This is a genomic window from Mucilaginibacter frigoritolerans (assembly GCF_007830615.1).
In the GTDB taxonomy this organism is placed as follows: Bacteria; Bacteroidota; Bacteroidia; order Sphingobacteriales; family Sphingobacteriaceae; genus Mucilaginibacter; species Mucilaginibacter frigoritolerans.
In genome coordinates, this window is sequence record NZ_VLLI01000001.1 from 173,014 (window position 1) to 288,356 (window position 115,343).

At 38.4% G+C, this 115,343-nt stretch carries 110 protein-coding genes (1 of these 110 running past the window's edge); 55 read left to right on the forward strand and 55 right to left on the reverse strand.

From position 1 onward, the window contains the following. Positions 1-2,090: the 5' portion of a glycoside hydrolase family 3 C-terminal domain-containing protein gene (locus tag JN11_RS00685; protein ID WP_144908645.1), read on the reverse strand. 52 nt of this gene lie to the left of the window's left edge; the window shows 2,090 of its 2,142 coding nt (coding positions 1-2,090); it begins with the start codon at positions 2,088-2,090; its stop codon lies off the left edge, out of view. Between the two features lie 55 nt (positions 2,091-2,145). Continuing rightward, positions 2,146-3,759: a GH35 family beta-galactosidase gene (locus tag JN11_RS00690; RefSeq protein ID WP_211360612.1), complete on the reverse strand. Its 1,614-nt coding sequence runs from the start codon at positions 3,757-3,759 to the stop codon at positions 2,146-2,148. A 267-nt stretch (positions 3,760-4,026) separates the two neighbouring features. Between JN11_RS00690 and fabG the strand changes: the two genes are divergently transcribed. From fabG to JN11_RS00705, 3 genes are all read left to right on the forward strand, one after another. Continuing rightward, positions 4,027-4,770, forward strand: a complete 744-nt coding sequence (gene fabG, locus JN11_RS00695; RefSeq protein WP_144908647.1) for a 3-oxoacyl-[acyl-carrier-protein] reductase — start codon at positions 4,027-4,029, stop codon at positions 4,768-4,770. Positions 4,771-4,919: 149 nt separating this feature from the next. After that, complete coding sequence (locus tag JN11_RS00700) at positions 4,920-7,010, forward strand: vWA domain-containing protein (RefSeq protein WP_144908649.1); 2,091 nt, start codon at positions 4,920-4,922, stop codon at positions 7,008-7,010. Positions 7,011-7,075: 65 nt separating this feature from the next. Next, positions 7,076-8,269, forward strand: coding sequence for an acyltransferase family protein (locus JN11_RS00705; RefSeq protein WP_144908651.1), 1,194 nt, complete (start codon positions 7,076-7,078; stop codon positions 8,267-8,269). A 54-nt stretch (positions 8,270-8,323) separates the two neighbouring features. On the opposite strand, the gene JN11_RS00710 is transcribed toward JN11_RS00705, so the two are convergent. The 7 genes from JN11_RS00710 to carA form a co-directional block, all read right to left on the reverse strand. Further along, a complete protein-coding gene (locus JN11_RS00710) occupies positions 8,324-8,623 on the reverse strand; it encodes an FtsB family cell division protein (protein ID WP_144908653.1) in 300 nt (99 codons plus the stop codon). 146 nt (positions 8,624-8,769) lie between these two features. Next, positions 8,770-10,125 carry a DEAD/DEAH box helicase gene (locus JN11_RS00715; RefSeq protein ID WP_144908655.1) on the reverse strand — a complete coding sequence of 452 codons (1,356 nt, stop codon included), beginning with the start codon at positions 10,123-10,125 and terminating at the stop codon, positions 8,770-8,772. A 194-nt stretch (positions 10,126-10,319) separates the two neighbouring features. Continuing rightward, positions 10,320-10,844 (reverse strand): signal peptidase II, encoded by a 525-nt coding sequence (gene lspA / locus JN11_RS00720; RefSeq protein WP_144908657.1) that lies wholly within the window; start codon positions 10,842-10,844, stop codon positions 10,320-10,322. Positions 10,845-11,009: 165 nt separating this feature from the next. After that, on the reverse strand, positions 11,010-12,308 hold the full coding sequence (gene eno / locus JN11_RS00725; RefSeq protein ID WP_144908659.1) for a phosphopyruvate hydratase: 1,299 nt from the start codon (positions 12,306-12,308) through the stop codon (positions 11,010-11,012). A gap of 287 nt (positions 12,309-12,595) precedes the next feature. Beyond that, positions 12,596-13,690 carry an ABC transporter permease gene (locus JN11_RS00730; protein ID WP_144908661.1) on the reverse strand — a complete coding sequence of 365 codons (1,095 nt, stop codon included), beginning with the start codon at positions 13,688-13,690 and terminating at the stop codon, positions 12,596-12,598. Positions 13,691-13,793: 103 nt separating this feature from the next. Further along, positions 13,794-14,558, reverse strand: coding sequence for an ABC transporter ATP-binding protein (locus JN11_RS00735; protein WP_144908663.1), 765 nt, complete (start codon positions 14,556-14,558; stop codon positions 13,794-13,796). A 344-nt stretch (positions 14,559-14,902) separates the two neighbouring features. Next, the gene (gene carA, locus JN11_RS00740) at positions 14,903-16,006 is read right to left on the reverse strand and encodes a glutamine-hydrolyzing carbamoyl-phosphate synthase small subunit (RefSeq protein WP_144908665.1); all 1,104 of its coding nucleotides are present in this window, start codon (positions 16,004-16,006) and stop codon (positions 14,903-14,905) included. A gap of 309 nt (positions 16,007-16,315) precedes the next feature. Here carA and panB point away from each other — a divergent pair, with 309 nt between their 5' ends. The 3 genes from panB to JN11_RS00755 all read left to right on the forward strand — a co-directional run bounded on the left by panB (position 16,316) and on the right by JN11_RS00755 (position 18,546). After that, positions 16,316-17,131, forward strand: coding sequence for a 3-methyl-2-oxobutanoate hydroxymethyltransferase (gene panB / locus JN11_RS00745; protein ID WP_144908667.1), 816 nt, complete (start codon positions 16,316-16,318; stop codon positions 17,129-17,131). A gap of 118 nt (positions 17,132-17,249) precedes the next feature. Beyond that, on the forward strand, positions 17,250-17,975 hold the full coding sequence (locus JN11_RS00750; RefSeq protein ID WP_144908669.1) for an RluA family pseudouridine synthase: 726 nt from the start codon (positions 17,250-17,252) through the stop codon (positions 17,973-17,975). Between the two features lie 154 nt (positions 17,976-18,129). Continuing rightward, complete coding sequence (locus tag JN11_RS00755) at positions 18,130-18,546, forward strand: response regulator (RefSeq protein WP_144908671.1); 417 nt, start codon at positions 18,130-18,132, stop codon at positions 18,544-18,546. Between the two features lie 14 nt (positions 18,547-18,560). On the opposite strand, the gene yiaK is transcribed toward JN11_RS00755, so the two are convergent. After that, the gene (yiaK, locus tag JN11_RS00760) at positions 18,561-19,550 is read right to left on the reverse strand and encodes a 3-dehydro-L-gulonate 2-dehydrogenase (protein WP_144908673.1); all 990 of its coding nucleotides are present in this window, start codon (positions 19,548-19,550) and stop codon (positions 18,561-18,563) included. A gap of 80 nt (positions 19,551-19,630) precedes the next feature. Beyond that, positions 19,631-20,671 (reverse strand): NAD(P)-dependent alcohol dehydrogenase, encoded by a 1,041-nt coding sequence (locus JN11_RS00765; RefSeq protein WP_144908675.1) that lies wholly within the window; start codon positions 20,669-20,671, stop codon positions 19,631-19,633. Between the two features lie 217 nt (positions 20,672-20,888). Between JN11_RS00765 and JN11_RS00770 the strand changes: the two genes are divergently transcribed. The 8 genes from JN11_RS00770 (at position 20,889) to rodA (ending at position 29,739) form a co-directional block, all read left to right on the forward strand. After that, positions 20,889-21,401, forward strand: coding sequence for a hypothetical protein (locus tag JN11_RS00770; RefSeq protein ID WP_144908677.1), 513 nt, complete (start codon positions 20,889-20,891; stop codon positions 21,399-21,401). Between the two features lie 193 nt (positions 21,402-21,594). Then, complete coding sequence (gene purN / locus JN11_RS00775; RefSeq protein WP_144908679.1) at positions 21,595-22,173, forward strand: phosphoribosylglycinamide formyltransferase; 579 nt, start codon at positions 21,595-21,597, stop codon at positions 22,171-22,173. 164 nt (positions 22,174-22,337) lie between these two features. Next, on the forward strand, positions 22,338-23,864 hold the full coding sequence (purH, locus tag JN11_RS00780; protein ID WP_144908681.1) for a bifunctional phosphoribosylaminoimidazolecarboxamide formyltransferase/IMP cyclohydrolase: 1,527 nt from the start codon (positions 22,338-22,340) through the stop codon (positions 23,862-23,864). 137 nt (positions 23,865-24,001) lie between these two features. Further along, positions 24,002-25,024 (forward strand): rod shape-determining protein, encoded by a 1,023-nt coding sequence (locus JN11_RS00785; protein ID WP_144908683.1) that lies wholly within the window; start codon positions 24,002-24,004, stop codon positions 25,022-25,024. Positions 25,025-25,118: 94 nt separating this feature from the next. Further along, complete coding sequence (mreC, locus tag JN11_RS00790) at positions 25,119-25,952, forward strand: rod shape-determining protein MreC (protein ID WP_144908685.1); 834 nt, start codon at positions 25,119-25,121, stop codon at positions 25,950-25,952. Further along, entirely contained in the window at positions 25,945-26,463 is a 519-nt protein-coding gene (locus JN11_RS00795) for a rod shape-determining protein MreD (protein WP_144908687.1), read from the forward strand. Before mreC ends, JN11_RS00795 begins: the two co-directional genes overlap by 8 nt. Beyond that, on the forward strand, positions 26,460-28,475 hold the full coding sequence (gene mrdA, locus JN11_RS00800) for a penicillin-binding protein 2 (protein ID WP_144908689.1): 2,016 nt from the start codon (positions 26,460-26,462) through the stop codon (positions 28,473-28,475). The genes JN11_RS00795 and mrdA overlap by 4 nt, the downstream gene beginning before the upstream one ends. Next, positions 28,468-29,739, forward strand: coding sequence for a rod shape-determining protein RodA (gene rodA, locus JN11_RS00805; protein WP_144908691.1), 1,272 nt, complete (start codon positions 28,468-28,470; stop codon positions 29,737-29,739). Before mrdA ends, rodA begins: the two co-directional genes overlap by 8 nt. A 102-nt stretch (positions 29,740-29,841) precedes the next feature. Here rodA and JN11_RS00810 read toward each other — a convergent pair whose 3' ends face one another. Beyond that, a complete protein-coding gene (locus JN11_RS00810) occupies positions 29,842-30,807 on the reverse strand; it encodes a hypothetical protein (protein ID WP_144908693.1) in 966 nt (321 codons plus the stop codon). 160 nt (positions 30,808-30,967) lie between these two features. Between JN11_RS00810 and JN11_RS00815 the strand changes: the two genes are divergently transcribed. Further along, a complete protein-coding gene (locus JN11_RS00815; protein WP_144908695.1) occupies positions 30,968-31,552 on the forward strand; it encodes a thymidine kinase in 585 nt (194 codons plus the stop codon). Positions 31,553-31,672: 120 nt separating this feature from the next. On the opposite strand, the gene JN11_RS00820 is transcribed toward JN11_RS00815, so the two are convergent. The 4 genes from JN11_RS00820 to JN11_RS24295 form a co-directional block, all read right to left on the reverse strand. Next, positions 31,673-33,622, reverse strand: coding sequence for an alpha-amylase family glycosyl hydrolase (locus JN11_RS00820; RefSeq protein WP_246138919.1), 1,950 nt, complete (start codon positions 33,620-33,622; stop codon positions 31,673-31,675). Positions 33,623-33,786: 164 nt separating this feature from the next. After that, on the reverse strand, positions 33,787-34,155 hold the full coding sequence (locus JN11_RS00825) for a response regulator (RefSeq protein ID WP_144908697.1): 369 nt from the start codon (positions 34,153-34,155) through the stop codon (positions 33,787-33,789). A gap of 205 nt (positions 34,156-34,360) precedes the next feature. Continuing rightward, the gene (locus JN11_RS00830) at positions 34,361-34,804 is read right to left on the reverse strand and encodes a hypothetical protein (RefSeq protein WP_144908699.1); all 444 of its coding nucleotides are present in this window, start codon (positions 34,802-34,804) and stop codon (positions 34,361-34,363) included. 206 nt (positions 34,805-35,010) lie between these two features. Next, complete coding sequence (locus JN11_RS24295) at positions 35,011-35,160, reverse strand: hypothetical protein (RefSeq protein ID WP_170227665.1); 150 nt, start codon at positions 35,158-35,160, stop codon at positions 35,011-35,013. A 234-nt stretch (positions 35,161-35,394) separates the two neighbouring features. Between JN11_RS24295 and JN11_RS00835 the strand changes: the two genes are divergently transcribed. From JN11_RS00835 to JN11_RS00845, 3 genes are all read left to right on the forward strand, one after another. Further along, positions 35,395-36,330 carry a Nif3-like dinuclear metal center hexameric protein gene (locus JN11_RS00835; RefSeq protein WP_144908701.1) on the forward strand — a complete coding sequence of 312 codons (936 nt, stop codon included), beginning with the start codon at positions 35,395-35,397 and terminating at the stop codon, positions 36,328-36,330. Positions 36,331-36,337: 7 nt separating this feature from the next. Continuing rightward, positions 36,338-36,733, forward strand: a complete 396-nt coding sequence (locus JN11_RS00840; protein ID WP_144908703.1) for a contact-dependent growth inhibition system immunity protein — start codon at positions 36,338-36,340, stop codon at positions 36,731-36,733. 71 nt (positions 36,734-36,804) lie between these two features. Further along, positions 36,805-37,662, forward strand: a complete 858-nt coding sequence (locus JN11_RS00845; protein ID WP_144908705.1) for a glycoside hydrolase family 16 protein — start codon at positions 36,805-36,807, stop codon at positions 37,660-37,662. A gap of 80 nt (positions 37,663-37,742) precedes the next feature. Here JN11_RS00845 and JN11_RS24810 read toward each other — a convergent pair whose 3' ends face one another. Both JN11_RS24810 and JN11_RS00850 read right to left on the reverse strand, forming a co-directional pair. Then, entirely contained in the window at positions 37,743-37,871 is a 129-nt protein-coding gene (locus tag JN11_RS24810; protein ID WP_262713251.1) for a hypothetical protein, read from the reverse strand. A gap of 113 nt (positions 37,872-37,984) precedes the next feature. Continuing rightward, on the reverse strand, positions 37,985-38,659 hold the full coding sequence (locus tag JN11_RS00850) for a Pr6Pr family membrane protein (RefSeq protein WP_144908707.1): 675 nt from the start codon (positions 38,657-38,659) through the stop codon (positions 37,985-37,987). Positions 38,660-38,911: 252 nt separating this feature from the next. Here JN11_RS00850 and JN11_RS00855 point away from each other — a divergent pair, with 252 nt between their 5' ends. The 6 genes from JN11_RS00855 (at position 38,912) to JN11_RS24300 (ending at position 43,316) form a co-directional block, all read left to right on the forward strand. Next, entirely contained in the window at positions 38,912-39,145 is a 234-nt protein-coding gene (locus tag JN11_RS00855) for a hypothetical protein (RefSeq protein ID WP_144908709.1), read from the forward strand. Positions 39,146-39,254: 109 nt separating this feature from the next. Continuing rightward, positions 39,255-41,045 carry an ATP-binding protein gene (locus JN11_RS00860; RefSeq protein WP_144908711.1) on the forward strand — a complete coding sequence of 597 codons (1,791 nt, stop codon included), beginning with the start codon at positions 39,255-39,257 and terminating at the stop codon, positions 41,043-41,045. A gap of 83 nt (positions 41,046-41,128) precedes the next feature. Continuing rightward, the gene (locus tag JN11_RS00865) at positions 41,129-42,007 is read left to right on the forward strand and encodes a helix-turn-helix domain-containing protein (protein ID WP_144908713.1); all 879 of its coding nucleotides are present in this window, start codon (positions 41,129-41,131) and stop codon (positions 42,005-42,007) included. A 1-nt stretch (position 42,008) separates the two neighbouring features. After that, positions 42,009-42,431 carry a DUF983 domain-containing protein gene (locus tag JN11_RS00870; RefSeq protein ID WP_144908715.1) on the forward strand — a complete coding sequence of 141 codons (423 nt, stop codon included), beginning with the start codon at positions 42,009-42,011 and terminating at the stop codon, positions 42,429-42,431. Positions 42,432-42,572: 141 nt separating this feature from the next. Beyond that, entirely contained in the window at positions 42,573-42,887 is a 315-nt protein-coding gene (locus JN11_RS00875; RefSeq protein WP_144908717.1) for a hypothetical protein, read from the forward strand. Positions 42,888-43,166: 279 nt separating this feature from the next. Next, positions 43,167-43,316, forward strand: a complete 150-nt coding sequence (locus JN11_RS24300) for a hypothetical protein (RefSeq protein ID WP_170227666.1) — start codon at positions 43,167-43,169, stop codon at positions 43,314-43,316. Between the two features lie 941 nt (positions 43,317-44,257). Here the strand turns inward: JN11_RS24300 and JN11_RS00880 are convergent. Continuing rightward, on the reverse strand, positions 44,258-44,587 hold the full coding sequence (locus tag JN11_RS00880; RefSeq protein WP_144908718.1) for a hypothetical protein: 330 nt from the start codon (positions 44,585-44,587) through the stop codon (positions 44,258-44,260). 193 nt (positions 44,588-44,780) lie between these two features. After that, a complete protein-coding gene (locus JN11_RS00885; RefSeq protein ID WP_144908720.1) occupies positions 44,781-46,616 on the reverse strand; it encodes an ABC transporter ATP-binding protein in 1,836 nt (611 codons plus the stop codon). Positions 46,617-46,755: 139 nt separating this feature from the next. Between JN11_RS00885 and JN11_RS00890 the strand changes: the two genes are divergently transcribed. The 3 genes from JN11_RS00890 to JN11_RS00900 all read left to right on the forward strand — a co-directional run bounded on the left by JN11_RS00890 (position 46,756) and on the right by JN11_RS00900 (position 49,028). Beyond that, positions 46,756-47,397: an HAD family hydrolase gene (locus tag JN11_RS00890; RefSeq protein WP_144908722.1), complete on the forward strand. Its 642-nt coding sequence runs from the start codon at positions 46,756-46,758 to the stop codon at positions 47,395-47,397. A 121-nt stretch (positions 47,398-47,518) separates the two neighbouring features. Further along, positions 47,519-48,805, forward strand: coding sequence for a DUF2851 family protein (locus JN11_RS00895; RefSeq protein ID WP_144908724.1), 1,287 nt, complete (start codon positions 47,519-47,521; stop codon positions 48,803-48,805). Position 48,806: 1 nt separating this feature from the next. Next, a complete protein-coding gene (locus tag JN11_RS00900; protein WP_144908725.1) occupies positions 48,807-49,028 on the forward strand; it encodes a PspC domain-containing protein in 222 nt (73 codons plus the stop codon). 157 nt (positions 49,029-49,185) lie between these two features. On the opposite strand, the gene JN11_RS00905 is transcribed toward JN11_RS00900, so the two are convergent. Together JN11_RS00905 and JN11_RS00910 are read right to left on the reverse strand one after the other, a co-directional pair. After that, positions 49,186-49,545: a DUF1493 family protein gene (locus JN11_RS00905; RefSeq protein ID WP_144908727.1), complete on the reverse strand. Its 360-nt coding sequence runs from the start codon at positions 49,543-49,545 to the stop codon at positions 49,186-49,188. Between the two features lie 94 nt (positions 49,546-49,639). After that, positions 49,640-50,149 carry a GNAT family N-acetyltransferase gene (locus JN11_RS00910; protein WP_144908729.1) on the reverse strand — a complete coding sequence of 170 codons (510 nt, stop codon included), beginning with the start codon at positions 50,147-50,149 and terminating at the stop codon, positions 49,640-49,642. 170 nt (positions 50,150-50,319) lie between these two features. Between JN11_RS00910 and JN11_RS00915 the strand changes: the two genes are divergently transcribed. Beyond that, complete coding sequence (locus tag JN11_RS00915; RefSeq protein WP_144908731.1) at positions 50,320-50,502, forward strand: hypothetical protein; 183 nt, start codon at positions 50,320-50,322, stop codon at positions 50,500-50,502. Between the two features lie 42 nt (positions 50,503-50,544). Here JN11_RS00915 and JN11_RS00920 read toward each other — a convergent pair whose 3' ends face one another. After that, positions 50,545-50,880: a cupin domain-containing protein gene (locus JN11_RS00920; RefSeq protein WP_144908732.1), complete on the reverse strand. Its 336-nt coding sequence runs from the start codon at positions 50,878-50,880 to the stop codon at positions 50,545-50,547. A 451-nt stretch (positions 50,881-51,331) separates the two neighbouring features. Here JN11_RS00920 and JN11_RS00925 point away from each other — a divergent pair, with 451 nt between their 5' ends. From JN11_RS00925 to JN11_RS00935, 3 genes are all read left to right on the forward strand, one after another. Further along, entirely contained in the window at positions 51,332-51,586 is a 255-nt protein-coding gene (locus JN11_RS00925) for a hypothetical protein (protein WP_144908734.1), read from the forward strand. 143 nt (positions 51,587-51,729) lie between these two features. Then, a complete protein-coding gene (locus tag JN11_RS00930) occupies positions 51,730-52,632 on the forward strand; it encodes a DnaJ C-terminal domain-containing protein (protein ID WP_144908736.1) in 903 nt (300 codons plus the stop codon). 41 nt (positions 52,633-52,673) lie between these two features. Further along, positions 52,674-52,952 carry a chaperone modulator CbpM gene (locus tag JN11_RS00935; protein ID WP_144908738.1) on the forward strand — a complete coding sequence of 93 codons (279 nt, stop codon included), beginning with the start codon at positions 52,674-52,676 and terminating at the stop codon, positions 52,950-52,952. 13 nt (positions 52,953-52,965) lie between these two features. Here JN11_RS00935 and JN11_RS00940 read toward each other — a convergent pair whose 3' ends face one another. The 11 genes from JN11_RS00940 to JN11_RS00990 form a co-directional block, all read right to left on the reverse strand. After that, positions 52,966-54,648, reverse strand: coding sequence for a MutS-related protein (locus tag JN11_RS00940; protein ID WP_144908740.1), 1,683 nt, complete (start codon positions 54,646-54,648; stop codon positions 52,966-52,968). Between the two features lie 184 nt (positions 54,649-54,832). Beyond that, positions 54,833-55,609: an enoyl-CoA hydratase/isomerase family protein gene (locus tag JN11_RS00945; protein ID WP_144908741.1), complete on the reverse strand. Its 777-nt coding sequence runs from the start codon at positions 55,607-55,609 to the stop codon at positions 54,833-54,835. 269 nt (positions 55,610-55,878) lie between these two features. Next, positions 55,879-56,574, reverse strand: coding sequence for a LytR/AlgR family response regulator transcription factor (locus tag JN11_RS00950; protein WP_144908743.1), 696 nt, complete (start codon positions 56,572-56,574; stop codon positions 55,879-55,881). Beyond that, complete coding sequence (locus tag JN11_RS00955; RefSeq protein ID WP_144908745.1) at positions 56,567-57,610, reverse strand: sensor histidine kinase; 1,044 nt, start codon at positions 57,608-57,610, stop codon at positions 56,567-56,569. Before JN11_RS00955 ends, JN11_RS00950 begins: the two co-directional genes overlap by 8 nt. An 18-nt stretch (positions 57,611-57,628) precedes the next feature. Further along, positions 57,629-58,849: an acyltransferase family protein gene (locus JN11_RS00960; protein ID WP_144908746.1), complete on the reverse strand. Its 1,221-nt coding sequence runs from the start codon at positions 58,847-58,849 to the stop codon at positions 57,629-57,631. 124 nt (positions 58,850-58,973) lie between these two features. Continuing rightward, a complete protein-coding gene (locus JN11_RS00965; RefSeq protein WP_144908748.1) occupies positions 58,974-60,641 on the reverse strand; it encodes a PAS domain-containing sensor histidine kinase in 1,668 nt (555 codons plus the stop codon). Position 60,642: 1 nt separating this feature from the next. Next, positions 60,643-60,966, reverse strand: coding sequence for a circadian clock KaiB family protein (locus JN11_RS00970; RefSeq protein WP_144908750.1), 324 nt, complete (start codon positions 60,964-60,966; stop codon positions 60,643-60,645). An 8-nt stretch (positions 60,967-60,974) separates the two neighbouring features. After that, a complete protein-coding gene (locus JN11_RS00975; RefSeq protein WP_144908752.1) occupies positions 60,975-61,265 on the reverse strand; it encodes a circadian clock KaiB family protein in 291 nt (96 codons plus the stop codon). Beyond that, positions 61,255-63,000 (reverse strand): circadian clock protein KaiC, encoded by a 1,746-nt coding sequence (gene kaiC, locus JN11_RS00980; RefSeq protein WP_144908754.1) that lies wholly within the window; start codon positions 62,998-63,000, stop codon positions 61,255-61,257. Before kaiC ends, JN11_RS00975 begins: the two co-directional genes overlap by 11 nt. A 283-nt stretch (positions 63,001-63,283) precedes the next feature. Continuing rightward, positions 63,284-64,177 (reverse strand): DUF3078 domain-containing protein, encoded by an 894-nt coding sequence (locus JN11_RS00985; RefSeq protein ID WP_144908756.1) that lies wholly within the window; start codon positions 64,175-64,177, stop codon positions 63,284-63,286. A gap of 340 nt (positions 64,178-64,517) precedes the next feature. Then, a complete protein-coding gene (locus tag JN11_RS00990) occupies positions 64,518-65,810 on the reverse strand; it encodes an NRAMP family divalent metal transporter (protein ID WP_144908758.1) in 1,293 nt (430 codons plus the stop codon). Between the two features lie 207 nt (positions 65,811-66,017). On the opposite strand from JN11_RS00990, the gene JN11_RS00995 reads away from it, so the two are divergent. Next, a complete protein-coding gene (locus tag JN11_RS00995; protein ID WP_144908760.1) occupies positions 66,018-67,514 on the forward strand; it encodes an ATP-binding protein in 1,497 nt (498 codons plus the stop codon). A gap of 50 nt (positions 67,515-67,564) precedes the next feature. On the opposite strand, the gene JN11_RS01000 is transcribed toward JN11_RS00995, so the two are convergent. The 5 genes from JN11_RS01000 to JN11_RS01020 all read right to left on the reverse strand — a co-directional run bounded on the left by JN11_RS01000 (position 67,565) and on the right by JN11_RS01020 (position 73,525). Continuing rightward, positions 67,565-68,068 (reverse strand): DinB family protein, encoded by a 504-nt coding sequence (locus JN11_RS01000; RefSeq protein ID WP_144908761.1) that lies wholly within the window; start codon positions 68,066-68,068, stop codon positions 67,565-67,567. 98 nt (positions 68,069-68,166) lie between these two features. Continuing rightward, positions 68,167-68,799 (reverse strand): HAD family hydrolase, encoded by a 633-nt coding sequence (locus JN11_RS01005; RefSeq protein WP_144908763.1) that lies wholly within the window; start codon positions 68,797-68,799, stop codon positions 68,167-68,169. Positions 68,800-68,811: 12 nt separating this feature from the next. After that, positions 68,812-70,026: an ROK family transcriptional regulator gene (locus JN11_RS01010; protein ID WP_144908765.1), complete on the reverse strand. Its 1,215-nt coding sequence runs from the start codon at positions 70,024-70,026 to the stop codon at positions 68,812-68,814. A 344-nt stretch (positions 70,027-70,370) separates the two neighbouring features. Further along, positions 70,371-72,776 carry a glycoside hydrolase family 3 C-terminal domain-containing protein gene (locus JN11_RS01015; RefSeq protein ID WP_144908766.1) on the reverse strand — a complete coding sequence of 802 codons (2,406 nt, stop codon included), beginning with the start codon at positions 72,774-72,776 and terminating at the stop codon, positions 70,371-70,373. A 173-nt stretch (positions 72,777-72,949) separates the two neighbouring features. After that, the gene (locus JN11_RS01020; protein WP_144908768.1) at positions 72,950-73,525 is read right to left on the reverse strand and encodes a YceI family protein; all 576 of its coding nucleotides are present in this window, start codon (positions 73,523-73,525) and stop codon (positions 72,950-72,952) included. A gap of 248 nt (positions 73,526-73,773) precedes the next feature. Here JN11_RS01020 and JN11_RS01025 point away from each other — a divergent pair, with 248 nt between their 5' ends. Together JN11_RS01025 and JN11_RS01030 are read left to right on the forward strand one after the other, a co-directional pair. After that, on the forward strand, positions 73,774-74,775 hold the full coding sequence (locus JN11_RS01025; RefSeq protein ID WP_144908770.1) for an aldo/keto reductase: 1,002 nt from the start codon (positions 73,774-73,776) through the stop codon (positions 74,773-74,775). Positions 74,776-74,918: 143 nt separating this feature from the next. Then, entirely contained in the window at positions 74,919-75,143 is a 225-nt protein-coding gene (locus JN11_RS01030) for a hypothetical protein (protein WP_144908772.1), read from the forward strand. Between the two features lie 17 nt (positions 75,144-75,160). On the opposite strand, the gene JN11_RS01035 is transcribed toward JN11_RS01030, so the two are convergent. After that, positions 75,161-75,793, reverse strand: coding sequence for a hypothetical protein (locus tag JN11_RS01035; RefSeq protein ID WP_144908773.1), 633 nt, complete (start codon positions 75,791-75,793; stop codon positions 75,161-75,163). 106 nt (positions 75,794-75,899) lie between these two features. On the opposite strand from JN11_RS01035, the gene JN11_RS01040 reads away from it, so the two are divergent. After that, positions 75,900-77,195 carry an MFS transporter gene (locus JN11_RS01040; RefSeq protein WP_144908775.1) on the forward strand — a complete coding sequence of 432 codons (1,296 nt, stop codon included), beginning with the start codon at positions 75,900-75,902 and terminating at the stop codon, positions 77,193-77,195. On the opposite strand, the gene JN11_RS01045 is transcribed toward JN11_RS01040, so the two are convergent. Continuing rightward, positions 77,192-77,863 carry a basic secretory protein-like protein gene (locus tag JN11_RS01045; protein WP_144908776.1) on the reverse strand — a complete coding sequence of 224 codons (672 nt, stop codon included), beginning with the start codon at positions 77,861-77,863 and terminating at the stop codon, positions 77,192-77,194. The genes JN11_RS01040 and JN11_RS01045 overlap by 4 nt on opposite strands. Positions 77,864-78,047: 184 nt before the next feature. On the opposite strand from JN11_RS01045, the gene JN11_RS01050 reads away from it, so the two are divergent. The 6 genes from JN11_RS01050 to JN11_RS01075 all read left to right on the forward strand — a co-directional run bounded on the left by JN11_RS01050 (position 78,048) and on the right by JN11_RS01075 (position 82,154). Beyond that, complete coding sequence (locus JN11_RS01050) at positions 78,048-79,112, forward strand: M20 family metallo-hydrolase (RefSeq protein WP_144908778.1); 1,065 nt, start codon at positions 78,048-78,050, stop codon at positions 79,110-79,112. A gap of 34 nt (positions 79,113-79,146) precedes the next feature. After that, a complete protein-coding gene (gene argH, locus JN11_RS01055; RefSeq protein WP_144908780.1) occupies positions 79,147-80,481 on the forward strand; it encodes an argininosuccinate lyase in 1,335 nt (444 codons plus the stop codon). Positions 80,482-80,528: 47 nt separating this feature from the next. Beyond that, complete coding sequence (locus tag JN11_RS01060; RefSeq protein WP_144908782.1) at positions 80,529-80,735, forward strand: hypothetical protein; 207 nt, start codon at positions 80,529-80,531, stop codon at positions 80,733-80,735. Further along, entirely contained in the window at positions 80,732-81,178 is a 447-nt protein-coding gene (locus tag JN11_RS01065; RefSeq protein WP_144908783.1) for a PIN domain-containing protein, read from the forward strand. The genes JN11_RS01060 and JN11_RS01065 overlap by 4 nt, the downstream gene beginning before the upstream one ends. Before the next feature lie 11 nt (positions 81,179-81,189). Next, entirely contained in the window at positions 81,190-81,390 is a 201-nt protein-coding gene (locus JN11_RS01070; RefSeq protein ID WP_138805531.1) for a YwbE family protein, read from the forward strand. Between the two features lie 71 nt (positions 81,391-81,461). Continuing rightward, positions 81,462-82,154, forward strand: a complete 693-nt coding sequence (locus JN11_RS01075; protein ID WP_144908785.1) for a DUF1345 domain-containing protein — start codon at positions 81,462-81,464, stop codon at positions 82,152-82,154. Between the two features lie 6 nt (positions 82,155-82,160). On the opposite strand, the gene JN11_RS01080 is transcribed toward JN11_RS01075, so the two are convergent. The 3 genes from JN11_RS01080 to JN11_RS24705 form a co-directional block, all read right to left on the reverse strand. Next, a complete protein-coding gene (locus JN11_RS01080; RefSeq protein ID WP_144908787.1) occupies positions 82,161-83,072 on the reverse strand; it encodes a DUF72 domain-containing protein in 912 nt (303 codons plus the stop codon). A 102-nt stretch (positions 83,073-83,174) separates the two neighbouring features. Further along, a complete protein-coding gene (locus tag JN11_RS01085) occupies positions 83,175-84,596 on the reverse strand; it encodes an amidase (RefSeq protein WP_317131263.1) in 1,422 nt (473 codons plus the stop codon). Further along, positions 84,578-84,802: a hypothetical protein gene (locus tag JN11_RS24705; RefSeq protein ID WP_246138920.1), complete on the reverse strand. Its 225-nt coding sequence runs from the start codon at positions 84,800-84,802 to the stop codon at positions 84,578-84,580. The genes JN11_RS01085 and JN11_RS24705 overlap by 19 nt, the downstream gene beginning before the upstream one ends. Positions 84,803-84,926: 124 nt before the next feature. On the opposite strand from JN11_RS24705, the gene JN11_RS01090 reads away from it, so the two are divergent. From JN11_RS01090 to JN11_RS01135, 10 genes are all read left to right on the forward strand, one after another. Continuing rightward, the gene (locus JN11_RS01090) at positions 84,927-85,196 is read left to right on the forward strand and encodes an autorepressor SdpR family transcription factor (RefSeq protein ID WP_144908789.1); all 270 of its coding nucleotides are present in this window, start codon (positions 84,927-84,929) and stop codon (positions 85,194-85,196) included. After that, on the forward strand, positions 85,196-85,852 hold the full coding sequence (locus tag JN11_RS01095; RefSeq protein ID WP_144908791.1) for an SdpI family protein: 657 nt from the start codon (positions 85,196-85,198) through the stop codon (positions 85,850-85,852). The genes JN11_RS01090 and JN11_RS01095 overlap by 1 nt, the downstream gene beginning before the upstream one ends. 15 nt (positions 85,853-85,867) lie before the next feature. Further along, complete coding sequence (locus JN11_RS01100) at positions 85,868-87,274, forward strand: alpha/beta hydrolase family protein (RefSeq protein ID WP_144908793.1); 1,407 nt, start codon at positions 85,868-85,870, stop codon at positions 87,272-87,274. A gap of 18 nt (positions 87,275-87,292) precedes the next feature. Further along, positions 87,293-88,180 carry a class A beta-lactamase, subclass A2 gene (bla, locus tag JN11_RS01105; protein ID WP_144908795.1) on the forward strand — a complete coding sequence of 296 codons (888 nt, stop codon included), beginning with the start codon at positions 87,293-87,295 and terminating at the stop codon, positions 88,178-88,180. A 151-nt stretch (positions 88,181-88,331) separates the two neighbouring features. After that, a complete protein-coding gene (locus tag JN11_RS01110; protein ID WP_144908796.1) occupies positions 88,332-89,303 on the forward strand; it encodes a glycoside hydrolase family 5 protein in 972 nt (323 codons plus the stop codon). Between the two features lie 118 nt (positions 89,304-89,421). Further along, a complete protein-coding gene (locus tag JN11_RS01115) occupies positions 89,422-91,272 on the forward strand; it encodes a CocE/NonD family hydrolase (RefSeq protein WP_144908798.1) in 1,851 nt (616 codons plus the stop codon). Positions 91,273-91,296: 24 nt separating this feature from the next. Continuing rightward, positions 91,297-93,171: a CocE/NonD family hydrolase gene (locus JN11_RS01120; protein WP_144908800.1), complete on the forward strand. Its 1,875-nt coding sequence runs from the start codon at positions 91,297-91,299 to the stop codon at positions 93,169-93,171. 225 nt (positions 93,172-93,396) lie between these two features. Continuing rightward, positions 93,397-95,808, forward strand: a complete 2,412-nt coding sequence (locus JN11_RS01125) for a TonB-dependent receptor (protein ID WP_144908801.1) — start codon at positions 93,397-93,399, stop codon at positions 95,806-95,808. Between the two features lie 4 nt (positions 95,809-95,812). After that, the gene (locus tag JN11_RS01130) at positions 95,813-96,973 is read left to right on the forward strand and encodes a PepSY-associated TM helix domain-containing protein (protein WP_144908803.1); all 1,161 of its coding nucleotides are present in this window, start codon (positions 95,813-95,815) and stop codon (positions 96,971-96,973) included. Between the two features lie 325 nt (positions 96,974-97,298). Then, positions 97,299-97,790: a hypothetical protein gene (locus JN11_RS01135; protein WP_144908805.1), complete on the forward strand. Its 492-nt coding sequence runs from the start codon at positions 97,299-97,301 to the stop codon at positions 97,788-97,790. A 9-nt stretch (positions 97,791-97,799) separates the two neighbouring features. Here JN11_RS01135 and JN11_RS01140 read toward each other — a convergent pair whose 3' ends face one another. Beyond that, positions 97,800-98,561, reverse strand: a complete 762-nt coding sequence (locus tag JN11_RS01140) for an MBL fold metallo-hydrolase (RefSeq protein ID WP_144908807.1) — start codon at positions 98,559-98,561, stop codon at positions 97,800-97,802. Beyond that, positions 98,558-98,830, reverse strand: coding sequence for a hypothetical protein (locus JN11_RS01145; protein ID WP_144908809.1), 273 nt, complete (start codon positions 98,828-98,830; stop codon positions 98,558-98,560). Before JN11_RS01145 ends, JN11_RS01140 begins: the two co-directional genes overlap by 4 nt. 253 nt (positions 98,831-99,083) lie before the next feature. On the opposite strand from JN11_RS01145, the gene JN11_RS01150 reads away from it, so the two are divergent. Both JN11_RS01150 and JN11_RS01155 read left to right on the forward strand, forming a co-directional pair. Continuing rightward, positions 99,084-100,217, forward strand: a complete 1,134-nt coding sequence (locus JN11_RS01150; RefSeq protein ID WP_144908811.1) for an acyltransferase family protein — start codon at positions 99,084-99,086, stop codon at positions 100,215-100,217. A 181-nt stretch (positions 100,218-100,398) separates the two neighbouring features. Beyond that, the gene (locus JN11_RS01155; RefSeq protein WP_144908813.1) at positions 100,399-100,875 is read left to right on the forward strand and encodes a DUF4265 domain-containing protein; all 477 of its coding nucleotides are present in this window, start codon (positions 100,399-100,401) and stop codon (positions 100,873-100,875) included. Between the two features lie 51 nt (positions 100,876-100,926). Here the strand turns inward: JN11_RS01155 and JN11_RS01160 are convergent, their stop codons facing one another. After that, the gene (locus JN11_RS01160; RefSeq protein ID WP_144908815.1) at positions 100,927-101,607 is read right to left on the reverse strand and encodes a LolA family protein; all 681 of its coding nucleotides are present in this window, start codon (positions 101,605-101,607) and stop codon (positions 100,927-100,929) included. Positions 101,608-101,659: 52 nt separating this feature from the next. Then, the gene (locus JN11_RS01165; protein ID WP_144908817.1) at positions 101,660-104,257 is read right to left on the reverse strand and encodes an FtsK/SpoIIIE family DNA translocase; all 2,598 of its coding nucleotides are present in this window, start codon (positions 104,255-104,257) and stop codon (positions 101,660-101,662) included. Positions 104,258-104,438: 181 nt separating this feature from the next. Here JN11_RS01165 and JN11_RS01170 point away from each other — a divergent pair, with 181 nt between their 5' ends. Further along, the gene (locus JN11_RS01170) at positions 104,439-105,086 is read left to right on the forward strand and encodes an ankyrin repeat domain-containing protein (RefSeq protein WP_144908819.1); all 648 of its coding nucleotides are present in this window, start codon (positions 104,439-104,441) and stop codon (positions 105,084-105,086) included. A 453-nt stretch (positions 105,087-105,539) separates the two neighbouring features. On the opposite strand, the gene JN11_RS01175 is transcribed toward JN11_RS01170, so the two are convergent. Next, entirely contained in the window at positions 105,540-106,766 is a 1,227-nt protein-coding gene (locus JN11_RS01175; protein ID WP_144908820.1) for a dicarboxylate/amino acid:cation symporter, read from the reverse strand. A gap of 243 nt (positions 106,767-107,009) precedes the next feature. Here JN11_RS01175 and JN11_RS01180 point away from each other — a divergent pair, with 243 nt between their 5' ends. Further along, on the forward strand, positions 107,010-108,371 hold the full coding sequence (locus JN11_RS01180) for a BamA/TamA family outer membrane protein (RefSeq protein ID WP_246138921.1): 1,362 nt from the start codon (positions 107,010-107,012) through the stop codon (positions 108,369-108,371). Positions 108,372-108,379: 8 nt separating this feature from the next. On the opposite strand, the gene JN11_RS01185 is transcribed toward JN11_RS01180, so the two are convergent. The 6 genes from JN11_RS01185 to JN11_RS01210 all read right to left on the reverse strand — a co-directional run bounded on the left by JN11_RS01185 (position 108,380) and on the right by JN11_RS01210 (position 115,155). Further along, on the reverse strand, positions 108,380-108,880 hold the full coding sequence (locus JN11_RS01185) for a VOC family protein (protein ID WP_144908822.1): 501 nt from the start codon (positions 108,878-108,880) through the stop codon (positions 108,380-108,382). A 144-nt stretch (positions 108,881-109,024) separates the two neighbouring features. Beyond that, entirely contained in the window at positions 109,025-110,515 is a 1,491-nt protein-coding gene (gene araA, locus JN11_RS01190) for an L-arabinose isomerase (protein WP_144908824.1), read from the reverse strand. A 28-nt stretch (positions 110,516-110,543) separates the two neighbouring features. Further along, positions 110,544-111,908 carry a glycoside hydrolase family 27 protein gene (locus JN11_RS01195; protein WP_144908826.1) on the reverse strand — a complete coding sequence of 455 codons (1,365 nt, stop codon included), beginning with the start codon at positions 111,906-111,908 and terminating at the stop codon, positions 110,544-110,546. A gap of 20 nt (positions 111,909-111,928) precedes the next feature. Continuing rightward, on the reverse strand, positions 111,929-112,630 hold the full coding sequence (locus tag JN11_RS01200) for an L-ribulose-5-phosphate 4-epimerase (protein ID WP_144908828.1): 702 nt from the start codon (positions 112,628-112,630) through the stop codon (positions 111,929-111,931). Further along, entirely contained in the window at positions 112,627-114,348 is a 1,722-nt protein-coding gene (locus tag JN11_RS01205) for a ribulokinase (RefSeq protein ID WP_144908830.1), read from the reverse strand. The genes JN11_RS01200 and JN11_RS01205 overlap by 4 nt, the downstream gene beginning before the upstream one ends. A 99-nt stretch (positions 114,349-114,447) precedes the next feature. After that, complete coding sequence (locus JN11_RS01210) at positions 114,448-115,155, reverse strand: NUDIX hydrolase (protein WP_144908832.1); 708 nt, start codon at positions 115,153-115,155, stop codon at positions 114,448-114,450. Positions 115,156-115,343 lie beyond the last annotated feature (188 nt).

Below are 115,343 nucleotides of genomic sequence, written 5' to 3' on the forward strand. Positions count from 1 at the left end.
ATCATTAACAGCACAGGCTCTTTTTCAATCATAAAACTCTTTTTACTTGTACTCCAATAGGCAAGGGACGATGCCTGTAATTGGATATTTACCGTTTGCGATTCGCCGGGGCTAAGGGTGACGCGTTTAAAGCCTTTCAATTCTTCCTGCGGTCTCTCTACCTTTGATTTAAGGTGTTTTACATAGAGTTGCACTACTTCATCGCCTGCACGGTTACCTGTGTTTTTTACGTCGATGCTGATGGTTATTTCGCCATTTTTGTTTACCTTATCAGTGCTGGTTTTTAGATTGCTGTATTGAAAATTAGTATAGCTTAAGCCAAAACCAAAAGGGTAAAGTGGTTTACCTTTAAAGTACATGTAAGTGCGGCCATGCCTTATATTATAATCCATCATTGATGGCAATTGTGTAAGCGAATCTGGCCAGGTTTGTACTAATTTGCCGCCGGGGTTTATATCGCCAAATAAAGCATCTGCTAATGCATTGCCCTGTTCCTGACTGCAATGGGTTATGTGAATAATGGCGGGGATATTTTGTTGCTCCCAGTTAATGGCGTACGGAAAATTACTCACCATCACCAAAATAATATTAGGGTTTACTTTGTACAGGTTTTTAATTAATGCTTCCTGTGCGCTGTCTAATGAAATGCTTTTGCGATCGACTGCCTCGCGGCCTTCGCTCGGGCCATCAACTTTTTTCCAGCCTAAATTGCCGCTGGGGTTATTGCCAAGACAAACTACAACAGCTTCGGCACTTTTTGCCATGCTGATTGCCAAATTATCATTCGTGGTATAACTTACTGTTGCATTAGGGCCAAGCTTATTTTTTATGCCGTCTGCAATACTCACGCTATAAGCCGGGCTGCCGCTGTACCAGTCCTGCAAAACCTCAGCACTCCGCGGGCCAACTATGGCAATTGATTTTAGTTTAGTTTTATCAAGCGGTAACAGGTTATTGTTGTTCTTTAGCAGTACGACAGACTTTTGAGTAATCAGCCTTACAAAATCACGGTTCTTTTGTGATAGCCATGGCTCCGGCCCCGATCCTATATTGCTGTAAGGTACCATTTGCGGCAGATCAAGTTGCCCCAGTTTAATCATTACCCTAAAAACTCCTCGAAGGTTGGCATCGATATCAGCCTCGGTTATTAGCTTTTTTTGTAATGCCTCCAGAGTACCGGGCTTATAGGTATCCAAAAACTGGTTGATGCCTGCTTTTATACATCCGGCGGCAGCCTCAGCAAGGGTAGGGTAATAGTGGTGCGCGTTTACCAGCATTCGGTAAGCACCGCCATCGGTACAGATGATACCGTTTTCGCTCCATTCGGCAACTGTAATGTTTTTTAACATAGGACTAACAGCCTGTGGTATACCATTTACTTTGTTGTAGGATGCCATATAAGCCCTTGAGCCACCTTGTTCAACACCCATACGGAATGGAACTGAATAGTATTCCCTCAAAAGCCGCTCATCAAAATCAGAAGAGCTGCTGTCGCGACTGTTTTCGTTACTGTTGGCCAAAAAGTGCTTCATCAGTGCCGATGTCATCCAATACTTTGGGTCGTTACCTTGTAGTCCTTTGATGTAGGCTACAGCCATAGTGCCATTAAAAAAGGCATCTTCACCATAACACTCTTCTGTACGTCCCCATCGCGGATCGCGTCCTATATCGGCATTTGGGGCACGTACTACAAGACCGCCTTTGTGATATTTTTCATTTTGAAAGATATATCGGGTTTCGTAAGCTTCAATTACCGCAGCCTGTTGTAATAGTTCAGGATCCCATGTTTCGGCCATGCCAATAGCTTGTGGAAATATAGTAGTAGGTACAGGTGTTTTGCGTCCCCAATCGCCTGGTAGGCCCATTGCTAATCCATGCAAACCCTCTACATGCCCTGCCCCCTTTACCCCAAGGCGGGCAATAGTCGGCACAGTGCCCAGGCAGTTTACCTTTTCATCAAGCGTCATTAATGAAAGCAAATTGGTAATCCTGTCTTCCGCTGCCAAGTCAGGGTTTTGGAACGGATATTTATATTGGGCAAATGAAAAATGCCCTATCAATATCAAAAACAGGCTCAATAAGTACTTCATTCGGCTTAAAAGCTTATTTCTTTGCATTGGGGTTGGTAGGCTTTTATTCAGTTATTTACCTGAGAGTAAGAGTGGCTTGCACAACCGTTGGTTCTGCACTAAAAGCAGGGCCTCCCCAGTCGGTTTCATCACCATTAAGAATGCGCAATGCTTTAAATACTCCGTTTTTATAATAGCCCTCTTCTACCTTAAGGTATTGCCATGCTTTGCCTGAGTTAGCGCCCGTAGGCTTAAAAGTAACGTGACACTGAGTACCCATCAGGATGAATTTATTTTCAGCCAATTGTACAATCATCATTTTACCATTTGGTTGGGCATTGGCCTTTGTTTCGCCTCCGTTTCTGGTGCCAAAGGTTACTACGGCCTGCCATGCACCTAAGTCGATGGTTTGTTTGGCCTGGTCATCATGCTCAACAACTGCCTTTATCTTTCCTTCAAATGCCCATGTGGCCAATTCGCGCATCATGGGAGTAGCAGCGGCATATTCCAGTGCAAAAGGGGCCAGCTTTTCAGCTACTTCAGCGGGCTTTTTACCTTCTCCGTTATCATCTATCCCGAAAGGCGAAAAACCGATTCCACCATGGGCAATTACATCATACATATATTTCGCGTTATCCGGAATTAGACCTGCTTCGGGCACAAAAAGTGTGTTATCCGGTCGATTATAAAGTTCAATCACCTTTAAAACCCTTTCGCTGCCTGAAAGATAAATATCAGGTGCTAACAGATCGATTGCAGGAGCTGCCGCCTTCCAGATGGGAATCACATTATCTGTAGGGCCACCGCTTTCATAATTAGTGGCTTTTGGATTGGTAAGCGGATCGCGTAGTGCAGCATTCACATACATAGGCAAAGGATATACTGCTTTTCCAGCTGCTGCCACTTGTCCAATAAAATGGGCTACAGACCAAGCGTGGAAATATTCATCAGCATCATCCCCAAATACCTGTTGCCATGAACCCGCAGCATTTGCGGGGCGATTTAACGCTTTAAGAACCTCGGGTTTCAATAACTTTGCTGGTACCGGGCCTTCAAATAGTTTTTGCGCAATTGGAGAGTAATCCCTTACACTGCCCCAGGTGCCTGATTCGTTTTCTACCTGTATCATAAGCACGGTATGCTGAACATCTGCTTGTTTTAAATACTTCATTACAGATGTAAAAGCATTGATATCAGTCTCCAAAGTGGCTTTGGAGTGCGGGGAAGGTGAATCAATGGGCTGACCGTTTTTACCGCTTACGTTGGGATATTTGGCGGCATCTTGTTTCATCCATTCGGGCATGTAATGGTTGCTGCCATTTTTCCAGGTGGCAAACCACAGCAATACCAAATGTACCTTATGCTGACGTGCCTGGGTAAGCAATGTATCAACCACAGAGAAATCAAACTTGCCTTGTTGAGCCTCAATCTGTTCCCAATAAATGGGTACTTCGAGGGTATTGGCGTGCAATTTTTCAACTGCCAGCCATAGCTGAGGCAACATTGCCGGCCATGCACTTGAATTATGAGTCTGGCCCCCTAATATTAAAAATGGCTTTCCGTCAACCAGCAGGGCATGCCGACCATTTTTTTCAATTATTACCGGCATGGTATTTACTCGAGTTTGGCTAAACGTTTTTGCGATGGTAATTAAAAGCAGGGCAAGCAACAGAGTTATTATTTTCTTCATGTGGTGTAGCGTGTATTAAGCAAAGCTGCTATTTTAATGGTTATAATTGGAATTAAAGGGCCATATGGCGATTTCAAATATAGAGGCTAAATAATTTAGGCCTATGGCACATTTGTAAATAAATATGGCACAAATGTAAATACAGATAATTACGATGTTATTGTTACAATTAGGGCGCTGATACTATCTAAATTCTTTCCTTTATAGGGGCTTTTCTAAGTTTCAGTCTAAATTCCTATCTTCGCCACCCGAAATCATCTTATAAAAATGAAGTTATTAGAAGGAAAAATAGCGCTGATTACCGGTGCATCAAAAGGAATAGGCCGTAAGATTGCGGAGAAGTTTGCAGAGCATGGCGCTGATGTTGCTTTTACTTATTTATCATCAGTTGAAAAAGGGCTGGCTTTAGAGCAGGAACTGCAAAAGTTTGGAACAAAGGTAAAAGGCTATCGTTCTGATGCTTCGAAATTTGATGAGGCCGAAAAACTGATCAGTGATATTATTGCTGACTTTGGCACCTTACACGTAGTGGTAAACAATGCAGGTATTACCAAAGATGGTTTGCTAATGCGCATGACTGAAGAGAACTGGGATGAAGTGATGGATGTGAATCTGAAATCAATTTTTAACGTTACCAAGGCAGCATCAAAAGTGATGATGAAAAACCGCAACGGCGTGTTCATTAACATGAGTTCTGTTGTTGGTGTACAAGGTAATGCAGGCCAGTCTAACTATGCAGCTTCAAAGGCAGGTATCATTGGTTTCTCTAAATCAATAGCAAAAGAATTAGGTTCAAGAAATATCCGTACCAACGTAGTAGCACCTGGTTTTATTAAAACTGAAATGACCGAAGTGCTTGACCCGAAAGTGGTAGAAGGATGGGCCCAGGCTATCCCACTTAAACGTGGTGGCGAAACCGAAGATGTAGCTAATACCTGTGTATTCCTGGCATCAGATATGGCTTCATACATCACCGGGCAGGTAATTCCGGTTGATGGTGGGATGTTGTAGGCCCCACCTAAATCCTCCCCGGTAGGGAGGACTTTTAAAGTTTTCGGGGATAAAAAGACTATTTACAGTAAATTTCCTAAAGTCTCCCCAACTGGGGGAGATTTAGAGGGGGCTTTTTCAAATAAAAACAGCATATTTGGCTTACAGATATGCTGTTTTTATTTTCAATTACATGGGGAACAGTTTCGGGATGGTGGGTACCTGCCTGCCTGTTATTGGGCTTATTATATGCCTGGCTTTTATACCGGCAACCTGTAAACCTTAGCAATAAATTCCGCTATTGGCTTTTTGTTGCCAGGGCTATTGTTGTCACCTTTATTGCACTCATTTTGCTTTCGCCACTGGTAAAGTCGGTGAGTTATAATCCTCAAAAACCATTAGTGCTGGTATTGCAGGATAATTCTGAATCTATTAAAATGTTCCCAGCTCCATCTTCAAAGGGGATTGAACAAGTGGTTAATGACCTGAGCGGCTTAAAAAAGGAATTAGGGAACGATTACGATGTTAGGGAGTTTCATTTTAATAAAGAACTGGCCGATAGCTTAACCCAAAACTTTAATGGTAAACAAACCGATATAGCTAAAGCCCTGCAACAGCTAAATGACCGTTTTATTAACCAGAATATTGGCGCATTGGTTTTGGCTACAGATGGTTTATATAACCAGGGTGCCGACCCGCAATATGAAGCAAAGAATTTTAAAACTGCCATTTATACCGTTGCTTTAGGCGATACCATAGCCAAACGCGATCTGTTAATAGGAAACATAAACTACAACAAAACTGCTTTTTTAGGAAATGATTTTGAGATAGAAGTACTGGCAGAGGCTTACCAAGGTAATGGAGAAAATATGCATTTATCCGTTACAGAAGATGGCAGGCAGGTAGCAGAACAAAATATCCCAGTAAATTCCAACGATTTTCATAAAGTTGTACCTGTTAAATTAACTGCTGATAAAAAAGGGGCAAGAAAGTTTACCATCAGCATTGCTCCTGTTAAAAATGAGTTATCTGTTCAAAATAATACTGAAGCTATTTATGTAGATGTGCTTGACACCAAAGAAAAGGTATTGCTTTTATATGACGCTCCGCATCCGGATATCAGCGTAATCCGACAGTCCATTGAGAATAATAAGAACTATGAGGTAAAGGCCAGTTTATTATCAGACCTCACCGCTGTTAAACCGGGCGATTATAGTTTGGTTATTCTGTATCAGTTATCGGCAAGTGGTAATAGTATAGTGCCGAACCTATTAAAAGCAAAGTTACCTGTATGGTATATTGCAGGTGCCCAAACCGATTTGACTGCATTTAATAATCAGCAGAAGCTGATACATATTAGTTCAGGCAAGCAAGAAATGCAGGAGGTATTCCCACAACTTACAGGTGATTTTACTGATTTTACTTTGTCTGATTCCTCAAGAAATAAAATTGCTGCTTTCCCGCCTTTATTGGCACCTTATGGGAGCTATACTTCTGCACCGGGTGGAGGTACACTGTTAAAGCAGCGTATAGGAAATGTAGAAACCAGTTATCCATTATTAGCTTTCGGCGATGAAGGTGGCGAGCGTATTGGAGTATTAACCGGTGAGGGTTTATGGCGATGGCAGCTGGCAGAGTATCAGGCTTTTGGTAACCATCATGCACTGGAAGAATTATTTGGGCAAGGCGTTCAGTATTTAACCGCCAATGCCAACCGGCAGAAGTTTATTGTTTACCCGGCCAAACATGTTTTTGATGAAGGCGAAAATGTAATACTGAATGCAGAGCTGTATAACGATGCGCTGGAATTAATTAATACCCCGGATGTAAAAATTGATCTGAAAAATGAAGCCGGGAAGAGTTATAGCTTCCTGTTCACCCGAAATAATCAGAGTTACCAGTTAGATGCTGGTACTTTGCCTGTGGGGGAGTACAACTATTCGGCATTAACCAAAATTGGTGATAAAGCATTTAATGCTTCGGGACAGCTCACCGTAAAACCATTGAACCTGGAATCAAGACAAAGCGCCGCTAATCATCAACTGTTAAATACCATAGCAAAAAACAGCGGAGGGGTAATGGTGAAACCATCGGCTATTAATCAATTGGCAGATCTGATCCGCAAAAATGAAAATATCAAAACAGTGGTTTATGAAGATAAGCACTACAGTGATATTATTGATGTAAAATGGGTGTTTGTATTGATACTGGCACTGTTAAGCGCAGAGTGGTTTTTAAGAAAGCGCGAAGGGGAAGTGTAAAATTATGAATAGACAAACCGCTGTTATTTTATTTGTAATATCTTACAGGTAAATTCCAAGCCCTAATGTCTCAACCAGTAACCTCAAACATTTCTGATAAACATAAATTATTAGGGCTTGATCATCTTCGGGCTATCGCAATTATTTCTGTTTTTCTTTTTCATTATCAATTTTTTGGGCATCCTGCATGGGAAAAAAATGTTGCCGGTTTTGGGTGGACAGGTGTCGACCTGTTTTTTGTTTTAAGCGGATTTTTAATATCCGGACAACTTTTTAATACGATTGCCCAGGGGGAAATTATTTCGATGAGTGAGTTTTTCATCAAACGTTTTTTCAGGATATTGCCGCCCTTTTTAGTTGTCCTTACGCTCTATTTTGCTTTTCCTGATTTACGGGAATGGGGACACCCGTCGCCATTGTGGAGATATTTAACGTTCACCTTAAACTTTGGTCTCGATTTAAAAAAGTACGGAACCTTCAGTCACGATTGGTCGTTGTGTGTGGAAGAGCAATTTTATTTAATTCTTCCCATAGTATTTTGGTTGTTTACTTATTTAAAGGTGGGTAAAAAAGCCATTTATCTGATTGTAATATTATTTGTAGCCGGATTTGCCTTGCGTTTATGGGGATGGTATCATTTTGTAGAACCAATATTATCAACCGATAATTTGGGCCTAACCTGGAACAAATACATTTATTACCCAACCTATAATCGGTTAGACGGATTACTTACTGGCGTTGGCATTGCCGGATTGTTTACCTTTTACCCTAAAACTAAGAATTGGGTAAATAAACACAGTAATATAATTCTGCTGTTTGGACTAGTAGTTTTATTAGCTGCATACTTTGTAAGTACTCCGCAGGATACATTTTATACCTGCCTGTTTGGATTCCCACTTATTTCAATAGGTTATGGAATTATTTTAGCGGCTATGGTATGTCCGTCAAATAGGTTGTTTAAAGCTAAATCGTGGCTTACTGCACAAATTGCAACGCTGTCATATTCCATATATCTTTCACATAAAATAGTGATCCATACAACACAAAATCTGCTCGAAAAGGCCGGAATTGATAAGAATAGTAATTTAACGATGTTGATCTGTATAATGGCAAGTGTTGGAGGAGCACTTGTATTGCGGTATGTTGTAGAAAAGCCTGCTTTGAGGCTAAGAGATAGTATATTGAAAAAGCGTAATATTAAAGAATCGGTTATTTCAAAAAACCTTGAGCCGTCAAATTCATTTACGAGGGCTAGGTAGAATAATGAACCTGTTTTTTCTAACATCTAATCTCCAACCCCTAACCTCCAAAAATTACTCTTCTTTCTTCGGTGTTACTATTACAAAAACATCCTCATTATCTTTCTTCATAAGGTATTTTTCGCGGGCAAATTTTTCGAGTTTCTGGGGATCTGAGGTTAACTCGTCGAGGTCTTTATTTACCTGGGTGGTTTCTTTTTGGTAGAAATCGCGCTGCTGTTTAAGCGTATTTAGTTGCTGATGGTATTGAAATTGAGAGAAAAGATCATTCTTATCAAAGAAAATCATCCAAACCACAAAGGCTAAGGACACCAGGAAGTACTTGTTTTTAAAAAGATCTATCAGGCGTTTCATAGCGTAAAATTACAAATTTTAGTTAAAACTATTCAAAATGTAATTGCCATGCAAATATGGTTTTAAACTTATCCACATGATATATGAGAATTGATTAAGTTTAGGTGGCTAAATTATCAGTCACCTAAACCTAATTAATTTAATAACTATTCTCTGCGACCACCGCCGCCGCCACCTCTTTTAGCGCCGCTCATGCCGCTGCCGCCGGCTTCTCTTGCACCGCCCGATCCTCTGTGACTTGTTGCTTTACCTTTGTCGGCTCTGCCAAAGCTACGGCCTCTTTTTTGTCCGCTGCCACCATTGCCACCACCACCGCCTGAACCTTTCTTTTTGCCTTCGGCATGTTTGGCAACAATGCTTTGTGGGCTCATTGGATAAGGGTGAGCCTCCTCAACAGGAATTTCCTTGGCAATTAGCTTATGAATATCCTTTAAGAACTCAATTTCTTCCTCATCACAAAATGAAAATGCAATGCCATTAGCTCCCGCACGACCGGTACGGCCAATACGGTGTACATAAGTTTCGGGTATGTTCGGTAATTCGTAGTTGATAACGTGTGTAAGCTCGTCAATATCAATACCACGGGCAGCAATATCAGTTGCTATTAAAACCCGTGTTGTACGGTTTTTAAAGTTGGTTAATGCCCGCTGACGCGCATTTTGTGATTTGTTACCGTGAATAGCTTCGGCAGTTATGCCTACCTTAATGAGGTCCTTTACCACCTTATCGGCACCGTGTTTGGTGCGTGTAAATACCAGTGCAGTTTTAATTTCCCTGTCTTTTAAGATGTGGATTAGCAATGATTTTTTATCATTCTTTTCTACATAAAATAAAGATTGTTGTATCGTATCAGCTGTTGAAGATATCGGCGCAACCTCAACCTTTTCAGGTTTGTTCAAAATGGTATCGGCCAGTTGCTGAATTTCTTTTGGCATGGTAGCCGAGAAAAATAGCGTTTGTCTTTTTGCAGGTATTTTGGCGATGATCTTTTTAACATCGTGTACAAAACCCATGTCGAGCATACGGTCGGCTTCGTCAAGTACCAGCATTTTAATGTGATCAAGGCTAACAAAGCGCTGATTCATCAAATCCAACAAACGGCCAGGTGTTGCCACCAGGATATCAACGCCTCTTCTTAAAGCATCTGTTTGCGGATTTTGTGATACGCCACCAAATACAACCAGGTGTTTTAAACCGGTATGTTTACCGTAAGCGGCAAAACTTTCATCAATCTGGATAGCCAGCTCACGGGTTGGCGTTAAAATAAGCGCTTTTATGGTTTTTTGTTCTTTATGTTGAAGCCTGTCGTTATATAAAAGCTGCAAAATTGGGATAGCAAAAGCTGCTGTTTTGCCTGTGCCAGTTTGAGCGCAACCCAAAAGGTCTTTGCTTTGTAATATAATGGGGATAGACTGTTCCTGAATAGGGGTAGGGTTAGTATATCCTTCTGTTTTTAGAGCCCTAAGTATAGGCTCAATTAATTTTAAATCTTGAAATAACATGTAATATTTTTATCTATGTGCCAACGCGGTTGCATAGCGGATCTGAAGAGTTGTCTGTGATCAAAACCGTAAAGCTAACGGGTAATTATTTGCAAAGATACGCTTTTTATTGGTAAGTAGGTTTTTGATGGTTTGAGCTACCAATAAATGTACTATTACGCAGAATAATATATTGATCAGTCTATAAAAACTAATTAGGATAAACTTCCGGGTTCCTTTATTTCCGGCTCTTTTTTCTTCTTTAAATAGGCTTCCAGTAAAATCATAAATGTACCGGCCATTATTGACATATCGGCCACATTAAATACTCCAGTTTGAAATATGACGAAGTTAATATGCATAAAGTCGGTTACAGAACCGTATACAATACGATCATAAATATTGCCAAAACCACCACCAACTATCAGGATTATACCCAATACAGTAATCTTGCTAAGATTGGTTTTAACCAATACAAAACCCAGACCGAATAAAACAGCCAGCAGGGGTAAAATATTAAGTACCACCAATTTTACCGGGTGTGAAAGTGAGTTGCCCAGGCTTAAAAATGCCCCGGTATTTTCAACGTTTGATAAGGTAAAATGATTATGAAGATAACGAAGCTCGGAAAACTGGTCAAGCTTATGGCGTACTATTGATTTTGAAACCTGATCGCAGCCGATGTTCAGGGCGAGGATAAATAAAATAAGAAAGGTTCTTAAAAGCCTGTTTGCTTTCATCTGTTTGAACTTAGATTTATACGGTCAGATGATTTGCAGATCATCTAAAGTTTCCAAAGATATAACTAATCCAAAGAATTGTTGAAATCCGATAAATTGAACAAACAAAAAAGCCGATCAAAATTGACCGGCTTTAATTTTTATAATTCGAACTAATTCTAAAAACTAGCGATTTTTAAAGTATTTGAAGTTTTTACCAATGAATTTAGCGCTATCGCCCAATTCCTCTTCAATGCGTAATAACTGGTTGTACTTAGCCATCCTGTCTGAACGGGATAGTGAACCGGTTTTAATCTGACCGCAATTTAAAGCTACAGCCAAATCAGCAATGGTTGAATCTTCAGTTTCGCCAGAACGGTGACTCATTACTGAAGTATAGCCATGGGTTTGTGCTAAAGAAACAGCATCAATGGTTTCTGTTAATGAACCGATTTGGTTTACTTTTACAAGGATTGAGTTAGCAGTATCTTCGTCAATACCTTTTTGTAAACGTTTTACGTTAGTTACAAATAAATCGTCGCCCACTAACTGAACTTTTGAACCGATTTTTTCAGTTAATAATTTCCAGCCTGCCCAGTCATCCTCAGCCATACCATCTTCAATAGAAATAACAGGGTATTTTGCAGCTAATTGAGCCAGATAATCTGCTTGTTCAGCGCTAGTACGGATAGCACCTTTTTCGCCTTCAAACTTAGTATAATCGTATTTGCCGTTTACATAAAACTCAGATGCAGCACAGTCAAATGCTAAGCAAATGTCAACACCTGGTTTGTAACCTGCTTTTTCAATCGCTTTTAAAATGGTTTCAACACCATCTTCAGTACCTTCAAAAGTTGGTGCAAAACCGCCTTCGTCACCTACAGCAGTCGAAAGACCTCTGTCGTGTAATATTTTCTTTAGATTATGGAATACTTCGGCACCCCATCTTAATGCTTCAGAAAATGAAGAAGCACCAACCGGCATAATCATAAATTCCTGAAATGCGATAGGTGCATCAGAATGTGAACCACCGTTAACGATGTTCATCATTGGGATAGGCAAAGTGTTAGCATTAACACCGCCAATGTAACGGTATAAGGGCTGGCGGCTTTCCTGTGCTGCTGCTTTGGCTACAGCCAGTGATACACCTAATATAGCGTTTGCGCCTAATTTACCTTTGTTTTCGGTACCGTCAAGATCAATCATTAGCTTGTCGATAGCATTTTGTTCAAAAACATCAATACCCTGTAATTCCTTAGCAATGATATCGTTTACGTTAGCAACTGCTTTAAGAACGCCTTTGCCTAGGTATACAGTTTTATCGTTGTCGCGCAACTCAACTGCCTCATGTGCACCTGTTGATGCACCTGATGGTACAGCAGCGCGGCCGAAAGCACCATTTTCAGTTAAAACATCTACTTCGATAGTAGGATTGCCACGCGAATCAAGGATTTGGCGGGCGTGGATATCAATAATTAAGCTCATTTGATATTGAATTTGTGAATTTAAATCTGCTTAGTGTAGGTTATACACTTTAATAATATAGTTTTCAAATATACAATTTCCAATAAATAAGTATAAAGATTTCGCAGATTGTTTTACGATTTCACCGATTGTTAACGGTAATTTAACTTTGGTAATAATGATTTCACTGATTGAAAAATGATTTTACGATGATTTCTGAACCGGGAATAAATGGATTTTATCAGATCTATAGTCTTGTCTTCCATAATCGGTAAAATTCCTTGCAATCAGTGAAATTATGGTTTAAATTACTCCCACTTAAAGGTCTTCACCGCAACAGCATAGACAATAATAAACCATATGCCTAATATTAACAGGTCGTGCGTTACATCACCTAAACCTGCACCTTCAAAGGCAACATCGCGCATGGCTTTGTTTAAATAGGTGAGGGGTAATATATTACTTAAACCTTGCAGCCAGCTTGGGAAAGCGGTTGTTGCAAAAAAGGTTCCTGATAGTAAAAACTGGGGTAGGGTGATGATGTTTGATAATGGCGGTACTGTGCTTTCATTTTTGGCGATGCCTGATATAATGAACCCGAAACCCATGAATACAATTAAGCCTATGGCCGATAGGATGAGCATATTTACTACCGTTGTAAAGCCATGCACCAGTGTAAAGCCAAATGCGTAATGACCAACCAATATGATAAATAAAGCACCTATCCATGAGAATATTAAACGGGCCAGTGCCTCGCCTAAAACAATACTGTATTTTTTTACAGGTGTAGCAAAAAAACGTTTAATAACCAATGTTAAGCGTAAGCTTAAAAATACAAAAGCAGTACCAAATACGCCGCTGCTTAGTAAGGAGAAACCCAGCATGCCCGGTAGTAAAAAGTCTATGTATTTGTATTCGCGGCCACTTACTGTAGTTTCTTTTATTTCGGCAACAGGTTGAGGTGCTGTGCCACCCTGACTGTTTAACTGGTAAAAAACGCTGTTTAATAACGATTTTAAGATAGCATCTTTAGGTTGCGATGCTTTGGTGTACTGAATATGAAGCGTAAACGGCGGACGCGAATTGTTTTTCTGAATATCAATTATCGCATCAATTTTACCTTTCGATAGGTTTTTAGCCATCTCATCAGTCGACTGATCTTTTATTAGGTTGATGACTTTTGTATTGGCTAAAATCTTGTAAACAGGATTAAGCGTATCGGTCGTTTTGGCAACGCCAACATCAACAGTTACCGAGCTGCCGCCGATATTGGCAAAAACGATGATGAAAATTAAGGGAAATGCCAAACTGAATACCACTGCTGAAGGGCTGCGGATAATAGAACGGAAACTGGCTACAGCTATAGCCATGGTTGCATTAAAATTGCTGTATGGTTTTTTCATTTTTTGTTAGTTCGATGGTTCACGGGTTCAATAGTTCATTGGGTTGCCTGATAATTAGCTTTTTGCAAACTGCAAACTAGCACCTGCAAACTGCTCAAAGGGGTTACCCCTCACGCCATTCTTTGCCTGTTAGATTGATAAATACATCTTCGAGGTTGGCCAGTTTAACTTGTTTTTTACGTTCGAAGCCAGAGGCCACCAGTTCGTCAATAAAATGATTGGGTGTATCAATGCCTACAATATGGCCGCCATCAACAAAGGCAACACGGTCACATAGTTCTTCGGCCTCATCCATGTAGTGGGTAGTAATCACAACGGTTGTTCCGCTGTCACGTATCTCACGGATTAAATCCCATAGGTTACGGCGCGCCTGTGGGTCAAGTCCGGTGGTTGGTTCATCCAGAAAAATAATCTTTGGATTATTGATGAGTGTAGTAGCTATTGAGAACCTTTGTTTTTGTCCGCCTGATAGTTCTTTATATTTTGATTTGGCTTTATCGGTTAAGGCAACCTTTTCCAGCATTTCGGTTGGCGTTTTATCAATGCCATATAAACCACAGAAAAGTTTGATTAATTCTGATAAGTTTAAATTAGGATAGTATCCTGCCGCCTGTAATTGCACACCAATGCGTTGCTTTATGGCAGCCGCGTCGTGATCGACAGAAAATCCATCAACTATTACGTCGCCCGATGTTTTATTACGAAGTGTTTCGATGATCTCTAAGGTTGTTGTTTTTCCGGCTCCGTTAGGGCCAAGCAATCCGAAAATCTCACCATCGTAAACTTCAAAACTTATTCCTTTAACGGCGGCAAAGTCGCCGTAGTTTTTTACCAGGTTTTTTACTGTTATAATAGGTTGTTTTGCCATGTTGTAAAAATCGTTCACAAATTTGATATTTCAACTATTTTTTTGGTGAAAGGGCGAAAAATGATAAAGTAATGTTTTCTACAAGTGTTTTACCAGGTGACCAAACGAATGGATAATGGCCTCCAAATGATTAAGTGCTTTTAAAGTGATGTGAACAATATGAATTGCGAGTAACGTTTTCATTGCTATTTGTGATTTATAGCACAAATTTGCATACAGGCCGGTTTTTTAGCTAAGCTTATTAGGTAAAGATGGTCAAATTGTCGGTGAAATAATTAAATATAACCGCTGAATGGAGGCATATGGCAATAAAAAAGCGGTGAAATTTCCACCGCTTTCTGTTATTAGTTTTTCATCAAATTGATGAAATCATCAAACAAGTATCTTGAATCGTGCGGGCCAGGAGATGATTCAGGGTGATATTGAACCGAGAATGCTTTTTTACCTTTTACCCTAATGCCTTCTATAGATTGATCATTCAGGTTCACGTGCGTAATCTCTACTTTATCAGAAGCTCTTACAGCTTCAGGCACTACACCAAAACCATGGTTTTGTGAAGTTACTTCGCAATGGTTGATGATAATATTTTTCACCGGATGATTTAAACCACGGTGACCGTTAAACATTTTTTTAGTTGGAATGTCATTTGCTAAAGCCAGTAACTGGTGCCCTAAGCAAATACCAAACATCGGTTTGTCTGATGCCAGGATATCCTTTACTGTTTCAATAGCATAAGGCATGGCTGAAGGATCGCCGGGGCCATTTGATATAAAGTAACCTGTAGGGGCAAAGTCTTTTTCCATATCGGCAAATGATGTTTTAGCCGGGAATACCTTGGCATAAATATCCCTGTCATCAAAATTACGCAGGATGTTTTTCTTTACACCTAAGTCAAGCACGGCTACCCTGTATTTGGCATTTTCGTTACCAAAAGTATAGGTTTCTGTAGTTGATACTTTTGATGAAAGCTCCAGTCCATCCATTGAAGGTACATCCGCCAGTTTGGCTTTTAGTTCTTCAATATCTAAAATTTCAGAAGATATGATGGCGTTCATAGCTCCCTTATCGCGGATGTGGCGTACCAATTGACGGGTATCTATATCTGAAATACCTACAATGTTTTGTTCCTGGAAATAATCCTGTATAGATTCGTTTGCTTGTTTACGGGTATAATAAATATTGTAGTTTTTGCAAACAAGACCCGAAATCTGGATCTGGTTTGATTCCACCTCGTTATCGGCAATACCATAATTACCAATATGTGCATTGGTGGTAACCATTATCTGTCCGAAGTAAGAAGGATCGGTAAAAATCTCCTGGTAACCGGTCATCCCGGTATTAAAACAGATCTCGCCGGTGGTAGTACCCATTTTTCCGGCTGCTTTGCCATAAAAAACTGTTCCGTCAGCAAGTAATAATACCGCGGGTAAAGTGGTTAAGTGCGTCATTTGATAAAAAATTTGAATGGAAAAAATGCCGGTTTGCCTGGTACAGCGCTCCGTGAAAACAAGTCGAAATATTGAAGTAGAAACCTTCCTGATTCACGCCGCAAAGGTAGGGTTTTATTTCGGATTTGAAAAGTGGGATTTTGGATTTGGACTTATTTTTTTAATACTTTATTTACCTGCTGCTAATAAATGCTTAAAGTAATGATTTTATCGAATCATTTAGTTAATCTGTAGTTAATCTGATAATTCCGAAATCGAACTTTCGAAATCCGAAATTCCCTCTACATTTGTACCACTAAATAGTTAACCATGTCAACACATAAAGAGGTTAAAAGAATTACCACCCACATTTTGCAGGAAATGAAAAACCGTGGCGAAAAGATATCCATGCTTACCGCCTATGATTATTCAATGGCTGCTATAGTTGATGAAGCCGGAGTAGATATTATACTGGTAGGCGACTCAGCATCAAATGTTATGGCGGGTCACGAAACTACTTTGCCCATTACGCTCGATCAGATGATTTATCATGCATCATCAGTAGTACGTGCAGCGAAAAGAGCTTTGGTAGTAGTCGATCTGCCTTTTGGTTCGTATCAGGGTAATTCAAAAGAGGCGTTGAACTCGGCCATCCGTATAATGAAGGAGGCTGGTGCACATTGTATTAAAATTGAAGGTGGAGTTGAAATTTCTGAGTCAGTTAGCCGCATCCTTACAGCAGGTATCCCGGTTATGGGTCATTTAGGATTAACACCACAATCTATCTATAAATTCGGAACGTATACAGTAAGAGCTAAGGAAGAAGCTGAGGCACAGAAATTGCGCGAAGATGCGCTTAAGCTACAGGAGTTAGGCTGTTTTGGCATTGTATTGGAAAAAATTCCGGCGAAATTGGCCAAAGAGGTAAGTGAAAGTTTAAGCATTCCCATTATAGGTATTGGTGCTGGTCGTCACTGTGACGGACAGGTGCTGGTAATACATGATATGTTGGGAATTAACAAAGAATTTAAACCCAGGTTTCTACGTCAGTATGCTGATTTAAATGGCATCATGAACAAAGCTATCAAACACTATGTTGATGATGTAAAGTCAAAGAGCTTCCCTAACGAGAAAGAAGAGTATTAATTATTTAGCTGATGGTTCATGGTTGATAGTTCATGGTACCTGCATCTATTGAACCACTTATCTGTTGATAAACCGCTTTTGCAATGAACCATCAACTATTAACCATCAACTGCTGACTATGTCCAAAACGGTAATAAAATACATCAACCACGAGGTAACAGATAGTGATATTCTTTATGAGGATAATCACCTTATTGCTGTGAATAAAAGGGCAGGGGATATTGTGCAGGTTGATGATACCGGAGATGAATCACTGGATGATAAGGTTAAAAAATATATCGCCAAAAAGTATAATAAGCCCAATGGTGCTTTTCTAGGCGTGGTACATAGGTTGGACAGACCTGTTAGTGGTGTGATCCTTTTTGCCAAAACAAGCAAGGCGTTAGAGCGCATCAATAGCATGTTTAAGGGCCGGGAAATGCATAAAACGTATTATGCCGTTGTACGCAATCGTCCGCAGCCGGAATCAGGAAATCTGGTGCATTGGTTATTGAAAAATCCGCAAAAAAATGTGACTAAGGCACATGATCATGAAGTCAACGGCAGCCAGCGGTCCGAATTAAATTATAAATTGGTTGGCGAATTAAATGGCTATTATTTAATTGAGGTTGATCCTATAACCGGCCGCCCGCATCAAATAAGGGTGCAGCTTTCTACCCTTGGCTGCCCTATAGTTGGCGATAATAAATATGGTTATCCAAGAGGAAGCCTGCGCAAAAGCATCAGCTTGCATGCCAGAAAACTGCAATTTATCCATCCTATAAAAAAAGAGCCGGTGGTTATTGTTGCCCCTGTACCGAAAGATGGTTTCTGGGAGAAATTTGAAGGGATGATGGATTCTTGATTTTTCCTGTAAAACTATACTATATTCCTGCATTATCTGTTCATAGCTATATAGAGTTCACGCGTTCATTTTTGAAAGGTGTTTAATTCTTTCTTTGCGCTTAATTTCTCTGACCCTTGATTTCAGATTGTCAGAGTTTTCTCTTTTTATAGAAATGCAAAAACAATTTATTAATCTTTTAGTTTTTGTTTACGATATGAATTTAGTTAATCTGGACATGGGCAAGTGTATAGTAATCCTTGAGGATGAGAAAGCAACATTGGAAATGATGGAAATGGCCCTTGAAGACGAAGGTTATGATGTTATAGCCATTAATCATCATGAGCCGCCCGAATATATTATTGATTTTGCACCTCAGCTAATATTGCTTGATGTAAGGTTGTCAAACGGCTATGGGCATCTTTTGTGTGAAGACCTGAAGAAAAATCCCCGTACTTCTAAAATCCCGGTAATATTGGTTTCGGGAGCGGGAAACTTGGAGAAAATTGCCAAGGATTGCAATGCAAATAATTACTTGTCAAAACCATTTGATATGGACGAGTTGTTGAAAATTACAAGAAAGTACATTTAACGGAATACTTTAACTTATAAACCGCAAACCTTATTCCAGATTTTTTCATCCACCAAAACGCCTTCTTTGAGGCTTTTTTCCCTTGTTCTTATGGTGTTTTCTCCAGGATAAGCTATTGAGCCACCTTCGTGTTCCGCCCGGCTGGTTTTTGTATAGTTAATGATCTCTTCAATTAAATTTGCAGTATGCCGGCTGCTATCCGGCTTTATACAAATAAATACCTGCGAAACAGCACTTTCTTTTTCACTTTGTGTGATTTTTGCAGTAGAGTTTCCCTGACTCAACACGGTTGCCAAAAGATCAAGCACTAATGAAAGCCCTGATCCTTTCCAGAAACCAATAGGTAGTAGCCTTTTTGATTCCAATATGGTTGCTGCATCGGTACTCAAATTACCTTCGTTGTCATAACCACCGGGTAATGGTAACTCTTGATGGTTTGATTTATATTGATTGAGTTTACCAACAGAATATTGAGAAATAGCCATATCCAGCACCACATGTCCATCGCTACGCGGTATAGCAACAACCAAAGGGTTATTTCCTAGTCGTGGGTCTAACCCACCCCATGGTGGTAAGTTGGCAATGGTATTGGTAAAACAAATGCCGATCATCCCTGCTTCGGCAGCTTGCCATCCGTAAGTACCGGCCCGCATCCAATGGTTAGTATTTTTAATAGCTAAGCAACCAATGCCATTTTCTTTTGCCAGTTCAATGGCTCTGCCCATGCAAAAGCGGGCGTTTAAGATACCTACACCCAAATTACCGTTCCATTGTTCAAGCGATCCGAATGCTCCCTCTTTTGTTGGCTCGGCATCTGGTTTTACCAGGCCTTCTTTTACAAATTCAACAAAAGTAGGGAAACGGTTTAAGCCATGAGTATATACCCCATCTCTGCTGTTTTTGGCAAAAGTATCGGCACATGTTTCGGCTTTGTCTTCACCAAAATTAAGGGCAAGCAATATTCTTTTGAACTCGGATTTTAACTTGTTGAACGGAACACGCATAGTATTATAAAGATAAAACAAAAAGTCAGGAGGCCTTTCAACTTCCTGACTTTTTGGATTGTTTAAAATCAGTTTTTCTTTTACAAAGAAGCCATATCAATTACAAAACGGTAACGAACATCACCCTTTAGCATGCGCTCATAAGCTTCGTTAATATAGTCTATGTTAATTACTTCCACATCTGATGTTATACCATGTTCAGCACAATAATCTAACATTTCCTGGGTTTCTTTTATTCCGCCAATTAATGAGCCGGCTAAACGTCTGCGTTTCATAATCAGGTTAAATGCTGCTACCTGTGGTGCTTCTGGTGGTACGCCAACCAATATCATGGTGCCATCAAGCTTAAGCATTTGCAGGTAAAAATTGTATTCGTGCTGTGCAGAAATGGTATTCAGTATAAAATCAAAAGTACCCATTACTTCATTTACCTGCTCAGGATTACTGGTAACCACAAAGTGATGTGCACCTAATTGTTCAGCGTCTTTTCTTTTTGATTCGGAAGTACTTAATACGGTAACTTCAGCACCCATTGAAGCTGCCAGTTTAACACCCATATGGCCCAATCCACCTAAACCTACAACGGCGATTTTATGCCCTTTTCCAACTTTCCATTCCCTTAACGGCGAGTAGGTAGTAATACCGGCACAAAGTAACGGAGCAACTCCCGAAAGTGGTAATTTATCAGAAACATGCAGTGTGTAATTTTCATCAACTACTATCTGGTTTGAATATCCTCCATAAGTTGGATGGCCCTCTTTATCGCGTCCATTGTAGGTGCCTATCATACCAACATCGCAATATTGCTCCAATCCAGCTTTACAGCTTGGGCACACCCGGCACGAATCAACAAAACAGCCAATGCCGGCGGTTTCACCAACTTTAAATTTTGTTACCTGGCGGCCCACTTTGGTAATTTTGCCTACAATTTCATGTCCGGGTACCATTGGGAAAATGGAACCACCCCACTCATCACGTACCTGGTGAATATCTGAATGGCAAACGCCACAATATAATATGTCTATCTGTACATCATGTGGCCCAACTTCACGGCGTTCAAATTTAAATGGTTCTAATGGTATTTTTGCCTGCGATGCGGCATAGCCTTTTGCTGCTATCATATTACTTTATCTTAGTTAAATGGAGATGCAAATATAAATCAAATCAGTGCATAGGTCAGATTTGCCCAATGGCTATTTAAAAAATTAGTTGTTTCAGGGATGAATATTAGTGCTGGTGAAGTTTCTTTTCAGCGCTAAAATAATTGGCGTTTTAAACAGTTATAATAATCACTGCAATAATAACCGCTAGAATTTTTATTTTTGCCGATATTAAATAATGAAAAATAAACACTTTATACTGATTGCGTTAATTTTATTATCGGCTTTCATTATTAATTCATGTAAAAAATCAAGTCAAAACCCAATAGAGTCCCTTTTTACAGGCGATTCATGGCAACTGGCCTCTATAACCGCTTATTATTATACTGGAAATACCCTCGACTCTACGCAAACCATAAGCCCTAGCTGCGGTTCGGGATTAATTCAATATTTTACCTTTTACAGCAATAATACTTGTACTTATTCCAATTTTGATTGTATAGCACAAACTACGGCTGCCGCACAATGGTCGCTTTCAGCCAACCAGCTTTTTTTATCTGCAAATGTAGTTTGTAAAGACACCTCAGCAGCAGGAACTTCCATGCCATTTTCTTACGCCAGTATACAAAATTTGGGTCACTTTTCATTAGTATTACAAACTGGCGATATACAGCCTAATTACTCACTTACCAAGCCACGCAAAATTATACAGTACGGTTTTATACGTGAAAAAATAACTACCGGTAATTGAGGTTAAATTTCACTTGCTTTATTGTTAATAAATCAGGAATAAATCAAAAAAAACATCCCTTATACATTTAAGGGCATGGCTATTGATAGTAAAACTTTATATTTGGGACAATATAAAAAACTGAACGTAGTTGTAAATCCATATTCAACTACACCGGTTTGATAATTGTGCCATCTAAAAGCATTAAGTTTTAATGAAAAAAAGAATAGCCATTTTTGCTTCAGGTTCCGGATCAAATGCCCAGAAGATTATGGAACATTTTAAACGAAATGCCGAAGCGGAAGTTGTATTGATATTGACCAACAATCCACAGGCTTACGTTTTACAAAGGGCAGATAACTTCGAGGTTCCATCGCACATTTTTACCCGTAAAGAGTTTTATGAAACTGATGATGTGATCAGGTTACTAAAAAACCTGCAGGTTGATCTTATCGTTCTGGCCGGTTTCCTGTGGCTGGTACCTGAAACACTATTAAAAGCATTTCCAAATAAAATTATCAACCTGCATCCTGCCTTACTGCCAAAACATGGTGGTAAAGGTATGTATGGCGATCATGTGCATAAGGCCGTTCTGGCCGCGGGTGACGAAGAATCGGGCATAACCATTCATTTTGCAAGTGCGAATTTTGATGAGGGTGAAATTATTCATCAATCCCGTTTTAAAATTGAGCCGGGTGATAACCTTGAAGTGATTAAATTTAAGGGCCAGCAATTGGAACATCAACATTTCCCTAAAGTAATTGAAGGTTTGCTGAAGAAGATGAAAAGTTGATTTTTTCAATGTGCTTTTTGTCGGAATTTGATAGAATGGTGTGAGTTGTCATCCATTAAGTTAGCGAAAAATTCGTTTCAGATTTTTAATAAAAAAAAACTCCCTTTCATTCTCAAATCTCTAATCACTATTCACTACCTTTGCGGCTCAAAATTCCGCTGTTAATGAGCCAATCTGTTCAAATTAAAAACGCTTTAATTTCAGTCTATTACAAAGACAATTTAGAGCCCATCATTCATGAGTTAAACCGTTTAGGTGTAAATATATATTCAACCGGGGGCACTGAAACATTTATCCGCAATTTAGGCGTTAATGTTATTGCTGTTGAAGATCTTACTTCATACCCATCTATCTTAGGTGGTCGTGTTAAAACACTGCATCCCAAGGTGTTCGGCGGCATATTAGCCCGACGTAAATTTGAAGGAGATGAGCAACAGCTTGCTCAGTATGAAATTCCTGAAATTGACCTGGTTATTGTTGATCTTTATCCTTTTGAAGAAACCGTAAGATCAAATGCTGAAGAAGATGAGATCATCGAAAAAATTGATATCGGTGGTATTTCTCTTATCCGCGCAGCCGCAAAAAACTTTAAAGATGTAGTGATCGTTGCATCGAAAAGCGACTACGGTACGCTGGAAGAAGTACTGAAAACACAAAACGGTGCTACCACAATTGATCAGCGTCGTTCATTTGCACATAAGGCTTTCAATATTTCATCACATTACGATACGGCCATATTCCAGTATTTTAACCAGGAAGAACCATTGCCTGTGTTTAAAGAAAGCATTCAAACCAGCCAGATACTGCGTTATGGTGAGAACCCACATCAAAAAGGTACTTTTTATGGCGATTTAGATGCGATGTTCACCAAGTTAAATGGTAAAGAATTATCATACAACAACCTGGTTGATGTTGATGCAGCCGTTGCCTTGATTGATGAGTTTACCGAACCAACTGTTGCCATTTTAAAACATACCAATGCGTGTGGTATTGCCTCACGCAGCTTTATAAAAGAAGCCTGGATTGATGCTTTGGCTTGTGATCCTGTATCTGCCTTTGGTGGTGTGATCATCGTCAATGATGAAATAAACGCCGAAACCGCTAAGGAGATTGACAAGATATTTTATGAGGTTTTAATAGCTCCGGCTTATACAGATGAGGCAGTTGCTATACTAAAAGAGAAAAAGAATCGTATTATACTGATCCGCCAGCCGGTTGAACTACCGGTTAAACAATTTAAAACATTATTAAATGGTGTGATAGAACAGGGCAAGGATGCAGTTGTTGAAGGGCCTGAGCAAATGACTACTGTTACTAAAAGGCAGCCCACAACACAGGAACTGAAAGATTTGTATTTTGCCAATAAGGTTGTAAAACATACTAAATCAAACACTGTTGTATTTGCCAAAAACAATCAGTTACTGGCAAGCGGTGTTGGACAAACATCAAGAGTTGATGCCCTTAGGCAGGCGGTTATAAAGGCCGCAAGCTTTGGGTTTGACCTTAATGGTGCAGTTATGGCTTCTGATGCATTTTTCCCGTTCCCTGATTGTGTTGAACTGGCGGCTGAGGCAGGCGTACTTGCAGTATTGCAACCAGGAGGCTCAATAAACGATAAATTATCCGTTGAAATGTGCAATCAGAAAGGTATTTCAATGGTAACTACTGGTGTGCGTCATTTTAAACATTAATACTAATTAAACCGTATAAATAAAACTATTAGTACCGGTAAAATAAACAAGCGGTATAGTTTTATTTTAATTAGTTTACATTCGTGAAATTCACGTTCTTATAATTATTTTGCAGCTTATAATTGAAATAACACCAAATGGGTCTATTTAATTTTTTTACACAAGAAATCGCGATTGATTTAGGTACCGCAAATACCCTCATTATACATAACGACAAAGTTGTTGTTGACGAACCATCAATAGTGGCTTTTGACAGATCGACTAATAAAGTAATTGCCATTGGCAGGCAGGCCATGCAAATGGAAGGTAAAACGCACGATAATATTCGTACCGTTAGGCCGCTGAAAGATGGTGTAATTGCTGATTTTAACGCTGCGGAGCACATGATACGTGGCATGATAAAAATGATAAACCAAGGCAAGGGATGGTTTTTCCCTTCGTTACGCATGGTTATCTGTATCCCATCAGGAATTACTGAAGTTGAGAAACGTGCAGTACGTGACTCAGCTGAAATTGCCGGTGCTAAAGAGGTTTACCTTATCCATGAGCCAATGGCTGCTGCTGTAGGTATTGGCATTGATGTGGAAGAGCCGATGGGCAACATGATTATTGATATTGGTGGTGGTACTACTGAAATCGCCGTTATTGCTTTATCAGGTATTGTTTGCGACCAATCTATCCGTGTTGCAGGTGATAACTTCGACTCAGATATTGTTCAATATATCCGTCGTCAACATAATATCATGATTGGTGATCGTACTGCTGAGAAAATAAAAATTGAAGTAGGTGCTGCTTTGCCGGAACTGGTAGATCCGCCAACTGATTTTGCTGTACAAGGTCGTGACCTTATGACTGGTGTACCAAAGCAAATTATGGTTTCTTATACTGAAATTGCACACTGCCTTGATAAATCAATTTCTAAAATAGAAGAAGCGATCCTTAAAGCGCTGGAAATTACTCCTCCGGAGTTATCCGCTGATATTTATCAAACCGGTATTTATTTAACCGGAGGTGGTGCATTGTTACGCGGTTTAGATAAACGTATAGCTGCAAAAACCAAACTCCCTGTACACGTTGCTGAAGATCCTTTGCGCGCCGTAGTACGCGGTACAGGTACAGCTCTTAAAAATATTGGAAACTTTAAATTTTTAATGCAATAAAAATAGACAAGAGATATCAGATATGAGATTTGAGAAAACTTTGATAGTTTCCAGGTCTCAAATCTCAAATCTCAAATCTCATATCTAAAACCTCATGCGTAACCTTGGGATATTTATAAGGAAATATAGCGCATTCTTTTTGTTCCTTATATTTGAAGTTTTTTCGCTGGTAATTTATGTCAAGTATAACTCATTTCAAAAGGCTACATTCATCAATTCGGCCAACCAGGTAACAGGTGCATGGTATACCCGTACTAATGATTTTTATACTTATCTGTCCTTAAAAGAGACTAATGACAGCCTGGCACGTGAAAATGTTCGTTTACGTAATCAACTGAAGTCTTCTTTTTATGTTGACACGGTAGATAAACATAAAGTAAAAGATACCGTATACAAGCAACAGTATGAGTACCTTGTAGCTAAGGTTATCAATAATTCAACTAACAACAGCAATAATTATCTTACTATTAATATAGGCAGTAAACAAGGTATTGCCAAAGGTATGGGGGTAATTTGCAGCCAGGGTATTGTGGGTAAGGTTGTTTATGTTTCTGATCATTTTTCGGTGGTACAATCCTTATTGCATAAAGATTCGCAGTTTAGCGCAATGCTGGCCACAAACAAAGAAATTGGGTATGTTGAATGGGGCGATGATATGGATCCGCATAAAGGTGTAATGAAAGATGTATCCAACAATGCCCTGCCAAAACTGGGTGAATGGGTAGTTACTTCAGGTTATTCACTATTCCCTGAAGGGATCCCTATTGGTAAGGTGAGCAACCTGCGCACCCGTACGGGTGGGTACTCCTTAAATATGGAAATAACATTTGCAGTTGATTTCGGCAAGCTGCAATTTGTTGATGTGGTTAATAACAAGTTTGCTAATGAACAAGCTGATTTAGAGGCACAGCGAAAAAAGAATGAGTAGAAGTATTATAGTTAACCTTTTAAGGTTTATCCTCGTAATTTTTATACAGGTTTGTTTGCTGAAAAACATAAACGTATACAGCTTAACCACACCTTATATCTATATCCTGTTTATTCTACTGTTGCCATTTGAAACACCTAACATACTGTTGTTTCCATTGGCATTTGTAACGGGCCTTATTATAGACTCTTTTTATGATACACCTGGTTTACACGCTGCTGCCTGTGTGTTACTGGCATTTGTCCGTATATTATTTATAAGTATAACTGTTCAGAAAGATGGTTTCGATAACGAGCCAGAACCCACGTTAAGCATCATGGGTTTCAGATGGTTTTTCACATATTCACTTACACTTACTTTATTTCATCACTTTTTTCTCTTCAACCTGGAGGCTTTTAGCATTTCTCAATTTCAATATACACTAAGTCGCTTTTTATTGAGTTCAGTATTTACAGTGTTTTTAATTTTAATTTCGGGACTGTTATTTTTCAGAAGGAAAGAACGTAAATGAATAGCTTTTTTGAACGCCGCTACGTAATAGCCGGAATCTTTATATCTATCGTGTTTGTATTGCTGGTAAGACTGTTTTATATACAGATTATTGATCAGCGTTACGCTATTTACGCTAATAACAATGTGCGCAGGGAAATAATTCACAATGCTGCCCGTGGTCCTATACTTGATCGTAACGGTAAAGTGCTTGTGCAAAATGTTCCTTTTTATGATATAATGGTGATACCTAAGCAGGTTAAGTCATTTGACACCGTTGAGTTTTGCAGATTACTAGGCATTGACAAGGCCGAATTTGATAAACAATGGAACAAGGCAATCAAATATTCGCCTTACTTATCATCAGTATTTGAAAAGCAGCTCTCCATAACTACTTACGCATCATTGCAGGAAAGGTTATCAGAGTTTCCGGGCTTTTACTCGGCAACCAGATACCTGCGTACTTATCCCGATTCTGTTGCAGCTCAATTTTTGGGATACATAGGTGAGGTGTTAGACCGTGATATTAAACGTTCTAATGGTTACTATCATCCTGGTGATTATATTGGTATAACAGGTGTAGAAAAATCATACGAGACTACTTTACGCGGGCAGCGTGGTGTCGAAAACCTGATGGTTGATTCCAAAGGCAAACCTAAAGGTCATTATGCCAATGGTTTGTATGATACTGCTGCAGTAGCGGGCCAGCGTTTAACATCATCGCTTGATATCAATATTCAAAAGCTGGGCGAAAAGCTGATGCAAAATAAACTGGGTAGTATTGTGGCTATTGAACCATCTACAGGCGAAATTTTGTGTTATGTAAGCAGCCCTACATATGATCCTAACCTGATGGTAGGACGCGAACGTGGTAACAACGCCGCTAAATTATACGCCAATGTTTATAATCCATTTTTCATCAGGCCAATACAGGCAAAATATCCACCGGGTTCATCATTTAAGCCGCTAAGTGCGCTTATAGCTCTGCAAGAGGGCGTAATTACTCCAACCACATCCTATTATTGTCCAGGTTACTACTATGCAGGTAACCAAAGAATTCCTTGTAATAAAGGTGAATCGCACGGATTGGTGAATTTAAGCAGTGCTGTGGCAAAATCATGTAATGGTTATTTCTGTATGGTTTTTCAAAAACTGCTTGACCATGATGGGGCGAAGCAAACAGAAAATACCTTTATCAACTGGCGTGCTAACGTTAATAAATTTGGTTTGGGTTCAAAACTTGGTCTGGATATGCCAGGCGAAGGCAGAGGAAACCTGCCCACGCCATTACACTATGATAATATTTATAAACAAGGAAGATGGCGTTCAAGTACCATTATTTCGCTTGCAATAGGTCAGGGTGAGCTGGAAGCTACGCCTTTGCAGTTAGCAAATCTGGAGTGTACCATAGCCAATCATGGGTATTATTATAAACCGCATTTAATTAAAGCCATTGGTGCTCAAAATATCATTAAAAAAGAATACACCGAGCGTAATTACGTGGGGATAGATTCACAATATTTTGAACCGGTTATAAACGGGATGCAAGCGGTAGTGGAGGATGGTACGGCTATTCGCTCAAAAATTCCGGGTATTATAATGTGCGGCAAAACAGGTACGGCACAAAACCCACATGGCGAAGATCACTCTGTATTTGTTGCCTTTGCACCACGTGTAAATCCTAAAATAGCCATTGCTGTAGTAGTTGAAAACTCGGGTGAAGGAGCGCATTGGGCAGCACCTATTGCCAGTTTTATTGTAGAGAAATATTTAAAGGGAACTATCAGTGAGCGTGAATCAGGCATAACTGTTGATTATTACGCAAATGCCAACAGGTTACCCGATACTGCTTTGTACCTGCATCACACCATGATGAAGAAGAAGTCGAAGACTAACATCCCTCAAAAAACACAAAAGGATTCAGTAAATAAACAACTTAAGGGAGAAAAAAGCGTATCCCGTAAAAATAAAAAAGACACAGCAGCAAAGGTTTTAGCAGCACAATACCTTAAGAAAGAAGAAGAAAATGAGTAATTACAATAGTCAGCGTAGTTTCTTTTTTAATGTTGATTGGATAATGGTATTTATATACCTGGCCCTTTGTACTATTGGCTGGTTTAATATTCATGCCGCTGTTTTTGATGAAAAGCATCCCAGTATTATTGATTTAAATACCAATTATGGTAAGCAGTTTATGTTTATCATAATTTCCATGACTGTTGGCGCCTTTATCCTGCTGTTAGAAACAAGAGTTATAACAGCTTTAACACCTGCATTTTATGGTATAACCCTGTTATTGCTGATGCTTGTATTGGTGGTTGGTCGTAACGTAGGGGGTAACCAGGCATGGATATCCCTGGGTGGAGGATTCCGGCTTCAGCCGTCGGAGTTTGCAAAGCTCACCACTTGTTTACTGCTAGCCCGCTATTTGAGTGGTACCAATGTAAAAGTAACTGATCTGCGTTCGTTTGGTGTTGCGTTGGCTATTATTGGCGTGCCCATGTTTTTGATTATGCTACAGCCGGATATGGGTTCAACCCTGGTATTCCTTTCACTGGTGTTTGTTTTGTATCGTGAGGGACTTTCTCCATATTTTCTGGTCATTGGCTTCCTGTTCATCGCCCTTTTTATATCGGCCATATTATATCCACCTTTGTATGTAATTGCGGTTATAATTGGCATTACGTTGTTTCTTATCTTCCTATTTAAGCGAAATAAAAAGCTAATGGTTACGCTTATCGCTGGACTGGCCATTTGTATTGCCTTTGTTTTTAGCGTAAAGTTTATTTACAACCATGTATTGCAGCCGCATCAAAAAGTCCGTATCGATATTATGCTGGGCATTAAGAGCGATTTACGGGGTAAAGGCTATAACGTAAATCAATCAAAAATTGCTATTGGCTCAGGTAAGCTATGGGGTAAGGGCTATCTGCATGGTACGCAAACCAAATATGCTTTTGTGCCCGAGCAAAGTACAGATTTTATTTTTTGTACTGTAGGCGAAGAGTGGGGTTTTGCTGGTTCGGTAGTAGTAATAGGGCTTTATTTGTTTTTGGTGCTCCGCATTATTATGGTGGCCGAACGGCAGCGATCTCCCTTTTCGCGTGTTTATGGCTATGGTGTGGCCTCTGTGATTTTTTTCCACGTAATGATCAATGTGGGGATGACTATTGGTCTTGTACCTGTAATCGGCATTCCTTTACCGTTTATCAGCTACGGTGGTTCGTCATTGTTAAGCTTCACCATTTTACTGTTTATTCTTATCAAGCTCGATTCAAACCGGATGGGAATTGTTTAGTTTGCAGTTTTTAGTATGCAGTTGGCAGCTTTTTGAAATTCATATTTGCAAACTGCTCAGTCAGTGCCTACTGCTAACGGTAATCTGCTCACTGCAAATTGATCAGGCGTACCGCCTTTTCAGTAATGCATAAAACTTTTCTGTAGTTTCTGGTTTGCTCTCCCAATTGTTTTTGGTAACATAATTGGTTTTTAAAAAGCGTGCAGCCTCTTCAAATGATTCAAAGCGGTTCAGTATTTCAATAGCTTCACTGTAGGCCAGGTTATAGCCGTTAAACAAGTCTTTTACGTACAGTAGCTTATCATTCAAAGTTATGGCTACCTTAATATCATTGATAGGCTTAATGGCCAACTGATCCGTTTTGGAGCCAGCCTTGTCACCCAATTGCGATGACATTTTTTGGTTAATGGTAAGTACCTCATCTGGCTCGGTATAAACTACCGGTTCTTCCTTTACTTCAACTATCGGTATTATCGGTTCAAAATAAGGTTCGGGCTCGGGTGTTATGTATACTACAGGTGTTTCTTCTTCTTCTTCAATAATTGCTATAGGTTCGTTTTTAGGTTGATACTCTTCATCATCCCAAATATCAGCCTCATCCATAATCAGCTCGTGCCGTATGGTTTCGGGTTCTTCCTGTATTAATGAAAAAGTTTCCTGTAGTTGGGGCGTAGTTAAATCTATTTCTGGTATGGCTTCCTCTTCTTCTGGCTGTTCAACAGGTTTTGCTTCTACGGCCTTAACCAATCTGGCAGCTTTTTCAGCGGCCCTTGCCACACTGGGTTTCATTTGCTGCACTACTGGTTCAAAAAACTTTTGCTGCGATGAAGTAATGGCCGCATCGTCGGGTAGTTCTGGTTTTTCGAGAAGAGGGGTGCGTTTAATTTTATTTTGCAGATTGAGCTTGCACAATATCTCAATATGATCTGTTAAGAAATGGGCGTTTGATACAAATAGTTCCAGCTCCAAATCATTCAAATCATCTTCTACAGTTTTCAGGTATTGGTATTGGTCACTCAGCTCTTGTATAATGCCACCTATCTTTTTAAATACTTCCTTTTGCTTCATGTCTCAATGTTGGAAAATGCAAATCAAAAATAAGATTTAATTCTGATATTTGGGGCGGATGATTAGCGGTTAGTGATTTAGGATGAGTGGTATTGCATAGTTTTGACAGTATAAAAACGAGAGAAAGCCGATCAAATAATCGTCAACATTTAAACAAAAGATGATTTTTAACGAAGAGGTATTTAGAAGAAGAAGTGAATTGGGCGGCAGCATTGAAGTGGTATGTGGCTCCATGTTTTCGGGTAAAACTGAAGAGCTGATCCGCAGGCTTAATCGTGCCCGCATAGCCCGTTTGAAGGTGGAGATATTTAGCCCAAAGGCTGATACCCGCTTTGCAGAAGATGCCCTAATATCACACAATGCAAATTCTATTCCATCTACTCCGGTTGAAAATGCATCGTCTATATTATTATTAGGCAGCGATGTACATGTAATAGGGATTGATGAGGCCCAGTTTTTTGATGATGAATTACCCGATGTTTGCAATATATTAGCTAACAAAGGTATCAGGGTAATTGTTGCCGGTTTGGATATGGATTTTAAGGGGCGTCCATTTGGCCCCATGCCAACTATTATGGCTATGGCCGAGTCTGTTACTAAACTGCATGCGGTGTGCGTTAGATGTGGTAATCCAGCCTTATATAGTTATCGTTTGGTGCCCGATGAAAGTCGCGTATTACTGGGTGAAAAAGAGAGTTACGAGCCCCGCTGCCGTATTTGTTACCACGAAATATTTGCTCAATAAAAGAATTTTAACAGGTTATAAAACAACCAAGCCATGCTGCAAACCAATAAGTATTAGCTGCAGCATGGCTTGCTTACCCTCATTAAAATAGGGTTTGTTAAATAAGAGGGAGCTTATCCATTATAATTTTAACGGTGAACTACTGTACAGATGATACTCGCCAGGAGCAAGAGTAATGCTATATGGCAATGTGCTTACGGTTATGCTATTGCCGCTAAAATTATCATACCATGTTCCGGTTGATGGGAAGCTGATATTGGCCTGCTCGGGTACTACATCAAAGTTGCCTACCACTTCAATATTGTTGCTTGCATCTAGCATCTGGATGGTTTTAACAGACCCGGTTAGACTATAGCTGAATTTGGTTGAGGCAAATACCGGGTTGTTGATTTTGTACCTGATCATATCCGAATAAATTTGATACAGATGATGACGGTTAGCATCGCTCATGTACTCCCAATGAGGTGGTTTATCACCTAAGCGTCCACCGGTTGAGGCATCATTTATGCTGATATCATAACCACGCTCTCCAAATTGCCATACCATTTTAGGGCCGGGAGAGGAGAACATAAATACAGCTCCCATTTCATCGCGGGCAAGACCGGTTGCCAAACTTTTTACATTATAACTACCCGAGCTATTGCCGTAAGCTTCATTCTTAAACTGAAGGCGTTCCTCATCATGGCTCTCAAAATAGGCTACAAGGTTATAAGGAGCTGTAAAACCATAACCATCATAAAACAAGCCCGAAATATCCCATGATGGGTTAGTGGCATAACCCATAGTAGCCTGTTCACCAGAGCCACTCAAGTCGGTCCACATCATCATTCCCTGGTTAGCCAATACTGATTCTTCCTGGTTAGCAGCAAAATACTCTAGTATAACATAAAAGTTTGAGTTGAGACTTTTCATATAACTATTATAGTTTTCCCATGTTGATACCCTGCTTGCGTCATATGCGGCCCATGCAGCTTCGCTTGCACTGGTAGAGGCGCTTCCTGTATTGGTTTGCGTAAACCCTTTAGCCTGATCGAATCTGAAACCATCAATTTTATATTCCTGCATCCAGTATTTCATTACATTTTTGGTAAAATACTGTGTAGCGGCACTTTGGTGATTTAGCTGATAACCCACTGCATCGGGGTGCATAATAGTTTGATCAAACCAGGGATTGTTTGCTGCAGGTTGCTGCGCCGAGGCATTCCAATACATTTGTACCATTGGCGATGATCCAAACTGATCCTCAAGTACAATATCCTGTATTACAGCAATGCCCTTTGCATGACAGGCATCAACAAAAGCTTTATAATCATTTGGCTGCCCGTAATATTTATCGAGCGCAAACATAAAGTTGGAGTTATAACCCCAGGAGTCATTGCCTTCAAATTCATTTATCGGCATAAGCTCAACCGCGTTTACACCAAGGTTTACCAGGTAGCTTAAGGTATCGGTAAGGGTTTTATAGCTGTGCGTCCCTACAAAATCGCGTACTAATAACTCGTATACCACCAGATTCTTAGGATCAGCGGGGGTAAAGGAAGCAGTTTTCCAGGTATAAGCAGGGGCACTGTATTGCATGTCGCTCACAATATGTGTACTCCCGCCGTGGCCGCTAGGATAAGCCTTTATGCTCGGGTAAACTGAAGTTGGTATGTACTGGTCATTTGCAGAGTCCAATACTTTGTGACAATAAGGATCGGCAACTTTTAAATTACCATCCATCAGATACTCATAAGCGTATTCGGTGCTGGGGTCGAGGCCGTCAATTTGTATCCACCAACGGGTGCCATCTGTAGAATTGGTCATGCTGTATTTGGAGCTGGCGGTCCAGCTATTAAAATCACCAAGTAAGGTAACCGACTTTTTTCCGGGGGCATAGATATTAAAAATTGCTGATGCCCCATTGTTTATAAAGGTAACGCCATCGCCGATTCCGGCAGGTACATCCTTTCCTGTTGAAGTTCCGGTAACGTTCCCGGAACCTCCCGAAGAAGAAGGCGTTTTTTTGCATGCTGTAACACTTACCAGTAATACACCGATAATCAAAAGGTACAAATTCCTCATGTTCATTTCTTTTCTTGTTTAAAATTGGTTTATAAAAGTAAACTGATTTTTTCAATTTTCATTATAACCAACAAAAAAAGAAGAGGTAATTTAAGATTGGTGATTAGAAATTAGGTTTTAATACGGTAAGGTTATTTATTTTATCTTTCAACTTTCACTGCTTTTCCGACTCACTTAATGTGTTTCTTTACTACGGCAACCAGTTCAGTCATATCAAATGGTTTTTTTAGATAGGTATCGGCCAAACCTTCTTCGGCTATTTCCTTAATATTACTTACTGCCGAAATAATGATAACAGGAATATGGCTGGTGGCTACATTGGTTTTTAGCATTTTGCTCAGTTGTTGCCCGTTGGCATCGCTTTTCCATTCGGTAAGCCAATTGTCCATCAAAATTAAGTCGGGATTTAGTTCCGTTACGGTTTTAAGTATTTTGGAGTCGCCTGAAGAAATAACCTCGTAATCTTCTTCTTCAAGAATAAAAGCAATTGTATCGCGGATGTCTTTGTCATCCTCAATAACTAATATCTTTTTGCCCATAACGTTTTGAGTAGTAGTTTAATTGCATAACAGTTAACATAGGGTGTTTTGTTTTGATTTATGGTTTTATTTTTTAACCTGTAGGTATTTGGCTTTAAGTTAGTTCGTTTTGTAAAGTTTCAAAGGATGAGATATGGATTATGAAAGAAATGGTGTACTGAAACAATTGATAGTATTTAAAGGAGCGACAATTAAATAGTAATTATTATCCCAATCGCTCTAAATAAACCAGTATAATGGTAATAAGGGTTAGGGCATGTAGTACAATATGATTGCCATCGGGTGTTCTTTTACCAGGTTGATGAGGGATGAGTTTAATAGTGCGGGCAAACAGCTTATCGTAATCAAAGTTTACTTTAGTCTTAGCAAAGCCTGGCGACAAATAGGGTATCCACCATTGCACAAATTCACCCAGGAATAAAAAAGGATAATAAATAAGCGGATAATAATGACTAAAACCAACATTACCGATGGCAAGGCAAATTACACCGACGCCCATTAGCAAGCCATTAGTAATAGCTTCAAGTAATAATTGTTTTTGCGTGTATAGTTCAACGTCATTCCACGGGAAAAGGGGAAGCCAGGTAGTCAACTGATGATAAACCAGTAATATACCTGCAATGGCAACGGTTAAGTAGGTGAGATCCATTTGGTAGATTAAAAAAAATAAATATAGGAAAAAAATAAATATATTTTGTTAGTTTATAGGTAGTTATGACATATGGATTAATTGTAAATAAATCCATATGTCATATATTATAGATTATTTTGATGTTTTGGCTTAGTTACTAATAAATTAAATAGTTGAATATCAATCGTTAAAAAGACATTAAAGTGGGCGATAATTAAATAGTATTACTGCTCGCCGTTAACGTTGGTGTCCAGTGATACCCCATCAATGTAAAAGCTGTATAATTCGGCGGTTACATTAGCCCAGCACCAGTTAGACATAAGTTGTTGTTCAATTGGAAAATCAGAAGAATCCGGAATTACATCAAGTGCCATGTGATAAGGTTATTTAAGTGAGCAAAGTATTATATCCAACCTGGTTCTTAATAAGGCATTTTATTGAGCGGATAATGCTAGTTTTCTTTGTAAAATATGGACTAATATATTGAATTGTAAATATTTATCAAAAATGAATTTCACGTTGTTTTTTGTTTTTGCTTTGTATTTAAAAATTGATAACCTTGTATTTGTAATAACCCTTTTTAATTTACAAACTCTTACTGAATTCAAATGATTAACGAAACAGAGATAGCAAACAACAATGACGATTTTACCCGCCGAAGGTTTATTTATAAGCTGTCTGCTGCGGTAGGAGCGGGGCTTATAATGACATCTCCTTTGATGAGCAGTGCAGCTAGCTTTATTAAGGTTAACGGTGATTATACCGTACAGCAAATTATTGATTTGTTTATTAAAGATGTACCGGGTGGAGCTTTAAAGGAGACAGTAGATACCCTTAAAGCAGGCGACCCGAATATGAAGGTTACAGGTATTGTTACCACAATGTTTGCCACTATTCCGGTTATCCGCAGTGCAGCCGACCTTGGCTTCAACTTCATAATAGCTCACGAACCAACATTTTACAACCACACGGATGATACCCAATGGCTGCAGGATGATGATGTTTATCAGTACAAAGAAATGTTGCTGAAAGATAATAAGATCGCTATCTGGCGCAATCATGATTATATCCATAGGATGGTACCTGATGGGGTTACTTCCGGTGTATTGGCTCAGTTAGAGTGGCAAAAATATTCAGATAAAACAATGCCCAATGTTTTAACCTTACAGCCATCATATCTTAAAGAAGTAATAGCACACCTGAAACTAAAACTTAACCTGGAAAAGGTGCGATATGTTGGTGATCCTAACCAGGTAATTAAACATGCCTTGTTTATACCAGGTGCAGCAGGTGGCCGGATGCAAATTGGAGCTATCAGCAAATATAAGCCTGACCTGCTGATAGTTGGTGAGATATCAGAATGGGAAACAGCCGAGTACGTGCGCGATGCCAGGGCTAAAGGTGATAGGGTCTCTCTGATAGTATTGGGCCACATAGCCAGCGAAGAAGCCGGATCGGTATTTATGCTCAATTGGTTAAAACAAAAAGTTCCAGGCATAAAAGTTACCCATATTCCTTGTGGTAATTCTTTATCGTTTATGTAGTAGATTAATGAACCTTGAAAATGACTGGCGAAATAAAACTATACTGGAGCTTGAAAAGAAAGATTCAGTAGGTATTGCGTTTGATAGCCATTTGATAAAGGAGGTAAATAAATTACTACAAAAACCATTAAACACTTTTTCCATTGAAGATTTAAGGTTGATGATAGGTCAGCAGATTGGGCTTAAATACCTCGTTTTATTAGCTATTGAAGTTTTGGAAAAGGATTTATTCGCTGTAGGCAACTTTTATGAGGGTGACCTATTACAATGCGTATTGAATATTGAAAGCAAGTTTTGGAATGATTATCAGAGCAGTTGGATAAAACTGGATGGTTTAATCGCTGGAAAAGAGGCTGGATTATCTATCAGAAAAATAAAAACAACAACTTTTTACAGTAAATAAGAAGGTGTAATTATAAAATTACAAAACGCTAAACTCATTAATTCTACATTTACAGGGATAATTTATACCTAATGAGATATTATATTTTAACCGCATTAAGTGCCTTGTGCATTATTACATCGGTAAAGGCGCAAACTAAAACCGATACCGTTTTTTTTGAAGATTTTAATGAGCAAACGCTTGATCGCTCTAAATGGAATGTAGAGATAACCGGTCATACAGTAAATAACGAACAACAGGCTTATGTTGATTCGGGAGCTACACTTTATCTTGTTAAGGGGGCTGCTGCCGAAGGGGCAACGAATGGGGCACTGGTAATACAGCCACTTTACAAACAGGGGTATATCAGCAAACAAAATAACAAATATGATTTTGTATCCGGGCGTATCAATACGCAGGCAAAAATGGAGTTCACTTACGGTACAGCATCTGCACGTATGAAAATGAGTAGCGGGGCAGGTTTATGGCCGGCATTTTGGGCATTAGGCAATGGCAAATGGCCCGATTGTGGTGAAATTGACATGATGGAAACCGTTGGCGACAGTAGTTGGTTTAGTAACGCTTTACACGGCCCCGGTTATTTTGGCAATACACCTTTAGCCCACCGCGAATTTTTCCCCAAAGGAATTGATGTTACACAATGGCATGTGTACTCTATTGACTGGACAGCAAATAGTTTGATTTTTAAGATTGATGGAAAGGTAACTTATACGGTAACCCGGGCTATGGTTGAACATTATGGCCGTTGGGCTTATGATAATGCCAAGTTTATTATCCTTAATTTTGCTGTAGGTGGCGGATATCCGCAAGGGGTAAACAAAGTAAATGCCCCATATTATGGTTTATCGCAATCATCAGTTGATAAAATTAAAGCTGGACAAGTAAAAGCTTATGTTGATTGGGTATTAATAACCAAACCGGCTAAGTAGTCAGCCCATCCAAATAAAACAAAAAAGTCTCTGCGGTTAAAGCAGAGACTTTTTTTATAAACCTGAATTCAGGTAAGTTTTTAGTGATTATCATGATACCCATGGTCGTCATGATCATGGTGGTGATGTTCACGATACTCAACTGAACAGCTGGTAATTGCAGAAGTAAATATCACTAATGCGATTATCCTTAAAATGTACTTTTTCATAATAATGTCATTTGATAGATAGATACATAATCAAATGCAAACCCTATGCCAAAGTAACTTGGTGAAAAATAAGTAATTGTTTTAGAGTGGATTAACTGCTAGTGTTATACTGTTTATGTTGTTTTCGCAAGTTTTAAAATTAAATGGCCTATCCATATAAATAATGCCCCTACGCCTATAAATAACAACATTAATGCAAACGAATGTATCAATACACGACCATAGCCCATTATATCCACATCAACAAAATAGTAAGGGTATCTATGATAAATAGCGCCCCTTATCAATATATAAATCAAATAAATAAGCGGGTACCATAGCCAGTTTAGTACATATTTGTACACTAAACTATTTTTGGGTACAAATGCCAGCCAGTAAATAATAAATAGTAGAGGGTCAACTGTATGGAGTAATTCATCGGCCACTTTAAACCATCTTTGTGGTTTCCATGTATTTCTTAATACTGCCCAATAAACCAACCCTACAATGGCCATATAAACGGTAATGGCCGTTTGTACAGAGGGTTTTGAAAAAAAACGCCCCCAATAAGATCCGGGAGCAATTAGCTGTATGGTTAAACTCTTGGCAGCCAGTAAATTGGTTAAAATGGTAAAGAAACTTACTAATTGTATCAGTGCAAAGGCTAAACTGTTGCCTTTTGCTTCATGGGCCTGTATAGAAATAGTAAATTGTACTACCAATGCAAACCAGGCAATAAGCACAACTATTAAGGCATAAATTATTTTTATTTTGTTTGGTTTTGGGGTGGTGTAGGTTGGGTTATTCATTTGAAATAGTGGGTTTTAATGAAGTTAATCAAAATATTATATCACTCAAAAAGAATAAATTATAATGCGTTAGGGAAGAATAGCATTCGGTTAATCTATTTAAAATAGCAATAAACTACTATAAACTTAATGAAATTTTGAGATAATAAAAACGTAACTAATACTTTACATTTTCGATTCGGTTAATGAAAAATGTTTAAAAGTATTAGTTTATAGCAACTTCTTTTTTTAGTAAGCCGTATTAATGTAAGTATGAGTGGTCATGTAAAAATTCCGGGGTCAATTTACTGTAAGCTGTGCAAGGAGTGCGGTTCGCGTCCGGTAATTGCAGCAGTTGAAGATATAGGCTATGTTGTTAAATGCCCAAAAGATAATGGTCATTATCAAACTATGCCCGGCTTAATAGATATTGAAGACTGGAACCACAACAATACTATTACATCTTCATCCACTGATTATAATACTAACCACTTGATAGCCTGGTAAATTTTATAACACCAGACGATTCAATTTTGATATTTAAAGTATAGTAGCATTAATGCTTCTGTGCTAAGTGTTTTATTAATACAGCTACTTGATTTGTTATTGCTGAAGAATGATAATAAAAAAAATAAAACAATTTATTGGGTTTAATGATCCGGCATTATCATTAGACAATAAGCTTTTTAATGCAATGTGCTTAATTTTAGCCATCAGTGTTTTAATTGGCATTACTAATAATATTATTCTAGGTTTTCCGGCTTACCTGTTGTTAGTTGAGTTTTTTATTTTATCATTGTGTATATCAGGGTTTTATATAAGTAAATATAAGGGCTATGATAGTCGCATGTCTATGGCTTTTATTATCCTGGGCATTTTATTTTCTGTTCCCGGTTGGTTTTTTAACGGTGGAATTGAGGGGTCGTCACCACTTGCGGGTGTTTATCTGGTTGTACTGATCGTGATATTATTAAACCGTAAATATCATTTTCTGTTTATAGGATATTTAATATCGGTATTTGTTGCTTGTTTTTTGTTAGAACGGCGTTTCCCACATTGGGTAAGCCCGCCAACAAGTACAAATCAACGGGAGTTTGATTTGATAGAATCTTCGGTTAAAAATATTTTGTTTGCTGGTTTATTGATTAGTTTTTTGAAAAGAGGTCATGAAATTGATAAGGAAAAATTAATTAATAAAAGCGAAGAACTTCAATCTTCAAAAGCGGCACTCTCAATAGCGAAAGATTTGGCCGAGGGCGCTACCCTTGCAAAATCAAATTTCCTGGCTAATATGAGTCATGAAATACGTACCCCATTAAACGGAATTATTGGAGCAGCACAGTTACTGGCTCTTTCAGAGCTCTCTGAAGAGCAGCATGAATTATTGAAAACATTACAGTCAAGCAGTAACCTGCTCATCAATATTATTAGTGATATTCTTGACCTTTCTAAAATTGAAGCCGATAAACTTACCCTGCATCTTAAGCCGGTAAACATCAGGAATTGCATAAAAACGGTTATTGAAATCAGCAGTCCTGGCATATCCATACCAGGTAAAAATATTTCATTAAATTATACCATTGATGATAGTGTTTCTGCTTACTTAAAAATGGATGAAAGCCGGATTCAACAAATACTGGTTAATTTAATAGGGAACGCCATAAAGTTTACGGATGAAGGGGTAGTACATCTTCATGTTTTCGCTAGTAATAGTGTTGATGGTATACAACAGGTAACATTTAGTATAAAAGATACCGGCATAGGTATAAGTGAGGAAGCTTTGTTGCAGTTATTTAAACCATTTACACAGGTAAATAGTACCGCATTAAGAAAATACGGAGGTACGGGGCTTGGATTATCCATCTGTAAAAAATTGGTTGAAATGATGAACGGGAAGATCTGGGCAGAAAGTAAAGAATCAGAAGGATCTGAGTTTGTATTTATTGTGCCGTTAATAATTACCGATGCCAATGTAAATGAAAATCAATATGTATTTAACAGTGAGGTTTTCAGACACCGCCCGCTTAATATATTGTTGGCCGAAGACAATAAAATGAACCAGTTAATAGCAGGCAAAACATTTAAAAAAATAGGCTACAATATTGATATTGCTGATAATGGTAAAATTGCGATTGATATGTTTGATCAAAAGCAATACGACCTTGTTTTTATGGATATACAAATGCCGGAAATGGATGGAATACAGGCAGCTCAAAGTATCCTTAATAAATATGGTGAAAATGCCCCGCCAATTATAGCAATGACCGCTAATGTTTTAAGTGAGGACGAGCAGAAATGTAAGGAGGCTGGTATGAAAGATTTTATCAGCAAACCATTTACTATTGAGCGCCTGGAGAATGTTATCCATAAATGGGCACCAATGACTGAGCCTGTAGTTTTAAAATAAGTACAACACTCAATAATTGAAAAGTACCACAATAACAGTAAATATTACCACAAAAGTAGGGGTATTGTATTTAAATTTGTGGTATGATGCAAAGCCCACCAGTATATGATATCTGCACCTTATCTGCTTTTAAGGAGAACGATATCATTATTAGCAGGTTTGAGCCATATTTAAACCATCATATAAACCTTAGCGCACCTCATCGGCATACTTTTTATCACTTATTACTTTTCACAAAGGGGGCAGGCAGCCACACCATAGATTTTGAAGAGTTTGAAGTAAAACCACATCAGATTTATTTTATGATTCCCGGACAGGTACATTCATGGAATTTTAAGGGTTTTACAGATGGATATATCATTAATTTTTCTGATTCATTTTTTCAGTCACTTTTGTTGAACCCGGCTTATATTGAAAGCTTTTCATTTTTCAATGGCAGTGTGAAAGATGCTGTAATCAATCTACCACTGGACAGCTTTAACCGGGCATCAAAATTATTGGAAGAAATAATTGAGGAAGCGGAAGGTAAAAGAGTAATGAGTGCTGATTTAGTAAGGTTGTTAATGTTGCAGTTATTTATAGCTATAAGCCGTTTAAGTGTTACTGTAAATAATAAGGGCCCAGCATCTTATAATCAAATTCTGTTAAAGAATTTTCAAAAATTGATTGAAGATAATTACCTCAGCCTTAAGCTGCCAAAAGAGTATGCTGATTTATTATATATTACCCCAAATCATTTAAACGCCCTATGTAAAGATCTATTGGGCATGCAGGCCGGAGAGGTGATCAGGAACAGAACGTTGCTTGAAGCTAAGCGTTTACTTACCAACCTGCAATTAAATATCAATGAGATTGCTTTTAAGCTCAATTTTAATGACAACTCCTATTTTACTAAATTTTTTAAAAAGCTTGAAGGTATAACCCCAGAAGAATTCAGAAGAAAAATACTTAATCATAATTAACATGAGCACTACTGATAATAAATATCCGATGTGGCCTGCCATTGTACATGCCAAATGCCCTCGTTGCAGAAGGGGAGATATGTTTACAACACCTATGTACGGTTTTAAATCACAAAAAATGAATACCACCTGTCCTCATTGTGGTTTGGTATTTGAACGCGAACCCGGTTATTTCTACGTGGCTATGTTTGTAAGCTATGCCTTGTTTGTTGCCGAAATGGTAACATTAGCTGTTGCAATATCTGTTTTGTCGGGAAGTAGAAATCCATGGGTGTATGTTTCCATAATTATAGCTGTTGGCGTTGCTTTGTCCCCATTTAATTTTAGATACTCAAGGGTATTGCTTTTGCACTGGTTAACTCCCGGATTACATTATCACCCGGAAATGAGTGAGGATATTATTAAAGAAAATAGCGTTAAATAAGCCCGTTTAAAGATTAGGAGCATCTTCTTGATGAAGAAGGTGTTTGTAACAAAATGCTGCTATTTGTTTGTATAATGTCTAATTTTTTCCTTTTCATTACAATTTCATCTCATCCTTATAACTTTGAAGCATAAACTATTGATGATGAAAAGTGCTCACCCAAATAGCTGGCCCCAGTTTAGTAATATCCTTTACATAGGGGATGAGCCAAAAACATGCCTGTCTATTATTGAAAAATTCAATAAGCAGCTCCAAGAAATAGAAAACATGTATAAAGGATGGTTTATTGGCAGAAATGCTAAAAACAAATTTTCACAACATGATAAGCTTCAATATCATATTCACTACCATTTTGAAGGAGGAATAGCCATTTTTAAATTCGGTAACGAAGATGAATTACCAACATATATCCGCAATGAATGTTTAAATGCCTGCAAAAATTTAGCAGTAGTTTAATCAGTTAAAACCTGAGGTAGTTGTGCTGGTTTAAATTTTATTAACTTCATCATTTACAGCTTCTTTTAGTTTATTCAAACCAGTTTCATAATATAATAATAAGCCTGAGTTTAGAGGATTCTACCTGTAAATTCAGGCTTATTTGTTATGATTTTTTAATCTTAAATATTTTTTTTCAATTATATATGTAACCTTATGAAATTATAAGCCGTACAAGACCACATAATTTGATAAATTATATTACTGATAAATTATTTGATAAATTAAGATTAAACAATCATGGAAACTAAATTAAACAACTTTAAAGCTGATTTTAACAACGTATTTGTTGAGGGTAATGCAAACGCTATTCAAATGGCACGCGTTTTTGTAATACTTGCTGTACCGGTTTTAATTATCTGTCTTACAGCTTTGCACTCAATAAAATAATATTAATAAGCTATTAACAATATTAATTGCTTAATTGCCAAAAACATAATAAGCCGATAACATAAGGTTACTGGTTAAAAATTGAAGGCTTACCCCGCTATCGGTAGTATAGTTCGATTGACTATCAAACCTCTGGTGGTTGTATGATAAACTACCGATATTAACGGCTAAGCCTACCTTTTTGGAAGGGTAGTAAACAAAATCAGCATTTATTCCTGTCTGCGAATAGTGAGAACTTGAATTATAATTGGATGAACTATTCGAAGAATAAATGCTATTTGAGTTGCTATATTGGTAAAGAAAATAAGGCCCTGTACGTATCCCGATCTTATTGTTAAATAAGAAGTATTTACGTAAATGAATTGTAGGGCTGTAAGTTTTATTTATAGTTTTGATAGTTCCGCCAGGGGTACTAGGGTCATTTTGATGCTCGGTTTCATCGCCAAATCCAATGCTTGCTCCTATATCCAGGTTCTTGGCTATAAAGTAACTATAACCTGGGATGGTTGTAAAAGAAGTAGAATTTGTGGATCCAAATGATATCGGATTTTGACCTGTATAAGTATAATTCTGACTACCGGAATAAAAGCCAAAGCTTAATCCAAGGGTTTAGTCGCCCTTTTGGGTTTGCGTATTTACCGTTTTAATGATCATTAAAATTAATGCAATAACGATTGATAGTTTTTTCATAATTTATTGTGTTTAGAAAACTAAACGAAGAATATGAACTAATATTTTAGTTTATATTCTGAATCATGAAATAGTTATTTATTGCATCGTGAATTGAAAGATTATTTGTAGTAGGTGTTGGTGTTATTTGTCTGGAAAATAAATGTTTATATAATATATCGTAGGAGAAGCTCTTTTCGCCATAAAGCAAAACAGTTATTACATTACTGCAACAACTGTATGCCCTAACTAAACTAATTACTTAACTAAACTTATTTTTCCTGAATTATATTATTGCTGGTAAGATTGTACTGTTGAATTATATCGTAAGGATTATTCAACAAATTACTTCTATTAATTTTTTGTAAAATGTGATAAGGCCAATAGGAGATATAAGCCATATGAGAAATCTTACTATTTGGTGTACTTTTCTTTTCTGATAATACAGGTTTGTCCTTTTCTTTATTTTTAACTGTATTTATTTTTTTGTTTTCAAATGGGTTTTCTTTTCCTGTATCAATTGATGGAAAAAAACGTGCACATTGAATAAGTATCAATGAAGAAGCTACGAAAAACATGAAGTAAAGTATAAGTTGTTTCATAGGATGCTTAAATAGTTACAAGAGTATCTTCAAAAATTATTCCAATCCGGAATATCTTCAAAAATAAATGAAAATGCCTACTGATTAATTGGGGCTTTTACGGTATTTGCCTGCGTATTTTTACGTTTTTTTTAGCTGCAATCATACTAATGTATACGTTAGCAACAAGCAGACAGTTTGTGTTTTTTAAATTTTATCTGTAGCCCAGAGCCTGGAGATTAAATAATTCGGCATAACGGCCATCTTTTTGAATGAGCTCTTCATGGGTGCCAATTTCAATTAATTGTCCTTTTTCAAGGACTAAAATCCTGTCTGCCATACGAACTGTGCTGAACCTATGGGATATTAAAACAGCTGATTTACCGGTTGTTAGCTCAGCAAAGCGTTCAAAAACGGAATATTCGGCACGTGCATCGAGTGCGGAGGTTGGTTCATCTAATATTAACAATTGCGCATCTCGCATGTAGGCCCTCGCAAGCGCAACTTTCTGCCATTCGCCGCCTGATAATTCAACTCCCTGAGCAAAACGCTTTCCTAATTGCTGATCATAAGCCGCGGGTAATTTAGCCGCCAGTACATCAGCCAAACTTTGCCTTGCTGATGTCTCTATTAATGGACGATTATATTGTTCACTTATTTTACCCACCGCAATGTTTTGGGCAAAAGTCATTTGGTAACGTAAATAATCCTGAAATATAATGCCGACATTCAATCGTAGATCAACCAGATCATAGTCCCGTAAGTCTTTTCCATCTAACAGTATTCGTCCTTCAGTTGGGTCGTAAAGCCTGGCAAGTAATTTTACAAGGGTAGTTTTTCCGGCTCCGTTTTCGCCAACAAGCGCCAGTTTTTCGCCGGGATAAAGGGTAAAACTTAAATGGCGATTTGCCCATCGTTCAGCATTCGCATATTTAAAACCAACATCTTCAAATGTAAAACCTTGTTGTATCTTTTTTGGGAACGGAAGAGGATTCTTAGCCAGTTTTATCTGAGGTTCAATCTCAAAGAATTCGAAAAAATCACGCAAGTAAATGGCACCTTGTGAAACAGCTGTAAAACGGCTTAAAATTCCTTCTAGTAGAGTTCGCAATTGCCTGAATGAGCCGGCTAAAAAGGCAAGTTCACCTATTGTAACGCTACCATTTACCGCTCTTATTATTATTACCACATAAGCAGCATAATATCCTAAGCTTCCCAGCATAGCAAATAAGGTACCCCATAGAGAACGCTTTATTGATAAGCGTTTATTTTCGGCATAAAACTTATCCGATAGTTGTCTGAATCGCTCAATGATAAATCCGGACAGGTCAAATATTTTTACTTCTTTGGCTGTTTCGTCGCTTGCGCCCAAATATCTTAAATAGTCAAGTTCTCGTCGCTCAGGTGTTTGTCCCCTTGTAAGCGCATAACTTTGATCATTAAAATAAGATTCACCCAAAAAGGCCGGGATAATTGCTATTAATAATAATACAATCAACCATGGATTAAATGCCATTAGTCCGGCAGCCAGAAATACCATGGTGATAAGATCCTGAACCTGGCTCATCACCTGCGAAAGTAATACAGTGCGGCCTACAGTTTGCTGCCTGGCCCGTTCAAGCTTATCATAAAATACTGAATCTTCAAACTGGTCCAGGTCAAGTGTAGCTGCGTGAGCCATTATTTTTACAGAAGTATGGTTACTGAAAAGATCACCCAGCAATGCATCCATAAGGGTAATTGCCCGGCTCAATGCATCGGTAGATATAGCGAGACCAAATTCGAGCCCTACTAATTGCCACAAATAATGTGTGTCGGCATTGTGCTGATGACTCAATTGTAATACCTGATCAATAATAAGTTTTCCAATATAGAGTAAGGCAACCGGCATAGCTGAACGGGCAATGCGCAATATTGCATTAGCTATAGTTAACCAGCGGTTGGTTTGCCATACCAATAAAAAAAAGGCGGGTAAATTACGTAATGCAGCCAGGCGTTCTTTTAAAGTTAAAGGCTCGGTACGTACATTTTTTTGCGGTCGGCTATTCAAAATTGCTGTGTTTTATTTGTAAAACTAAAGAATTTAAATGCGCGTTTAAGTATTACAAATTATTGTGAGTGAATAATGACAATAATGGTTATGTGTAAAAAGGATAAAATCTGCTACTTTTGCCGCCATATTTATAAGCATGAGCTCTTTAAAAAATAAATTCGACAGTATAATTTTCGATCTGGACGGCACCCTTTGGGATAGTACAAACAATGTTGCCCTGGCATGGCAGGCTGCTATGGATCAGGTTGATTATGTGGATGAGTTAATGACACGCGATAGGGTTAGATCAATTACAGGTTTAGCTTATAATGTAATATTCGATAGATTATTTCCCAACCTAGATACAGAACAGCGTACAGAACTGATGGGTATTTGTGCTAAAAGTGAACTGGAAATATTACATACAAAAGGTGGTGAATTATATCCTGCGCTAGAAGAAACACTGGACTATCTTACATCAAAATATAAATTATTTATAGTGAGTAACTGCCAGAACGGATATATTGAAGTGTTTTTAAAACTAAGCGAAATGGGGCATTATTTTATAGGCCATCAATGTTACGGAACAAAAGGAAATCCCAAATCCGAAAATATAAAAGATATTGTTAATGATTATCAGCTTACGGCACCAGTATATGTTGGTGACACCATGGGCGATTTTGACGCTGCTACAAAAGCAGGCGTTCCATTTATTTTTGCAAACTACGGTTTTGGTATTGTTGAAACCGGACAGGTAGCCACCATTAGCACCTTTAGTGAGTTAACAGAACTGTTATAAGCTACAAATCCTGGACGCTGCATTAAATTGGAAAAGATTATCTGAAACTGATGGTTTTAGTTTGTATGTTTCAGAATAAATAAACAAATTTACCTGAACACTAACCTGTCATTACAACAGCATGATATTTCCTGAAGACTTTTTGCATTATGTTTGGAAATTCCGGCTTTTTGAGCGGACTGACCTGAAAACGAATGATGGTGAAGATTTAGAAGTATTTTCTGTAGGGTTTCATAATTCAGATTCGGGCCCCGATTTTCAAAATGCAAGGATAAAGGTAGGGGATACTGTTTGGGCAGGAAATGTGGAGGTACACCTGTCATCATCCGATTGGAAAAAACATGGACACAATTCTGATGATGCTTACAATAATGTGATTTTACACGTTGTTTACCGCGACGATGTCCCGCTGGTTTTACCTGATGGCCGCAGAATACCTACCCTTGAATTACAAAATCGTATACCAGATGATTTATATATCAAGTATCACCAGCTCGTTTTCGGCAATCAAACCATTATTCCGTGTGAAGCTAATATAGGCACAATAGATAGCCTTACCATGCATACATGGCTTACAAGGGTATTGGTTGAGCGGTTAGAAAAAAAGTCGGCTGCGGTAATTAATGCACTTAACCTTAATCGAGGTGATTGGGAAGAGACTTTTTATCAGTTTTTAGCGGCCAATTTTGGATTTAAGACCAATGCATTACCATTTGAATTGCTTGCCAAATCATTACCTCAAACTATTTTGGCAAAGCACAAAAATAGTTCCATGCAGATTGAGGCGCTTATATTTGGGCAGGCTGGATTTTTAGTGGGTGAGCCACAAGATGAATATCCTTTAAAGCTGAAAAAGGAATATGAATTTTTGAGCAAGAAATATGGATTACAAGCTATTGAAAGCCATTTATGGAAGTTTATGCGATTGCGGCCCCCAAATTTCCCGACAATAAGGCTGGCACAATTTGCTGCATTAATAGTACATTCTAATCATTTATTTTCGAAAGTGTTGGATAATAAAGAAGTAAAAGGATTGAGAGACCTTTTTACTGATATACACGTTAATCCATACTGGGAAACCCATTATAGGTTTGATGTTGAATCAGCTCCATCAGCAAAAAATCTGGGGTCGTCATCAATTGATATTTTACTTTTAAATACATTGGCATTGTTTTTATTTAGTTATGGTAAACATAATCAGTTGCAGCATTATATAAATAGGAGCTTACAATTATTGGAGAACTTACCAAATGAAAACAACAATATTGTGGCAGATTTTGTTAACTTAGGAGTGAAAATAAATACTGCATTTGAATCGCAGGCATTGCTTGAATTAAAAAATAATTACTGTAATAATAAGAAATGCCTTCAATGCAGCGTTGGTAATAAGATTCTAAAATTAGTGTGATATGTTGCAAAGGATTATAACTTTTTTTGAAAGATACTCATTTGGTGTTTGTACTTACCTGGGTGAAAAGTTTAATATATCTATCGCCAAGATAAGACTGTTTTTTATATACTCTTCTTTCCTGGCTGTTGGTTTTCCGCTTATATTTTATGTTTTTGCCGGAATAGTATTGGATATCCGCAATTATATTAAAAGGGCACATACGAAAGTTACAGACCTTTAAAATTGCAGGTTTTTAACCGCAGGTTGGGGTTAAAAACCACTGCGGGGCACTTAGCAAACTCATAAAATGCAGACCGTTGCAAGCTGACCACATTATATTCGTTCCGTCCGGCCCGGGACCAGAAAGATTGCTTTATGCCCCACAGTGGTTCAGTAGTTTATATTAATTTGCCGGAGTTTACAGCCTCCTGTAAGTTGCTCACCTTAAATTTAGGTTTATAAAGTCTGTTTGATAAACGCTTTACCCATTGCGATTTATAACCAAATACCGATCTGATTACTTTTACACTTGCTGAACCTGTTGGATAACCATATTTATACCAGCTAAATTTTGACTGATCTATCCTGAACGTTTCAGCAAATTCGGCAATAAAAAGGTCTATCTCAATATCAACAATGTCCAAGTCAAGATCAATGCTGGTATCCAGGTTTAACGCATGGGGATCAACTTTCCTAATCTTGTACCTGGTACAGTAATCAACTATAAATTCTTTTAATTGAGGATGTATCTCTTCCATTTAAATAAATAGTTTTCGGATCATTTGATTAATGAGACGACAATATTTCGGGAAGGTTGCACCCAAACTGCTTTTTGTGCAGGAAATGAATTTTTTAGATGGATTTTTCCATCACTATCAGTTCAATGTACTGTTTGGGGATACCGAATTTTTTGTCGGCGTGGAAGGGTAAAATTTCACCAGTTGCCTTATACCCACGGCGCTCATACCAGCTAATCAGTTCATGGCGTGTACTGATTACTGTCATGCTTAATTGGTTAAGGTTTAACTGTTTGGCATAATCCTCGGCTGCCATCAGCAATTTGCGGCCAATACCGCTATTTTGAAGCAACGGCGAAACGCTAAACATACCAACATATAGTTTAGGCTGGCGGACTTCCAAATAAACAGATCCGGTAATTTCGCCAGCTTCATTAGTGTTTTTAAGAATAGTAATATCTGGATTGTTAAAATAAGAAGTAAGTGTTTCTTCATCAATCCGTAACCCATCAAGTATATCGCTCTCAGTAGTCCAGCCTTTTTTGGAAATTTCGCCGCGATAAGCACTATTTACTAACTTGTTAAGTTGAGGGACATCACTAATGATAGCTTTTGTTATTGACATATTCTTAAAGAAAATACAAACCTAATATTTTTGACAGGCTGTACAATATTTATTGACTTGACAAGTTTTATGTTTTGTAACATTAATGATTACATTGATATTAATAAAAACCTTTTTTATATTTCGGGGTTTTATTAATAATCTTAGTGACCAATTAGGATAGTTGAAAAATGAAATCATTTATAAATAAAAAAGTTATGAAGTTTTTAAAAGTGTTTCTATTAATTATAGTAGCCATGTTTACCTTCGGTAGCGCTATGGCTCAAGTAGCAGTTAGGGCCAGAGTTGGCGGTCCTTATCCTCACCATTTTCACCATCATCATATCCGCCATCATCGTTATCATCACCGTTAGTAAAATTAAACAGCCTTGCTAAATAAGCAGGGCTGTTTAATTTTAAAGGTTTTTATAATCGTCTCTTGCCGGGCTAAAAATATCTATCAGTTTGCAATCAGTTATAGCGGTTCCGCTGTGCCATACTTCAGATGGGATAATTGCGAATAATTCTGAATCAAGTATCTGAGGTACATCATTTACCGTAAGTTCAAATTTTCCTTCAATTACAAATGAGCATTGCTGATGGATGTGCCGGTGCCTGGGCAATGTGCAGCCTGCTTTTACTTCAATAAAATTGATAGTATTGGTTGCTGTATGAATTAATTTGGAGAAAAAGCCCGGAGCTATTTCTTTAGCTTCAATATTGCTGAATTGGTGAAAAATGGATTGGTCCATGTTGATTAAATGGTTATTTTAAAGCAAGCGCCCTGATTAAGTTCGCTTTTAGTAGTTAAATTAGGCCTCGTGAGGTTGTATCCAACAGGTTGCTTCGATAAAGAAAGGTCTTGTAACCTGTTGCTTTCATTTTCAGGAATTCTGGCTGAAATAATAGTCGGCTCAATCTTAACAATAATTGTTACCCGCAATTAACAATCAAAAATAGAAATAATTGTATCTTGATTTTCCATTTTATTGCAGCTTTAATTACGGGTGTTTTTTAATTAAAAGTTTTAATAAATAAGTCCATATATAGTTACGAAAAAAAAGAGTGTGAGGTTTCTTGGTTTTACCCAAAAAGTCACTGATAAAAGGAGATTTAAAATAAAACAAACTTTATTTAACAGATTAGCTTCTTATATTTAAGAATATGCTTTTTGACGAGTATATTTAAATAGAATATAATACTATGAAATTTAAGAATTTAGTTATCATACTTTTAGTGGCCTGTATGATGCAAACTGTAAGTGTAAAGGCTGATAATTTTAAGCTTGGCAACATAAGTATTCAGTTGCCACCACCACCAAGGCGCCCACCACCACCACCGCCATTACATATCAAAAATCCATTCAGGCATCACCATCATAGCAGAAGGACCCATCATGGAATATCCATACATTTGCCACCGCATCCAAAAGGTCCGCCGCCACCGCCAAGACCATAAACTAAAATATTAAAAATGATACTACTATTATAAAAGCTCTTCACCTATTTGATGAGCTTTTATAATTTTGATTTATTAGTAGTATGAGGTAACTTGTTGCATAGTGAACCTGGAACTATAAATACTTTTACCAATTTATTGAAATGGCATTTATTGATTATTACCAAATTTTAGGCATTACAAAAACAGCCACTGAAAAAGAGGTTAAAAATGCTTACCGTAAGCTTGCACGTAAGTATCATCCGGATTTGAACCCTAATGATGCTGAAGCGAATAAGAAGTTTCAGCAATTAAATGAAGCTAATGAAGTATTAAGCGATCCTGAAAAGAGGAAGAAATACGACAAATATGGAGAAAACTGGGAACGTGGTGAGGAGTATGAAAAATATACTCAACAACAGCAAAATAGCAGACAGAGTACCTATGGTGGTGGGCAATCATCAGGTTTTGAAGGTTTTGGCGGTGATGATTTTTCTGATTTCTTTCAATCCATGTTCGGGCAGGGCGGAGGTTCAGCAAGAGGGCGGCAAACCAAATACCGTGGGCAAGATTTGAATGCCGAATTGCACCTTGACTTGAAGGAAGCTGCTGAAACACATAAACAAGCTTTAACGGTTAACGGAAAAAATATAAGAATAACTATACCTGCAGGTGTTGAAAACGGACAAACTATAAAAATTGCAGGGCATGGGGCTGCAGGCGCAAATGGCGGCCCGGCAGGAGATTTGTTTATTAAATTTATTATTGCTGATGATCCTCATTTTAAAAGAGATGGCAGCAATTTATTTACTACTGTTAAGCTTGATATTTATACTGCAGTACTGGGTGGTGAAGTAATGATTGAAACACTGAATGGCAAGGTGAAAATAAAAGTAAAACCCGAAACCCAAAACGGCACCAAAGTTAAGCTAAAAGGGAAGGGCCTGCCTGTTTACAAAAAGGAAAACGAATTTGGTGATTTATATGTGACTTATGATATTCAGATACCTGTTAATATTACAGAAAAGCAAAAAAAACTATTTGAACAATTAAAGGATGAAAGTTAGGATCAAGGGTAAATGAGGACGTAAATAATAAACAAATTAACATGACCAATTTAATAGCCACCACAGAAATATGTACCTACCATAATGTAACGTACACTTTTATCAGCTCGTTAAATGAAGCCGGACTTTTGGAGTTGGAAGAGATTAATCATACTACTTATATTACCGAAAGCGAACTGCAAAAACTTGAAAAAATGATTAGAATGCATCAGGAGCTTGAAATAAATATTGCAGGCATTGAAGCAATAACTCATTTATTGCAAAAAGTTGAGCAAATGCAGGAAGAACTGCGTGTTTTGAAAAACAGACTCAGAAACTAAGTTTTTGATGGCCTTAAAGCAGGTATTTTCGCTTTAATTCTTCGCTTACTATATAAGCATCTTCTACTATTGATTCGGGGAATCCTATAGTTTCTAAAATTGCAATGCCATTTTTATTCTTTAGTACTCCTGTTTTTATTCTGTAATCAAAAACAAGGCGAGTATCACTAACAGATTCTTCAAACGAATAAACAGCATATTCATTATCCAGCAGGTCCGCCAGTTCCAGATCATGTGTTGATACGTAAAGGAAATTTTTATTTTCAGTTAAATAATTAAGTACTGACTTTGCTGCAGCTATCCTCTCAATTGTATTGGTACCCCTAAATATTTCATCAATAATAATTAAGCTTTTAATAGGCTCATCAGCACCGCTTTGGTTAATAATATCCAATATAGATAGTGCTTCTGCCTGGAAATAACTTTTGTTTTCGCTCAACTCATCATTGGTGCGGATGCTGGTTTGTATTTTAAGCAATGGTGCCTTGTAAGCTTTTGTACAGGTGGTGTAAATAGTTTGTGCCAGCAAAGTATTTATTGCTATTGATTTAATAAAGGTAGTTTTACCAGACATATTTGACCCAGTTATCAAAACACCTTCGTCAGAATGAGTATGAATAGAATTTGGAACACAATTATAGATTAATGGATGATACATTTCCTGCAGATCCATTTCCTGCTTTTCGGTGAAAAATGTAGGTTTACTATAAAATGGTAAACCCGAGCGAACGGATATAACAGCAATAAGACTATCAATTTCTGCCACGTATTCATATATCACTTTAATATTATCACGGTATTTATTGATTCGTTTTACCGATGTAGTAAACATCAGGGGCTCAATAAGAAATAATCCTTTTATAAACTTAAAAATGGCATAGCTTAAAGTTTCGGGGTCATCGGCAAGCTTGCTTTCAAAGCTTACCAGTTTTAAAGTGCGAATAAGACCTGATAGCTTATTTATACTCTCTTTAACCTGTTCATCAGCTTCAAAACTTACTTTTTTTAATAACTTTTTGGCAACATTGTTTAATATTACCAATTGTGGTAATGAGCGGGTATAGGTTGATATTTTATTTCTTGTTCCGTAATGAACGGCAATATTACTTGCAATTAATAGTAAAAGAACTCCAAAGCAGGCCAGGTTGGGTACCGCAATTAAGGATATGATTAAGCCAACAATTGCTATACCTGATATGCGAACGAAAAACCTTAATGGAGCGATCATTAACCACTCATGTTTTTTTAAGAACAAATCTGCAATGTAATAAGCATCTATATTGTTAAGTCTGGCAAGCTCCATCTCAAAGCTTTCAAGATCTGGTCGTGGTAAATTGAACTTTTCAACTTTTTTATCAAATCTTAATAAGTTTTCAATGTTGGTTTCAGGAATAAAAAGCTTTTTATATAAATACTGCTTACCAGGTTTAGAGTTTGCACGGTCAATAAAATTGAATAAGTTATTCAGGTCAAGATCTTCAGCTGTTACATATGCCAATTTAGCAGGATTATCTTCAGCGTTTAAATAGGCAGCAATTAGCTTGAAATTTCGCCTTGCATTTACCGGACGAGCCCATTTATTTCTAATTCTTTCTAGTTTTCTTGCCGTTCTATTGCGTTTATCGTAATAATTATAAACGTTAAAACCAACAAGAATAAGTGCAAGTACCAGTACGGTGACTAACCAATAAAACATATTTAAGCTAAGTGAAAAGTGTTGAAATATACTCTTTAAAAAAACCTACTGTAAATCTATTTAATCTTTAACAATAACCAATAGTTATATTGGTAATTAATTATAAATATAAGTATGCTTTAAAGGAGTATGGCTTTGTACGTTTATAACTGTTTAAGTGTTATTGTAAACTTTTGATTTGGATCTATTTTTTATTATTTAAAAAACCTGTTAAAGCTTGCTGGGTAAATTCTGAAAGCACTAATTCTCCACTAATTGCTGCACGGTGAGTTAGTAATTGATCCCAGTCTGCAGTGCCTTCCCATAAAATCTCTTTTAACCCATGCAAGGCTTCCGGATGATAGGAGGCCAGTTTTTGAGTAAGCTCAATTAAAGCAGAGTCAAGCGAATCAATATCCGGATATATCTCATTGTATAAGCCCTTTTCTTTGGCCCACTGTGCTGTTTGGAAATCAACCGCACGGATAGTAAGTTGTGAAAATGCAGACAAACCTATTTTGCGGATAACTGCCGGCGATATAACAAAAGGGCCTATACCGATTGCCAATTCGCTTAACTTTATTGAAGCAGCTTCAGTTGCCAGGCAGTAATCGGCAGCACAGGCGATACCAACGCCTCCTCCAACAGCTTTACCCTGAATACGTGCAATGATAATTTTGGGCGATTTACGACATGCATTTATAACGTTTGCAAAGCCAGAAAAAAATTCTGCACCGGCTTGTTTATCTTTTATCTGTAATAGTTCATCAAAGCTGGCTCCGGCGCAAAAAGTTCTGTTGCCTTCACTTTTGAGTACAATAATGCGGGTTTGGCTATCACTTCCGGCCTCATTAATTTTTGCAGTTAATTCATCAAGTAATACCGCCGGTAAGGAGTTTTGAGCAGGATGGTAAAAGCTGATGGTAGCAATACCATTTTCGCTGATGTTTAAAGTTACAGTTCCGTTATTGGTCAAGGACATGGGTTTATCCGGGTGAATGGTGTTTTCAAATTTAAATAAAATATGGATGATTTATTGCGATCTGTCTGTCCCACAAAAATACGGTACAGAATGGTACACGTGATGTGTAATGAATCAACAGGTTACTGAAAGTCAATTAGTTATGCATGATGATGGGCCATGCTGGGACAAAATGGGCTAAATTTTGCAAAAAACAAGGTTCTTGTCGGGACAAGAATATTGCTTTTGTTGTGGAAACATCATTGATTTGAAAACCTCTTGTTAGGATGTTATTTTACTATCACCCCCAAAACTTCTTCACGTAAATATTTACTAACTGGCACCTGGTGTTTTTGAATGTGCAGGGTATTGCCTTCTATACTTTCAACTTTGTTGATGGCTGCTATGTATGATTTATGTGTTTGAATAAATTTCCCTGCGGGTAGTTTCTCCAATAAGGCTTTTATAGTTGTATGAATAATAAGTTTTTTATTTTCAAGATGTACGGCCGCATAGTTTTCCATCCCTTCGATAAATAATATTTCATCAAAGCATATTTTTTCCAGCTTGCCATTGCTTTTTGCAAACATGTAGGGGATCGTTGCCAGACTTTTATCTTCTCTTACAGCAAAATAGTCACGTGCTTTCCAGGCCGCCTTTAAAAAGCGCTCATATGATATGGGTTTAAGTAAATAATCAAGCACATCTAATTCAAAACCTTGCAGGGCATACTGTTCATAAGCTGTTGTGAATATTACTTTTGGCGGTTTGGATAATGCCCTGATAAATTCAATACCGGTAATATGAGGCATTTGAATATCCAGGAAAAGTAAATCTACAGGTTGTTGTTGGAGCATGTCGCTTAATTGGATAGCATCTTCACAAGTACCTTTCAAGTCAAGGAAGCCTATTTTTTCGATATATCCCTGCAAGCCTTTGCGGGCAAAGGGTTCATCGTCAGTTATGATGCAGGTAATGTTATTCATAATCTAATTTTAATTCAGCAATAAAAGTTCCGTTTTCTTTTGCAGTAAACAATGAATGTTTTTGCGGATAAAGCAGGTCCAGCCGTCGCTTTAAATTTTCGATGCCAATACCACCTGTCCGGATTATTGGCGGGACAAAATCAGGTATTGAATTCTCAACCCTAAAGATGATCTGGCCATTATCCAGTTTTGCATCTATTAATAAATTGTAATTGCCGCCAATAAATTTAAAGGCATTTTCAACCAGGGGAAGAAATAATAGCGGGTAAACCAACTGGCCATTCAATCCTTTATCAAAATTAACTTCTAATTGCAATTTATCACTGCTGCGTATTTTTTGCAGGTCGATAAAGCTTTGCAGATATTCTATTTCGTTCATAACAGGTACCTGTTGCTGCTGGTCATACAATTGGTATCGCAGCAGCTCAGAAAATTTTTCAATGCTGTTTTTTGCCCCCTGCAGGTCATCATCCATCTGAAAATAAATGGTGTTGAGCGCGTTGAACAAAAAATGCGGATGGTATTGTGCCTTTAAAAATTTAAGCTCAGTTTCCAGGTGCTCGTTGGTCACTTTTTCTAATTGTAACTTATTATCTACATAGGCATGCAACCATATACTGCTGCGGGCCATGCCATAATATACTATGGCATAAAGTGTTGGTATCATATTAATGTCGGCTATATCCGCCCAGGATATCCAGAAGGGATTCCAATCCTGGTGCAAGGTTATATCCATCGGTACAAATACAATATTTACCAATATAAGGTTAACAGCTACCAATATAACCAGTTCTTTAACTATACCCTTGTAGCTTAATTGTGCGGGCCAATGTTTGTTATAATAGTTGAAAAGTCTTTGGAAAAGATAAATCGCAGTATAGCCAACAAATATAGAGCAGGTTATTTCAACAGCATTTATGTAAAATTGCCTTTCCCAAAACCGTTCCTTTACGTCGGTATCATGCAACAGCCTTACGGTAAAATATACCAGCAGGCCGTATATTGCGGGGAAAATATATTTTCTGAAAAATTTCATCAGTTCAATTTACAAATATCAGGCAGAAAGCGCTGCAATCTCTTTTAAATTTTGAGGCTCATTTACACTATCTGACTTTTTTTCTGTTTTTGATTTCGGTTTCATACCAAACAGAAAACGGGTAACAGCATATGGACGTACCAGTAAGTGATAAATTCCAACGGTGATAAAAAGGGTCATAGCAACCGTGTACAAATACTTTGATAAAATACTTTCATTGGGTACTTGCACAATATAATATACCAGCACTACAATAACAGTTTGGTGCAGAATGTAAAAAGGATAAACGGCCTGGTTTAAATAATCAAGCACTTTGAGTTTACGATTCAGGTATTTTTTACCATACCCTACCAGTGCTAATACCCATCCCCATGCTACTATAGGGGGGAGTATGAAAAATAAAGGATTAAATGCATCAGTATGGAATGGCCACGCTTCATGGCCAGGTTCAATTTTATTCCAGCGTAAATAATCGAGCAATAAAAAGCTTAAAAAGCCAATAGTGAGGGCGAAGCGACGGTTGCGTTCAAGGCTATCCATCAGTTTAGACTGGGTAATACAGATAAAACCCGCCAGAAGGAAAAACAACCAGTAAACAAAGTAAACACCATCATGCACAAGGTCATTGGTTTCAGGATGGTTTTGGGCTAACAAGGCATACCAGATAATGCCGGGTAGCATAATCAGGTAAATCCATTTACCGTTGGCCAATAGTGCCAGTTTGGCTTTTAGAGCAACGCTTTTTGGTGATGCCATCCAGGCGAATAATGGTGCGAACAGGATATCATATATAAATAAGTATACAATAAACCATAAATGATGCCAGCTAAAACTACCCTTAGGATAAGGAACAAAGTTGAACACCGTTTTATAAAAACCCCAGAAAGTGCCGGTATATCCTTTGTCTAGCCATTCCATATAAATTTGAGGGGGTACAATAACCAGCATGCCGAAAAGTACCGGAATAAACAGTCTGCGGAATCTTAAGCCTATAAAATTCAGGCTGCTTCGGCGTTGCATCATAAAATAGCTTACTGTGCCCGAGATGAAAAACAACAGCGGCATCCTGAACAAATGCAGAAAGAGATTTGATTCCATCATGAGGTAGCTGGTATCGTGGTTTTTGATGTGCCATGAATTTTCCGCTACGTATGGCATGGCCGAATGGAAGAATAATACTCCCACTATGGAGAATATTCTTAACCAGTCGAGATAGGTTTGGCGTTGTGAGGTTTCCATTGTTTTGAATTTTTCATAAAGAAACCTCACTATTGTTAACTACAGAAACATTTTTGACCACCGGACGAATTTTGGTGACCACCGGAAAATTGATTGCCGTTTGATTTGCTCTTTACTTAAATTTTTACTCTATTAAGGGTAACTCAAAATAAAAGCGGGCGCCTTTTTTAAGTTCGCCGTCAACGCCGATCCGGCCATTGTGGTTTTGGATTATGCCTGCTGAAATATACAAACCCATGCCTAAACCGCTGGTCATATATTTTTTATCTTCCACACGATAAAAGCGTTCAAAGATCTTTTCCTTCTGATCTTCAGATAGCCCTATGCCAAAATCAATAACTGTTACGCGAACCCAACCATTTTGGGCAGATGTTTTTACAATGATTGTTTTGTTTTCCTGTGAATATTTAACGGCGTTATTTAACAAATTCATTAAAACCTGCTCCAGTCTTTCAGCATTGCCGTTAACCACATAATTATGCCCGTCTTCGTTTATGAATGTATTTTCGGGATAAATATGCTCGGCGTTTTCAATACATGTTTTTATTAGTAGGGTGATATTAACATTAATAAATTCATACTCCATTTTACCCGCTTTTATCTTACTAACATCTAACAGGTCATTTATTAAGAGTTGTAATTTGCTTAAGGCCTTGTTGGCTTTATTAATGTATTGCACTACAACAGGTGGAATGCTTTCTTTTTTGTAGGAGGTAATTAATTGCAGATAACCTTTAAGGCTGGTTAATGGTGTTTTTAATTCGTGACTGGCAATGCCGATAAATTCGTCACGCTTTTCCATTTCTTTTTTCTGATCTTCAATATCGGTAGCTGTACCCAACCAGTAAGCTATTTCGCCATTTTCATTTCGCAACGGTACAGCCCTGTTCAAGTGCCAGCGGTAACTATCGTCTGATTGCCGTTTATAGCGGTTTTCAATTTCAAAAGTTACACCTGATTGCAAACCGGCAGTAAACTGTTCTGAGGTGGATGATATATCATCAGGATGCAGAATATTTCTCCAGCCAAACTGCTGGGTTTCTTCCAGGCTCAGACCAGTATAAGTATACCACTGCTGATTAAAGTAATTAATTTGCCCGTTTGGAAGATTGGTCCAGGTCAGTTGCGGAATGTTATTTGCCAGGTATTTAAAATGTTCACGGCTCACAAACAGTTCATTGGTACGCTCTTTGACAATGTCTTCCAGTTCGTTATTAAGCTTTTCAGTTTGCAAATGTGCCGCAGCAAGTTGCAGGTTTTTTATTCTGAGCTGATTTTCTGTTTCCTTAAGCAGCGTAAGGTCTGTTAGAATAAGACTTAATGCAACGCCTTCATCCAACTCAAGTGTATTACAGGATAACAGGCACGGGATGGATTGATTATCAGCATCAAGCAATTCTATTTCTTCCTTGCAATCTTCTTCCCATGCATTGGCTATGAGGTTGTCATATGTTTCTATTGATGAAGGAGCGATAAAATCATTAAAAACCAAACCGATGGTTTTTTCCAACGGCATTTTTACCATATTAGCAAACCTCGAATTACTATACAGAATTAGTCCTTCACGGTTAATAGTAACTGCGCCTTCATTCATCTTTTGAATGAAAACCCGGTATGTTTGGTCGGCAGTTTTAAGTGTATAAACCTGGGATCCATCGCTATTTTTTACGATAAGCGCATCTACTTGTCCACTACGGATAGCGTCAATACTATCATTAGCTTCTTCAAGTTGTAGCTTTAATTCACTGTTTTCGCTCAATAACTGCTCATATGTTATTTTTGCTTGTTCCATATTATGTGTTTGCTGCAATGCTGAGCCCCTTGAGTACTTTATTTAAATCAGACATATCGCCAATTAATCTTCTTTCCGGAAAAGGGAATTTTTTAATTAGTACTGGTAAGGCAATGATCTGTTCATTCTCAACAATTAATGGCTGCTGATAAACGTCAATTATTTCCAGCTCGTACCTTCCCTTTAAATATGTTTCGCAAATATCTTTTAAGTTGGATATTGCCCGCGATGAATTTGGTGTTGCTCCTGTTACAAATAAACGCAGCCTGTAAATGTCTTCACTAACTAAATTATTTTCTTCAGTAACTCGGTGTTGCTCAATCATTATGGTTACTAATTTACTGGGCGTATATTTAAGCCCACTAATACTTTCTCTTCGTTTGATAGGTCGCCAATAATTTTCCTTATGGGCTCGGGTACTTTACGCACCAATGTTGGTATGGCAAAAATCTGATCGCCCTCGGCCAATTGTGGTTGTACAAGTAAATCTATCACTTCAATTTTATATTGCCCTTTTAAGTGTTCTTCGCAATATCTTTTTAAATTCGCTAAGGCTGTTACTGATTTTGTTGTTTTACCCGCAACATATAGTCTTAGTTCATATTTATTTTCTTCAGATTCCATTATTGTTTTCATTATGCACATCGCCGCGCCTTAATTTAGTTAGGGCACTACGATTGTTTTCAGTAATCTTTTTTACAAGTTCCTCTTCTATTGATATTCTATTCAGTTCTTCTTCGGCCGATTCAAATTCTGATTGCAAGCTTGCAATTTTGGCTTGTAGAACTTTCCTTTTGCGGTCAATTTCCCTGTCTTTCATACTTAGGGCATTGGTGCGTAAAACTTCGCCTGTTTTTTCCTGCAATTTTTGTGCTTCGCGAGCCGAACCTATTAATACACCATCAGGGCCGAGATAAACATCAACCAAATCAATCCCCTTATCGGTAATAATAAATTCACGCACCTGGTTGGAATGTTTCATTCCGCGCGATTTCATGATATACATGCCCCGGTTACGTTCGCCGTTAAATTCAATATCTCTCACTAAAAGCCAGGTGTCAACCAGCGATGAAACACCCTCATCAGTTTGCTCACTAACCACAGAGTTTAGGGTGAGTGCTGTAAACATTACAGTTATTTGTTCTTCCTGTAAAAAGTCTATCAGCCTTATCAGCATGGCTTTTACCTCACTAACAGAACCAATGGTTACTAAATTGGTTATCGGGTCAAGGATCACCACATCAGGTTTAAAGCTTTGGATAATTTTATACATGGCTACCAAATGTTGTTCCAGTCCATAAAGTGTTGGTCTCGAAGCATGGAACATTAGTAATTCATCATCAACATGTTGCTGTAAATCAACACTGATTGATTTCATGTTGCGGATAATTTGTTTTGGCGATTCTTCAAAAGCAAAATACAGGCAGCGTTTTTGTTGCTTACAGGTTTCATTGGCAAAGCAGGCGGCAATACTTGTTTTACCGGTGCCGGCAGTGCCAGAGACTAGAACGCTACCTCCTTTAAAAAATCCTTTTTTATCCAGCATTTTATCGAGCGCCGGGATACCAGATGAGATTCGGTCTGTTGATACCTCTTTTTCGAGTTTTAGCGAAGTTACCGGTAAAACGGAAATGCCATCTTCATCAATTAAAAAAGGATATTCGTTGGTGCCATGTAATGATCCCCTGTATTTTAAGACGCGTAAGCGGCGTGTTGATATTTGATTGATAACCCGGTGATCTAACAATATAACACAGTCAGAAACATATTCTTCCAATCCCTGGCGCGTAAAGGTGTTACCCTCGCCGCGTTCGCCCGTGATAATTGCAGTTACACCTTTTTCTTTTAGCCAGGTAAATAATCTGCGTAATTCAGCACGTAATATTCCCTGATTGGTTAAACCCGAAAAAAGACTTTCAATAGTATCCAGCACAACGCGTTTGGCACCTATACTATCAATAGCGAACCCTAAACGGATAAATAAACCTTCCAGGTCATACTCTCCGGTTTCTTCAATTTCACTTCGGTCAATATGAACGTAATCAAGTTTTAGTTTTTTTTCTTCCTGTAGTTTTACCAGGTCAAAGCCTAATGAGGTTACATTCATAGCCAACTCAGCTGTTTTTTCTTCAAAGGCCATAAAAACACCGGGCTCATTAAATTGGGTAATACCACGAACAATAAATTCGAGCGACATCAGCGTTTTTCCGCATCCGGCCCCGCCGCAAATTAATGTTGGCCTGCCGGTAGGGATGCCTCCTTCGGTTATTTCATCGAGCCCGTTAATACCTGTTGGTGTTTTGGGTATTTGAGGGTAATTGAACACCGTTTTTTTGTTTTTATGATGATGGTTAGTCATTATTAAAAAATAAATAACACAAATAATTAATTTAAATATTATCTTTTACATTAAATTCTATAAATAAAAACAGGCTCAAATTGTTTTTAAATAATTTGTGTTTAAAGGATTTGTTACAAAAAATTAGACTGTGCTGCGTTGTATGCTTTATTGTATAAATTATTGATTATAAATAGTTTATATAATAAAAGAAAGTGGAATGGAGAAAAAAAAATCATCTTATTAAAATAAAACGTGCTTATTTTAATAAGATGATTAAATAGCGTATTTAGAACGAAAAGGTCTAAAATTTATAGGTTAAACCGGCGCCAAAAATCTGTTTTACCTGTAATAGGGAATGATAAGCAGTAACGCCATTGGTAATAACCGGTATTTGCGCTTTAGGGTCAGAAATAAGTTCAACTCCTGCATTTACCGTTACCAGTTTGTTTACTTTCATATACAAATTGGCGGCGTAATCCATATAAACATTTTGGGGTTTACTCAGGTAGTTGGAATAGAGTTTTAATATATTTTCGAAGGATATATTTTGAACCAGGTTAACTTTGTAATAAGCATCTAAAGATGCGCCAAATTCAAAGAGGCTTTTGCTTCCCGGTGTTACACCATATGATCCGATAGAAGAAAGGGAATCATTTTGAACAATAGTGAACCGTGCTGCGGCAGGGGAGATGTTGATCCTGAAATTATCTGACCTTTTATAGGCAAAACCAGGGCCGAAGGTAAGATAAGCAGGTGCAAAGGCGGCCGATATTAATGTGCGGCTATTATTGGCATCATATGAATATCCGTTTGTAAACTGAGTTTGAAAGTTGGCATAAAAGGTATATAACCAGTATTTGGCAGCCTGGTAACCCAAAAGACTGTTTAGTATTATCCTATCGTCATTTTTGCGCCAGTCGGTTCCAGCTTGTTTGCTTAGTCCATAACCCACTATGGCTTTGTTGTCCCAACTCCATTTGTCTTTTTTGTAATCAAAGTCATAATCAAAAACTACGTTTAAAGCCACGGAATTTGCACCACCTGCAGACCAGTTTGAAAAGGAACTTTGATTGATCAGGATAGTATTCTGCCCATGAATGGTCCAGATTTTTGTGGTGTCTTTGGGGGCCGGAGTTTGTGCAAAAACTGCAAAACTAACAAGGGAAAATGCTAAAATAAGTAAATAATGTTTCATAATAAGAAGGTGTTTAATAATTCATCTATAACAAAACTACAAATCGTTTTAAATACCAAGATAATAATTAATATAAATAATTTAACGAATAGGTAATAAACTTAAACTACCCCATGTAATATATTAGTCTTTTGGAAGATGTTTGGGGTAATGAAAAATATACACTTTTTTTGGGGTGATGCTTATTTATAGAAATAAACGGAAAATGTTTTTCTGTTTATTAACCTAACTTTATGTCACAAAACTTGTTTTTCAAAAAGGAAAGCGAGATAACACCTGCTTACTTGGGAAATGCCATTCAGCAAGCGATTGTATGCGTGTTTCCCTATTTAATAAATTGCTAAGATAAAACGGTATAAAACATAGCTATAGCCGCCGCGCCCATAGCTATAAAAGTGATCCAGAGAATGGTTGTAGAGAGCCATCCGCTTTTAAACTCGCCCATTATTTTTTCATTGGCAGCTATTTTAAGTATCAAAAATAAAAGTGGAACCGCTGCAACGCCGTTTAATACCGCTGCATAAACCAATGCTTTTACCGGATCAATCCCAATAAAATTTAATAAAAGGCCAATTATGGTTGCTGCAATTATAATGGCGTAAAAGCCTGGCGCTTTTTTGAGTTTTAAGTTTAAGCTTGCTTTCCAGTTAAGAGCTTCTGAAACCGAATAAGCAGCAGAACCTGAAAGTACCGGTATCGCCAATAAGCCAAGACCAATAACGCCTATTGAAAATATAAGCTTTGATAAAAAACCAGCATGCGGAAAGCTGTGTACTAAGGGTTCAATGGCTTTTGCAGCATCGGCAGCCGTTTTGATGTCTTTAACGCCACTGGCGTGTAAAACAGTTGCCGCAACTACGATAATGCTCCAGGTTGCAAATTCAGAAAATAACATACCGAAGGTATTATCAACCCGCATCTTTCGCACACTAATCCAACTAATATTGATTTTCCCGTTTTTAATTAAATTTTTTTCCGTGTCTTCTTCCACCTCCTGTGATGCTTCCCAAAAAAACATATAAGGCGAAATGGTTGTGCCCAAAACACCGGTAATAATAAAAAAGAATGCAAATGAAAATTCAAAATGGGGTACTACGGTAGCTTTGAAAATTGTACCCCACGGCTGGTGAACTATAAATAAAGTTATAGGATAAGCTAGTAAGGTAATGGCAAGCCATTTTAGTATTTTTGAGTAAACTTTATAATTGGTAAATACCTCGAGCAGCAGAATTATGGTGGTAAATGCTAATGTTAGTACAATAAAAGGAATATGAACCAAAAGCTGGGCCGATGCCGCCATTGCTCCTAAATCAGCACCGATATTAATGGTATTTGCAATAACTACTAAGCCAACAACAGCATAAAGTACGGTTTTGCTATATTGTTCTTTCACAATGGTAGTAATGCCTTTACCAGTTACTAAACCGATGCGGGCACAGGCTTCCTGTACAGCTGTCATTAAAGGCAGCATATAAAGCGCCGTCCATAATTGCCCATACCCAAACTGAGCGCCTGTTTGAGAATAGGTAGCAATGCCTGATGGATCGTCATCTGCAGCGCCAGTAACTAATCCAGGGCCCAATACACGCCAAAAACCTTTAATTTTAGCTGAAATCTCAGTTTTTTTATCCATATTAAATTAGTTTGGTTAAGGTAGTCAGTTTAATCGATTCGGCATAAAACAGGTTACAGTTTTTATAATTAATTTTTGATTGCGGTGTGTTAATTTAGACAATTATTTACTAAACGCAGGACATTAAGATATGTTAGGATCAATTAGTACATTAATATCCTTGAGTTAAATATTATCTTTAACTTGTGATAATTATTATTTCGACGAATGAGTGTTGACGCAGTGACAGATTTACCTGAAAATATTTTTCAGCTGATATTTGAAAAATCGCCTGGCTCATTATTGGTTAAAGCCAATCCTCCTTATTTTACTATTTTAGCCGTAAGCGATAGTTATTTATCCATAACATCCAGTACCAGAGAAGGCATTATTGGTAAAGGTTTTTTCGAAGCTTTTCCTGATGATAAAGTTTATATAGAAGAAAACATACGGGCCAGGCATATATTTAATAAAGTAATAGTTACCCGTCAAAAAATCGACGTGCCAAATTATCGCTTTGATGTAATAAATGAGAAAACCAAAGAAAAGGAGATCCATTTTTGGTCATGCGGTAATACACCAATTTTTGGAGCTGATAACAATGTTGCTTATATTCTTAATACTGTTGTTGATATTACAGAAGAGGTAAATGCTAAAGAAGCTGCTTTAGAAAGTGAAAGCCGCCTTCGGCTTGCTACAGACGCTGCCGAATTGGCAACCTGGGACCTGGATTTAGAAACGCAAACCTTTGTTTATAGTCCCCGCCTTGCCGAAATATTTGGCAGCCCGGTATGTACCGATTTATCTCTTATTGACATCAGGTCGCGCATAAATCCTGACGATATGCAAAATATTGTAATGAAGGCTTACTTTGAAGCATTGGTGACAGGAAATTATTTATATGAAGTTAGAGTTAACTGGCCCAACGGATCGTTACATTGGGTAAGAACACAAGGCGTAGTTATAAAGGACGAGAAGAAGAGGCCCGTAAGAATGCTCGGTACTATATTGGATATTACGGAAAGTAAGCGCGATGAGATCAGAAAAAATGATTTTATAGCAATGGCGAGTCATGAGCTTAAAACACCGTTAACATCCATCAAGGCTTATTTACAAATATTAGCAAAAAAATTGAGCCCGTTACAGGATACCTTTGTTACCAATGCTTTAATGAAAGCAGGATATCAGGTAAATAAAATGTCTGATCTTATTCATGGTTTTTTAGACTTGTCCAAACTGGAATCGGGTAAATTGCAACTTCAGGAGCAGTTGTTTGATATCAATAAACTTATTACAGATGTAATTGCCGATATCAATGCTGTTAGTGTGGGTAACTATATTAAATTTAAATACCGCGAACCTATTTTTATTAATGCCGATAAAGAAAAAATTGAACAGGTTATCAGTAATTTTTTAAGTAATGCTATAAAATACTCTGATAAAGGGAGTAAGATTCATATTGGCAGTAAAAAAGATGAGAGTAATTTGGTGGTATCGGTTGCTGACGAAGGTATCGGTATTAAGCTAAAAGACCAGGAAAAGTTATTTCAGCGTTTTTACAGGGTTGAAAGCGAAAAAATGAAAAATATATCAGGTTTTGGAATAGGGCTTTATTTGGCTAGCGAAATTATACTACGACACAAAGGCCGAATATGGGTTGAAAGCGATGATAATGCAGGTTCCACCTTTTATTTCAGTCTGCCTTTACCCGATGTGTCTAAATAAATAAAGCCTTATGAAATTTAAAAACTTCATAAGGCTTTATTGCCGATAAATTATAAATCAAATTGAGTTTCATCGGCACTTGGCCCATAGCTGCCGGGGATAGGCACATTTAACAAACGCAAAAATACACCTAATTGCGCCCGGTGATGCACTGTTTGGGAAAAGGCCATACGTATTACATCAACTTTGGGGCGTACACTATAAACCTTGTTGCCATCACGCAGTGTCCAGTTCTGCAATAGTTCAGATTCGTTGGTTTCGCTTAAACTGCTGTATCCATCTTTGTATGACTGTTCAAAAACCTCCAGCAAATGTTGGGTATCGTTAATTACTTCGGGTTTATATGGATTATCAGAAAAATCAAGTTCATCAGTAGCAATTGCCATTTTAACCCAACCGGGTATCTCAGCAATATGGGTTGACAGTCTTCTTACGGTCATGCTTTTTTCGTGCGGTTGCCAATCGAATTTATCGTTTGGAATGCGTGACAGCATTTTACGGGTAGTTTGAGCTTCCTGCTCCATCTCTTTTAATAACATTGGGATAGTTTCCATAGCTGTGTTGTTTTAATTGTTATACAAATTAAACAAGCACTTATGACAGCCCTATGTCAGCAGGTTTTAGGTTTTTTATTTTATGATTGAAATTATTGTTAGAAATCCATAAAATAGTCAGTAAGTGACTTAAAGTCATCGAACTTTAAATTATAATCGTCAGTGATACCGAAGCCATAGCTGACAAACACAAACGGGATACCCGCTTTGCGGCTTTCTTCGCCATCACCAGCTGTATCACCAATATACACCGGATTTTGAAGTTTGTGTTTCTCCATCAGCAATTTTATATTATGCTGTTTGGGCATAAAGTTTACACCATAGGCCAGCTCGTCGGTAATGTGTTCATCAATGCCGGCCCAATCAATAAACAGCCTGATGATACCTTTAGCACAGTTGCTTAAAATAAATAAAGGATATTTTGTTGCAAGCTGCTGTAAGCCTTCTTTAACGCCGTCATATAAAATGCCGCCATTTTGGGGTAGGAGGGTGCGCCTTTTTTCATTTACCAACGCATAAATTTCCTGCCTTTTTTCAACATCAAAATCAGGCATTATTGCGCTGATTACCTTTTTGCCTTCCCACCCCACCATTTTGGCTAGTTGATCGCGCTCAACAGTAATATCAACACCTAATTCGTTAAACACTACGTTCCATGAATAGGCATAAGTATCTACGGCATCCCAAAGGGTACCATCCATGTCAAATATTAAGCTATCAGGTTTTTGCATGGGTTGTAAAACTCAATTAACAGTAACCTGACTTTTTACCTCTTTATCAAAGTTTTCCATTACCAGTACTGAGGCACCAATCAACTCCGCGTCAAAACCAAGTTCTGAAATGAGTAATTCAGTCCCTCTTGATAAGCGGGGAATACAATATTTATGCAGTGCCTGCTGGATAGGGGCCATTAGTATTTTACCAACTTTTGCGCCACGACCACTCAGCACTATAGCCTGCGGGTTCATAATATGGATCAGAATGGCCAGCGCTTTGCCAATTTTATAACCTGCATCCGAGAATAATTCAATGGCGTACTGATCGCCTTTGTTGGCAGCTTCCATAATGGCATCGCCCATTTGCTTAGAGTGGGCTTCGTCTATTTGCTTCAAACTGGTGATACGGCCCTGTTCAATTCCTTCAATAGCTTTTTTAGAAACCACCAGCATAGATGCTTCTGCTTCCAGACAGCCCCGTTTACCGCAAGCGCAAAGGGCCCCATCTTCTGATAATGGGATATGGCTAAATTCACCTGCAAACCCGTTTCTGCCCCTGAATATCTCTCCATTAACAATCATTCCCAAGCCAATACCCCAGCCCAGGTTAATTACCATTACTTCTTTTTGTGATTTGGCTATCCCGAATTTTTGTTCGGCCAGGGCAATTAAGCTGGAGTCATTATCAACATAAGTAGGTAGACCTGTTTCGTCTGTAATATATTGGGTAAGGGTTTTATCACCTGCATCCAGATAGCTGTAGTTGATGCCTTTTATTGGGTTAATAAAGCCTGGCATACCAATACCAATCCCTGCTATTTTATCGCGGTTAACGCCCGATTGATTAATGTATTGATTGATATTTTCAACCAATTCTTGTAGTGCTTTATCGTTGTTAAGCAGTTTTAGCTCAAACATTAACAGTTCGGCTACTGGCTGGTTAAGTAAATCAACCAGTTGAAGCCGGGTTGATAATTGATCCATAGCTACAGAAAGGATATACATAGCATTGGAATTGATAGCATACATTAAAGGTCTGCGGCCACCACTTGATGGCGCATAGCCCTGCTCAATAACAAATCCTTCTTCAATTAATTCATTAACTGCTTTTGCAATGGACGGAATACTTTTGTCAAATAACTCGCTCAGCTCAGCGCATGACATCGCCTTATCAAAATAAAGGCATTTGATGATCATGTTTTTTAAAAGCGTGCTTTTTAAATTCTTAGGTTTAGCTTCCATTACTTAGTTCGGTTTATAAAATGGCTTATCCATCCATCTTAATTCTTGGGGAATTAAATCTGTTAAAATTATAAATAATGAAGCAAATCACAAGGACTTTAATTAATTAGGTGTATAAATTATGCTCTTAATAATTAAATCAGACATTTTCTATGGATAAAGCCTCATTTACCAGGTATAAAATATATTTATTATATGTTTTTTATTCGTTTTATAACGATGTAGTATTAATACCAATGAAAGATGGTAAAAAACTGCAAATTCAAAGAGAAGGTATCAATGAAAAACAGTATGTTTTGCAATTACAAAACATACTGTTTTTTCTTAGATGTCGTTTTAATATGTTAATCCTTATCGGTTACTTCAAACTCCTGTTTTAATTTAATATCTTCCGATGAGTGCCCAATCATCACCTCAAATTTGCCAGGTTCAACGGTCCAGTTCATGTTTTTGTCCAGTATGGCTAAATCGTCTGGATGAAGGGTAAAGGTTACTGTTTTCTTTTCACCCGGATTAAGCGGTACACGTTCAAATCCGCGTAAATCATATTCGTAAGTGGTTACGCTGCTTATTTCTTGTTTAAGATAGAGTTCAACCACATCATCGCCCATACGTTGTCCGGTATTGGTTACATCAACAGTTACGGTAATATCACCCTGCTGGTGTTCTTTTTGAGGTGATACCTGCAAATTGCTGTATTCAAATGTGGTATAGCTTAAGCCATAACCAAACGGATAAAGTGCCCCATTAACACTGGTTTTGCCCCAACTGTTTTTGCCTCCCTGAGGGGCCTGTGAACCTTGTTTAAAAGGGAAATTAAATTCTATTTGCCCGGTTGTTTTTGGGAAGGTGATAGAAAGCTTTCCACCCGGGTTGTTATCGCCAAACAAAGTCTCGGCTATTACCTTACCACCTTCAGGTCCCGGGAACCAAGCTTCCAATATTGCCGGTACATATTTATTTTCCCAGTTTACGGTTAATGGTTGTCCGTTTATCATCACCATAACTATGGGTTTGCCGGTTGCCTGCAAAGCCTGTATTAATTTCAACTGACGGCCTGGCAAATTAAGTCCCGTACGCGACAAACTTTCACCAACCCGGTCAACGTCTTCACCAACAACGGCTATAATTACATCAGATTTTTTTGCCTGTTGAACAGCTGAATCAATAGAAGCTTGCTCTTCATTAGTAAGTGGTGTTTCTATAATTTCACTCTCGGGCCAGGTGGCATCTACAATATTGCAGCCTTTTGTGTAGCTTACAGTTGCACTGTTTCCAACGTAGTTTTTAACTCCTTCTAATACACTGCTTACCTTGTTGTGCGATGGGCCGTAACGGCTGGTTTCAAAATTGGTTTCCATTGCCAGTGGGCCGGTAACTAAAATATTTTTAATAGCTGCTTTATTTAAAGGCAACAAGTTGTTTTCGTTTTTCAGTAGCACCATCGATTCACGGTTCATTTTCAATCCTATAGCGGTTGCTTCTGCATTGTGTACAATTTTATCAGCCGCTTTTGGATCTTCTACATAAGGGTGATCAAACAATCCTAATTTAAACTTTACCCTTAATACATCACCCACACGTGAATCCAATGTTTTCATGGATATTTTATTTTCAGCATACAGTTTGCGTAGCGGCATAATATAAGTTTGCGGCATGGTGAAATTCGTACGTACGTTTAACCCTGCTTCAAACGCCTGGCGTACCGCTTCTTCAATACTGCCGGCTACATGATGTTTGCTGTACAGGTATTCAACTGCTTCACTGTCTGATACCACATAACCGTCAAAGCCAAATTTTTGGCGCAATAACTCCGTCAAAAAGAAATAACTGCCGGTTATAGGTTCACCGTTCCAATCGTTATAGCTGCTCATTACGCCCAGCGCATGTGCCTCCTGTATTACCCTGCGGAAAGGGTAAAGGTAAAGCTGGTACATTTCCCTTGGTGCCACATGCGGGTCTGTCCGGTCGGCACCGTCACGTCCACCCTTTGGCATGCTGTAAACAGCAAAGTGTTTTAGGGTTGATGCTACACCTTGCTCCTGTACGCCCAGGCACATTTGCTTGCCCAGCTCCGCAATCAGAAATGGATCTTCGCCGTAAGTTTCAACTACACGGCCCCAGCGCTGATCGCGTGACGGATCTAAAATTGGTGTATAAATATTGGTATAGCCTAATGCTTTACCTTCTCTGCCAACAACATCACCAGCTAAGCGCACCAATGGTTTGTCCCAGGTACTTCCTATACCTATAGGTGCAGGAAGAGAAGTAGCCCTATCATGATTTAATCCGTGAATTCCTTCGTTGGTAAAATCAACCGGGATACCCATTCGTGTTTGCTCCACAAACCATTTTTGAATAGTATTAATTGCAGCGGCATGTTTACTGTAAGGATAGGAGTATTGCGTTGGTGCATCATCAGTATGTGAAGTTAAATTATTGAGTTCTTCATCAATATTGGCTATACCATCTTTCCAAACTTCATTTTTCCACGATTCTGTTGGCATTTCTTCCTTCAAAACACGTTTATAACCGTATAGTGTTGCCAGCTGGCAGGTTTTTTCTTCCACAGTCATCTGGCTTAGCAAATCGGCCACACGTTTATCAATAGGTTGAGAAGGATCTTCAAAAATGTCCATTTTGCCATTTTTGTTAAAGTCTATCCAGCCTTTGTGATAAATATTCTTTTCCTGCGCAGATGCCCGGAAAGCAAGAGGTAAAAGGAGTAATGGTAGTAGTATTTTTCTCATTTAGGATGAAATTAGGTTTAGTCAAATATATAAACTGTGCCGCAGATGCAGCTCCTGCTTGGTTGTAAAATATTTGATAGGCGTATTCATGAAGAAATTGAACTAAAAACAGAAGGCCCAGCGTAATGTTACGCCGGGCCTTCTATTATATTTTTTAAGATTAGCTTTTCAGCTTATTTAGCTTTACCGAATTCGCCGTTTGCAGTTATAGTAACTTCGTCGCTCAATGTTGATGAACCAAAGCTGTTACCGAAGCTAAAGTCAGAACGTTTGATAACTCCTGTAGCTTTGAAACCTGCATCATCAGCTTTGCTCATTGGGTTAGTAATAGTACCACGGTACCATAAATCAAAAGAAACTGGTTTGGTTACACCATTTAAAGTAAGGTTACCACTTAATTTATAGTGGTTTGCAGTTGTTTTGGTAATACCAGTGCTGGTAAATGTTAATGTTGGGAATTTAGCAACATTAAAAAATGCGTCAGATTTTAAGTGATTGTCACGAGCATCAACGCCGGTGTTTACCGAAGCGGTGTTTGCAGTTAATTGGAATGTAGCATCGCTGAAATCAGGTTTTGAAGCAACGATGGTAGCGCTGAAATCTTTAAACTCGCCGTCAACATCAGAAACCATTAAGTGGGTGATGGTGAACTGTAACTTAGAGTGCATTTTGTCTGAATTCCAGGTAGTTTGCGCAAATGCAGCCGTGTTTAATAAAGCAACTGCTAATAAAATGATGATCTTTTTCATGATTGTCTTTTTGATATGATTTGTTTGTTTTTTATTTTCTGATGCAAACATAATACTTAAATTTTAATCTGTACAAAATATAAATGTTTAAACATCTTTTTTGACAATTGACTGAATTTAAATTATAAATTATGCGATTCGCTGCAATTATACTAAATAGATAGACAATATAGTAATATTTAATAAGATGACAGAAGTATGTAAACAGAAAGGGAAATACAACGTTATTTTTGTTAAAAAAACTACTTATGAAATTTAGGGAATTTGGTAAAACCGGCGAAAAGCTGTCGGCAATTGGTTTAGGTTGCATGGGCATGAACCATGGTTATGGTACTTTTAATGATGATGAATCAATTAACGTTTTAAATGTAGCTATTGATTTAGGGATAAACTTTTGGGATACTGCTGACATTTATGCCAATGGGCTTAATGAAGAGCTGTTATCAAAGGTGCTGGTTCCCAACCGCGACAAAATTTTTATTGCCACGAAGTTTGGCTTTCGGCAAAATGAAGGCAATAATGCTTTTCCAGGTTCAGCGGGGAGTTACTTTGACGGATCACCGGCTTACTTAAAAACTGCTGTTGAAAAAAGCCTTAAACGTTTAGGGATTGATACTATTGATCTGTATTATGCACATCGTATTGATCCGAATGTGCCGGTTGAAGATATGGTAGGGGCGATGGCTGATTTGGTTAAAGAGGGCAAAGTGCGTTACTTGGGTTTATCAGAAGCTTCCGCAGCATCCATCAGGAAGGCACATGCAGTACATCCTATATCGGCATTACAAAGTGAGTATTCCTTAGTAACCCGGGATGTGGAAGCCGAAATATTACCAGTTTGCCGCGAACTAGGAATTTCATTGATCCCCTTCAGTCCGCTTTCACGTGGCTTAATGACAAATACTTTAAACCTGGATGAGTTGGGAAGCAACGATTTCCGTAAAACCTTACCACGTTTCAGCGATGATTATAAAGAGAATAATCAACAACTGGCAGCAGCTTTTGCCAAACTGGCACTGAAAAAAGAGTGTACACCCGCTCAGCTCGCTTTAGCCTGGGTTTTAGCACAAGGGAATGATATTATACCTATCCCAGGTACAAAAAAGACCAAATATTTGCGGGAAAATGCTGGTTCGGTTGATATTGAATTGTCAAAGGATGATTTGCAGGATATTCAAAATGTGATGGATAAATACCCTAATACAGGGATGAGATATAATGAAGGAGCTTTTAAATTAGTGAATAACTAATTATAAATATGATCTATTTTATTTCTTCATAGGTAACAAATCTGTCAAATACCGTAAAAATAAGGTAAAAGTACCGTTAAAACACCCCCTGTTTAGTGTTGTGAAGCTGTTATCTACAGGTTAAATTTGTAGATAACAGCACCATGGAATCATTTGAAGTAATCATAAAGAAAGAGATGTTTAAAATTATCCGCAGTTATGAGGATAGTCAAGCATTTAATGTTTTTAACCATACAACCTTCCATACTATCAAAAGAAACGATTTTGGCATATGGGTAGAAGTTGAACACCGCTTCGGAACCGAAAGATTTCCGTTAGATGAAATTGGTGATGCAATTGACCAGCATTACGATGGCGTAGTTTGTTAACTAATTAATCCTCATTTTTATTTAATTCCGGAATAAAATGCGATGAAAATAAAAACCCCAAGTATCGCAATGCCTATTGCAAGGGGTATCCATATCGGTCTTTTTCTGTAAAGGGTTGATGTACCAACGTACCTGTTCCAAAATAATGCTTCAATTAAATAAGCTCCTAGTATGCTTGGAACTATAGTTAAACCTGTGCTGGTTTTAAAATTTTGTAAAAGCAATACCATGGCTATTGTATAGCCCAATCCAAACAATACAACCCAAATTGCATTTTTTTTGCCAGATGTTTTACTCACATTCATGGCCAGCATAACAGCACCAAAAAACACGCTAAAAAAAACGGAGAAACCATATATTGCTCTTCTGGAATAAAGCGGAGGAGCATCAGGGTCTTCAATCAGATTGTTTTTATCCCGGTTGCTAAACATTCCGTAACTATCAGGCTTAATTTCTGCCAGATTTCGGCGGGCCTGCATATCTTCTGCTATTACTGTAAGCTCTTCTTCCGAAAATTCTACCCCGCGGAATTGTAATTCTTCTACCGAGGCCTCTACTGTTTCGGGCAAGTATTTTTCGCGGTTATCTACTCGTTCCTGAAGTTCTTCATCTGTACGGGCAGCTGCGCGAAGTTTAAACTGATCATCCATTATTGGGGTATATTTTAATTAGGGATTATTGGGCTAAAAGTAAATAAAGCTTTGATTATTCTGTTTGAAAATATAATTATATCTTTCATTAATATAAATCGACCTCATGCCTCAACAATTCGATGTTTCTTCTCCATCCACCATAAACAGAATCCGCTCTATCATCGGCGGTTCATTGGGTAATTTGGTTGAGTGGTATGACTGGTATGTTTACACTGCGTTTTCATTGTATTTTTCAACTTCATTTTTCCCTGGTGATAACCAGACTGTACAACTTTTAAATACGGCAGGCATTTTTGCTATTGGCTTTTTAATGCGGCCCATAGGCGGATGGGTAATGGGTGCTTATGCAGATAAAAAAGGCCGTAAAGCGGCACTTACCTTATCTGTTTTGTTGATGAGTATTGGATCGCTGCTAATTGCCGTTGCCCCTGGTTATAAGCAAATAGGGATTGCAGCACCATTATTGCTGGTACTGGCCCGCATTATACAGGGCTTAAGTGTTGGCGGCGAATATGGTACCAGTGCTACCTACCTAAGCGAAATGGCTACTAAAAAGCACCGTGGCTTTTATTCAAGCTTTCAATATGTAACCCTTATTATGGGGCAACTGCTGGCATTGGGCGTATTGGTTTTGTTGCAGCATTTCTTTTTAACTGATAAACAATTGCATCAATGGGGATGGCGTATTCCTTTTGCTATTGGTGCAGTACTGGCCATAACGGTAATGTATTTAAGGCGAAGCTTGCAGGAATCAGTGAAGGTAGATGAGCACAAAATCCATTCAAACCGCGGAACTATCAGGGCACTGGCTCAACATCCAAAGGCTGTTTTAGTTGTTATCGGTTTAACAGTAGGGGGTACAATAGCGTTTTACACTTTTACTACTTACATGCAGAAGTTTTTGGTAAATACCTCTGGCTTTTCTAAAAATACAGCCACACTTATTTCTGCGCTTACTTTGGGAGGATTTATGCTGCTTCAGCCAGTTTTTGGATTATTATCAGATAAAATTGGCCGCAAACCGCTTTTAATAGGTTTTGGCATTTTAGGGACTTTAACTACTGTGCCTATTATGACAGCGCTTGGTGAAACAAAGGATGTTTGGGTAGCTTTTGCCCTTATTATGTGCGCGCTAATTATAGTAAGTGGTTATACCTCTATTAATGCAGTGGTAAAAGCTGAGTTATTTCCGGCCAATGTACGTGCACTGGGCGTTGGTTTTCCATATGCGATTGCTGTATCCCTGTTTGGCGGCACGGCAGAATATATTGCCCTCGACTTTAAAAATAACCACCATCAGGAATGGTTTTACTGGTATGTTACCGTCTGTATAGCGCTGTCGTTATTGCTTTATGCCCTGATGAACGACACCCGGAAATATTCAAAAATAGAGGATTAAATAGTTGGATTTTCTGAATAGGTTTTCCAGAGCTCATCAACTGTTTTGCCGGTTAGTTGTCTCCAGGCATCATCAGTAAAAGTGTGTTTTCTTAATCTTCCGTCAAATTCTTTAACTAAACCGGGGCTAACTTTCTTTTCAATCCAAAGTAAAAAACGGGCAGTTACACGGTAGGCATTATCATAGTTTTGTGTTGGCTTATAATCAGGTAATGCCCATTTTGCGGCTGCATTATTAACGCCGAATTTATATCGGGCATAATCTGCAATGCCCTCAATCAGCCAACCGGGTCCGTTGCTTTCGCCATAATTTTGTACAATGTGCATTACTTCATGCGTTACTACATCAATATCTTCCGGATGCGAATGTATCCAGCGTGAACTGATGGTAACTTTACCATTATCGGTTTCGGCAACGCCTTTATAAGTGGTATCAATAACAAAAGTTACTGCCTTTAGCGTTTTCTTGTTGTATGCTTTCGCTAACTCAGGGTAAACGGTATAAAATGTTTTAACAAGTCTTTGCTGTTCAACAGAATCCAAAGTAGCATCGTAACTAATAAAAGTAAGCTGATATTTGCCCTTATTGTATATTTTGGTTTGTTGTGCTTTTGCAGACTGGAAGATAAAGCAAGCAGAAAGAATGGCAGCAAAAAGGATGTTTTTCATTGACAGGAATCTTGATTTTTCAACTGCAATATTAACTAAATTATAAAATGAAATGAATTGTGCAGTTTGTAAAAATGTAATGACTATAGGGTTTTAATCGTTTTTAAACAGTTATTTGAAACATGCTATTGTTAAACAAATATCGTTCATACTTATAAAAAAGATTATTTTTGCTGCCATATTTATGATCGATACCAATATACTATTTGAACAGGCAGTTAGCCTGCTTCAACAATTAATATCCATACAATCGTTTAGTAAAGAGGAAGATAAGACTGCTGATCTGATAGAAAAGTTTCTGCAAGAAAGAGGTGTTACCACTAACCGTAAGCTAAACAATATTTGGGCATGGAACAAGCATTTTGATGCTTCAAAGCCCACCATTCTGCTTAATTCACATCATGATACCGTAAAACCTAATTCAGGTTATACCCGTAACCCGTACGATGCCAAAATTGAAGACGGCAAGCTTTATGGTTTAGGTAGCAATGATGCCGGCGGATGCCTGGTATCGCTGATTTCTGTTTTCCTTTACTTTTACGAGCAGGAGAATTTGAAATATAATTTCTGCCTGGCTACAACTGCCGAAGAGGAAATTTCAGGCGTTAATGGATTGGAACTGATTATTCCTGATTTGGGTAAACTGGATTTCGGAATTGTAGGTGAACCAACCCTGATGCAGTTAGCTATAGCCGAGCGTGGCTTAATGGTATTGGACTGCGTGGCTCACGGTCGTGCAGGTCATGCTGCCCGCGAAGAAGGCGAAAACGCTATTTATAAAGCCCTTACCGATATTGAATGGTTCAGAACGTTTCGTTTCCCAAATGAATCGGAGGTTTTTGGGCCTATAAAAATGTCAGTTACTATTATAAATGCCGGCTCACAACACAATGTAGTACCTGCAAGCTGTACCTTTACGGTAGATGTGCGGGTAACCGATGCTTATCGTAATGAAGAGGTGCTGGAAATTATCCGTCAGCATGTAAGTTGTGACGTAACTCCGCGTTCTATCAGGCTAAAACCATCAAAAATTGATAAAGATCACCCGATAGTAAAAGCAGGTGTAGCCCTGGGCCGTACTACCTATGGTTCGCCAACCACATCTGATCAATCCTTACTGGATATCCCGTCGGTTAAAGTGGGTCCCGGTGATTCTGCGCGTTCACACACTGCTGATGAGTTTGTTTATGTTGAGGAGATAAAAGAAGGTATTGAATTGTATATTAAGATGCTGGAAAGCATTTGTTAATTATCACTAAAGATAATAATAGCATATTTGCATTATGGCAAAAATCTGGCAAAAATCCGTTACGGTAAATGAACTGGTTGAAAATTTCACGGTTGGTCTTGATCGAGAATTTGACGAGCAAATGGCTGCTTTTGATGTGCTGGGATCATTAGCGCATACCCGAATGCTGCACAGCATAGGTTTGATGGATGCTGAAGATTTGCAGCTTTGTCAACAGGAGCTGAAAAATATCTACAAGGATATTGAGGCTGGAAATTTTTCTATCTCTCCAGAGGTAGAAGATGTGCATTCACAAGTTGAATTTTTGCTTACGCAACGAATAGGTGATGCCGGAAAAAAAATCCATAGTGGCCGTTCACGTAATGATCAAGTATTGGTTGATTTGAAGCTATTTTTCAGACACGAGATACAACAGGTTGTTGAAGAAACGGAAAAGCTTTTTAATTTGCTTATTGAGCTGAGCGAAAAGCATAAAGATGTTTTGTTGCCGGGTTATACGCATTTACAGGTAGCCATGCCATCATCTTTCGGTTTATGGTTTGGTGCCTATGCCGAAAGTTTGGCCGATGACCTGGAAATGGTTTTGGCAGCTTATAAAATCACCAATAAAAACCCTTTAGGCTCGGCGGCTGGATATGGTTCATCGTTCCCTTTAAACCGTACTTTAACCACACAACTTTTAGGCTTTGAGAGCCTGAATTATAATGTGGTTTATGCACAGATGGGCAGGGGAAAAACAGAGCGCGTTATTGCGCAAGCATTATCATCCATAGCAGCTACACTTGCCAAAATGGCTATGGATCAGGCTCTGTATCTAAGCCAGAATTTTGCGTTTGTGAGCTATCCGGATACGTTAACTACAGGCAGCAGTATTATGCCACATAAAAAGAACCCTGATGTTTGGGAAATAATGCGTGGCAAGTGTAACCGTTTGCAGGCATTGCCAAATGATGTTGCCATGATGACCACTAACCTTCCGTCTGGCTATCATCGCGAGCTGCAATTATTAAAGGAATTATTGTTCCCGGCATTTACTGATTTGAAAAATTGCCTGCATATGGCAACGTTTATGTTAAAGCATGTAACCGTAAATGCAGGTATATTGAATGATCCGAAATACGCTTATCTTTTTAGTGTAGAGGAAGTTAACCGTATGGTATTGAATGGAACACCATTTCGTGATGCATACAAGCAGGTAGGGGCAGCCATTGAAAAAGGTGAATTTAACCCGGATAAAACGGTAAACCATACCCACGAAGGAAGTATCGGCAATTTAGGAAACGAGCAAATTACTGCCTCCATGAACAAAGTTGTAAAAAGCTTTGATTTTGATAAGGTAAAAGAGGCAATAGATAAACTGGTTTCGTAGATTCTTTCAGTCTTTCCAACTTCAATACTAATTATTTATATTTGTGTATGTTAATTGAAAACGCAAAAGACAATACAATAACTATCACCGTGTCATCATCGGTAGATAAGTTTGGACTGCAGCGACTGATCGATTATCTGAAATATCTGGAAGCCACATCAAAATCAAAAGCTAAACAATCAGCTATTGATGAGTTAGCCGATGAAGTTAACTCTTCATGGTGGGAAGCAAATAAGGCACGGTTTATTAAGTGAAGATAATAGTCGATGCTAATATAGTATTTAGCAGTATTCTAAACTCTAATGGGAAGATTGGCGATTTGCTGATTAATTCAAAAAAGCATTTCAATTTTATTGCTCCTGAATTTTTACACTACGAAATTCGTGATAAGTACAAAAGACTTCAATCCATTTCTGATTTGAGTATTGAACAGATAATGGAGGCGGAATATCATGTATGTAAGGAGATTGTTTTTATATCTGAAGAACAAATAAATCAAGAGTTTTGGGAAGAAGCGTACACACTTGTGCAAGATATTGATATAAAAGATATTCAATACGTAGCTTACGCTAAACAATTCAAGTGCAAAATTTGGTCGGGAGATAAAAAGCTTTTTAAAGGCTTAAAAGCAAAAGGGTTCAATAACATAATTACCACTGATGATCTTTTTGAACTTAGAAGAAAAAGATTAAAATAGTTTACAGCACTATGAACGGACAAAATAGAAGCGACATTTACCCTGGTCTTGAAGTTGATATTATTCTCAAAAAAGATCAGCGATCTGGGAAATTGACCAGGGGAATAGTAAAAGATTTATTGACCAGCTCTTCATTTCACTCACGCGGTATAAAAGTAAGGTTAGAAGATGGTCAGGTCGGACGGGTTGCAGAAATAGTGGAAGAGGACTGATTTTCCATCATACATAGCTTTTTAAAATGTGCATAAAAATTGCTATCTATGAACTATCAATCAAATAAACAATGACTAAAAACTTAAAGGCTGATAAAAGACTGTTTTTCCGCTTAGATGCTCATTACCGCCTGATGATTGCCTTTGGTGTTAGTGTTGTATTTTTTTTTCTACTTCAAAATAATCATTCGCTTCCCGCTTTAATTTTATTTACTTGGATCAGTTTTGCATCTACAATTATCTTGCTTGACTGGATCATTATTGCTACTTCTCACCCCCGCGAAGTGCGTAAAATAGCCAAACTGCAGGATTTTAGCCGAACATTGATTTTTCTTTTTGTTCTGGCAGCTTCGCTTGCCAGCATGGGTGCTATCGTATTCCTGTTAAAGTCGGCTAAAGGACACCCCACAACAAGTGTTAACGATCATATTTTATTGGCTATAGCGGCAGTAATTATTTCATGGTGGCTTGTGCACACAATATTTACATTGCTATATGCGCATTTATTCTATGATACCGACACCGATGACGGAGCAGTTCGTGAAATAGGTGGCCTGGAATTCCCTGGAAAAGAAGATCCGGATTATTTCGATTTTGTATATTTTTCTTTTGTTATCGGGATGACTTTTCAGGTTTCAGATGTTGAAATTTCATCAAGAAAAATACGCCGTTTTGCCTTATTGCATGCACTGCTTTCATTTACATTTAATACAGCAATATTAGCGTTAAGTATCAATGTAATATCAGGAATGATAGCACAATAATTATCATTAAAACAATTCATTTTTACTTAAAAAGAAGGGCCGTCTAAGACTTAATCCCAATTTTTGATTGAGCTGCTCTACTACATAATCAGCCAGTTTGGGCGAATATTGTTCATCATGCTGGTGCATAAAGAACCAAACTGATTGCAGGCCTAATTCTTTCCATTGAGCTATGCGCTCAACCCATTCATCAACACGGGCATAATCAGTAGGGTGTAGGCCGTTGCCCACAAAGCGGATAAAGGCATGTGGTGTAGGTAAATTCATGTGCACCACATCTCGTCGGCCAGTAGCATCTGTTATTACAGCCCCGATATTCAGCTGATGCAGTAAATTGAATATTTGATCGCTGTTTTCTTTTACAGAAAACCACTCTTTATGCCTTATCTCCAAAAATACAGGAACATCCTTCGGCAGATGTTCCAGGTAGGCTTTTACATCCTCAAAACTTTTAGGCGTATAATTATCGCCCAGCTGCAAAAACAAAGGGCCAAGTTTATCGCCAAAAGCCATAATGCCCTTGTAGTATTGCGTGGTTAGCTCCTCCGCGTTTTTTAATCGGCGGATATGGCTGATCATTTGCGAAAACTTTGGGCAAAACTTAAACTCCGGGTTCTTTTCGGCTTTATCCCGCCATTTGGCAATTATTTCAGCGCTATAGATATTATAGAACGTTGCATTTAACTCAATACAATCAAAATGCTTTACGTATTCATCTAAAAAGTTAGCGTCTTTGGTTTTTGGAGGATAGATTTGGCCCACCCATTCCTTTCTGCCCCATTTGGCACAGCCAACATGAACCTGCAATGGGTTATCATTTTTTGATTCCTGTAAGGTTTTGATGGTTAGCGCAGTATCGGGCGGAAGCGTAAAATCAGCTGTCGCTAATTCTTCAGGGTTAACACGGCCAAATTCCATGGTTTTTAAGTTTGTTTTATACTAACGCAAAGTAACCAAAAACTTTGCTAATGGCACCAATCGATATCCTCCGCGCTAATTAAGTTTTGGCATATAACTTTATTAACCTAGTAAATCCACTCTAAATTCCGGAGATGTTCTATGTTGAGTCGCTTGTTCAAAAGCATAACCTAACCTTATAATATCTGCTTCTTTGTAGGCCGAACTGATGAACGATAGTCCTACTGGCAAATTATAAGCAAAGCCCATCGGTATTGTAATATGCGGATAACCTGCCATAGCAGCCGGTCCGGAAAACGAAAATCCGTTATCATAATCGCCATTAACTAAGTCAATGCAGCAGGCAAATCCGTTAGTAGGCGCTACTATAGCATCAAGATTATTGTCTTTTAAAATTTTATCTATAGCATTACGGGGAATTTCGGTTGTTGTTTTTACAGCATCCAGATATTCTTTTGAATTCAAATCGCCTTTCTCATTGGCCAGTTCCAATGTTTCCTGTTTAAAAAAGGGCATGGCTGCAGCTTCGTTTTGCTTGTTAAAGGCAATTACATCAGCCAAAGTTTTTACTTTTGAATTTGCTGTGCTTAAATATTTATTTAAGCCATCTTTAAATTCGTACAATAGCACCTGGAACTCATTCCCATCAATAGGTTTCAGCTCTTTAAATAGTTCAACCATAACAATAGTTGCACCTTTACTTTGCAGCGTATCAACTGCTTTTTGAAACAAGACATCCATAGCAGGGTTGATTTTCAAAGCTGATTTTTCAACACCGATGCGCTTTCCCTGCAATCCGTTTACGTCTAAAAATTTAGTATAGTCAGCTGCTATTTTTCCGTTACTTGCCGCTGTATAACTATCTGCCGAATCCTGACTGGCAAGAGCACCCAACAAAATAGCTGCATCTTTAACAGTACGTGTCATTGGTCCGGCGGTATCCTGCGTTTTTGATATGGGGATAATACCTGTGCGGCTCCATAAGCCTACAGTGGGTTTTATTCCCACTAATCCATTTACTGATGATGGCGATACGATAGATCCATCGGTTTCAGTACCTATCGCAATGGCGCATAAATTTGCTGATGCTGCCGATCCCGAACCGGCGCTTGATCCGCTGGGGTTTCGATCTAAAATATAAGGGCACTTAGTTTGTCCACCTCTGCTGCTCCATGCACTTGTGGAGTGTGTTGAGCGGAAATTTGCCCATTCACTTAAATTGGTTTTCCCTAAAATTACTGCACCGGCTTCTCTTAGCTTTTTAATGATGAAGGCATCTTCTTTGTATAGATTATCGGCGATAGCCAATGCCCCTGCAGTGGTATGCATCTTATCACCAGTGCTGATGTTGTCTTTTATCAAAATCGGGATACCGTGCAATGGCCCTCTCACTTTGCCCGAAGTGCGTTCTTTATCCATCGCATCTGCTATGCTCAGTGCATCCGGATTAAGCTCAATCACCGAATTTAATTTCGGGCCTTTTTTATCAATATCATTTATACGTTTTAAATATAATTCGGTAATAGAACGGGACGTATATTCCTTATTTGCATTTTCTGCTGGAGGGCATCAATAGTAACTTCGTTCAATACAAAATCATCAGCAATATTTCCGAAAGTATCCACTTCGGTTTTTTTATCAGATGGAATTAAATTATGTGCGCCTGCTGCCAGGGTAGTTAAAGTTAAACCTGCTAATGATCCGGTTTTAAGGAAGTTTCTTCTTTGCATAAAGATTTTTGATTTTCACCCTCAATTAACACAATTTTAAAGACTTATGCGGCTCTGTAACAAAATTTTTGTTTGATATCTAAAAAGTATTTAGATATTTGTCTAAATATATAAATGAACTATCTTGAATAATCTGTTTAAAGCATTGAACGATTCCACCAGGAGGGAAATACTGGAAATACTGAAGGATAAAGATCTAACTGCCGGAGAAATTGCCGATCAGTTTAATATTTCAAAACCCAGTATCTCTCACCATCTTGACCTGTTGCGGCAGGCTGGCTTGGTAGTATCCGTAAAGGATGGGCAGTATATTTACTATTCGCTCAATACCACTGTAATGGACGAAATGCTGAAATGGATAATCAGCTTACAATCACATAAAAACAAATCATAATGAAAAAGTTTACAGCGTCAGATGCTTCGGCACTGGTTGTTTGGTTAATACCTATTGCTTACCTGTTATTTATGATGTCTTCACTTCCGGCATCAGTTCCTATGCATTATAATTTAAGTGGCACTGTGGACAGGTATGGCAATAAGAGCGAATTTTTGTTTATCCAGATCGCTATGCAGGGAGTAGCCTTGCTTGTTTATCTGTTATTGAAATTTCTGCCGGCCATTGATCCCAAAAAGAAAGTGAGTTATGGAGAAAGCACTTTTCAAAAACTGGGATTAGGGTTAATAATATTTCTATCGGCCTTAAATATTGCTATCATCTTTGGGGCATTGCATCATGGGTTTAATATGGAGAAAGTAATACTGCCTATTGTAGGCTTACTTTTGGCTTTCATCGGTAATATTATGAATAGCATAAAGCCCAATTACTTTGCAGGTATTCGTACCCCCTGGACATTGGAAAGCGAAGATACCTGGAAGGCAACGCATCGTCTGGCAGGCAAAATCTGGTTTGCTGGAGGGATTCTGTTAACTATACTAATGTTATTGATGCCACCGGTAGCCGCTAAAATTGTATTTACATCAATCATCGCTATAATGGTGTTTATTCCGGTTATTTATTCTTACGTGTACTTCAAAAAGCATCAGTTATAATAATTAATTAATAAAATGAAAAAAATATTTATCTTTTTGTGGTTCTCCTTCATGCTGAACCAGTTAATGGCTCAGGACATTACCGGTATGTGGCAGGGCGAAATACCTGCGGGAGGCAGACAGTTACATATAGTTTTTAATATTAAAAAAACAGGTGATACCAGTTATACATCCACATTTGATAGCCCGGATCAGAAGGCATTTGGTATACCCTGCAACAAAACAACTGTATTAAATGATAGTGTATTTATAGATCTTGGAAAAGCCGGGATCAGCTATAGGGGACTTTGGGATAAGAAAAAAAACATTAATGGGACGTTTATACAGGGGACTACAAGACTTCCTTTAAACTTGGAAGTACAGTTAAGACCTCAAACACCAAAACAACCGTATGGCTATTACAGTGAGGATGTGGAATATGATAATGCCGATAAAAGTCTGCACTACGGAGCTACCTTTACCCGGCCAAATGGTAGTGAGAAATATCCTGCGGTTATAATAATTACCGGTAGCGGAACCCAGGACAGAGACGGTACCCTTTTTGGCCATAAACTATACTGGGTGCTGGCTGATTATCTGACCAAGAATGGCATAGCCGTTTTAAGGGTAGATGACAGAGGAGCAGGCAAAAGTACGGTGGGCGTAAACGGGAAAAACGCTACTTCACTGGATTTTTCATACGATGTGGAAACCAGTTTAAACTACCTGGAAACAAGAGCTGATGTTGATAAAAAGCATCTGGGTTTAATTGGCCATAGCGAGGGTGGTATTATAGCCCCAATGGTAGCTGCAAGGCGAAAAGACGTTAGTTTTATAGTGATGTGGGGCGCACCAGAAGTTGGCGGGGCCAAAATAAATGCTGCACAAAATGCTTATGGGCTAAAGCAGTCGGGAATGGATAGTTTATCGGTTAATGCTTTTATTGATTTACATAGCCAGATTCTTGCGCTCTTTGGTTCATCAGAAAATAAAGAGGTTTTGGATCAGAAAATGCAGGTGGTTTTTGATAACTGGAAAAAGGTGCAGAATCAGAAGGTGCTGGATAATCTTAAAGTGCATGATAATTCATTAATTGGGCAAACTTTGTTTTTGATGTATAACGGTCTTTATGATTTACCCTGGATACGCTTTTTTTTGACGTATAATCCACAAGCTGATTTGGCAAAAGTAAAGTGCAGCGTTTTAGCTGTTAACGGCGAAAAGGACACACAGGTAAATGCCCGGGAGAACCTGGACCTAATAAAAAAAATACTCACTCAAAATGGGAATAAGGATTTTGAAGTTAAGGTTTTACCTGGCTTGAATCATTTATTGCAAACGGCACAAACAGGCGATTTTAGCGAATATGCAAAGATAGAGGAAACGATGTCGCCAATAGCCTTAAAAAATATTTGCAATTGGATTAAACTTCATGCAAGATAATTGCGTTATTATTGTGTTATGAAGAAGATTTATCTATCAGTTATATTATTCATTATTTTTTTAATTCCGGTATGCTCAAATGCGCAAACCTCGCTGCATGATCAGGTTGAGCAAATTGCCAAACCTGCAAAAGCAATAGTAGGTGTTTCTATTCTGAATTTGGAAACCGGCGATACAGTTAACTATAATAGCAAGGCACGTTTGGTAATGCATAGCGTTATGAAATTTCCTATTGCCTTAACGGTTTTGCATTTGGTTGATTCGGGTACACTGAAACTTGATCAAATGATTCATGTTACCAAAAAAGATATGCAGAAAACGTATAGTCCCCTGCGTGATAAATATCCTAAAGGTGATGTAGATGTTTCTGTTAGTGATTTGTTGGGCTACATGGTTTCGCAAAGTGACAATGATGCTTGTGATATATTGTTAAGAGTTTTGAATGGCCCACAAACTGTACAGGATTTTATGCTGAGATCAGGTATACGGGGAATTGCTGTACGTGCTTCGGAAGCTGATATGGCATCGGCTTGGGAACTACAATATACCAATTGGTGCAAACCGGTAGAAATGAATTTATTGCTTGATAAATTTTATACTGGAAAACTCCTTTCAAAAAGCAGCACTGATTTTTTGTATAAATTGATGGTAGCAACTACCACCGGGCCTAAAAGAATTAAAGGCTTACTACCTGAGGGAACAGTTGTGGCTCATAAAACAGGTACCTCCCCAACAAGTGCCGATGGTTTATCACCGGCTACAAATGATGTAGGTATAATTGAGTTGCCCAACGGCAAGCACCTAATAGTTTCGATATTTGTCTGCAACTCTAAAGATGATGAAGCTACCCGCGAGACTGTAATAGCTAAAATTGCTAAAGCAGCTTATGATTATTACAGTAAATAGGTTATGATTTTTTAAATAGATAAACAAAACGGGTGCAGCTAGCTGCACCCGTTTTGTTTATGGATACTTTTAACATTTTATAATTCATTTTTTGCATCATTATTTCCTTTTGGAAATATTCATTTACATTGGTTAATCATATGTTCATATAATGAAAAGATTGACCTGGATTTTCCTCTTTATTATCGTCATAAATGTATCGCTTTTTGCTCAAACGCCTGTGGCCGTGAATGGGGCGTTGAGGGTTGAAAATAATCAGATCATTAACCAAAACGGAGTTGCACCACAATTGCGCGGTATCAGCTTTTCATGGAGCTTGTGGCAGGGGCGTAAATATTATAATCCGGCAGTGGTTGATTGGTTAGCTGGCGATTTTAAGGTATCCATTATCCGTGCTTCCATGGGCGTTGAGCCCGATCATGGTTATTTGCAGGAACCATTTTTGCAACAACAATTAATTACAAATGTGGTTGACCAGGCTATTAAAGATGGTATTTATGTGTTGATAGACTGGCATGATCATCATAGTAGTCAGCATTTACAGCAGTCAAAAATATTTTTTGCTGATATGGCTAAACGTTACAAAGGTTTGCCCAATGTAATTTATGAAATTTGGAACGAGCCAACTGCTGTTAGCTGGGATACGGTTAAAAATTATGCAGTTCAGATCATTACGGAGATCCGTAAATACGATCCTGATAATCTGATTGTGGTGGGTAGCCCGCATTGGGATCAGGATGTGGATGTAGTTGCAGCAGATCCGGTTAAAGGGTTTAAAAATATTGCCTATTCATTTCACTTTTATGCATCTGATCCTTATCACCAAGAAAAACTAAGAGCAAAAGCCAATCTGGCTTTAAAAATGGGCCTTCCACTAATCATTACTGAATGGGGAGTAGGAGAGGCCAATGGCAATGGCAAATTCGACATCAATCTGGTTAAAACCTGGGCCGATTGGATGGAAGAACATAAACTGAGCTGGACAAACTGGAACATTACCGACAAAACAGAAACCACCGCTTTATTAATGCCCGGGGCATCTGAAAATGGCGGCTGGACCGATTCGCAGTTAACGCAGGCCGGGCAATATATCCGCCAAAGATTACGTGAGTTAAATAAATAATAATTTTATTGGAATAGATTTAAAGCTATTGTCACAATAAAGATAGTTCCTTATTGGTATTATCGGTAGTATCGAAAAAATCAGCATATTTACTGTATCAACTGAAAAATTATTGCTGATGAAAAAACTATACTTCTTAGTATACTTTCTTTTTCCTTTTTTGGCGTTTGCTCAAAATGCCGATTCCACGTGGTTTGTAAATAACTACATTAAGAAGGAAGTAACTATACCTATGCGCGATGGTGTAAAGCTATTCACCTCTGTTTATCAACCAACAGATCAATCAGAAAAACATCCAATCCTCATTACGCGCACGCCATATTCATGCGCACCATATGGTAAAAATTTTCGTCCCTATTGGCGGAGTTTTATGATGAGATACCTAAAGGAAGGGTATATTATAGTTATTCAGGATATCCGGGGCCGATGGATGAGTGAAGGAACATTTGAAGTGGTAAGACCCTTTAATCCCAATAAAAAAACAAATAAAGATATTGACGAGGCCAGCGATACTTATGATACAATTGACTGGCTTGTAAAAAATCTGGATAACAACAATGGCAAGGTTGGTGTAAGTGGTATTTCCTTCCCGGGTTTTTATGCTACCGAAGCGGCATTGAGCGGACACCCTGCATTGAAGGCCGTTAGTCCGCAGGCACCGGTAACCGACAGGTTTTTTGGAGATGACGACCATCACAATGGTGTTTTGTTTTTGATAGATGCGTTTGGTTTCCACGTTGGTTATGGCTTTAGTCAGCCGCACCCGCGCCCAACAACACAGCCTGCAAAAACCTTTGATATTCCGGGGATGGATAATTACGCATACTATTTAAAAATGGGTGCGCTGCCTAACTTTACTAAGGTAACTGGCGATAGCCTGGCGTTTTGGAGCAATATGATGAACCACCCCAACCTTGATGCCTGGTGGCGCGAGCGTGACGCACGTTCAGGAATTAAAAATGTTAAGCCTGCCATGCTGGTAGTTGGTGGATTGTTTGATGCTGAGGATGGTTACGGCACTTGGAACACTTATCAGGCTTTGGTTAAGCAAAGCCCGGCAACCAGCAGTAAATTGGTAATAGGTCCCTGGTACCACGGTCAATGGGCAAGTAAGGATGGCACACACCTGGGCAATATTGAATTTGGTAGCAATACAGCAGATTGGTACCAGAACAATATTGAAATTCCATTTTTTAACTACTATCTGAAAGGAAAGGGCTCGCTGGATAGTATCAGCAAGGCAACCATCTTCTTCTCCGGTGAAAATAAATGGCGCAAATTTAAAGAATGGCCTTCTGCCGATGTAGTTTCAACCCCCATCTATCTGGAGCAAAACGGAAAGCTGTCATTTGAACCAGTTAAAGCCGCTGAGCCAACGGCTGATACCTATGTCAGTGACCCGGCTAAACCGGTGCCTTATACCGAAAAGGTGCATTTTAATCGCACCAGGGAATACATGACCGACGATCAGCGTTTTGCAGCGCGGCGCCCAGATGTGTTAGTTTATGCGACAGACACCCTGACCAATGATATTACCCTGGCTGGTCCACTGGTTGCAGACCTGATGGTGAGTATATCTAATACTGATGCCGATTTTGTTGTAAAACTGATTGATGTATTGCCTTTAGATACCAAAAATAATCCCACAATTAAATACCCTATGGCTGAGTATCAGATGTTGGTTAGGGGAGATATTATGCGGGGCAGGTATCGTAATAGTTTTTCAAATCCGGAACCATTTGTGCCGGGTAAGCCAACACAGGTGAAATTTACGCTGCCTGATGTTGCCCATACCTTTAAAAAAGGCCACCGTATTATGGTACAGATACAAAGCACCTGGTTCCCACTGGCTGATCGCAATCCGCAGCAGTTTATTGATATTTATCACGCAAAGGATTCGGATTTTATAAAAGAAACCATCAATATTTACCACGATCAGTCAAAACTGATTCTGCCTGTTTTAAAATAGAAAGCCTAATAAAGAATTTAAAATATGAGAAAAATTTACCTTCTGGCATTTATTCTTTTTCCCTTTTTATCAAGGGCGCAAAATGCCGATTCAACCTGGTTTATAAATAACTATACCAAAAAGGAAGTAACCATCCCCATGCGCGATGGTGTTAAGCTTTTTGCTTCGGTTTATCTGCCTAAAGATAATGCTGAAAAACACCCTATCCTGATGGAGCGTACACCTTATTCTTGTGCGCCCTATGGCAAGGAATACCGTGCTTTTTGGGTAAATCATTTAATTAAATATTGCCGTAAAGGGTATATTATGGTGATTGAAGATGTGCGCGGCCGGTGGATGAGTGAAGGCGTTTATAAAGATGTCCGTCCCTTCGTATTCAACAAAAAGACAAAAAAAGATATTGATGAAGCCAGCGATACTTATGATACCATTGATTGGATGGTGAAGAACCTGGAAAACAACAATGGCAAAGTTGGCGTATTTGGTATTTCATATCCAGGTTTTTATTCAACAATGGCCTCGTTGAGCGGCCACCCAGCATTGAAGGCGGTAAGCCCAGAAGCTCCGGTTACAGATTGGTTTGTGGGGGATGATTTTCATCATAATGGCGCTTTCTTTCAAATGGATGCTTTTGCCTTTTATAAAGAATTCGGTTTTGGAATGCCTCACCCAAAGCCGACTCCTTTTCCGGCTCCAACCTATAATCCTCCGATACATGATAATTACCAATTTTATTTAAAAGAAGGCTTACCAGGCCTCACCAAATTAGCAGGCGATAGCCTGGTATTCTGGAACCAGATAATGAATCATCCTAATCGGGATACTTTTTGGATGGCTCGTAATGCAAGGGTAGGTATTAAAGATGTTAAGCCTGCCATGTTGGTAGTAGGGGGGATATTTGATGCTGAAGATTGCTTTGGTGCATGGAATGTTTATAAAGCGATTGATCAGCAAAGCCCGGCTACTAATAACCGTTTGGTGATGGGGCCTTGGTATCATGAACAATGGCGCAATAATGACGGCACCCACTTAGGTAATGTTCCGTGGGGTAGTAATACCAGCGAATATTATGCTAATAACATTGAGATTCCATTTTTTGACTATTATTTGCGTGGTGTTGGTTCGGTTGATAGCATCAGTAAAGCAACTGTGTTTTTTACCGGCGAAGACAAATGGCACCAGTTAAAGCAATGGCCACCTGCCGATGTACAGCCCACGGCTATCTACCTGAAAGATAAAGGAAAGCTTTCCTTCACTGTGGATAATACCGCTAAACCAACTTTTGATACTTATATCAGCGACCCGGCTAAACCGGTTCCTTACACACAGGATGTGCACTATAACCGTACCCGTAATTATATGACTGATGACCAGCGTTTTGCTTCGCGCAGAACGGACGTGCTCGCTTTTGAAACGGATACCTTAACCAGCGATTTAACCCTTGCCGGCCCTGTTGTAGCCGATTTAATGGTAAGCCTTTCAAACACCGATGCTGATTTTGTGGTAAAAGTGATAGATGTATTTCCGGATAACGGAAGCTATAACGATGTAGACATTTATGCCGAAACAGATCCTGTTTTAAAATACCCGATGGGTGGATACCAGATGCTGGTACGTGCCGAAATTATGCGCGGCAGGTACCGCAATAGCTATTCCAACCCTGAAGCTTTTGTACCTGGCAAACCAACCCAGGTAAAATATACCCTGCCTGATGTTGCTCATACCTTTAAAAAAGGTCACCGTTTAATGATCCAGGTACAAAGCAGCTGGTTCCCATTGGTAGATCGTAATCCACAACAATTTATTGACATCTATCACGCAAAAGAGGATGATTTTATAAAGGAAACCATCAACGTTTATCACGATCTATCAAAAATTATTTTACCTGTGGTAAAGTAATTCTCCATAATTTCTGCATTCAACTTGTGCTCATAATCTATGAGTGCAAGTTGAATTTGATAATATTTCCAGTGCTATTAATTGTCTATTTAACAGCTAATTATATCCAATAATAAGCTGCTCCTCTTATTGCATTCCTGAAAAATAATTTAAAAAGCTTTGTTTTTAAGAGAAGCAAACATACATTTGCGCCATTATTTATAATTAGTCTAAATAAAAACAAGTATGTTTAAATTCAGCTTATCCATCAAAAACTCATCTGCCGGTTTACTTACACTATTTTTGCTGATCTCCGGATTTTCATACGGACAGCAAAAAGGTACGGTTAAAGGCATCATACAAGGCAACGTGGTAACTACACAAAAAGAAGCTGCCGAAAACATTTCAGTAAAATTAAAAGGCACCAGTTACGGGGTGGTTACCGATAAAAACGGGGAATTTGAATTTAAAGCTCCCGCAGGTAATTACAAGCTTGTTGTATCACACGTAGGTATTAAAAACCAGGAAATTGACGTGGTGGTAAAAGGTGGCGAAACTACTGTTGTGCCGGTTATAACTGTTCAAATTACTGCAAGCGCATTAAAAGAAGTAACTATTAACGGTAATAAAACCAATAAATTCGTTAAGAAGCATACTGATGATGTGCAGAAAATTCCGTTGGATAACCTGGAAAACCCACAGGTTTATAGCAATATCACTTCTGCATTGTTAGAAGAACAAAATGTTACCACAGTTGACAATGCTATTAAGAATGTTCCCGGTATACAAACTATGTGGCAGGCGACAGGACGTAGTGGTGATGGTGGCGCTTATTATACTTCACGTGGGTTTGCTGTACAAAGTCTATTACGAGATGGCGTATTAGGAAATGTGAGTAATACGATTGATTTGATAAATGTTGAAAGTGTTGAGGTTTTAAAAGGCCCATCAGCAACTTTGTTTGGTAGCGCTTTAACTTCTTATGGTGGTTTAATTAATCGGGTTACTAAAAAACCGTACGATACTTTGGGTGGCCAAATAACCTATAATGTAGGTAGCTATGGTTTTAATCGTGTTAGCGCTGATGTAAACACTCCGCTTGACTCGGCTAAGAAATTATTATTCCGCTTAAACACTGCTTTTAATTACCAGGGCAGCTGGCAGCAAAATGGATTTAGCAGAGGAACAACTGTTGATCCAAGTTTATTATATAAAGTAAACGACAGACTATCAATTCAGTTTGATGCTGAACTTTTTGAAGGTAATAATACGATCCAGCCTATTTACTTTTTCAGCTATGGTGCAACTACAGATCAATTAGGTGCCACCAATGCTAAACAATTAAATCTTGATTATTATAAAACTTATAATAACGGCGATTTATCACAACAATCAAAAAGCTATAACTTTTTTGGAGTGATTAATTATAAAATATCTGATCATTGGAAATCACAAACAAATTTCTCGTCAGCATACAGTTACTCTAACGGATTTGGACCCTACTACTACCTGATGTCAAAAGATTCGATGGCGCGTGACGATCAGTCGACCCGAAACAGCTGGCAAAAACAATTGGATGTACAAGAAAACATTAACGGCGATTTCAATATCGGTAAGTTAAGAAACCGTTTTGTTGGTGGTCTTGATTTTTATAGAGTTAACTCCGATCAGTCGTTTATTGAAGGTTCTTATGATGTTGTACCTATTAACAGCAGTACATTTAACTACACTGGCTTTAATAAAGCTAATTTAAGTGCACAATATGCCACGGGCGGTTACTATGTTTATCCTTACATTTTTTCATCAAACACTTACGCTGCCTACGCATCTGATGTGTTGAATATAACTGATAAATTAATAGCACAGGCAGCAATTCGTTTTGATCATTTTGATAATCAGGGTAGTTATAACCCAACCACCCAGGTAAAATCAGGTATGTATACCCAAAATGCATGGTCGCCTAAATTTGGTTTGATTTATCAACTAGTAAAAAATGAAGTGTCATTATTTGCTAATTACCAAAACGGCTTTACTAATGAAAACGGATTAGATTATACTGGTAAAACTTTTAGGCCTGAGGAAGCTAACCAGATTGAAGGTGGCGTGAAAATAAGCCTGTTTGATGGCAAGCTAACCAGTACTTTAAGCTATTATGATATTAAGGTACAGGATATTATTCGCCCGTATAACGCTACTTTAAACATCCAGGATGGTACACAATTAAGCAAAGGTTTTGAAGCCGAAGTTATTGCTAATCCATTCACCGGGTTTAACGTAGTAGCAGGTTTTGCTTATAACGATTCAAAATATACTGATATCAGTCCTGATATTAACGGCACAAGGCCAACCACTGCCGGCTCGCCTTACACTGCCAACTTATGGTTGAGCTATCGCTTACCAAAAGAACTGATTAAAGGTTTAGGTATTGGTATTGGTGGTAATTATGCAAGTGCAAATGATGTATTAAACACCAGTACTGGTGTTTTCACTTTGCCATCGTACGTTGTATTAAATACCTCAGCATTTTATGAGTATTCAAAATATCGTTTCTCTTTCGGCGTAAACAACTTTACTAATGAAAAATATTGGACTGGTTATTCTACTCTTAACCCGCAAATGCCAAGGCAGGTAGTAGGCAGTGTTGCTTTCAAGTTTTAAGTTAATGGCGTTTAAAAAAATAATATTATTTATACATCGCTGGCTCGGATTTATGTCCGGGTTGGTGGTGTTTATTGTAAGTATTACTGGCTGTATCTTTTGTTTTCAGGATGAAATTCAGGATGCCATACATTCATGGCGAAAGGTTGAAATTCAAAATAAGCCTTACATTAGCCCATCTGCCTTAAAAAACATCGCGTTAACAAAATACCCAGGCGCTTCGGCAAATTATATTTACTATTTTGGAGTTGACAGGCCAGCAGCTGTGCTTGCCAATGTAAAAAAACAAGGCTACACCTATGTTTATATAAACCCCTACAATGCACAGTTGTTACATACCGAAGGGATAAAGGAAAACTTTTTTACCATTATTAAATACATCCATCTTTACTTATTACTACCCGAAAAGATAGGGCAAATGGTGGTTGGGGTATCGGTAATTATTTTTGTTGTTTTGATGATTACCGGCATAGTACTCTGGTGGCCCAAACGCAAAACCGACAGAAAGCGTAGCCTTACCATAAAATGGAACGCTCGCTGGCGCCGTATAAATTATGATCTGCACAATGTGCTTGGCTTTTACGCTACCAGCGTTGCCATTATATTGGCGTTAACCGGTTTATCAATGGCTTTTAGCTGGGTTAATACCGGTATTTATAAGGCAGCTAACCTGGGTAAAAGTTATCCTGATGAAAATGTATTCCCCAAATCAGATACTTTAAATAAATTAACAGTTGGGGCAAAATCCGTAATTGACCGGGTCTTTTTTGAAGTGAAAAAATCGGAACTTGATGCCCGGATGTTTTTAATTGCTGATAATGGCAGCAAAAGCGGAACAATAAATATTACTGCATACAGGGAGAGTATGCATTTTGGTAATAGTGATGATTACTATTATGACCGTAATAACGGGAAACTACTTAAATACCTGCCCAACGCTAAAAAAAGTGCAGGTATGAAACTTACTGATTTAAATTACGACATTCACGTAGGGCAGATTTGGGGTTTAACGAGCAAAATCATTGCTTTTTTAGCCAGCCTTATTTGTGCAACGTTACCCATAACCGGCTTTATAATATGGTTGGGCAAAAGGAAAAAGCCCAAAAAGCAAAAAGAGAGAGAAGTTATTCATAGAAGAACACATAAGCAGTTATTTCGTCAGTAAAATTATACTTACAATAATTATGAAAAATGTCATAGTAGGTAACAAGCATTGACATTTTTTGTAAAAGTTTTTGGCCATAAAGCTTATGTTGATAGGAGTTACTTATACAGATCTTTTCGGCATATCTCCCAATTGTAAAGTTTGTTGATACAAACACTAATAATGGCTTACACTTAGTTTATTTGTATATCCGGAATGTGCTCAAAATTAGTTATATTGCAGTTAAACCTTTGGTGTAAGTGCTGGTCTAATTGGGCGAAACATTGTTTCGGAACGCTAAAGGGCATAATTGGTCCTTTTTTGAAATTTTATCAAAACTTACTTTATGGCCAATACCCCTTCAAAACCATCAGTAAAAATACTTCATAAAGGAATTCCTTTTGCTTGTCTCTTACTTTCTATTATATTTTCATCCTGTAAACACAAACAACCTAAAATTTATAAAAGTAGTTGTGATGATGGTATTGTTTTTAAGCGTGTTAGCTTTACTCAATTAATCGACAGCATTCAAAAATATGATCATCAGTATATTGAGGTTTACGGAACTTATGTTGAGGGTGATGAAGAATCGGCATTGGTTAATGACAGTACATTTGTTAACCATTCAAATGATCATGCCATCTGGATTAATTTTAGTCAGGATTGCCCTTTATATTTAACAGGTACCCACCAGGGGCTTTTTGAATTTAACGATGGAAAGTTTACCCAGATAAATAATAAAAAGATTACCATTCGCGGTAAAATTGACGTGCGTCACAAGGGCCACCTGGGCAGCTATCGTGGTTCAATGGACAGGGTAAGTTTTGTAGGGCTATAAGTACCGGTCTTATATTTTAATTTTTAAGCCATCATAAGCCAGCTCAATGTTGGGCGGTAATTGGGCCATAACATCTTCATGCTTTCCCAGTCGATGGCTTATATGAGTAAAATAGGTAGTTTCCGCGCCCATTTCTTCAGCAAATGCAATGGCCTCGTCAAAAGTGAAGTGCGAAATATGGCTTTGTTTCTGCAAAGCATTAATCACCAGTATTTTACTTCCTTTTATTTTTTCTTTTTCAGTTTCTGATACTGTTTTAGCATCTGTAATATAGGTGAAATCCTTGATGCGGAAGCCCATTACAGGCAGTTTATAATGTAATACTTCTATTGGGGTAAAATTGATATTGCCTATTTTAAAAGGATCGGACCCAATGGTATGTAGATTAAGCTGCGGAATGCCAGGGTATTTAAATTCCTCAAAAATATAATAGAACTCCCTTTTTAATGCTGTTTGTACCCGGCTATCAGCATAAACATCAATAGGACCGTTTTGCTTATAATTAAAGGCCCTGATGTCATCTAAACCAGCAATATGATCTTTATGCTCATGAGTAAAAACAATGGCATCCAGGTGCTGTACATTGGCCCTCAACATCTGGTAACGGAAATCAGGCCCGGAATCAACAACAACTACCTTGTCTTCTCCCTCAATCAGGATAGAAGTACGTAGGCGCTTATCCCTTTTATCAGTTGAGAGGCATACCTCACAATTGCAGGCAATAACAGGCACACCCTGCGAAGTTCCGGTTCCTAAAAATGTAATGGTCACAGTTCCAGTTTTATTTGTTTTAACTGCTGATGGAAGGCAATCTGTTTATCATCAAGTAAATTATAGTCCATTTCCAAGTCTCGCGCCAGTTCACTTATGGCTAATATTTTACTTTCCAAGCCTGAAAACTTGTTAACCACAATGACTTTACTGTTTTGCAACAGGCAGGCCCCGGTTTTAAAGTTGCCTTTTTCATAACGTACTTTATAACCGGTTGTCTTTAACAACATTTCCAGTTTTTCGAGTGTATGATTAGTTACTGTTAGCATGGGTTTCAAAAATAGCAATTTGTTTCCGAATGTGCGAGAAGTACTCAGTACACAGCATAGGAAAAGCGAAAAATTAAAGACAATAGCTGAGGTGGGATTTGATCCTAAATTCATAAATAATTGCGCAACTTTATAAATTTTTTTAAAATCTAGGCTAAGTTTTAAAATTCTTGCAATGGGTAATTGGGTTTGAATTATAATATTTATATATTGTCCATTATTTCCTCATTTATATTTAAACCTTTATTAAAAAATGGACCAAAGCGCTAACCGATTTCTTTCGCTGGATGTATTTCGCGGAATGACTATTTGTTTTATGATTATTGTAAACACGCCGGGAAGCGGCGCGGCAGCATTTCCTCCGCTGGATCATGCCGCATGGTTTGGCTTTACACCAACCGATCTTGTTTTTCCGTCATTTTTGTTTGCAGTTGGTAATGCAATGAGTTTTTCGCAAAAGAAATTTATTGGTTTAAGTTCAGGTTCAGTAGTATTTAAAATATTTAAGCGAGCTGCTCTGATCTTTTTATTGGGCTTTTTAATGTATTGGTTTCCTTTTGTTGAGCATAACGCAAGTGGCTGGTCTTTTTCGCCTATTAGCCATACCCGTATATTCGGTGTTTTGCAGCGTATAGCACTTTGCTATCTTTTTGCATCATTGCTTATTTATTTTATAAAATCAAAAACCGCAGTTATTGTTATCAGTGCTTTACTTTTAGTAGGATACTGGATATTATTACTTGTTTTTGGTGATCATACTGCACCCTATGGTATGTTAACCAATGCAGGTACTTATCTGGACAAATTTTTGTTAGGTGATAACCATTTATATCACGGGGAGGGCGTGGCTTTTGATCCGGAAGGGATATTGAGCACTTTGCCTGCCATTGTAAATGTTATTGGAGGTTATTATGCAGGTAAGTTTATACAGGAAAAAGGTAAAGGATATGAAACGCTTGCCAAATTGATGTTATTTGGCTTTCTGTTTATTTTTATTGCTCTTTGTTGGAACATGACTTTCCCGATTGCTAAAAAATTATGGACAAGCCCATTTGTACTATTAACTGTAGGTATTGACCTGATCTGGATTTCGGCCTTAATTTATATCATTGAAATAAAATCATTCAACAAAGCAAACTGGACTGCATTTTTTACTACGGTTGGTAAAAATCCGTTACCGATCTATTTATTTTCAGAACTTTTTGTTGAAGTACTTTATATGATCAGTGTGCATGGCAAAAGCTTCTACGGGTGGATCAATGATGTGTTTTTCCAGGTGATAGCACCGGGTGCCATAGGCTCTTTATTGTTTGCCGTTTGCTATATGCTGATCTGCTGGACCGTTGGTAAGATACTGGACAAAAACAAAATATATTTAAGAGTATAGTTACTTAATTAACTGACTCCGCAAGTGGTTGATTAGGCTTTTTTTTAATTTTATTAAATAAACCTGATCAACCATTTAAATGAAATCACAAAAAAAAATAGTTTCCATTGCGCGAAGTAATGGAGTGTCGTATTAAGGCAGGTAACATAGAATAATTATATTTGCATCACAAAATACAACTATGCCCGAGAGTAATTTAGTAAGCATATTATTCCGACTATATAGCACAATACTGGAAGAAGAGCACTTTGAAACCCTGGATGCCGAAATAGTTAATGAAGAATACGGATACTTTAAAATAAAAACTATTCCATTTTATCTTCCGAAACTAGCTACAGGTGATGTTGTTTGGGCCGAATTTAAAGAGAAGGAGGGGATGCTCACCTATCGTAAAACGGTTAAACATTCGGGTAATTCAACCATCCATATTGTATTAACCGATGAGCAATATATGATAACAGATATCTGCAAGGAATTTGAGCAACTGGGCTGCAAGCCAAGGATACTCAATCATAAATATATTGGGCTTAATATATTAGCCGACATTGATTTTTTACCTATAAAACAACTGCTGGAGCTACTTGAAAAGAAGAAAGTAATCGGGTATGCCGAGTCATGCTTATCAGAAAAACATCAATATAAAAATCACCTTCTTTAATTTGAATTTTTGGAGATCAGAATTTGTTTTTCCCCTGATCTCCGAAAATGATTATTGCCTCAAATCCACCACCTCAACACCTTTGTGTGCCTTTGGATCAAAACTGAAAGTATTTTCAGCTACCGGAGGATTAGGAATAAAACTTTTTAAGGTATAAGTGTAATGATTGCCGTTTTTATCGAATATAAGGGCGCTGTAAATCTGCTTTTTTACTTTATCAATCAGTAAGCGCACTTTAAAAAAGGATTTATTAATATCGTCTGGAGTAAGGTCAATTTCCTGGTAAGTTTTGCCGCCAACCTTTGTATCTCCATTGTAAATATATTTATAGCCATGCTCATAAATGGTGAATATCTGAGCTGGGTTAAGTCCTTCGCCACTGATGTCAACATTGTTTATCTGGACTTCGTTATCTTTTTTCAGAAAGGTCCATTGGGTTTTTCCATCGCTTATAATTTCCTGCGCGGCATCTGGTTTGGCTGAAGACTGTGGGCCATAAATAGTTACTCTGAACTTATTGGCTTTGGATTTGGCTATCAGCGTACCACTTTGTGTTTCAGTGATACCGGCTTGTTTGTTTTCAAGAGTGAAATCAAAATCAGTTTTTACAACATCATAAGTGCGGTATTTTGCACTCACTTTGTTAAGTATGTCTTTAGCAGCCGCGTCTTTTTGGGCGAAAATATAAGTAGTTAATAAAGAGAGAACGGAGAATATAAATAGTTTTTTCATTTGAATTTTTGGTGCCTGAATATACACTAAGAGGGGCTACTAGTCAACAGGTTTAATTGTTATTTTGTTTTGCTAATACTTCGAGGTGGCGTTCAAGGCTATACTCATCAGGATATAAAACTTCGCGGGCCTTGCTGCCTTCAAAAGGGCCAACAATTCCAGCTGCTTCTAACTGGTCAATAATACGGCCAGCTCGATTATAGCCCAATTTCATTTTACGCTGTATAAGTGATGTTGAGCCTTGCTGATGCAGTACAATTAACCTTGCAGCATCGTCAAACAAAGGGTCTCGGTTATCGGGGTCAAACTCTTTTGCGCTGCTGGTTTCACCTTCACCTACATATTCAGGCAATAATAATGCCGATGGGTAGCCGCGCTGGTTACCAATAAAATCGGATATTCTTTCAACCTCATGGGTGTCCACAAAGGCGCATTGCAGACGTATCAGATCGCTCCCGGTTGATAACAGCATATCACCACGGCCTATCAATTGATCGGCACCACCGCTATCTAAAATGGTACGTGAATCTATTTTTGACAGTACCCTGAATGCCAGCCTTGATGGGAAGTTGGCTTTAATAGTACCTGTAATAATATTTACTGATGGCCTTTGAGTTGCAATTACCAGGTGAATACCCACTGCACGGGCCAGCTGCGCAATACGGGAAATAGGCACCTCAACTTCCTTACCTGCGGTCATCATTAAATCGGCAAACTCATCAATAACAAGTACTATAAATGGAAGGTACCGGTGCTTTTCTGGGTCGCTTATTTTGCGGTGTACAAATTTGTCGTTGTATTCCTTCAGGTTACGTACCTGGGCATCTTTTAACAGATCATAACGCTGATCCATCTCAATACAAAGTGAATTCAGCGTATTTACCACCTTTTTAGTATCGGTAATAATGGCATCGGCCTCATCCGGTAACTTAGCCAAAAAGTGACGCTCAATTTTACGGAACAGCGTTAGCTCCACCTTTTTAGGATCAACCAATACAAATTTAAGTTCGGCAGGGTGCTTTTTGAATAGCAGCGAAACCAATATAGCATTAATACCAACAGATTTACCCTGGCCGGTTGCACCCGCAACCAATAAGTGAGGCATTTTGGCTAAATCGGCAATAAATACCTCATTGCTAATGGTTTTACCAAGGGCAATTGGCAGGTCCATTGTATTATTCTGCCACTTTTCAGTAGCCAGTACTGATCGCATCGAAACCATTTCAGGAGTTTGATTTGGTACTTCAATACCAATAGTGCCTTTGCCCGGCATTGGGGCAATAATACGGATACCTAAAGCCGCTAAGCTAAGGGCTATATCATCCTCCAAGTTCTTGATCTTAGAAATCCTTACACCTGGTGCCGGAATAATTTCATATAAGGTAACAGTTGGACCGATAGTAGCCTTTATCTTATCAATTTCAATATTATAATGATTCAGCGTTTCAACAATTTTGTTCTTGTTGGCAGAAAGCTCATCAGAGTTAACGTTGATTTTGTTTGAACCATAATTTTCCAGCAAATCAAGCGTAGGGTATTTGTATGATGCCAGGTCGAGCTTATGATCATATGTTCCAAATTGATCAAGCAGGCTCTTTGCTTTCTCCTCATCTGATTGCTCAATATTTAAAGTGGGGGTGGGCCTGGTAACACCAATAGTTAATGGGATTTCATTTTCAAACTCTGGCTCATGGTTTTCGCTGTCAGCATCGGGTGTTAGCACCAGCGGTTCATGGAATATAGGGTTTTGTACCAGGGTTTGCTGTTTAAGCGGATCGGGTTTAACTAAGTTCTCTGGCGTATCCTTTAGTTTATTTGCACGGCCAGACCATTCAAGCGGTAAAGGAACATCATCCTCATCTGTTTCTCCAACTTCTTCCACTTTTTGGTTTACCGGTTTAGGTGCAATCTCGTCATCAACAAAATCAGGCTCGGTAATTTTGTCCTTCTTTTTAGGTAGCTTGAAATCGATATTATAGGCAACTACCAGTAAAGTGAGTGCAACAAATACCAATAAACCAGCTATGCCTGTTTGCCCTATCTGCGCATTAAGCAGGCGGTTACTCCAGTAGCCAAATTCACCTTCCAGATAATTAGGAGTATCAGCGACAAAGGCATGCAAAAAACCTATAGCTATAGACAGAAATATTAAGCAAAAGAAAGAATAGACCAGTGTTTTTGTAATAGAAAATAAGCTAATCCTGAATAGCAGACGGTAGCCTGTAACAAAAAATACAAAAACAAAAAGAAATGATGCCACACCAAACCATTCATAAATAAACTGGTTGGAAAGCAGAGCGCCAAATTTGCCCATCCAGTTTTCAATAATGGGATTTTTTACACCATTATCCATTAACTCCTGTGTAGTTTTGAACAGATTATGCCAGCCGCCATTAGCTGCCGAAACATAACTCTGGTCTTCCTGCCAGGTGAATAAATAAGAGGTAAATGCCACCAGGAAATACACTGATAGCAAAAGCAAAAACAACCCCGAAATTTTTAAAACTTTGGCATTAGTAAGCTCGGAAGTATTGAAAAACGCCTGTTTTTGCTTTACTGGGCGCTCTCTTTCAGCCTTTGACGATGATTGCCGGGGCTGATTTTCCTGCTTGAAATTATTTGATTTAAACTGATTTCCTTTTACCGGCATCCTATAACACTGTTATTCTACAAATATAAAGTTAATAGATTAAACAACTTATTTACCTTGATATTTTAATTTTACGTAATATTGAATGTTCTTGTTGCTTGATGAAATTATTGTAAATTTAATGTGAACAGCCATGCCGGGTGCTGTTTCCAATTAATATCATTTACTAAGATGTAAATATATGAGTGTTGAGATGCTGGAACAATATATCACTACCGGTGATCTGATAAATTTAGATGCCATGTTATCGCAAAACCCTGCGTTGGCAAAAGGGCGTACCAGTCATCAGGTTTCACCGCTTATGCTGAGTTGCTATTACAAAAAGCCGACGGTAACTGAGTTGATTATTAAATATCTTGATGATATCAGCCTTTTTGAAGCTGCTGCTGCGGGTAAATTCGATGTGGTAGCCAATTTGATTAATCAAAACCCGGAAGCAGTAAATTTTTATGCTGAAGACGGTTTCACTTCATTAGGGCTTGCCTGTTATTTTGGGCAATATGAAATAGCCAATTACCTGGTTTTAAAAGGAGCCGACGTTAACCTTCCTTCAAACAATGGATTTAAGGTTTACCCACTGCACTCGGCTGCGGCAGGAAATTATACACAGATTGCTCGTTTGCTGATAGAGAATAATGCGCAGGTAAATGTAAAACAACAAGCCGGAGTAACGGCGCTGCACTCTGCCGCTCAAAATGGTAATATCGACTTATTAATCCTGCTGCTTGAACATGGGGCAGATGTAAATATCCGCATGGAAGGAGGCAAGCTGCCAGCTGACCTGGCCAGGGAAAAAGGATTTGGAGAAATTGCAGATGCTTTGGTTTAAGCTAAGCCAGAAGTAGTAGTAACCAAAAAAATAACCGGTAATTTCTTACCGGTTAAAAAAATTACATCCTTAATTGTTATCTTTCTGAACTAAACTTGGGTACTTATACGGTATTGATTATATTAAAGTTATATATTATATTCGTAATCAATAAAAAGATCCCCGACCTCGCGCCAGGGAACTTTTTGATTTGATAAATTATTGATGAGCAGGGCGCTCAATGAATACTCTTATACGACATCAGGATTTTTAAGGTTACACTTTAACTTAAGTTTTTGTTAAAGTTTTGATCTTCAAAATGATAAAAGTAAAAAAGGTATTTGGGTAGCCTTAATTTTTGAATATCATCCCGTTGATTACCGTATCCGGGGGCTCACATGATCATTCGCCTGCTCCAACAGCCAGGTGGATTATGCCGCCTGGTTGTTAATTGAAAATAGGATAGCATTGGATTTATGCTTCATTAACGGCCCAGTTTTTACCATCAACAAAACGATTTATCATCATAGCAGCAACTGTATCGCCAGTAGCATTAAGTAGAGTTGCAACAGGGTCAATCAATGTTCCGACGATGATTGCAGGCGGTAATGCTTCCGGTGGGAAGCCATAGGCCGATATGAATAATATTTCGCCAACGTAACCTCCGTTGGGTATTCCTCCTTCAACAATACTTACCAGTACAGTCATACCCAGAGCCAGTAAAATAGTTTCGGGACTGTTGAACCCTTTGCCGAACATGGCAAACACCACTGCCATTTTTAAAATAGAGGATACGCTTGATCCTTCTTTATGCAATGTTCCGCCAAGCGGGATAGTAATACCTGCTATAACGCTTGAAACGCCCATTTTTTTGGCAGCATCCAGATTGGCCGGTATGGTAGCAATACTGCTACAGGTACCTACGGCAGTAGCCGAAGGAATAATATTATTTTTCCAATAACGTTTAATGCCGTTTACACCACCGGCAACAAAAGCATATACACTAAATAATACCGCATAATAGAATATGCTTACACCGTATCCAATGCTTAAAGTGTGAGCATAAGTGCCAAATAGCGACGGACCGAACACGGCAACCTGGTAAGCAAAATAGGCACCAAGACCAATCGGACCGGCTTTCATTATAATAATAAATACCTGCTTAAATACTTCATTCCCGGCATTAAGGAATTGCTTAAAACCTTCGCCCTTTTCGCCGGAATTAAGTGCGCCAAAGCCCACTAAAATGGCGAAAATAATCATGGCCAGCATATTTTTGCGGGAAAGAAGTTCGAAAAACTCACTCGATGTGAAAAGCTGTGTGATTTGATCGGAGGATAATTGTTTGCCTATATTGGTGGAGCCTGCAACAGCGGGTGCACTTGCCTGTTGATGTAGTGGAAACATCCAAACGGCGGCTATGGTTATTAATGCTGCAATAATTACAGTTACCAAAAAAACAATTGTCATTACGCCCATTATACGGGTTAACTTTTGGGCACCATGTAAATTGGCAATAGCCGATGAAATAGCAAAGAAAACGAGGGGAATAACGGCAACAAAAAGTAGGTTTAAAAAAATATCACCAATAGGTTTTAAAATTTCTGCGCTCTTGCCGAATATTGCTCCGGCAAGACTGCCGGCTAAAATTCCTGCAATAAGCCAGATCATTCCGCTATAGTTTTTAATCCAGTTGTTCATCAATGTAAAAGCCTGCTAAAAATTAAATATTTAACGGAAGTAAGATAAGGGAATTATTTGTTTTGAAAGTAAGATATAGGTCATATGGAACCAATTATTTTATTTTGACTGATATTAAACTACAGGTTTTGGGGATATAAAATATTGTATCATAAATATTAAACCTTCATATCCGTATAATTATAAAACATTTAAGAGGTGTATTGGTTAAAGTTACGTTAAGCGAATATTAATTATTGAAATTTGAATATTTATACCTCTACAGAGCAGTTTTGCTCAAATTTAAAACGTATTTCTTTTTTTAAATGGATACTTCTGATTGGACTGATAAGCTTCAGGGGTTTTACCTTTGGCCAGGTAATTGTGCCGGTTGATACTTTGAAGGCAGATTCTTTGGGTGCCAAAGGCAAAAAGATTTACAAACCTTCATCCTATGATATCAATAAGCAATATGACTTTGGCGATTTATTGCGCAACATAATTCATCCCCACAAATCAGCTGATACCTTACATAAAGGATCGGGTATTACGATTGTGCCTAATATTTCGGCCAACCCAACAATTGGCGCACAGGCAGGCATTAAAGCGGTAGCTGGTCGTAAATTAGGGAATGATCCCAATACACTGCTTTCTGTAGCCGCAACATCAGCTTCCATTACTACTAAAGGGATTATTTATTTTTACGTTAACCATAATATATTTACCCCAGGAAATAAATGGAACTTGCAAGGTAATATTGTGGTTGCCAAAACGGTTACACCCGATTATGGATTAGGCATAGGCCGGACAATTACCGGTGGAAGCGCCACTGATAACATATTGGCAGACCCTAATCATCAGGCTTATGCCATCCACTCTTTTTATTTTAATGCGAGGGAAAAGATCTATAAAGAGATTGAGAAAAATTTTTTCGTGGGAGCTGGGATATCCGCAGAGGTAAGGAGTGACATTAACCAGAAGGATACGGTAAATAATGGAACTCCTTTAAGTGTTTATAACAATAAGTATGGCTTTCCACAGGATCATTATGTAACCAGCGGTTTTCTTTTTAATGCAGAATATACCACCCGCGATAATCAGAACAGGGCCTACAAAGGTATTTATGCTGATGCCGGTATCCGTGTTAATCAAACATGGATAGGGAGCACAAAAAATGCGGTGCAACTAACTACCGATTTCAGAAAATATTTCAGCTTGTCGGATGCCAACCCTGAAACGGTATTGGCACTATGGAATTGGGGTTCTTATCTGCTCAGCGGTGCAATACCTTACCTGGAGTTGCCGGGAACAGCCCGGGATGTGTCTTTCAGAAGCGGCAGGGCATACACCTCGCAATATTTTAAGGGGACGCAATATAATGATACTGAGGCCGAGTTCCGGTTTCCGATATTAAGTAACAAGTTTATCAGCGGCGTAACTTTTGTGAATATGCAAACAGCTAATGATGATCATGGTACTAAACTGTTCCAACAATTTCAGCCGGGAGGTGGTGCGGGTTTACGAATACTGTTTAATAAAGCTACGCGTACAAATCTTGCACTTGATTATGCCTTTGGTAAATTCGGTAACAAAGGCTTCTTCCTTAATTTGAATGAAGCGTTTTAATTGATTTTCTATTGCTGTATGTGGCGAATTTCTAACACATTGCCTTCCGGATCTTTAAAAAATATTCCCTGTATTTTAGTCTTATTTTTTTCGTCGATAACCTGTGGGAAAACAACGCCTTTGGCCTTGAGTAATAAATAAGTTTTGTAAAAATCAGCAGTGTTGAATACCAGGTGGCGCCAGCCCTGGGCTTGCATATGATCGTCTGTCGACAGATCCTGTGAAGGCTGGCGCGAAGAACCTTTTACCTGAAGCATATCAATGAAAAATCCGTCTAATTCTATCCTGGCGCTCTCGTCTGATTTTCTTATCAACTTTAAATCCAGCACGTGGGTATACCAGTAAACCATGGTATCAATATTTTTAACTGATAATGTGATATGATGCACCTTTAAGCCAAGATCGTTAGTTTGTGCATTCGCTTTAAAACATAAAGACAGCAGAAAAGTACCGGCAAAAAGGAATTTTGATAATCTGATTGTTTTAAATATTGTTTTTTTCGATTGCATGTTGATAGAGTTTGAATGATAGTTTTATTATCATAGAGTAAACTAAAGTCTCATTTTTTAATTAAAAAGTGCGCCAGGTGCACCACATGAACCTGATGGCGCACCTGGCGTACCCATTAACTTATGCTGTTCGGCTTGTTTTACCTATCTAAATGCTACCTCGTTCCAACGGATCTCATTGCGGAAATGATCAAGGCGGGTATCTTTCCCAATTCGTAAAAACTCAAGCCCTGCTATATCTGCAAAATCTTGTAAATGTTCAGCAGTAAGGTTTTGACTATAAGCGGTGTGGTGTGCACCGCCGGCATAGATCCATGCTGCGCATCCTGTTTTCATATCCGGATATGGTTTCCAAAGTACCCGTGCAACAGGCAGATGAGGCAATTCATTTTGCGGTTCAATAGCTTCCACTTCATTTATAAGCAAGCGGAACCGGTTACCCATATCAATGATGGAAGCATTTAAGGCCGGGCCGCCTGCTACGTTAAACACTAAGCGCGCCGGATCAGCCTTGCCGCCAATACCCAAGGGATGAACTTCAAGGTTTGCTTTTCCATTTGCCAACGAGGCATCAATTTCGAGCATATGTGATCCTAAAACCAGACTATTATTAGGGTCGAAATGATAGGTGTAATCTTCCATAAATGCGTTGCCGCCTTTAAGTCCGCTGCCCATTACTTTAAACGCACGTACCAGTGCTGCCGTTTTCCAATCGCCTTCACCAGCAAAACCATAGCCCGCAGCCATTAATCGTTGTGCTGCAATGCCGGGCAACTGCACCATGCCATGCAGGTCTTCAAATGTATCAGTAAAGCCTTTAAAACTGCCATTTTCCAGGAATTTGCGCAAACCAATCTCTATCCTTGCGGCTTCATACACCGATGCATGTTTTGCTCCATTTTTGCGTAAAGCAGCATCCATTGTATAACTGTCTTCGTATTCGGTAATCAGGTTATCAATTTCCTGCTTGCTTACACCATCAATCACTTTTACCAGGTCGCCAACACCATATGTATTAACGGAATACCCAAATTTTAGTTCAGCTTCTACCTTATCGCCTTCGGTAACTGCTACGTAACGCATGTTATCGCCAAAGCGGGCAAATTTTGCACCTTGCCAGTCGTGCCAACCCGCAGCAGCTCTTGTCCAGACATCAATTTGTGAAAGTACCTCCGGGTCTTGCCAATGGCCAACCACTACTTTACGATTTTTACGCATGCGCGAAACAATAAACCCAAATTCCCGGTCGCCATGAGCACTTTGATTTAAGTTCATAAAGTCCATATCTATAGAACTCCATGGGATATCCCTGTTAAATTGCGTATGCAAGTGTAGCATTGGCTTCTGTAAAATATTCAGCCCCCTGATCCACATTTTGGCCGGAGAGAAAGTATGCATCCAGGTAATAATGCCAATGCAATTTTCAGCATTATTAGCCTCCGTCAGCGTAGCGTAAATCTCTTCGCTTGATTTTACAACAGGTTTATAAACGATGGTAACAGGTATTGAGCCTGTACCATTAATGCCTTTAGTTATTTGCTGAGAATGTTCTGCAACCAGTTTCAGGGTTTCTTCTCCATATAAATGCTGGCTGCCGGTTATAAACCATACTTCAAATTTTTTCAGATCAATCATTGATATTTAAGTTTTTATACTTTGTAATTCAGTTTATTGGAGTGAGCATTAGCAATATCGCTCCATGTTTATTAATAAGTTTGCTGTAATTGTTTTCGTAAGATCCGACGTCATGTTTTGCCCAAAGATCTCTTACCTTAATTTTACCCTTGAGGCCTAATGAAGAAAAATCGACGCCTACATCCTGATCCTTGTTGCCTATATTAAAGAGCGCTACATAAATGGCTTTACTGTTGGCCAAATGCGAGTACCAGGCCATGCTGTTTTCGTTTTTGAAAAGCTGTAGTGGCTTAAGTCCATGTTGATTTACGGCAAGGACTTCGTTATTAGTAAACAGTTTCCGTTCAATGACTCTGTTTTCCGGCAGATTGCCGCCAATCATTAATGGCGAGCGATATATGCACCAAAAGGTCATATGAGTATATAACTCATCATTTGTAAACCGGCTGTATCTTTCATTACCTACCGGGCCCCTTTTCGATAGCTTGCCAATTTGAAGCATATCGCAATCGGGCCAGTGACCATTTCCGCCAACGTTTTCCCATTTTTTAGCATAATCAAACATATGCAATATCTCATCCCAGTTATCCCAAAAGTCATCAGCCATACGCCACATATTGGCGTTTTCTTTAACATGATCTGCTTCGGTGAGTGGTGTCTCACCTGGTGAAATACTTAGTATTACCGGTCTTCCGCATTGTTCAATTGCAAGGCGGTACCCTTCAATCTCTTTTTTATGATAAGGCCTCGCAATGTCATCAACCTTAATGAAATCCACTCCCCAGGATGCATACAGTTTCAGTAGAGAATTTAAATATGCTTGTGCCCCTGGTTTATCCATGTTTAGTCCGTACATATGGTTCATCCAATCACATTTCGAGTTGGTATCAGCAATCATATCGGCTGTTACCCCTTTCATGCCTAATACCGGAGATTTGGCCCATACTGCCTGACGTGGAATACCACGCATTACATGTATTCCAAATTTTAACCCGAGGTGATGTACATAATCGGCAAGTGGTTTAAATCCTCTTCCCCCGAAAGCAGATGGGAATTTAGTAGGTTGAGGCAACAAGCGTCCCCACTTATCCATTGTTAACCACGGAATAAAGGAGCCATCCTGCAGGTTTTTTTGAAAAGGATTACCAATATTACTGTACGGTGGATTATCATACGACCATAAAAAATCTACCACTACATATTGCCAACCATAGGGTTTTAAATATTTTGCCATATAACCTGCATTAGCCTTAACCCCATTTTCATGCACGGCAGAGCCAAAACAGTTGTAGCTGTTCCAGCCCATTGGAGGAGTTGGTGTACTGGCTCTTTTTTGTGCATTGGTGCTAATACATAATATAAGGCAGAGGAGTAGCAAATACGCGGTTTTCATTTGTTTTTATTCAATGTGTTTTATGATTGCCCATAATAGGAAAGCGGACCATGCTTGCGTTCATAATGTTTTTTTATAAGGGATGATTTTAACCGTTGCACATCAGGCCGGATCTGTTCTGTCAGATAGGCCATTTGTGCTACTGATTCTAATACAGCACTGTTATAAACTGCTTTCTCTGCGGTTTTCCCCCACGTAAAAGGCGCATGATTACCCACCAGAATCATTTCTGTATCTGTATAGCTTAAGTTTCTTGCAGCAAGGCAATTGATGATCTGGTGGCCAGTTTGATGTTCATAATCTCCCTGTATCATTTCATCATCCATTGGACTTGCACACGGAATATCTACCGTGAGGTGATCGGCATGTGTGGTACCGTAAATCGGGATATCCCTTTGTGACTGTGCCCAGGCCGTTGCATAAGTGGAGTGTGTATGTACTATTCCATTTACATTTACCCAGTTTTTATACAGTACGGCATGGGTTAAGGTATCTGATGATGGTCTTAAATCGCCTTCAATGGTATGGCCTTCAAAATCCACAATTACCATTGCTTCCGGCGAAAGGTCTTTATAAGGCACGCCACTTGGTTTAATTGCAAATACGCCCAGGCTTCTGTCGGCAGAACTTACATTACCGAAAGTAAAAAGAACCAGGCCCAATTTGGGGAGTTGCATATTGGCTTCAAATGCCTCTTGCTTGATACGTTGGTACTTGCTCATAATAGTATGCGGTCAATTTGTTCAACATTAATGGTGGTTTGAAGTCTTATTTGTCTGGCAACAAACGCTCCGAGATCATTGTATTGTTTATAACGCTTATCGTAAACTTTGCGGAGTTGGGCATTTGGGAAATATTCCACATCAAATCCTTTTCCCATAGCTTTCATGGCATCTTCAACGGTTGGATAAATATCGGCAACCACTGCGGCAAACATGGCTGCTCCCAGCGCACAGGTATGTTTAAATTGATGAATGCGGATAGGCATACCCAGCACATCAGCCATCATTTGCATTACAAATGGTGATTTTTTTGCAACGCCGCCAATACCTATAATCCCTTTTACCGGTATTCCCTCTTGTAAAAAGCGTTCAACAATACTTTTTGCTCCAAAACAGGTAGCCTCCGCTAACGACCGGAATATTTTCGGAGCATCGCTTCCCAGGCTTAATCCTGTAATTGCGCCTTTTAAAGTTTGGTCGGCATCTGGCGTGCGGCGGCCGTTAAACCAATCAATGGCTAACTCATCATCAATATCAAATGGAAGTAATTGTGCCTGTATGCTCAATTCGGGGATAATACGATCACTCATTTCATCTCTTAACGCTTCAGCAGTTGCTGCATCAATAACCTTCGAATCCTTTAGCAAGGCATCCAGGGGCCAGGATATCATTTTTTTAAACCATGCATAGGTGTCTCCAAATGCCGACTGCCCAGCTTCAAGCCCTATCATTCCCGGGATAACAGATCCGTTAACTTGTCCACAAATTCCTTTTACCAATTTTTCGCCTATTTCGTTAGCTGGGGCAACCAGAATATCGCATGTTGATGTTCCCATCACTTTGCTTAAGTGGTATGGTTCTATTTGCCCGCCAACGGCACCCATATGTGCATCAAAAGCACCTACGCCAACGGCTACTTCTGTGGTTAAACCAAGTCTTTCAGCCCATTCTTTGCTCAGGAAGCCTGCTTTTTTGTCGGATGTAAAGGTTTCTGTAAATAATTTTGAGGTGAATCCTTTGAGCAGAGGATCAAGCGACGAGAAAAAATCGTCTGGTGGCAGTCCACCAAATTCTTCGGCCCATAAAGCTTTATGTCCTGCTGAGCATCTTCCACGTTTTATTTCGGCAGCGTCTGTTCCGCCGGTTAAAAGAAATGGTATCCAATCGCAATGCTCAACCCATGAGTGGCAAGCCTTACGTACGCTTTCATCAACTCTTAATATATGTAAAAGTTTTGCCCAAAACCATTCAGAAGAATAAATCCCTCCAACGTATTTCAGGTAATTAATATCAAATTTTGTAGCATGTTCATTTATCTGCGCAGCTTCGTTAACAGAAGTGTGATCTTTCCATAAAATGAACATAGCATTTGGATTTTGCTCAAAACCAGGCGTAAGCGCCAACGGAACCCCAGCCTTATCCACTGCAACAGGAGTGGATCCTGTGGTATCAACCGATAAGCCTTTAACTGCATTTGCAATGTTTTTGTCACCTGCTTTTCTCAGACAGTCCTTTATGGTAAACTCTAAACCTTCAATATAATCAGATGGATGTTGCCTGAACTGGTTTTCAGTTGCATTGCAATAAAGGCCGTCACGCCATCGGGGGTAATTAAATTCTGATGAGGCTATTTCTTCACCATTAGAAGCATTGATTAATATAGAGCGAACAGAGTCTGACCCATAGTCCACCCCAATCACAAATTGGTCCTTAATCATAATTGGTTTTATAATTCGTGTCTAAATAACACTTAATAATTTATAAAACGAAATATTTGTTATAAAACCTTTTAAATTTTTGGAGACTTGTTTTAAATCTTAAAGATGAAGGGTGTCAGGATTTGGGATAAAGTTTAGAAAAGCCTGGAATTTAGCGTAGTAGTTTTGCATATTAAGCTGATAATAATACGCTCCGCGTTTTGAGCCTGCTTTATCTTTCTCGCTTAACTTAATTAATAAGCCGGTAGCCAAAACCCGTTTGCTGAAATTTCTTTTGTCAATTGTGGTATTGAAAACACTCTCGTAAAGCGTTTGCAGTTGTGGAATGGTAAACTTTGTTGGTAAAAGTTCAAAAAGAATAGGATGTAGTGCAGCCTTGTATCGTATACGTCTTTTCGCACCTTCTACCATATCCTGGTGGTCAAAAACAAGTTTTGGAATGCGCTTTAAGGGGAACCATTCTGCATGATATTCAGTATTTAATTGAGTTTCATATTTGTGTATATCAATTAAAGCAAAATAAGCTACAGAAGCTGTACGTTCTATAGGATCACGATTGGTATCACCAAATGTATGCAGTTGTTCAAGGTAAACGCCCTCTAATCCGGTAAGTTGTTTTAATATTCTGTTTGCTGCCTGGTCAATACTTTCCGTTGGTTGCACAAAGCCACCCATTAAGCTCCAATTGCCCTTTTCGGGCTGAAAGCCTCTTTGTATTAGCAATATTTTAAGTGTTTCGCCATCAAATCCAAAAATTATACAGTCAACGGCCAGTAAAAGGCGGGTTTGCTTTGAATATTTATGCATGAATATGATTTAACACTTTATAAAATGATAAACAAATATAATTTTTTTATGCAGAGAGGGATTTATTTTAATGGTTTTTCTTCTAAAATGGCTAATATAAGCTGTTTTTTAGTATTGGGTAGTGTTTAGCTTACACTATGAATATGGAAAATATTTTAAGTGTTTATTTAACAATTAAAAAGAAATAG

What these genes read in the sequence shown, in the direction of transcription:
- JN11_RS01165 (WP_144908817.1), bottom strand. Translation starts at nt 104,257, where the DNA reads ATGCCGGTAAAAGGAAATCAGTTTAAATCAAATAATTTCAAGCAGGAA.
- fabG (WP_144908647.1), top strand. Translation starts at nt 4,027, where the DNA reads ATGAAGTTATTAGAAGGAAAAATAGCGCTGATTACCGGTGCATCAAAA.
- JN11_RS00960 (WP_144908746.1), bottom strand. Translation starts at nt 58,849, where the DNA reads ATGGAAACCTCACAACGCCAAACCTATCTCGACTGGTTAAGAATATTC.
- JN11_RS01155 (WP_144908813.1), top strand. Translation starts at nt 100,399, where the DNA reads ATGCCCGAGAGTAATTTAGTAAGCATATTATTCCGACTATATAGCACA.
- JN11_RS24300 (WP_170227666.1), top strand. Translation starts at nt 43,167, where the DNA reads ATGGAAACTAAATTAAACAACTTTAAAGCTGATTTTAACAACGTATTT.
- JN11_RS01210 (WP_144908832.1), bottom strand. Translation starts at nt 115,155, where the DNA reads ATGCATAAATATTCAAAGCAAACCCGCCTTTTACTGGCCGTTGACTGT.
- JN11_RS00750 (WP_144908669.1), top strand. Translation starts at nt 17,250, where the DNA reads ATGTCCAAAACGGTAATAAAATACATCAACCACGAGGTAACAGATAGT.
- JN11_RS00990 (WP_144908758.1), bottom strand. Translation starts at nt 65,810, where the DNA reads ATGGATAAAAAAACTGAGATTTCAGCTAAAATTAAAGGTTTTTGGCGT.
- JN11_RS00930 (WP_144908736.1), top strand. Translation starts at nt 51,730, where the DNA reads ATGGCATTTATTGATTATTACCAAATTTTAGGCATTACAAAAACAGCC.
- JN11_RS01100 (WP_144908793.1), top strand. Translation starts at nt 85,868, where the DNA reads ATGAAAAAAATATTTATCTTTTTGTGGTTCTCCTTCATGCTGAACCAG.
- JN11_RS00925 (WP_144908734.1), top strand. Translation starts at nt 51,332, where the DNA reads ATGAAATTTAAGAATTTAGTTATCATACTTTTAGTGGCCTGTATGATG.
- JN11_RS00715 (WP_144908655.1), bottom strand. Translation starts at nt 10,125, where the DNA reads ATGTTATTTCAAGATTTAAAATTAATTGAGCCTATACTTAGGGCTCTA.
- JN11_RS01115 (WP_144908798.1), top strand. Translation starts at nt 89,422, where the DNA reads ATGAAAAAACTATACTTCTTAGTATACTTTCTTTTTCCTTTTTTGGCG.
- JN11_RS01110 (WP_144908796.1), top strand. Translation starts at nt 88,332, where the DNA reads ATGAAAAGATTGACCTGGATTTTCCTCTTTATTATCGTCATAAATGTA.
- JN11_RS01070 (WP_138805531.1), top strand. Translation starts at nt 81,190, where the DNA reads ATGAACGGACAAAATAGAAGCGACATTTACCCTGGTCTTGAAGTTGAT.
- JN11_RS00730 (WP_144908661.1), bottom strand. Translation starts at nt 13,690, where the DNA reads ATGAAAAAACCATACAGCAATTTTAATGCAACCATGGCTATAGCTGTA.
- JN11_RS00835 (WP_144908701.1), top strand. Translation starts at nt 35,395, where the DNA reads ATGATTAACGAAACAGAGATAGCAAACAACAATGACGATTTTACCCGC.
- kaiC (WP_144908754.1), bottom strand. Translation starts at nt 63,000, where the DNA reads ATGACTAACCATCATCATAAAAACAAAAAAACGGTGTTCAATTACCCT.
- JN11_RS00710 (WP_144908653.1), bottom strand. Translation starts at nt 8,623, where the DNA reads ATGAAACGCCTGATAGATCTTTTTAAAAACAAGTACTTCCTGGTGTCC.
- JN11_RS01000 (WP_144908761.1), bottom strand. Translation starts at nt 68,068, where the DNA reads ATGGAAACTATCCCAATGTTATTAAAAGAGATGGAGCAGGAAGCTCAA.
- JN11_RS00700 (WP_144908649.1), top strand. Translation starts at nt 4,920, where the DNA reads ATGCTGTTTTTATTTTCAATTACATGGGGAACAGTTTCGGGATGGTGG.
- JN11_RS00880 (WP_144908718.1), bottom strand. Translation starts at nt 44,587, where the DNA reads ATGAAACAACTTATACTTTACTTCATGTTTTTCGTAGCTTCTTCATTG.
- JN11_RS01095 (WP_144908791.1), top strand. Translation starts at nt 85,196, where the DNA reads ATGAAAAAGTTTACAGCGTCAGATGCTTCGGCACTGGTTGTTTGGTTA.
- panB (WP_144908667.1), top strand. Translation starts at nt 16,316, where the DNA reads ATGTCAACACATAAAGAGGTTAAAAGAATTACCACCCACATTTTGCAG.
- JN11_RS01040 (WP_144908775.1), top strand. Translation starts at nt 75,900, where the DNA reads ATGCCTCAACAATTCGATGTTTCTTCTCCATCCACCATAAACAGAATC.
- JN11_RS00945 (WP_144908741.1), bottom strand. Translation starts at nt 55,609, where the DNA reads ATGTCCTTGACCAATAACGGAACTGTAACTTTAAACATCAGCGAAAAT.
- JN11_RS00865 (WP_144908713.1), top strand. Translation starts at nt 41,129, where the DNA reads ATGATGCAAAGCCCACCAGTATATGATATCTGCACCTTATCTGCTTTT.
- JN11_RS00895 (WP_144908724.1), top strand. Translation starts at nt 47,519, where the DNA reads ATGATATTTCCTGAAGACTTTTTGCATTATGTTTGGAAATTCCGGCTT.
- JN11_RS01025 (WP_144908770.1), top strand. Translation starts at nt 73,774, where the DNA reads ATGAAATTTAGGGAATTTGGTAAAACCGGCGAAAAGCTGTCGGCAATT.
- JN11_RS01045 (WP_144908776.1), bottom strand. Translation starts at nt 77,863, where the DNA reads ATGAAAAACATCCTTTTTGCTGCCATTCTTTCTGCTTGCTTTATCTTC.
- JN11_RS01005 (WP_144908763.1), bottom strand. Translation starts at nt 68,799, where the DNA reads ATGCAAAAACCTGATAGCTTAATATTTGACATGGATGGTACCCTTTGG.
- yiaK (WP_144908673.1), bottom strand. Translation starts at nt 19,550, where the DNA reads ATGCGTGTTCCGTTCAACAAGTTAAAATCCGAGTTCAAAAGAATATTG.
- carA (WP_144908665.1), bottom strand. Translation starts at nt 16,006, where the DNA reads ATGACGCACTTAACCACTTTACCCGCGGTATTATTACTTGCTGACGGA.
- JN11_RS00785 (WP_144908683.1), top strand. Translation starts at nt 24,002, where the DNA reads ATGGGTCTATTTAATTTTTTTACACAAGAAATCGCGATTGATTTAGGT.
- JN11_RS00840 (WP_144908703.1), top strand. Translation starts at nt 36,338, where the DNA reads ATGAACCTTGAAAATGACTGGCGAAATAAAACTATACTGGAGCTTGAA.
- JN11_RS01135 (WP_144908805.1), top strand. Translation starts at nt 97,299, where the DNA reads ATGGCCAATACCCCTTCAAAACCATCAGTAAAAATACTTCATAAAGGA.
- JN11_RS01160 (WP_144908815.1), bottom strand. Translation starts at nt 101,607, where the DNA reads ATGAAAAAACTATTTATATTCTCCGTTCTCTCTTTATTAACTACTTAT.
- JN11_RS01185 (WP_144908822.1), bottom strand. Translation starts at nt 108,880, where the DNA reads ATGCAATCGAAAAAAACAATATTTAAAACAATCAGATTATCAAAATTC.
- JN11_RS00820 (WP_246138919.1), bottom strand. Translation starts at nt 33,622, where the DNA reads ATGAACATGAGGAATTTGTACCTTTTGATTATCGGTGTATTACTGGTA.
- JN11_RS01120 (WP_144908800.1), top strand. Translation starts at nt 91,297, where the DNA reads ATGAGAAAAATTTACCTTCTGGCATTTATTCTTTTTCCCTTTTTATCA.
- JN11_RS00810 (WP_144908693.1), bottom strand. Translation starts at nt 30,807, where the DNA reads ATGAAGCAAAAGGAAGTATTTAAAAAGATAGGTGGCATTATACAAGAG.
- JN11_RS01125 (WP_144908801.1), top strand. Translation starts at nt 93,397, where the DNA reads ATGTTTAAATTCAGCTTATCCATCAAAAACTCATCTGCCGGTTTACTT.
- JN11_RS01130 (WP_144908803.1), top strand. Translation starts at nt 95,813, where the DNA reads ATGGCGTTTAAAAAAATAATATTATTTATACATCGCTGGCTCGGATTT.
- JN11_RS01145 (WP_144908809.1), bottom strand. Translation starts at nt 98,830, where the DNA reads ATGCTAACAGTAACTAATCATACACTCGAAAAACTGGAAATGTTGTTA.
- purH (WP_144908681.1), top strand. Translation starts at nt 22,338, where the DNA reads ATGAGCCAATCTGTTCAAATTAAAAACGCTTTAATTTCAGTCTATTAC.
- JN11_RS00890 (WP_144908722.1), top strand. Translation starts at nt 46,756, where the DNA reads ATGAGCTCTTTAAAAAATAAATTCGACAGTATAATTTTCGATCTGGAC.
- JN11_RS00825 (WP_144908697.1), bottom strand. Translation starts at nt 34,155, where the DNA reads ATGGGCAAAAAGATATTAGTTATTGAGGATGACAAAGACATCCGCGAT.
- JN11_RS00900 (WP_144908725.1), top strand. Translation starts at nt 48,807, where the DNA reads ATGTTGCAAAGGATTATAACTTTTTTTGAAAGATACTCATTTGGTGTT.
- JN11_RS00920 (WP_144908732.1), bottom strand. Translation starts at nt 50,880, where the DNA reads ATGGACCAATCCATTTTTCACCAATTCAGCAATATTGAAGCTAAAGAA.
- JN11_RS00705 (WP_144908651.1), top strand. Translation starts at nt 7,076, where the DNA reads ATGTCTCAACCAGTAACCTCAAACATTTCTGATAAACATAAATTATTA.
- JN11_RS00875 (WP_144908717.1), top strand. Translation starts at nt 42,573, where the DNA reads ATGATGAAAAGTGCTCACCCAAATAGCTGGCCCCAGTTTAGTAATATC.
- JN11_RS00755 (WP_144908671.1), top strand. Translation starts at nt 18,130, where the DNA reads ATGCAAAAACAATTTATTAATCTTTTAGTTTTTGTTTACGATATGAAT.
- JN11_RS00985 (WP_144908756.1), bottom strand. Translation starts at nt 64,177, where the DNA reads ATGAAACATTATTTACTTATTTTAGCATTTTCCCTTGTTAGTTTTGCA.
- JN11_RS01020 (WP_144908768.1), bottom strand. Translation starts at nt 73,525, where the DNA reads ATGAAAAAGATCATCATTTTATTAGCAGTTGCTTTATTAAACACGGCT.
- JN11_RS01010 (WP_144908765.1), bottom strand. Translation starts at nt 70,026, where the DNA reads ATGGAAGCTAAACCTAAGAATTTAAAAAGCACGCTTTTAAAAAACATG.
- JN11_RS01205 (WP_144908830.1), bottom strand. Translation starts at nt 114,348, where the DNA reads ATGATTAAGGACCAATTTGTGATTGGGGTGGACTATGGGTCAGACTCT.
- rodA (WP_144908691.1), top strand. Translation starts at nt 28,468, where the DNA reads ATGAGTAATTACAATAGTCAGCGTAGTTTCTTTTTTAATGTTGATTGG.
- JN11_RS01050 (WP_144908778.1), top strand. Translation starts at nt 78,048, where the DNA reads ATGATCGATACCAATATACTATTTGAACAGGCAGTTAGCCTGCTTCAA.
- JN11_RS01030 (WP_144908772.1), top strand. Translation starts at nt 74,919, where the DNA reads ATGGAATCATTTGAAGTAATCATAAAGAAAGAGATGTTTAAAATTATC.
- lspA (WP_144908657.1), bottom strand. Translation starts at nt 10,844, where the DNA reads ATGAAAGCAAACAGGCTTTTAAGAACCTTTCTTATTTTATTTATCCTC.
- JN11_RS00795 (WP_144908687.1), top strand. Translation starts at nt 25,945, where the DNA reads ATGAGTAGAAGTATTATAGTTAACCTTTTAAGGTTTATCCTCGTAATT.
- JN11_RS00950 (WP_144908743.1), bottom strand. Translation starts at nt 56,574, where the DNA reads ATGAATAACATTACCTGCATCATAACTGACGATGAACCCTTTGCCCGC.
- JN11_RS01060 (WP_144908782.1), top strand. Translation starts at nt 80,529, where the DNA reads ATGTTAATTGAAAACGCAAAAGACAATACAATAACTATCACCGTGTCA.
- JN11_RS01200 (WP_144908828.1), bottom strand. Translation starts at nt 112,630, where the DNA reads ATGAGCAAGTACCAACGTATCAAGCAAGAGGCATTTGAAGCCAATATG.
- JN11_RS00860 (WP_144908711.1), top strand. Translation starts at nt 39,255, where the DNA reads ATGATAATAAAAAAAATAAAACAATTTATTGGGTTTAATGATCCGGCA.
- JN11_RS00995 (WP_144908760.1), top strand. Translation starts at nt 66,018, where the DNA reads ATGAGTGTTGACGCAGTGACAGATTTACCTGAAAATATTTTTCAGCTG.
- JN11_RS01080 (WP_144908787.1), bottom strand. Translation starts at nt 83,072, where the DNA reads ATGGAATTTGGCCGTGTTAACCCTGAAGAATTAGCGACAGCTGATTTT.
- purN (WP_144908679.1), top strand. Translation starts at nt 21,595, where the DNA reads ATGAAAAAAAGAATAGCCATTTTTGCTTCAGGTTCCGGATCAAATGCC.
- JN11_RS24705 (WP_246138920.1), bottom strand. Translation starts at nt 84,802, where the DNA reads ATGCAAAGAAGAAACTTCCTTAAAACCGGATCATTAGCAGGTTTAACT.
- JN11_RS00830 (WP_144908699.1), bottom strand. Translation starts at nt 34,804, where the DNA reads ATGGATCTCACCTACTTAACCGTTGCCATTGCAGGTATATTACTGGTT.
- JN11_RS00815 (WP_144908695.1), top strand. Translation starts at nt 30,968, where the DNA reads ATGATTTTTAACGAAGAGGTATTTAGAAGAAGAAGTGAATTGGGCGGC.
- araA (WP_144908824.1), bottom strand. Translation starts at nt 110,515, where the DNA reads ATGATTGATCTGAAAAAATTTGAAGTATGGTTTATAACCGGCAGCCAG.
- bla (WP_144908795.1), top strand. Translation starts at nt 87,293, where the DNA reads ATGAAGAAGATTTATCTATCAGTTATATTATTCATTATTTTTTTAATT.
- JN11_RS00935 (WP_144908738.1), top strand. Translation starts at nt 52,674, where the DNA reads ATGACCAATTTAATAGCCACCACAGAAATATGTACCTACCATAATGTA.
- JN11_RS00910 (WP_144908729.1), bottom strand. Translation starts at nt 50,149, where the DNA reads ATGTCAATAACAAAAGCTATCATTAGTGATGTCCCTCAACTTAACAAG.
- JN11_RS00770 (WP_144908677.1), top strand. Translation starts at nt 20,889, where the DNA reads ATGAAAAATAAACACTTTATACTGATTGCGTTAATTTTATTATCGGCT.
- eno (WP_144908659.1), bottom strand. Translation starts at nt 12,308, where the DNA reads ATGAGCTTAATTATTGATATCCACGCCCGCCAAATCCTTGATTCGCGT.
- JN11_RS00915 (WP_144908731.1), top strand. Translation starts at nt 50,320, where the DNA reads ATGAAATCATTTATAAATAAAAAAGTTATGAAGTTTTTAAAAGTGTTT.
- JN11_RS00970 (WP_144908750.1), bottom strand. Translation starts at nt 60,966, where the DNA reads ATGATTGAGCAACACCGAGTTACTGAAGAAAATAATTTAGTTAGTGAA.
- JN11_RS00850 (WP_144908707.1), bottom strand. Translation starts at nt 38,659, where the DNA reads ATGAATAACCCAACCTACACCACCCCAAAACCAAACAAAATAAAAATA.
- JN11_RS00955 (WP_144908745.1), bottom strand. Translation starts at nt 57,610, where the DNA reads ATGAAATTTTTCAGAAAATATATTTTCCCCGCAATATACGGCCTGCTG.
- JN11_RS01195 (WP_144908826.1), bottom strand. Translation starts at nt 111,908, where the DNA reads ATGAAAACCGCGTATTTGCTACTCCTCTGCCTTATATTATGTATTAGC.
- JN11_RS24295 (WP_170227665.1), bottom strand. Translation starts at nt 35,160, where the DNA reads ATGGCACTTGATGTAATTCCGGATTCTTCTGATTTTCCAATTGAACAA.
- JN11_RS00975 (WP_144908752.1), bottom strand. Translation starts at nt 61,265, where the DNA reads ATGGAATCTGAAGAAAATAAATATGAACTAAGACTATATGTTGCGGGT.
- JN11_RS01015 (WP_144908766.1), bottom strand. Translation starts at nt 72,776, where the DNA reads ATGAGAAAAATACTACTACCATTACTCCTTTTACCTCTTGCTTTCCGG.
- JN11_RS01170 (WP_144908819.1), top strand. Translation starts at nt 104,439, where the DNA reads ATGAGTGTTGAGATGCTGGAACAATATATCACTACCGGTGATCTGATA.
- argH (WP_144908780.1), top strand. Translation starts at nt 79,147, where the DNA reads ATGGCAAAAATCTGGCAAAAATCCGTTACGGTAAATGAACTGGTTGAA.
- JN11_RS00965 (WP_144908748.1), bottom strand. Translation starts at nt 60,641, where the DNA reads ATGGAACAAGCAAAAATAACATATGAGCAGTTATTGAGCGAAAACAGT.
- JN11_RS00940 (WP_144908740.1), bottom strand. Translation starts at nt 54,648, where the DNA reads ATGTTTTATTGGTTAGTCACCGTACTGGTACTTGCACTTATTCTTGTT.
- JN11_RS01150 (WP_144908811.1), top strand. Translation starts at nt 99,084, where the DNA reads ATGGACCAAAGCGCTAACCGATTTCTTTCGCTGGATGTATTTCGCGGA.
- JN11_RS00855 (WP_144908709.1), top strand. Translation starts at nt 38,912, where the DNA reads ATGAGTGGTCATGTAAAAATTCCGGGGTCAATTTACTGTAAGCTGTGC.
- mreC (WP_144908685.1), top strand. Translation starts at nt 25,119, where the DNA reads ATGCGTAACCTTGGGATATTTATAAGGAAATATAGCGCATTCTTTTTG.
- mrdA (WP_144908689.1), top strand. Translation starts at nt 26,460, where the DNA reads ATGAATAGCTTTTTTGAACGCCGCTACGTAATAGCCGGAATCTTTATA.
- JN11_RS00690 (WP_211360612.1), bottom strand. Translation starts at nt 3,759, where the DNA reads ATGAAGAAAATAATAACTCTGTTGCTTGCCCTGCTTTTAATTACCATC.
- JN11_RS00735 (WP_144908663.1), bottom strand. Translation starts at nt 14,558, where the DNA reads ATGGCAAAACAACCTATTATAACAGTAAAAAACCTGGTAAAAAACTAC.
- JN11_RS00765 (WP_144908675.1), bottom strand. Translation starts at nt 20,671, where the DNA reads ATGATAGCAGCAAAAGGCTATGCCGCATCGCAGGCAAAAATACCATTA.
- JN11_RS01175 (WP_144908820.1), bottom strand. Translation starts at nt 106,766, where the DNA reads ATGAACAACTGGATTAAAAACTATAGCGGAATGATCTGGCTTATTGCA.
- JN11_RS01075 (WP_144908785.1), top strand. Translation starts at nt 81,462, where the DNA reads ATGACTAAAAACTTAAAGGCTGATAAAAGACTGTTTTTCCGCTTAGAT.
- JN11_RS24810 (WP_262713251.1), bottom strand. Translation starts at nt 37,871, where the DNA reads ATGAAAAAGTACATTTTAAGGATAATCGCATTAGTGATATTTACTTCT.
- JN11_RS00905 (WP_144908727.1), bottom strand. Translation starts at nt 49,545, where the DNA reads ATGGAAGAGATACATCCTCAATTAAAAGAATTTATAGTTGATTACTGT.
- JN11_RS00870 (WP_144908715.1), top strand. Translation starts at nt 42,009, where the DNA reads ATGAGCACTACTGATAATAAATATCCGATGTGGCCTGCCATTGTACAT.
- JN11_RS00845 (WP_144908705.1), top strand. Translation starts at nt 36,805, where the DNA reads ATGAGATATTATATTTTAACCGCATTAAGTGCCTTGTGCATTATTACA.
- JN11_RS01035 (WP_144908773.1), bottom strand. Translation starts at nt 75,793, where the DNA reads ATGGATGATCAGTTTAAACTTCGCGCAGCTGCCCGTACAGATGAAGAA.